Origin of the sequence: Siphonobacter sp. SORGH_AS_0500, from assembly GCF_031453245.1 — a bacterium.
GTDB lineage: Bacteria > Bacteroidota > Bacteroidia > Cytophagales > Spirosomataceae > Siphonobacter.
This window is the reverse complement of the sequence record NZ_JAVIYT010000001.1, coordinates 2223676-2339018: the sequence shown is the minus strand read 5'-3', so window position 1 is coordinate 2339018 and position 115343 is coordinate 2223676. Positions and strand designations below refer to the sequence as shown.

Sequence of the window (115343 nt, the reverse complement as noted above, 5' to 3'; positions counted from 1 at the left end):
AAATAACTCCATTTACCCGGCTTTCCGCCGAATTGTTATCTTTCTCCTCCGCTGGGTAGTTCCGCTGCTCATCATTGCTTTCGTCATTCGAACGCTTCAGAGTAAACAACAGGACCTGGGCGAAGTCTGGCAGTACATTCAGGCCGCCTGGTCGCAGCAAAACAGCGGATGGTTACCCCTGACCATCCTCCTGACCGGACTCAACTGGTCCATTGAAGCTCGGAAATGGCAGGTGCTGGCTCGAAAACTGGAATCTATCTCTTTTTATACGGCCCTGCGTGGCGTACTGGCTGGGCAGTCGCTCGGCTTTGTAACACAGGCCAACGTAGGCGACCTGACGGGGAAAATGGGTTTTCTACAAGCCCAAAACCGGCTCAATAGCATTGGAGCCTTTCTACTAGGGAGCACCGTACAATTTCTGGTTACCCTCTTTACCGGAACGCTGGCGTACAGTTATTTCCTGTATCGAATGCCTCAGTCGCCCGGTATCGGCCATTGGATTGCTCTTGTTTTATTGTGGATCAGCAACTTAGCTACGCTTTATTTATTAAGCCTTAAAGACCGGGCGGCCCCCACGCTGGAGCGAATCAAATGGCTGGCCAACTCCGCCCGTTTTTTCCGGGTATTGGAAACCTATTCAACGGCGGATGTTTCGCAGGTAACTGCTCTGTCAGGCTTTCGATTTTTCACCTATAGCGTCCAATTCCTGCTGGTGCTTCACGGTTTCGGGGTTTCGCTTCCCTTGCTTGATCAGCTAACAGTGGTCTGGTTATTGTTTCTCACGAAAAGTGTGATTCCGGCTTTTAGTTTTCTAAGTGATCTGGGCATTCGGACGTTCAGTACCCTTTATTTCTTCAGTTTTTATCAGGTAAATCCGGCTTTAGTTACCTCCGCTTCCTTAACGATCTGGGTTATTAATATCGTATTACCCGTTTTGGTAGGCATTTTATTTGTTACTCAGTTAAGGTATTTGAAACGGGAAGAAAACCGATTATGAGTATACTTGAAATCATTATTCTGATTGGACCATTTGTCTGGTTTTTATTTAGTTTAGCCTTAATTAAAGGCTGGCTAGCAATGCCCGACTTTTCTATTCAAAATAAACCCAATTCGTTACGAATCAGTGTGATCATTCCCGTTCGAAACGAAGAGAAAAATATTTTACTTTTATTAAAGGATCTGGAAAATCAAAGCTTCGATCACGAGCAATTTGAAGTGCTGGTGGCTAATGATAATTCAAATGATCGAACCGCTGAATTGGTTTCTCATTTCAGTAAGGAATGCACCTACGCGTTAAAGCTTCTTACGCTTACGAACGAACCTCATTCTTCCCCTAAAAAAAGAGCCATTTCACAGGCTTTGCATCAAAGTAAACACGAGTGGATTGTCACCACGGATGGCGATTGCCGGGTAGGCAAACATTGGCTGGCGGCTATTGCGTCTTTCCAGCAACAAACTCAGGCCCGGCTCATTTCCGGCCCCGTTACGTTTCACGATGAAGGGAAGGCAAGCAGTCGAATTCAGATTGTCGAATTTGCCAGTTTGATTGGTTCTGCCGCTGTGGCTATGTTCTGGGAACGGCCCAATATGTGCAATGGAGCTAATTTATCGTATAGTAAAGCAACATTTCAGGCCGTTGGTGGTTTTTCTGGTAACGAAAATCTGGCTTCGGGTGACGATGAGTTTTTGATGCACAAAGTCGCTGCCCGGTTTCCGGGAGAAGTTCGTTTTGTTAAAAGTACTGAAGCTCTGGTTACAACCGAAGCTCATCAGAATTTTCGTTCTTTTTACCAGCAGCGTCGCCGTTGGGCCAGCAAGTGGAAACACTACCAGGACTGGAAAGTATCGGCTTTAGCTATTTTCGTCTTCTTGGCAAATGTTAGCTGTATCGCCGGGGTTTTATTATTCAGCTTTAATCAACTATCAGGACTCGTATTAGCCTCTATGGCTTTGCTTAAATTCTCCAGTGAATTTATATTCCTTTCGCTTGTATTACGATTTTTAGGTCAGGAAAAAAGTATTTTATTGATTCCCTTAGTACAGCTCATCTATCCTTTTTATGTCTGTTTTTTTGGATTAGCGGCTCAGGGTAAAGGATACGAATGGAAAGGAAGAAAACTTCAATGAATACAGTTGTTAGCGGCCGCCGCTGCGGTTAATAGTTGTTAGTTAATAGTTAATATATTTTCATTCAGTTTTGAGCTACCGAACTACAATACTATTAACTAATTACAAGAACTTATTGTCACTCCTAACCCCCATAAATAATGGCTTTCTTTCTTCATAAATCCTTTGCTCTATTACGATTGATTTATCCGGAAATGATCTGGCGAATTCCATCGGTTGAGCCTACCATTTATCTCACCTTCGACGACGGACCTATTCCCGAAGTAACCGAGTTTGTGCTGGAACAATTGCAACAATTTGAGGCTCAGGCTACGTTCTTCTGCATTGGTGATAATATCCGAAAACATCCGCATGTTTTTAAGCAAATCATCGATCAGGGGCACTCGGTTGGAAACCACACGTTCAATCATCTGAAAGGCTGGAAAACCGAGGATCAGGCTTATTATGAAAACGTGGCCCAATGTCAGGAATTATTGCCCCCTACCCGACTGTTTCGCCCGCCGTATGGCCGCATACGAAAGCGACAGGCGGCTCAGCTCGTGAACGATCATACACTTATTATGTGGGATGTACTGACGGGCGACTACAACCCCGATCTTTCGCCCGAACAGGTCTATCAGGGAACAATTAAAGCCTGTGAATCAGGGAGTATTGTCGTCTTTCACGACAGCATCAAAGCCTGGCGAAACATGAGTTATGCTCTGCCTAAAACGCTGGAATACCTCCGTCAGCAAAACTTCGCTTTGAAAGCCTTACCCATGCATCTCTCCTGAGTCGTCGCAGAAAAAGCCGTATTTTGTACTTAAGCAGGACCAAACGTAGATTAATCAAAACTGATTGAAACTGTATTTGTATTTTATCGTTTCATTAATATCCTTCCCCAAAGTTCCTAATTGAAGGCTTGATCAGTTTATCGATACGTTTATGAATAAATGGCTCCTGGCTGTTTTGTTAAGCTTGGGCATCGGCATTACGCACGCTCAACATATTATCAAAGGAAAAATCACTGACGCCGTTACGGGCGATCCTATTCCCTTTGCCGCCGTTGGCCTTAAAGGCGGCGGGGCCGGTGCTAATACCGATTTTGACGGCAATTATACCTTCAACGCCCGTCAGTTAAGCGATTCCATTTTTGTTAGTTACATCGGTTACCAGCGAGCGGTCAAAGCCGTGCAGCCCCATCTTTCCGAACAAATCATTGATTTCCAGTTGCAGGCGGGCTCTTCCCAGCTTCGGGAAGTACGGATTTTTGCGAAGGGCGAAAACCCCGCCTTTCGAATCATCAGAAAAACAGTTGCGGCCAAATCTGCTCATGACTGGGGCCGTTTAAAAGCCTATGAATATGAGAGTTACGTTAAAAATGAATTTGACGTCAACAAGATTTCAGAGCAATTCAAAAAAGGGGTCATTGGACGAAAAATTACGGGGCCGCTGGATAAACTACAGAGAATTGCGGGAGAAGACGGCAAGCCCATTATTCCGGTATTTCTTTCAGAGAGTATTTCGGATTTATACCATCGACGCAATCCCGAATTAACGAAAGAACGGATCCGTAAAACGAAAATCACAGGTGTAGGGATTACCGACGGCAGTACATTTTCCCAGTTTATAGGCAGTGCGTTTCAACAGTATAATTTTTACGAAAACTGGCTTTTAATTCTTCGAAAAGAGTTCATTTCTCCCATTGCTGATGGCTGGAAAGGTAGTTATGATTACTTTCTGGGCGATACCATTCAGATTGATTCCGCTCCCTGTTTTGAAATTGAAGTAACGCCCAAAAGAGCTCAGGACCTGGCCTTTACGGGTAAAATATGGATTGACACCGCAAGTTATGCTCTTCGTCAGGTTGATTTGCAAATCTCTGGTGATGCGAATATTAATTACGTAGAAAGCATCAAAATTCAGCAGCAACTGGCTCCGATTACTGATTCGGTGAGCCACGAAAAAGCCTGGTTACCGCAACAAACGCGGGTACTGATTGATGTGAAAGAATTCACGAAAAACTCCGTAGGTTTTCTGGCTAAATTCTTCGTTTCCAATCGAAATTTCAAGATCAACCAGGCCCGGGAAGTAACCTTTTACAACCCCGCCATCGAGCTGGCCGATCACTACCGGGATTCAAAAGATACCTACTGGCAGGAAGCCCGTCCAGATTCCTTAACGGAGGATGAAAAAACGGCTTACTCGCTCATTGATTCAGTAAAAAACATTCCCATTGTCCGTTCCTATACGCAAGTTCTGACCATCATTGCGAATGGATATCAACGGGTGTATCCGGGTATTGAAGTGGGGCCCTTTTTAAGTGCCGGAGCTTATAATACCATCGAAGGTTTACGTTTGCGGGCGGGTTTTCGCACCAATGCTGAGTTTAGCAAGGTTTGGGTGATGGATGGTTATCTGGCTTACGGATTTAAAGACGGAGTCATGAAGTATGGAGCGAACGCCAAGTATATCCTTAGTCGAAAGCCCTGGGCTGAAATTGGAGCCCGAACAAGTTATGATCTCGAACAGATTGGTTTAACCTCGGAAGCCGTGGGGAATAACAGTCTTTTCGCGGCTTACTCCCGCTTTGGCCGCTACCGCCGAGGGTATTATCAACGCGAACACATGGCTTACATCCGCGGAGAGATCATCAAAGGCCTGACACCCATGATCGGGATTCGGCAGCGAAGTTTCGAGCCTTTATATAATTTCGCCTATATTACTGAAAATGAACCCTCGGGCCAATCCCGAACGTATCATAACACGGAGTTAATCACGGAGTTACGGATCGCGAAAAACGAACTTTTCATTTACAACGACAATGATCGGATTAGCCTCGGAACGGCTCAGTCACCCATTTACACGCTGCGTTATTCGCTGGGTTTGCAAAATACGTTAGGGGGCGATTTTAATTATCACCGCTTCACCCTTTCCATGGCCGATAACTTCCGGCTGGGCATTCTGGGTCGCAGTTATTACACCCTTTCGGCGGGTTACACGCCTTCTACCCTTCCCTACCCTCTGCTCTTTCCTCACCTGGGAAATCAGTCCTTGTTTTACGTCGGAAATGCGTTTAACATGATGAATTACTACGAATTTCTGTCCGACCGTTATGCTTCGCTGAAGTACGAGCACAATTTTGAAGGTTTATTATTCAACCGAATTCCGGCCATCAAGAAACTCAAGTGGCGGACCTTACTCAACGTGAATGTGTTATACGGCGGAGCCCGCCAATCCAATCAGGATATTATTCCCGACTATGACTTACAGGGGAATGCCATTCCCGGTTTTGGCTCGCTCAATCCGAGTAAACCTTACGTAGAAATTGGCTATGGTATTGACAACATCCTGAAGTTTTTCCGAATTGAAGCCCTTCACCGATTAACCTATATTTCCCAGCCCCGTACCATCGATGGCATACCTATTAATCGTTTCGCCGTGAAAGCTTCGGCCTATTTTACCTTATAACTCCAACCGTTCTTTGACTTCCTGAAGAATGCTTAGTCCACTGGAAATAAAAGCTTTGACGTAATCCGTATCAGGCTGTTTCAGTAACTCTTTTGGTGAACCCATCTGCTCTAACTTTCCGTATCGCATTACCCCTATTCGTTCGGCTACGGTTAAGGCATCGAGTAAATCATGGGTAACAAACAGGCAGGCGATGTCGGTTTCACGGATAATCCGGCGGAGCTCTCCTTTCAGTTTCTGACGATTCAGTGTATCCAGATTTGAAAACGGCTCGTCTAACAACAAGACTTTGGGTTCATCGGCAATAGCCCGGGCGATGGCCGTTCGCTGCTTTTCGCCACCTGAAACCTCGCGGGGTAGCTTATGCTGCACCCCCTCCAGTCCAGTTAATTGCAAGAGTTGATCAATCCGGTAGATTTGATACTCCTTTGTGTATTCTCGTAAGGCGTAGGCAATGTTCTCGCGAATGGTATGGTTGGGTAACAAGCGGTATTCCTGGGGAACCAGCTTAATGTCCGCGTGACCGGGAATGAGGTAACGAGCCGAAGAAGAAATTTCTTTGCCTTCGAGCCAGATTTCTCCCTGATCGGCTGGGGTCAGGCAAGCCAGCATGTTGAGAAGCGTACTTTTTCCAGCCCCACTTTCGCCTACCAGAGCAAAAATTTCTCCAGCCGGTAACTCCAGTGAAAAATCAGTAATAATCGAATGTTCTTCAATGGATTTATGAAGATGGGAAGCCTGAAAAAGTGTATTCATCCTGCAAAAATGCAGAAATTACTCAAATTGTGTCCAGTTTAGTTGCCGATAACTTTTCAACGTGGCCCAGGCCAGTCCTCCGTACAGGATTGCCATGAACATGCCACCGCCCGGGACATGCGTAGCTCCGTAATGGATCATCCCAAAAAGCGGAAGCCCCAGGAGCATCATAACGATCATCAGGGTGGATTTCCCGCCTTTTACTTTGGGTTCCTGCGAAAAAGGCATCCGCCATCCCGATTGCCGAAACCAGACATCGGTACTGGTAATGAAGGCCGCAAAGAAATACCCAGCCAGCAAATCATCCGTAATTTTCCAACCCCAGACCGAAAATAGGAGAACAGCAATCAATAGATAAAAAGGAGTAAAAAATTTCAGAAACGTGGCTTTAAAGTTTCCAATGATGACATCTCCGGGTTTATCGAGTGGCATAGCTGAGTAGAGCCAGGAAGCTCGGTAATCATCCGACTGATAGCTATTATCGTAAAAACTTCCCGCAATAATCTGTAGGAGATAGATACCGACCAGATAAGTAGAGCCACTCTGAAGGGTACTTAAAGAGGTTTTTTCCTTTAAAAGCGGTTGTACAAACACAAAAAGTAAGGGTACCAAAGCCCCAAAAGCCGGATAGGTTCGCATTTTATAGCGGCGGTCGCGTGAAGTAAGCTTCCAGCTCATCTCAAATACGGCTTTTTCCGCTTTGCTCGAAGTAACCCAGTCGGCCAGCCGAGCGGCCAATCCCGACGATTTCTGATTCGTCCCAGCGGCGGGTACGCCCGCATCCGCTGAACCCATGACGGCCAGTTTTTGAGTAAAGTAAGGAGCCAGATAGCGAGTATTGACCACCAGTAATAAAGGCGGAACCGCCACTGCCAGAAAGGTCAAAATCAGATGCCCCGAATCGTATCTCTGATTGACCAGCATATCCATCATACCTCCCAGCCAGGCCGCTGGCACGAGGTAATGCCAGGTTTGAATCTGATCCTGAATGTCGGCTAATTCCTGATAGGGAATCAGCCGGGGAAGAATCTGGTACCCCACCGTAAACAATAGAGACATGCCAATCTGGACGTAACTAATCATGTCTTTTACCCGCTCTTCACTGGAAAAACGAACCACCAGCATGTATAATAAGGTGGTTAGAAAAACGGCCATGAGCGTTGCCTGTAAGGCCAGCAACAAAAATACAGGAGCATAACCCAGCCCCAGCTTAAAGGCCATGACCAGCGTTGGCACGAGCACAATACTCAAAGCCAGTAAGGTAAGGTACAGAAGCAAATGCACCAGCCGGGCCATCCAAATGGTTCGGTCGCTAACGGGGCGTGGCAGGAGGATCGTATTGTCGGTTGAATCAAGTAATAATTCGGAGTAATCGGAAATCAGATTCAGGGCTACCCAGGCAATAACGTAACCCAGCAGGATCGTTGTCGTTAGTAAAACAGACGGAATGATAAACGCAAAGATGGACATAATTCCACCCAGCAGGGCATTCAATCCATAAACCATTAAAAGCCGATTGTTAGAATCGCCAGACTGATAATTTTTGCCCAGCGTTGCGTAATTCCGACGATTGTCCATCATCAGTTTTACTTCAACAATATTCCGCATCATGAAATAATCGACGCCAAGCCAGCGAAACAAGCGTTGGAAGTAGTCGAGAAACGAAAGAAGATAGCCGATCATGAAGAGCGTTATTGAAGTGCCTGTAAGAAATCGGATGCTTTGCTCTGGGTAGTATCATCGCCCGTAAGCCCCTGAAAAATCCGCTCAAGCGAACCCGAATGAGCCTGTTCCTTTAGCTCTTCAAAGGTTCCGTTGGCAATTACCTGTCCCTGATTAATGATGACGATGCGGTCGGAAATTTTCTCTACCACATCCATGATATGGGAAGAATAAAAAATGGTTTTACCGGCAGAACGTAACTGAGCCAATATCTCCTTCACCAGAATAACCGCGTTTGCATCCAGACCTGACAGGGGTTCATCCAGAAATATGATTTCCGGGTTATGAATCAGGCCGGAGATCAATAATACTTTTTGCTTCATTCCTTTGGAAAACGTATTCATCCGCTGATTCATCTGACTGGATAAGCCCACCAGTTGTAGTAAATCTTCTGCTTTTCGTTCAATGACCGCATCGTCCATACCGTAAAGGCGACCAATGAACGTCAAATATTCCAGAGGCGTTAGCACTTCGTAAAGAGCCGCATTTTCAGGCACATACCCTACGCTTCGTTTGATGTCCAGAGCATCCGTCCGAATGTTCCGTCCCAGTACCTGCACCTCGCCCGAAAAATGGGAGATCATACCCAGCAGAATTTTAATGGTGGTAGACTTACCCGCCCCATTCGGACCAATGTAACCAATAATTTCCCCCGCTTTTACTTCGAGGTTAATGCCTTTCAAAACCTGCTGCCCACCGGGATACGTGTTGCTGAGCTGCTGAATAGAAATAATAGAATTCATAAATACCTGCTGGTTAGGTAATGGCACTTAGGTTGTTTTTAGTTGTTGATTTTTAGTTGTTAGATTAATATTCAATGTTTTACAACCGATTCAACAACATTTTCCATCACTTCAATACTCCTATGTTCCGTAACGCTATCTACCGCCCAGAACTGAAAAGAGAATAACTAGTCCAATAAACGCTAATACGGCTAGTAACACCTTCCAGACGGAAACGGGCCGATTCCCCGAAATACTACCCGTCTGGCCGTTAATCAGGAATTGATAGGTCTTGCCATTGTACTGATAGGCACAAATCCAGAGGGGTAATACCAGGTGCTTGAACGTCTGATCCGAATACTCCGTTTGTACTTCCAGATTACGGTAGGTATCATCCGCCAGTAACTCAGCACAGGCCGACTCGATGCGGTCGTCTACTGTTTTTTTAGCTACTGAAAAGCCTTCCTGCGGATCAATTTTATAAACTTCTGACTCCCAACCTAACATGACCCGTGGTTCGTAATTGACTACGTTTTCCAGCAGAAAAGGATATACTTTCTGAATGGTTTGCTGGGGTAATTGACGGGAAGCCAGAATCAGAATGTCATCGAAAAATTGTTGGTGTGTTCCATTCCGGTATGTCCAGCGGGTTTGCCGCACTTGCCGACTTTGCACGTTTCCGTTCTGATCGCGGAATTGTTCATTGACATAATAATACGTTCCGGCTTCCCCCTCCCACTCCGAATGCGTCTGAACATCGTACGTCCAGAAAGGAATGTAGATACCATGCAACGTATCTACCCGAGCCAGATTTTTCAGATCGTTGGGTGCCCAGATGCTCTGACCAATCCAGTTTTTAAACGATTCGGTCGCCTGTGTTCGGGAGATTTTGAAGGGTACAATTCCCTGGGGTTCAAAAAGCCGGGTCTTGGTAGCGTCTGGATTAACATTGGTAGATCCGCAAAAACCACAGGTAATGGTAGGCGTGTCATAGTTGACCGTGGTTTTGGCTCCACACCGCTGACAGGTAAACAGCCGACGCTCGACGGTATGTTTCGAATCGGTTCGAGCCTGAGTCCAGTCGATTTCCTCAATCCGATCTTTTCCTAGCACTAGTTTTTCAGTATAACCGCAGTGATTACAGGCCATAGCCTCTTTTTCGGCACTGTATTGTAATTGAGCTCCACAACTGGGGCAAGGGCAGTGGAGAAGGTCGTCAAGTTCGCGTTCCATAGATTAGGTTAACTTCCCCGAAAAAAAGGAATTTTTCATTACCTTTTCAACATTCAACCCAGTTTTCTGGGTTTCTGTCAGGTCTGGCATCCGTTTATATGAATGATTCTGGTCATTTAGCCACCATAGCTGACCTTTGGTCCATCATGTATGCCAATCAAACCTTAGTAAAGCTGTTTTCATCCGTAGTAAACCTTTGAAACCTTACGCTTATGTCTGAATCTAAAAGTTTAGGTCGAAAGCTGTTGAACATATTCTTTGAAGATGCTCCGGCTAGTCCAAACCCTTCGCCTGAGCAGCCCGTTTCGGTAGAACCCAAACCCGCTGCCCAAACGGTTTCCGGTTCGCCAGATCACAAGTTCATTGAGCACTTTGCTACGGTTCTTGAAAAGAATAATTTACCCGGAGCCGATTACTTTGAATTCCGGGCCACGCTAAAAAATTTATCGAATCTTGGACTTCAGGAAGAGCAACAATTTCAGGCCGCCTGGGCTAGTTTTCGGGCTTTAAATAAGGATATCAATCCAAGCTTATTAACCTCAACGGCTAATCAGTATTTAACGACATTGCAATCGGACCGGGAGGCTTTTTTAAGAAGCGTGGATCTGGCCGTTCAGGAAAAAGTAGGCGGCTTACAAAACGAACAAAAATCGTTACAGCAGGAAAATGAAAACCTGACCAGGCAAATTGTGGAGATTCAGAATAAAATAGCGTCGAATAAAGAACGACTGGTAAAAATCACGGGAGAAGTAGACGAGCAAAGTGGTAAACTCCAGCAAAACCGAGCCAACTACGAAGCCACATTCTTACAATTCACCCAGGAAATCAACAAGGATATCCAAAAAATTGGCCAGTACTTGAAATAGTTGTCTGTTTACCGTTTGCTGTTGTCAGTTAAAATAATTTGACGAAAACTGTAAACACTAAAGGTATCTCAAAATTGCACGATATCTGATATAGTCAGTTGTTTACAGTTTACTATTCTAAGTTAAAAATGAATTGACAAAAACTGTAAACTTAAAACCGAAAACTGTAAACTTTAAGCAAATGTCAGCAGATTTTTCTCAATTGGGGGGTGGTAATGAGGACCAGACCCGAAAGTCCTTCTGGAATCGACCGGAGGGGGTGTTAGGTTTTATATTTCTGATCGGCCTGGCTGGGGTTGGATTAGTGTACTTTAATCGTGTTGTCGAGTTTTTGATTAAAGTAACCGAAAATACGCTTTACCTGGGTGTGTTATTAGCCGCTCTGGGCGTGCTTATTTTTCTTTTTACGAGTAAGGATGTACGCACGGCTGTTTTCTTTCTTTTCAAAACCCTGATGCGTAAAATAACCGGGCTGGTGATTCAACTCGACCCAATTGCCATCATGAAAATCTACATTCAGGATTTGAAAGATAAGCGTCGCAAAATGCAGGGTCAGATTGACTTATTAGCGGGACAATTGGTAAAGCTCAATCGTAAAATTAACGAGAACAATGAGGCCATTAAACAGAAGTTTGCCGAGGCTAATAAAGCTCAAAGCATGGCCGATAAACCCGGCATGAAAGAAACGGCCTCCCTGGCCACTATTGAAGGGGCTGGTTTGCAGGAAATGAACGAAAAGCTATTCCCGCTTCAGCGTAATGTGCAGACGGTTCTGGCTTTCATGGAAAAGGTGAACACCAGTGCAGATTACATCATTAAGGAAACGGAAATTAAGGTTAAATTAAAAGAAGCTGAATATCAGATCGTCAAGGAGAGTTCAAATGCCCTGCGAACGGCCATTAGCATCTTTAAAGGTAACCCCGACAAGAAGTTTTACTTCGATGAATCCATGGAGTACATCCAGGACGATATGAGTAAAAAACTTGGCGAAATGAAACGGGCGATGGATCTTTCGATGGACTTCATTAACTCCGTAGACGTACAAAACGGCGTGTTGTCCGATAAAGGGCAGGCCATGCTGGAAGCGTATAATAAGGGAGATTTCAAACTCATTCAATTGGATTCACCCGCTCCAAGTTCACCCAACAAACCCATTAACCCTCCCAAAGATCAGGGGTATCGAAGCTTGTTGGAATAAGCATTTGATGTAGTTTGAGTGGGTTTGAAAGTTTGATGAGATTTGAAAGTTCCTTTGGGTTAATGAGATTTCTCAAACATCTTCAAACCTTATTAAACTTTCAAACACGATCACATCTCTTCCACTAGATCAAACTTTCAAACCAACTAAAACCCCTTTAAACGAATTTCAATACCCTTCTATCTCATCATTTATGCAACGACTAACCGTAACCGGACGGCTGCTGATTACCGTCCTGATTCTGGCAGCCATTTACTTTGGATTTAAATACGTCGGAGGTGTCGATCTCCTGAAATCACTTCAGAAAAATCAGACGGAGCAAGTGGGACATCGTTCGGAGTCGGGCGAAACCAGTGCGTCAGCGGAGGGTTCTGCTTCTGAAGAAAGCTCAACTTCATCGAATTCAGACGCCGCTGTTTCTTCCAAACGCAGCTTTGACTACGAAGCTCCCCAGCCTACTGGCGGAACCCTGAAAGGCGTAGTAGAGTTAGGAGCCAGCGGATTTAACTCTTTCATTGTTCGGATCGATGCGAACAAAAACTGGAAACTGGAAAAATCAGAGTTTGGCAATAGCCTGGTTATTGAGAATATGGCCATGGACGAAGACGTTCGGGCGGGTCTCAAAAAATACATTGGCGGCATGCTTGATTACGGGGTGAGTAGCAAAGACATTCACTTTGTAGTGAGCTCCGGTGCGGTGAAAGCCGATGTTACTCAGAAAATCATCCGGGCGTTAAAGTCGCTGAATTACTTTGTAAACACCGTAACCCCTGAAGAAGAAGGTCGTCTGGCTCTTCGCAGTGTATTACCCGCCGATTTCTACAGCTCTGCCTTTGTGGTAGATATTGGATCGGGGAATACCAAGATTTCCTGGAAAACAGATAATAAAACGACGGCTTTGGAAAGCTACGGTTCAAAATACTTCCAGGAGGGTAAAAACGATGAGCAGGTGTATTCAGAAGTAAAAGCAAAGGCCAAGCAAGTGCCAAGTGCTCAGCGGAAAACCTGTTTCATCATTGGTGGCGTACCTTTTGAATTAGCCAAGGCCGTTCGTAAAGGAAAAGAACGTTATACCGTACTGGACGCTCCCGACGCCTATAAAATGGAAAATGCAAAGACCAAAGCCGGTATTAATATCTACAAAGCGATTGCAGATGCTACGGGTTGCGAGCAGTTTGTGTTTGACTGGGATGCTAACTTCACCATTGGTTTCCTGTTAGACTTGCCTAAATGATAGTCTTAGGTAATAATCGCTTTAAGATCTGGATACTTGGCAGGAAGTAATCTTCCCGGTTTTTCCGAGTATTGATCGTAAGGACAGCCTGATGGTTCAAGAGTTCTTCGGTAACAAACGTACCTGGCCCATCAAAAATCCCCGAAACAATTTCGGGGATTTTGTATTTTTCTAAGATACCTTTTGGAATTTATAACCGTCGGATTCTCCTAAGAAACTGAGTTATTTCTCCGCCGCTGCCAGCTTTTTCGCTGTCAGCAAAACTCACCTCTTCCAGCTCATGCTGCCAGCGAAAAAGCTGGCAGCGGCAGGCGGTAGTGATTTTAGACAAGCTTCCAATAAGTTATTCCCTTATTTTTGCCCCATGACGCTTCAGGAACTCTTTCGGTACATCTCGCAAAACCCTGCCCCTTTTGCTCTCTTTCTGAGCTGTTTACCATTACTGGCTTTGGTTACGAATCTTTGGTCGGGTCAAACGGCTCCCGAGATTCTACGCTGGCGATATGTGTACATGGGACTGGTTTTTGCTTCGGCCATTCCGGGCGTTTTTGCGGTGACGCTGAACCTGTATCTCTTTCTTTTTGAACGGCAGAGCATCTGGTCATTGAATCTGATTACGCAGTTTTTGCCCATTCTCAGCATGGTTGCCACGCTCTGGATCATCCGGCAAAAAATTCCTTTTGAATACATTCCGGGTTTTGGAAAACTCTCTGGATTTCTGACCCTGATTGCGGCCTTAATCGGTGTGCTATTCCTGCTAGATCGACTTCATTTTTACGCTGTCACCTACATTCCGTTCAGTTACCTCGTTATGGGTTTCGTTTTATTACTATTGTTGATACGATTTGCCTGGACGAAACTGTTCTAAACAAACCCAGCCTCCGATTGCTCGGAGGCTGGGTTTGTTTAGAGGCAATCTGAATCATTATAACTTAGCTAATAACTCCGCTTTCTTGGCGGAGAACTCTTCTTCCGTCAGAATTCCGGCGGTTTTCAACTCCCCTAACTGCTTCAATAAACCCATAATATCTTCCTTCGACTGGGCCGCCCCCGAAGAAGCTGGAGTGGCCGCCGCCCCTGACATCATTCCTCCCAGATTCATCCCGACGATACTAGCGGCAGCACCTGAGTTTTCAGCAGCCTTTTCGATGGAAACACCCGCCTGAAACTGCTGGAATCGGGCCATGTCTCCCACCATATTCATCTGCGTGGGTTTTGTCGAGGAAAGCCTCGACTTCGGGAGGTAATGACGTATTCTCAATGTAGAACTTGACGATTTCTAACCCGTATTGATCGAAATCTTCCGTCAGGATGGGTAACAACTTTCCGCCGAGTTCGGTGTAGTTACGAGCCAGATCGAGCACCGAAACGTTGGCTTCGGCAATGGCATCCGAAAATTTGGAGAAGATAGCCGAACGTAACTGTTCTTCCAGATCCCCTACCCGCACCTGCGGATTTGTTCCCGAAAATTCCTTCAGAAATTTCTTCGGCTCTTTTACCCGGAAGGTATACGTACCAAAAGCCCGAATCCGAACTTGTTTAAACTCAGGATCGCGGACAATAATCGGGTTCGCCGTTCCCCATTTCATGTTGGTAAACTGCTTCGTGTTGACGTAATACACGTCTACCTTGAAGGGCGATTCAAAGCCGTATTTCCAGGAACGTAATGTCGTCAGAATTGGCATGTTCGCCGTGGTAAGCTCGTGCCGACCCGGCAGAAAGACATCAGCAATCTGCCCTTCATTCATGAAAATCGCAACCTGACTTTCCCGAACCGTTAACTGAGCTCCATACTTAATATCGTTTCCTTTGTCAGGAAACTTCCAGATGATCGTATCCTGAGTATCATCTACCCATTCAATGACATTGATAAATTCGTTCCGAATGAAATCAAAAATACCCATAGTGGTGAGTTAGAAGGTTAGCTTCATTGATTACTGACGAATGTAAATGAATCCATCAGTCAGTCAAAGCTATTAAAAGATAAACGGCTTCGCAAGTGGATTAAACTGTCTTTTCTGCCTATGAACACCTCGATAAGATCCGCAGTAATGGGGCCTGATTTTCAAAATATTACCATAAATTCTTTTTTTATTATCAAAATTTACGTCAGCTTTTAACCGATTCACTTGTTATTATTGTCAATTTGACACTACTTGCAGTATAATTCATCTCTAGCGATGCTTCTTCTAGGAATTGACGTTGGTACGTCTTCAATTAAGGTTTCAATCGTTGACGCAGATAGTCAGCAAGTGGTGGCTTCAGCTTCCTACCCCGATCTTGAAAACCCGATTTCTACGCCCAAGCCCGGTTTTGCCGAACAGGACCCTTCGATGTGGTGGCATTGCGTGCAACAGGCTATTTTAAAGGCAAACGCCACGGGAACTTACCATCCGAAGGACATCGCCGCCATTGGGATTGCGTATCAGATGCACGGTCTGGTCCTGGTGGATCGCAACGAACAGGTGCTTCGTCCGTCCATCATCTGGTGCGACAGCCGGGCTGTCTCCTACGGCGAACAAGCCTTTCAGAAAATTGGTACGGAAAAAGCTTTGAGCCATTTACTGAACTCGCCTGGTAATTTCACCGCCGCCAAATTGGCTTGGGTGAAGGAAAACGAACCCCAGGTATACGGAAGCGTTTATCAGATCATGCTACCCGGCGATTACATCGCTATGATGCTGACGGGCAGTATTACCACTTCTAATTCGGCTCTGTCGGAAGGTATTTTCTGGGATTTTCAGAATAATGCTGTTTCGGAGGAAGTAATGAATGCCTTCGGCTTCCCGAAATCGGTGTTACCCAAATTGAATCCGCTTTTCTCTAATCATGGCGAGTTACGCAGTTCAGTAGCGGATTTATTGGGGCTAAAAGCGGGTATTCCCGTTACTTATAAATCAGGCGATCAGCCTAATAATGCACTTTCGCTAAACGTTCTGGAACCGGGCGAATTTGCGGCAACCGCCGGAACTTCCGGTGTGGTGTACGCCGTAACGGATCAGGTGGCTTACGACCCCAAAAGTCGGGTGAACACCTTCGCTCACGTCAACCACCAGCGAAATGATCAGACTCGCCTAGGCATTTTACTCTGCATCAACGGAACGGGCATTCTGAATCGATGGGTACGGGACCAATTTGGCTCGGGCTTGACTTACAGTCAGTTGAATCAACTGGCCGCCACTATTCCAGCGGGCAGCGAAGGCGTTCGGGTATTACCCTTCGGCAACGGGGCCGAACGGGTGCTTGAAAACCGCACGGTATCGAGCACGTTCTCAGGTCTGGATTTTAACATTCATACCCGCAGTCACGTTTTCCGGGCCGCTCAGGAAGGAATTGCGTTTTCGCTCAAGTACGGCATGGATATCATGGCCGACATGGGCAGTCCGGCAAAGGTAGTTCGGGCGGGTAAGGCCAATATGTTCCTAAGTGACGTGTTCACCGAATCTTTCGTGAATGTGACCCAAACTCCGGTGGAGTTATACGATACTGACGGAGCCAAAGGTGCCGCTCTCGGAGCAGGTATTGGACTGGGTTACTTCGAAGCTCCTAAAGAAGCGTTCACGAAGCTAACCAAACTGGCTACCATTGAGCCTGACGCTTCTAAAGCGGAGCAGTATCAGGAATATTATGCTCACTGGCAGTCCATTCTGGAAAAGTTTTTACAGAAGTAAATGATACCCGACGGGTCCGAAACGATTCGTCTTTATACGTTAATTAGTTTAACCTTAAACGATTAAATCATGGCCGTTTTATTAGGCGAAAAGGAATATTTTCCCGGCATCGGGAAGATTAACTACGAAGGTCCCGAATCAGATAATCCACTGGCATTCCGCTGGTATGATGAAAATCGGGTGGTAGCAGGTAAAACCCTGAAAGAGCACTTCAAGTTTGCTATGGCTTACTGGCACACCCTCGTGGGTGATGGCTCCGATCCCTTCGGTCCCGGCACGCACGTATATCCCTGGGATAGCTCTTCTGATCCCATTCAACGCCTGAAAGATAAAGCTGACGCGGCGTTCGAGTTTACTACGAAATTAGGGCTGCCCTATTTCTGTTTTCACGACGTTGACGTGGCTGATTACACCAATAATGTCGTAGAATTCGAAGGTCGTCTGCAAACCTGGGTGGATTATGCCAAAGGTAAAATGGCCGAATCAGGTACGAAGTTGCTTTGGGGTACAGCGAACGTATTCTCGAATCCGCGTTACATGAACGGAGCTTCTACCAACCCTGATTTTGCAGTTCTGGCTCACGCGGGTGCTCAGGTGAAAGGAGCCATTGACGCAACGATTGCTTTAGGTGGTGAAAACTACGTATTCTGGGGTGGTCGTGAAGGGTACATGACTTTACTGAACACGGACATGAAACGTGAGCAGGAGCACATGGCAAAATTCCTGCACACAGCGAAAGATTACGCTCGTAGCCAGGGCTTTAAAGGTACGTTCTTCATCGAACCTAAGCCTATGGAGCCTACCAAACACCAGTATGATTTCGACGCGGCAACGGTAATCGGCTTCCTGCGTCAGTACGATTTACTGAACGACTTCAAATTGAACCTGGAAGTAAACCACGCGACTCTGGCGGGCCATACGTTCTCACACGAGTTACAAGTTGCTGCTGACGCGGGTATGCTAGGTAGCATCGATGCCAACCGGGGTGATTACCAGAATGGTTGGGATACAGATCAGTTTCCGAACGATATTTATGAACTGACGGAGTCTGCCCTGATCTTGCTGGAATCAGGTGGATTGCAGGGCGGTGGCGTAAACTTCGATGCCAAACGTCGTCGTAACTCAACGGATCCTGCCGATCTGTTCTACGCTCACGTAGGGGCGATGGACATTTTCGCAAAATCATTCATCATCGCTGATAAAATCCTGACTTCTTCCGATTACAAGAAGATTCGTACGGATCGTTACGCCAGCTTTGATTCGGGTAAAGGGAAAGAATACGAAGAAGGTAAATTAAACCTGACGGATTTACGCAATCTGGCCGTAGAATTAGGCGAACCAGAAACCCGTTCTGGTCGTCAGGAATACCTGGAGAATGTGATTAACCGTTTTATTTTGTAGTGGAGTAGCAGTAATCATTGCTTATTAAGTAAAAGAGGGCTCTCGTTAAACGAAGGCCCTCTTTTGCTTTTTACTGAGTTATCTTTTATACCCGGTCAGACTGGCGACTTTGTTCGCGGTCACGGTTCTGATCTTGGTTTTGATCCTGACGACGAGTGCTGTCTTCCTGGTGCTGCTGACCTTGGTCCATTCCTTGCTGACGACCACTCTGTTGTCCAGATTGTTGGGATTGACGATTTTCCTGATTCTGATCGTTTTGCTGACCTTGTTGACGGCCACCTTGTTGCGATTGATTGTTCATGATTTTACTAATTTGAGGTTTTGTTGCATAGGGACGACTAATCGTCACTTATCTTGATAAAAGACCTATACCACTGTACTTTTTCAATAAATATTATTGCGTTTCTTACACAAAAGTCCCCAGTGTTTCCACGACTCCTCACAACTTTCCAATCTGAAGCTGTTCTTAAAATGATACCAAAGGCTAATAATGGCGGTTATCTCCACCTAAATTTTTAAATAAAAAAGGTCTGAGATGCTTCTATCTCAGACCTCCTCCTGATACCTAACTCGTATCATAAATGCCTACTTATTCAAGTCTTCTTCGATAAGTTTCAATACGTAATCCCGAACTGTCATTTCATCTTCGGCCACTTTGATCTTCATTTTCTTGAATAGGGCTTTTGGCATATCGACACTAATTCGAGTCAATTCAATTTTAGTAGAGTGAATATTCTTTACATCTTTCTCCGTTTTATCGATGTCGATAGTGGATGATTTAACGGCGATTTTGGGAGCCAGGCCCAATGTCCCTTTTAAGCCTACCGATTCTTTTGCCATACCTTAATTAATTATTTACAACTTCTACATATTTAATTAACTCATTAAAGAGGTTTACCAGCTCCGTTTTCGCTTTCGGATCTTTGTATTCCACTACGCCTACGCCTTTAATGACGGCTTCGCGGTAAGCGGTTCGGGTACCTAAGGTAGTTTGAAAAACTGGAATTGATGAATCTTCCAGCACATCTCTAACTTCTTTGGCCAGGTTAATGTTTGACTGAAATTGGTTTAGAATGAAGTACGCCGGAATGGGAGCTTCTTTTTCATGAACTGCATCCTGGTAACGCTCCATGAATTGTTCCCGTCGCCCACATATCCAGACCACTCGGTAAGATCGGGATTAATAACACATCGGCCAGAAGGATAATCTTGCTGGTTACTTTATTCAGTGACGGCGTACCATCAATCACAATGACTTCATAGTCCCGGGCCAGAATCTTTACATTCTTCGACAGTTCAATGCCATCGGGCTGACCGAATACCGGAATGGCCGGATTGTCTTCGGAACGCAATCCCGACCAGCGAATTGTACTCTGGTTGGTATCCACGTCAATGATGCAGACTTTATAACCCGCGTGAGCAAAGCAAACGGCTAAATTTTGTGATAAGGTGGACTTCCCAACCCCTCCCTTCAAACTAGTAACGGATATAATCATAAGCTTAAGATTTCAACAATTATACGGCCTGAATCGCTTACTCAGATTATTTATTTTTACTTATTTGAGTAAATTTTTATTTACACAAATAATGTTTTACCTATAATTAGTTAACTATCAGATACTTGTCTAAAATAATATCAACACAAAAAAAGCGGTAGCAGGAAAAGAGTCCTGCTACCGCTTTGGGGTATTAACCTAAAAGAGCTACGTTACTATACCAGAGGAATGTCACGTTCGGGGCGAGCTTGATCGCCAGCGAGTTCGTCATCTTCTGGGAAACGCTCTTCCAGGTCTTTATATCGACGGTCATGCGTAGCATTGGCGTCGTTTAAAAACTGAGCTTCTGGATTAGGATCTTCACCATATACTTTTTCTGATCCTGCCTCTTTTTCAATGATGTCCTCTTCAGGATCATAAGGGCCGCCTACCGGTTTTTCGATGGGTTGCGTAATAGTGCTGTTCTTTCCTGCTTCTGAAGACGAGCCTTGGTTATTTACTAAATTCGTATCGGCAGTGGCTGAGCCCAGCGACGTACCAGCGTGTTTTTCTTTATGACGGTTAAACATGATCTTATCTATTTTTGTGGTTATGGATCTACACTACTAAGTAAAAAAGCAATGCCAGCCTCCCACCAGAATTGCGTATTTTTGCCGGATGCAATTTGAATTAGTAGTCGCCCATTACAACGAAAATCTCAATTGGCTTCGCAAAGTCCCGAAGCTTATTCAGCAGACGGTTTATCATAAAGATTCCAGCCAAACCTACGAGTCTGGCATTCGCTTACCTAACGTGGGGCGGGAAGCTCATACGTATCTACATCATATTCTTGAAAAGTACGATTCTCTGGCTGAAATCACGGTTTTTTGCCAGGGAAAGCCCTTTGACCATGCTTTCGATTTTCATAAAACCTTACGCGAACTAGCCGCTGGTGAACGACAGATAAACGGCTTTCAATGGCTGGGTCACCTGATTGATACGGATGATAAAGCAGGAGAGAAATTATTCAAAACCTGGAGTAAAAATGAAGACGCCCGCGGGCTGGATATTGCGGGTTACTATCGGGCTTTGACCGGCCTAGAAGGCCCCGAGAAGTATACCTTCGTATTGGGGGCTCAGTTCATCATCCATCGGGAAATAATTCAACAAAAGCCGAAATCCTATTACCAGCACGCTCTTGAACTTTCCATTACTTTTCCAGATGCAGCTCATTGTTACGAACGTACCTGGGATAAAGTTTTCGGAGTTCAAGGCATCCCCGATGAAGTTCTTCAGGGTCGCGAGACGGTGCATCTCAAACCCATGCGACATCAAACTTTATAAAGTAGCAAGGCTGGCGTTTAGCTTTCGGTATGATCTGTATTACAAGTTAGATTTTTGTCAGGAGCCCGTTTAACTTCCCGAAAGGTTAAAACTTTCGGGAAGCTCCAATGTAAACTACCTGTCCCCTGCATTTTCGTCAAAAGCCAATGGTTAGCTTTCTGTCATAAATTACTTTTTAACAGGTTTAGCCGACATGTAGAACGTCAGTTTACCCCCGTTCATAAGGTCTGCGTGCGAAAGCGTGTAGTTCGTTACGGGCTTACCATTCAGTACAATCTTTTGTACATACACATGCTTATCGCTTTGGTTAATGGCCTCTACCGTAAACGTCTTTCCATTCTCCAGAGTTAGAACAGCATTCTTCACCGCCGGACTTCCTAACGAATAAAGATCAGAACCGGGAGCTACGGGATAAAAACCCAGCGACGAAAAAATGTACCAGGCACTCATCTGACCGCAATCATCATTCCCTCCCAGGCCGTCGGATGTTGGCTTATACTGCATGTTCAGAATCATCCGTACCCGTTCCTGCGTTTTCCAGGGTTGACCCGCCCAGTTGTAGAGGTAAGCCACGTGGTGAGCAGGTTCATTCCCGTGTACATAACCCCCAATAATGCCCTCGCGAGAAATGTCTTCCGTTTCAGCGAAGAACTTATCGGGTAAATGCATGGAGAATAAAGTATCCAGACGAGTAGCAAATTTCTTAGCTCCCCCCATCATTTCCATCATTGTGGCAGGATCATGAGGAACGAAGAAACTGTAATTCCACGTATTCCCTTCGATGAAACCCTGACCGTGCGTACTCAATACGTCGAACTCTTTCTTAAAGCTACCGTCTGCCAACCGTGGACGCATGAAACCGATGGATTTATCATACACATTTTTCCAATTCTGCGAACGTTTTAAATAGCTCTCATACACTTCCTGGCGATTCAGTTTTTTGGCAATCTGAGCAATACACCAATCGTCATAAGCATATTCGAGCGTATTTGAAACAGACGTCCCATTCTTTTCTGCCGGAACGTACCCCGTGTCGATGTACTCCCCAATGCCCTCATAATCACGGTGATTAGACGTGGCCATACAGGCCTCCAGAGCCTTATGGGCATCACCCGTATAAACGCCCTTGATAATGGCATCGGCTACTACCGAAACGCTGTGGTAACCACTCATACACCAGTTTTCATTGGCATAATGTGACCAGATGGGTAACATTTTCAGAGCACTCTGGTCATAATGAGCCATCATGGATTTCACCATGTCATTATTACGCGAAGGCTGAATAATGTTAAAATACGGATGCAAAGCCCGGTAGGTATCCCAAAGCGAAAACGTAGTATAATTTACAAAATCCTTCGCCGTATGAACGCCCTGATCCAAGCCTTTGTATTGCCGATTCGCGTCCATGTATTCCGTTGGATTAATGAACGTGTGATACATGGAAGTATAGAAATTGACCAGGTTATCTTCAGAGGTTTCTACCTGAATTTTGTTCAGTTCCTTGTTCCAGGATGCCTGAGCTTCCGCTTTTACCCGGTTAAAGTCCCAGTGGGGCACTTCTTCTTTCAGGTTTTCCAGAGCATTTTCCTGACTTACGGGCGAGATTGCCATTTTCAGTTTCACCTGCTCCCCTTCTGCCGTCGCAAAATCGAAGTGCATACGAATGCGTTTTCCCGCAATCTCGGGGAAATTATGGTTCTGATCGAACTTCCGCCAGAAACCCCGATAGACCTGATTCTTGTCGAGATTTTTCTGTCCGTAAGACTTGAAAGGCTTTGAAAAGGATAAAGCAAAATATTCCGTGCGGGTACGAGCCCAGCCATTGGTTTGACGGTAACCCGTAATGAGCGAATCATTCACTACCCGAACGTACGTCCAGATTACTTTATCATCGTAGTTATAAATCCCCGAAGCTAAATCCAGAATAAGGTGCGAATCTTTTGATTTCGGAAAAGTGTACTGATGAAAACCAACCCGCTTGGAAGCCGTCAACTCCGCCAGAATATGATCATCGTCGAGTTTAACTTTATAATACCCTGCCTCAGCGACTTCATTCGTATGCGAAAACGCCGAACGGTAGCCCGTCTTTGGGTCTGAGGCTACACCGGGATTGAGTTGAAGCTTCCCCTGCGTTGGCATAATAAGAAAATCACCTAAGTCGGAATGACCCGTTCCACTGAAATGCGTATGACTAAAACCGACAATGGTTTTATCTTCATACTTATACCCCGCACAATACTTATAGACCTCGCCATTATACTTGCCATTGAGTTCATACGAAATCGTATCAGAATCAGGACTTAACTGCACCGAACCAAAAGGTACGGTAGCCCCGGGAAAGGTATGCCCCATTTTCTCGGTACCAATCAAGGGTTTCACGTAAGGCACCAGATTCTTCTGAGCGAAGGAGTAAAGGAAAATGAATTGAAAACCTAGAGTAAGTATTATTCGCATCTGTTTTTTCTTAAAATTAACGTTTCTTGAGGATTCTCAACCGACTCCCGATACCTAAAGCGACGGAATGATGGCCTTTCAGCTCGTGAATCTGTTAAGGGTTAGCGACTGATTTCATACAAATTATAGCACTTAAGCAGGATTTAGAACTCTTCTAACCGCAACATTTTTTATGCGGCCTGAATACCCCTAAAAGTTAGCAAGTACGCCTTACGTATAATGACAAAAGCCTCCTGTTTTAGACACAAGAGGCTTTTTATCGTCCATACTACCAGCTATTTAAGGGGTTCTGGTACTGCTTTTTCTGCGTGATAAGGCTTTAGTAACTGAAGTAAGTAATCCCGAAACCCTGCTTGTGATGCGAGCAGGGTTTCTTTTGGTTTGATTAACCCACTTTAGGCGTGGGAGCCTGTTCGGAAATCAGCTTTTGGGCTTTTAGTTCTTGCCATACCTCAGCCGGTACCTTTGCTTTCATCGAAATCGCGTTTTCGGAAGCTTGTTGAGCCGTTCGTGCTCCGGGAATAACCGCCGAAACAACCGACGGAGCCGCTGAGAAATGCAAAGCGACGGTTCGCAAATCCGTTCCGTGTTTTTTCGCAATGGCACTGATCTTCTCCCGCTTTTGCTTATACCCTTCGGGCATTTGCCCACTGTAATTATAGCGATCCACACCCGCCAGAAAACCAGCATTCAGTGGAGCACCCACCACTATTGACACGTCTTTTTTCTCACAGGCCGGGAAAAGCCGGTCCAGAGCATCCTGATGATACATGAGCGAATATTGCGTGGCTGAAAGGCAAACATCTGGATCAGCTACTTCGAGCGTCTTTAGAATAGGTTCGATGGTATTAACCCCCAATCCCCAACCTTTAATTATCCCTTCTTCCCGCATTTTAGTCAGCTCGGGCATGGCTCCTTTGGCAGCAATCTCGAATTGCTCCGTCCAGCGTTCTTTTAAATCTCCATTATCGGGCGATAAATCGTGAATGAACACGATATCAATGCTGTCCAGACCTAAGCGTTGCAGGCTATCTTCTACGGAACGGCGGACGCCCGAGGCCGTGTAATCATATGCATGCTGAAAAGGCGAAGGATTTTGCCACAGGGCTTTGGGCGGCGTTTTAGTAGCTTTGAGAATACGCCCAACCTTCGTGGACAATACATAATCCTCGCGTTTCTGATTCTTGAGAAAATGACCAAAGCGTCTTTCGCTCAACCCCAATCCATACCAGGGAGACGTGTCAAAATAACGAACCCCCTGTGCCCAGGCTGCTTCCAGTGCCTGTTCAGCATCCTTGTCGGAAGTAAGCTTAAATCCGTTACCAATCGCTACCCCACCCAAACCCGAGTGATAAGGCAGCCGATAATGTTTCCTGGCTATTTTCTGGTCTTCTGTCATGGTTTCTGGTTCATTTGAAGGTTCGCTCCAGAAGGGAGTAAGCAATGGTGCCGTACCGGTCAACGCCACTCCTTTTAAGGTATTCGTAAGAAAATGTCGGCGAGTAATCATAGCGTTCCGTTGCGTAAAGAAGTGTAGATTAATCGTTTAAATCGTCAAAAAACAGCTTTTCTTCAAACCATCCTTCGATCTGGTATTAACCCATTTGAAGTTGAATTGATTGAAAAAAATTGAATTTATCCTCATCCTTACTTATCTATTCACAATACCTAGGTTTTACTCATCTAAATTTCTAAACATTCAAGTATGTTTATGTGATTTTTCACCTAATTTGATCAGCATAACTATCCGGCAGTTCTATGCCTACCCCAACAAACCTTCACTCTGAAATCAAACGATTGCAACTGGCTTTACAGGTGGCCGGAATCGGCACCTGGAGTTACGAACCAACAACGCAGGAAATCGTATGCAACGACCTGGCCCAATCGCTTCTGGGGTACTCCGGCGAAGGCCGCATTTCCTTCCTTCAATTTCTGGCGTGTATCCATCCTGAAGATCATCATCAAATCATCCAACGTTTTCACTTTACCCCTAATACGCCTACTGCTTCCGCTTTTGAAGTACAATTCCGAACGAAAGATGCTTTTCAATGGCGGCGGATGAAGGGTAAGATTTTAACACTGGAAAACTCTTTTGAATTAACGGGTATCATTGAAGAAATGGCTCCGCACCAGCCTTCTCAGAAACTAGCAGAACTGGCTTTTCAGAACCAGGAAGTCGGTTTTTGTATCGTTAATCTCAAGAGTAATGCCATTGAATACTCTCCCTCGTATGCCTGGCTGATGACGGGTAATGCAGCGGCCCAGCTCAGCCGATTTGCTTTCGTACAATACTTTCACCCAGAGGATGAGTTACTCCGACAGGCGGCTTACTCTACCCTCATGGAAACGGGTCAGGTGTATTTTGAACCCCGAGTCGTTTGGGATGACGGCTCGATTCATCGGATCAGGGCAAGGTGTGCCTATGATACTGAAAGGAAACCGGATTACTTTAAACTCATTATTACTTCCTATAAAGAAGCTCCGGTTTCTCATGGGTCTGCTGATCTCTATCCACGCTTCCAGACGCTGATTACCGCCTCCCCGATTGCCATGGGCTTGGTTTCGGGAGAAGACATGACGCTTGAAATTGCGAATGAAGCTTTGTTTAAGCTTTTGCAGAAAGGACGTGAACTCATTGGCAAGTCCTGTTTGGAAAGCCTGACCGACTGGGCTGAGCATGATTTCATCCAGGATCTGAGAAGAGTTCATCAACGTAAAGAAGCTTATACTTCTGCCGAGTTACCTGTGAATGAGCCATCTGACTCGATTGCGAAACGTTATTACCAATTTCACTATACCCCAGTTGCAACCGGAACCGGCCACACCACCACGCTGATTGTAGCCGTTGATGTCACGGATGTAGTGGTTCAACGACAAAACGCCATTGAAGCTCAGGCTACCCTGATGGGTGCCGTTGAACTGGCTCAATTAGGTACCTGGGAGCTGGATTTAAAAACGGACGAAATCATTTTCTCTGATCGGATGCGGCAATGGTATGGGTTTGACAGTGAAAAAGTAATCACGCTGGAAGCCTTTTTCGAGTCCGTTCGGAAATCGGATGTGCCTCGACTGAAAGAAGCCCTGGCAGGAGCTTTTCTTCTCCAGAGCATTTACGATGTAGAGTATACGCTGGAAAACGTTCATACGCATACAGAACGCATTTTGCATGCTCAGGGAAAGATCTTTTACGATGCCAAAAATGAGCCCTACAAAGTCAGTGGAACCGCTCAGGATGTTACCAAACAGCGAAAACTTCAGTTTGCTTTGGAAAGTCAGATTCAGGCACGAACGGAAGAGCTGGCGGTAGCCAATGGGGAATTAATCCATACGAATGAAAAGCTAGCCCGTACAATTGACGAACTGGCGGAATTGAACCTGCATTTAATGCGTTCGAACGAAAGTCTGGAACAGTTTGCCTATATCGCCAGTCACGATTTACAAGAGCCGCTGCGTAAAATTCAGCAGTTTGGTGATTTGCTAAAGAAGAAATTCCAACCTACGGCCAAGGATGAATTGCTGTATCTAAACCGAATGCAGGATGCCGCCAAACGGATGTCTTTATTGATTCATGACCTGCTCAATTTTTCCAAAATTTCCAGCCGCACGATCACATTAATACCTGTTTGTCTGAATGAGGTCTTTCAACAGATTCGGGATAATCTTTCGATTGTCATTGAAGAGTCCGGGGCTCAGGTCCAGCAGGCTCCATTGCCCAGCGTTCAGGGAGATGCCTCGCAATTGCGGCAGTTATTCCAGAATTTATTAAGCAATGCTCTAAAATTCAGCAGTCGTGACACGCTAGGCAATGCGACAATTCCAAACATTCAGATTCGGTACCAGATTACGAAAGTTACCGATTTACCCCTTACTGTAAAACCCATTGTACAAACGCCCCTTTACCATCAAATTGATATTCAGGATAACGGTATTGGTTTTGACGAACAATACCTTGACCGGATTTTTCAGGTTTTTCAGCGGTTACACGGTAAAAACGAGTTCGCCGGAACAGGCGTCGGCCTGGCCATTTGCCTGAACGTAGTCAATAACCACGGCGGAGCCATCACCGCTTATAGTGTCGTGGGTAAAGGATCTATTTTTACGGTTTATTTTCCAGCATAGAGACTTTCTAAAATAATATTGTCTCGCTTTTGATGAACGAATCTGTCATCCACAAGGAAGGACGTTGGGGGAAACTTTACTATCCCCAATACGGGATTAGAACAGGAGTAACTCCCAACGTCATAGCCACTAAGCAAACAGCTTAGATTTATAGCACTACCCCTAGTACAGTCTATCTGAAACTTTCAGCCCATTTTCTACGACTTATGCAACATTGATCGTCTACTAGTAACCTTCACATCCATCCGTAAGCTTTTTTGCTAATTTCATTTCTATACCGGCAAGCCTACTTGAGTTAATAGCCTGAAGCGTTCTTTCATAAGTAAGTACTTGGTTTATAATTTCTTTATCTAGATTAAACGTAGGGTATTTTGACAAATAATAGCTAAGATAACCAGGCCAGACAAAAGTACCATCGGTGTAATAGGCATTAGGTGCAATAAGAGCGTTGTCTACCACATCAAAGCTGTAACCCAGCCAGCTAAGAACAATAGCTCCATTTTCTAAATGGTTTATGAGTTGACGCATGAGGCTTTCCTCTTTCTGTCCCTGTGTAAGATATTCCTGAAAAGTTTTTGCCTCTTCTATAAGATCATGTTCTGTAATAAAACCAATAAATTTCATCGTTAAAAGTATAAAATTGAAAGCTATTCTTTGCAGGAAAAATACGATGCCACTTGGAAAACTCAAAGGTCTGTAAAAGTAATCGCCCACTCTCCTTGATTCGCAAAGGATAGTAATTAGACTTATCTATTATTTTTATTCCGTAACTTACTTGCATTTTCGGATCATCACGCTACTGATGGAAGTTGCAAATCTGAAAGAGCAGACTTTAAAATCCCAATCATAAAATACGAAGAATCGAGTTAATACAGCATTTCAAACGAGTCAATGTATGTTTCTTAAATGGATGAAAGTCCTGCTTATCGTTGGTTTAGCGACGGTAACCGTGAGCTTGATGATTCAGTATATGAAGGTTACCTCGGTAGCTTTTAGCTTGGGACTCAATTTCGGACTCATGTTCTGGTTTACCCTGTTTGAATCCCAGCTCAAGCCCAAGCTGAATTCTCACTATTTTGATTTACAGCCTTTTGAGAAGCAGGGGAAACTCTATCAGATGCTAGGTGTAGAATGGTACCGAACGATTCTAATCAAAAGTGGTTGGGAGAAATTGAGGCAGCAGCAAACGCCCATCAAAAAAAACCTTCGTGACTTTCAAGCTTACGAACGAGCTTCCCGAGTAGCCGAAGTAGGCCATTTGGTTATTGGCCTTATCGTCTTAGCAATCACGGGCTACGTTTCATTAACCCATTCGTTTTTAGATGCCGTATGGCTGATTCTCTTTAACATTCTTTTCAATTTCTACCCTATTTTACTACAACGTTATACTCGTCCCCGGTTACAACGTATGATTCAAAGGTTCCAATCGGTACATGCTATTAGATATAATGAATAGTAGTTCATTCCTGAAACTATTATTATGATTCATCATAGGAGTCTCTTCTATTTTTATAAACTTGGGAACGGTTAACCTACGACTGACCATTAATTGCACCATACCCCTAACATGTCCGTACCCCAATTGCTTCCAATCGCTCAGATGGAAGATTAACAGACACACTACCTAGGAAAGACAAAAGACGCCAGACTTTTTTGGGGCTACTCAACATTTCTAAAGCCCACGCCCGAAGCTCATGTAGAAGGAATTAACTGGCGAAGTATCCGTAAAGAATACCTGGTGATACATCTGTTTGATAGTAAAGGAAATCATCTGGAAACAAAACACTGGTATGCAGGGGTAACTTCGGAAGTCAACCAGGAAGCTATAGCTCAAAATAGAAGCGATGGTAGCTGATTTAGGCGAAGTAACGTACCAGGATATAAAAATTAAACTATTTCAGGTGCAAATTGATGGATACACTTTCGGCCTTATTCCAGATGAAGAAGAGGAAAGGGTGCATGTGCAACCGTCAGTTTTGAAGAGCCTTGGGATGGTGAATATTACACTTAATAGCAGACTCAAAGCATTTCAATGATGATAGATGTTAACAAGCGAATAAAAATTAACTTGTTAAAAACCCCAATTCTGGGAGTTTCATTCGTTTCAGGCCTTTTCCCTGATAAATACTCCTTATCTGACTTTGCCTATGGTGAACTGCTGATTTTTGAAAATAACTATCCCCAATACTATGTCTATTTGTTAGATAACTACTATAAAGACCTGATTAGCTATGCAGCAGCTCAGAGTATTTCCATCGATGTATTATTAAACCAGATGTTTAAATTTCATAATCTGACTTTAACTACTAGACAATCTATCTATGGCTTTGAAAGATTCTCTAAATCATCCTCTGAAGAATGGCATCTGCCTTACTTACCTATGGATTACTGGCTAGAGTATAGAGCAACTTTGCACTAGTGAATTAATAATTACATTAGTGTATTTGATAATTTATGGTTCCAGTAGAGCCATAAGCTTCATGTAGGTTTCAAAAAAATACTAGTTATTCCTGACTGATTACAAAACAATTGTGGGTCACAAAATCGTATGCCATAAATGTGAAGATTAAATCGTGCAGGTTTAAATCTTAAAAATAAAGAAGTTAAATAGATAACAACAAACCATTCGCTCATTAGTATATGCCGGTGTAAGCGAAAGTTTGACAATAGCTTACCTTTGATTTTTCTAAAATCTATAAAAACTAAATCACCTGATAATAAAGGGCGTTTAAAATTTTACATCCTAGAGAATTGCTTATTACTTACTTCTCAGCAACAGATCTCTTCTTTCCATACGTCACTGCAACAGCGATGGCACAAGCGACTCCCACATGGCTATAGTTAGGCTGATAGAGAGCCATGGCTTCTTCAAGTGGTAGCCCTTTCATAACCCGGTAGAGGACTTCGATGGCAAAAACGCAGACGAACATGCCTACTAAGGTAACTAAGAAGACTTTGATAAACTCTTTGTAAGTGGACATAAGCAGACGGTTAGGGGTGGATAGTTTATCTAAGATCGTACTTCCATGACTAGTAATAAAAGAAATTAGGATGAACGGCCTTGCAACCTATAATGCAAGTTCAGGGTCTGTACTGAACCAATTAAGTCTATGCCTATGCAATCCTATATCGTATCGGTCATCCTGCTTGCTTTCATCCTCTTCTCCTGCTCGAAAGAGCAAGCAAACGTTCATAAGCGTACATGTGTAGCGGTACGTTATACCCTGGAGTACTGCCCGGTTAAAGCTTCTCTGGTGACCTTTTTGGAGCCACGCTCGGACCTTCCTCGGCCTGCTCACTTGAGTACTATTTATACCTCTCAGGCAGCAGTACTTAATCTTCCAGATGAATTTAAGAAAACAGACACTGTGTTTTATCTGACCTTTCACTATGATGAAGACCGGGAAAAGAAAGAGAATGCTGAAGCTCCCTATATCTTCTGTCCAGCCCATATAGGAGTTAGTCCTATCATCGTTGGTGAATCAGCCTCCTGGCAGTCTTGCAAGTAAAGGGCGGTAGAGTTACTATTTAACCCTCCCCGGTAGCTAAAAGCGTCTAATCTACCCCCGGGTTTTAGGTGGAAGATTTTCAAAACATGATAGCTATGACGAAAGCTACGGTTCCTAAAAAGGCTCCGATGCTGTTGCAAACGGCTGAGATTCGGAATATTTGCCTGTAACTTGATGCGTCTGATACGATCGTTCCAAGAACGGCAATCACAACAGATGCTAGTATTGATAACAGTGAAAACCCAATCCATCTAGCTACTAGAATTAAAACCCATCCCTGTTCAATAAGCACAGCCTGTGAATCATCTTTAGAGCCCAAGTAAAAGCCAAAGGATAGTAATAGAGTAACTAATGTTGAGGCTATAATCAAGATCCAGGAGAAGTAGGAAAGCCGGAGGTTAATGTCCATAACTTTAGCGAGTATTGAACCAACCATTGAATCTACACAATCCTTGCAAACTAACAGTGGACTATATAGCCAACTCAGTTTAGGCAAACCACAAATACCTGATAATCAACAATTTGATTTTCACTCACAACGGGTACTGAAACGTTCGTTATCACGAAAAGCCTCTACAGTGGACTAGATAGCTAACGGTCCGCTCGCTTTGCTCACTGCCAGCAGACTCTTTACAGGTGATTCAGAATACCTATAACGTGGGATTATTCCACCCCTTTTGCATGGATTACCTTTAGATCTTGCAGTGATTAAATACCACCAGTACCGGTATTTAATCACTAGTTTAGCATCCTATATGAATCAACGCATTGCTCACCTGACCCTAGTAGTCCAAGATTACGATGAGGCGATAGACTTTTATACGACTAAGCTTGGGTTTACTTTGCTGGAAGATACGAAACTTAGCGAAACCAAACGCTGGGTGTTAGTGGCTCCAAAGGGCGATGGGTCGTGTGCTTTATTACTAGCCAAAGCGGATGGGCAAGCTCAGGAAAGCCGGGTTGGCAATCAAGCGGGTGGCAGGGTATTTCTCTTCCTTTACACCGACGACTTCGAAAGAGACTATCAGGCGTATCAGCAACAGGGAATCAAGTTTGTTAGACCTCCCAAAGAAGAAACCTACGGAAAAGTAGCCGTATTTGAAGACCTCTATGGCAATCTTTGGGACTTGCTAGAGCCGAAAGCTTAAATGTCTTCTAAAAAGATATTCACAACTAAATTGCTTCCCTAACAGCATCAGCTAGTTAATATAACATAACGATTGATTATACAATTAAGAAATACATGGATCATCCCTTTAAGAAGCCAGAAGATTGTCAGGACATGGTTGATATCAGGCAGGCTATTGATGCCCTCGATAAGGAAGTGATTCGTCTATGGGCACAGCGATTTGAGTATGTCAAAGCAGCGGCTAAGTTCAAAACCAATGAAACAGCGGTACGTGCTCCTGAACGCTTCACTGCTATGCTAGTGCAACGCCGAGACTGGGCCCAGCAGCAGGGATTAAATCCAGATATAATTGAAGGGCTCTATCGAACCTTAGTCACTCACTTCATTGAGGAAGAAATCAAACATTGGCAGAAACGCTCGACTTAATATACAGACACTTGTAAAACAGGGTCGGAATAGGCTTTTCCCGGACATGGGCTGGATAGCATTTACTAACGATATAAAGTAGCTAAAGTGCTGGGAGAAGAACGTTTTTCCAGTACTTACCTACTCATCTATTACAATCGTACGTGGAAACGTATACGTACGATAAATCAAATGGGGATTACCTTAGAAAAAAGTAGATTATACATAATGGGTTAGTGAAAAACAGCAACTAATCCTGGGAAAACCGATTTGCGGTGTCACTTCTACATAGATGCTTTTATTTCAAGCCTATACAAATACATTTTTTGTATCTAATTGACCATGAGTCACAATGCCGGATTTTCCCTTTTTGAAGTAATTATTCTCATTGGGATCGCCCAGGGTATCATTATTTCAGCAATGATTACCCTTCGCAAAAGACAACAATTGAATAAGTTGTTATTGTTAGCAGTGCTGATTACTTTCAATTTATTAGGTGTGAAAATATTGATTCACACTACCGGACTTTGGGACTCTGTATACTTTCGGTACTTCCCACTGGCATTTGAACTGCTCATTCAGCCACTCGTCTGGTTATACATCCATTCCCTGGTTTATGTCCCTTTTAAATTAAACAGAAAGCACTGGCCGCATTTTGTCCCCTTTGCTATTTCAATGGGATATGCACTTACTGTATACATGGCAACCTTATCGACCATGGATTTAAATGAAAAAGACGCTATTGCCAATGGCCTTTCGTTTAATCTAGTCAAGCAAATAGAGGAGGTTTTAGCCATCTTTTCAGCTATTATATACTGGTGGATGGGGGCAAGGTTAGTTCATCAGTATCGTCAATGGCTTTTTGATTATACCTCTACTACCGATTATCCCACCTACAATTGGCTTAGAAGGTTATCGCTGCTGTGCTTTATACTGATTGGAATCTGGGGGCTAACTTTCTTGCTGGAAAACTTCTCGATTTTCCAGATACGGCCCTTTGTCTATTTGCAGGTGTTTTTCATTTACCTTTCAAGCCTGGTGTATTACCTTGGTTTTAGGGGTTACATGATTGCAGACAACACGGTTATCCTTGCAAAGCTTTCCCAACAGCAGTTACTTTCATTCCTGCCGGCCCAGCGAAGCGGTCCTGTCTCACCCGTTTCTAATGACCAATCAAGTAAACAAAATTTACTAAAAGAACAGATCGAGAAGGTTTTGATAGAGCAAAAATTGTATTTGGATCCCGAGCTTACTATTCAGAAACTGGCGGATGTACTGGGCAGTAGCTCGTCAGTCGTGTCCAAGGTGATTAACCAATCATTTGGCAAGAGCTTTCGAACACTGGTTAATGAATACCGGGTAGAGGCGGTGAAAAGGATGCTGGATACCCCTCAATCACAAAACCTTTCCTTGCTAGGAATCGCATTTGAGTGCGGGTTTAATTCGGAGGCCAGCTTTTACAGGATTTTTAAATCAATCGCCGGGATTTCACCCAAAACCTATGTACAACAAAACAAACACTTCAAACAAGAGTAAGGGTATATCCGTATTCTGAGGTATCGACCCAAGTTAATTACTCTCAAAATATCTTTTGAGGGCCTTATCTAATTATTCGATGGTTGCTTCGCCCAAAACTACAAGCAACTATGAAAAAGAGAGTCAAATCTTTACTTACAGCGACGCTGATCATCCTGGTATTGGCATCCGTATACGCCTGTTTACCACGCGTTTGGTACAAGCAGAGCCGCTATGGCAAGCCCCTTTCCACAGCGGGTACATTATCCGCCGCAACCCAAAAGCAGCTTTCGCTTTATATACAAGATACTGCCCAGAACGCTCAGGCCGTAGTAGCCATTCAGAAGGAGCGGATCATTCTTGAAGTGGGAGACACCCGGCGGCTGATTAACTGTCACTCAGCCAGAAAAAGCATAATGGATCTATTGATCGGTATTGCGGTTGAAAAAGGCATGCTGCGTCTTGACCAGACTTTGGGAGAACTAGGAATCGATGAAAGCAAAACCCCGCTGACCCACCAGGAGAAAACCGCTACAGTTCGTGATTTGTTAATGGCCAAATCAGGAGTATATCTGCCAGCCGAAGCCGAGACGGATTTTGCCAAGGCCAACCGACCGAAACGAGATCAATATAAACCTGGAGATTTTTTCTTTTATAATAATTTTGACTTCAACGTGTTAGGTGCTATTCTCGAAAAGAAAACCGGGCAAACCATTGGCGGGTTTATGGATAAATACCTAGCCCAGCCTCTTGGCCTGCAGGATTTTGCACCATCCAATGTTGTATACGGAAACCCATGGCCCATCCGAAACGACCAATCTGATTACCGGGTGTACTGGATTTTTCTCAGTGCCCGCGATATGGCCCGGATCGGGGCGATGGTATCTCAAAAGGGAGTCTGGATGGGCAAGCCAATCGTTTCGGCTTCCTGGATTGAAGAAAGCTTTCAACCCTATACCCAGACATTGGATAAAAGCATGTGGCCTTTTGATGCCTATGGATATTTGTGGTGGATTGATAAGGATACACAAACCTATTGGGCAGACGGTTTTGGGGGACAGTTTCTTTTGGTAGACCCGACACGTGGATTGGCAATCGCCCAACGCAACTTTACAGGCAACTCTCTGTTGAGCTCTGGTTTGTTCTTAATGAAAAAAAGACGCGACGGAAGCCGAAGGCAGTTAATCCATGTGTATGAAATGATTAAACAGCAGTTGGACTAAAATTTATTCGTTATTAACCAACTTTTTTATCAGAACGGGTTTATGCAGCAAACTGTTAACAAACTCACCAGGCTCTCTTGTTCGTAGCTTGCTCAACATCATTGCCCATGCATTACCTACGCTATCTGCCCTCCCCGAGGCTCCGAGACTACATCCATTTTTTCTGGACACTGGAAAGTAGTGCCCCTCCAACTACCCCCTTTTTTCATTGGGCGGTCGCTTCGGGCTCTTCCAAACTGGTCTTTCAGTATCAAGGGACGATGGAACTTGAAAATCCATCGGGTACCTCGCAAATTCTTAAGGGAGCGAGTATACAAGCTCAAACCCAGCGAGCCTTTCAGTATGTGACCCACCAGGCTGTGGGTTTGGTGGGAGTTTACTTTCATCCCGGAGCACTCGGGGTGCTACTAGGAGTTCCCGCCCACGAACTCACGAACCAGCATTTAGCACTTTCTGACTTGTTGGGACAAGTCGGAAAGGATCTGGAAGAAACCATTATCCTCGCCCGATCAAGCTCAGAGCGAATCCATCAGCTGACGATGTTTTTTGAGAATAGATTGGCAACCCTGTCTAGTAGCGATCTAGGCGTCCTCCGCTGCATCCAGTCTATTACTTCGAGTAAAGGACAACTCGCCATTCAAGCGTTAGTGGATCAGCATTATTTGTCCCAACGGCAGCTAGAACGACGCTTTAAGACGATAGCCGGGTTTAGCCCCAAGTTATTATCACGCATCATTCGCTTTGAGCATAGCATCCATTTGTTTATGGATCACCCTACTTCGCTGACCCAAACGGCCTACGCGGCTGGCTACTCGGATCAGTCCCATTTTATTCGAGATGTCAACGAGTTTGCTGGCCAACCGCCAATGACTTATTTCAGGCAGGATTGGTCCCTGTTTCGTTCTGAGTAAAATGTCGATTTTATACAAGTAGGGTCATTACTGAGGAAACTACCTTTGTTCACGCAGGTGTACTGCTCAAAGGAGCTGGTTTACTTGGTGCTTCAGCAGATGATACCTAACTAATACGATAAGTCGATGAATGAACGCCTGATTCAACACAAAGATGTGCAGTTATGCACCCAAAGCTTCGGCCAGGTAGGCAGGCCTACCGTTTTACTGATCATGGGTGCCACGGCTTCCATGCTCTGGTGGGATACCTCTTTCTGCCAGCAGCTGGCTCGTAAAGGCTATTTTGTCATTCGCTACGACAACCGGGATGTGGGTCAATCGACCACCTATACCCCGGGGCCTCCTCCCTACCAGTTAGACGATCTAGTGGATGATGCTATGGCCATCATTAACGGTTACGGGCTGGGTCAAGCTCATTTGGTGGGCATGTCCCTGGGCGGATTGATCGCCCAGATGGCAGCACTCAAATACCCGCGACGCGTTAAGTCCCTCACGTTGATCTCCACAGGACCTTGGGGGGATTCTGATCCCACCATTCCGGAAATGGACCAGCGTATCGTTGCTTTTCAGGCTAAGCGAGGAGAGGTAGATTGGACTGATGAGCAGGCCGTGGTCGAGTACATGAGTCAAGGGGCCCACTTGATGAGTGGTAGGAAACCTTTTGATAAAAACAGACATGAACAGCTGATCCGGACTGAACTCAAGCGGGCAACTAATTACGTGAGTATGTTCAATCATGCCTTCCTACAAGGCGGAGAGGGATACTATGGGCGAGTCTCGGAGATTAAACAGCCGACTTTGCTTATTCATGGAACCGATGATGTCATCTGGTCTTACAAACACACGGATGTATTGCTAGCGGAGCTCGATGATGCACACCGGATAACTTTAGAAGGAACAGGCCATGAACTTCATGCGGCAGATTGGGATAAAATAATCTCTGGCATTGCTGATCATATTAGCTCCTTAGTACCATCCTTTAAGGTTAGACATTAAAAGAAGTTAAGTTAGACAAGGTTTACGGGTGCTTGAGCATGCTCATTACTAAGCCAATTTGCCCAAGATGGTAGATGTCGTGCTGAATGATGCCATTGATGAGGTAATCAAACGTATGCATCTGATCGTTGTAAACTTTGGATAAGATTTGATCCGATTGTTGTTTTAACAATTCAATTAAATGCGTCTGATTGGCGGCTAACTGTTCTTGTAAAGCATTCCAGCCTAAGCCTTGAAGTTGTTCAAGTGAAGGCCAATCCTGAGTGCTTTGCATTGGAATCTGATACGCATAGTTAGCTACCTTCTATCCTAGCCTTAAAATCTGAGATTATTCAGTAACAAAGCAAAAATCCCTCTTAATATTCTGACAAGCAGACTACTAAGAGGGATGACCAGTACCCAGAGCCGGAGTCGAACTATTTCGTTTATATACCAGCATCTTCTTCACTATATACTGAAAATCAAACGATTGTAAATATAACAGATAGAATATAAAAGCATATAATGGTACATAAAAGTGAAATTTGTTTCAGTAATGTTTCAGTAAAATGTATATTTGAGATGAGATAAGAAACGAATTACACTATGTCAGAGCCTACAGGGTCACCCTCTACTAAAAAGAGCGTGATCAAGTCTTCTCTTATACGTACCTCTGTTGAATTGGGCAGCAAGCCTAAGAAGAATGGCAGGTATCCTCTATTTCTACGCATAACTCAGGATCGTAAGCTTAAACGCATCTATCTGGGATACGATATCGCAATCAAAGACTGGAATTCAGAAAAGAAAGAAGTTCGCCGGTCAGAGAAGATGTTTGCTGTCATCAATCGAACTATTGAAGATAAGATTGCTGAGGTGGCTAAGCTCAAACAAGAGCTTAAGCACGTCAATGCCTCTACCATCGCAGAGAACCTCTATGGAAAGGCTACTGAGTCGTTCTTTGATTTTGCATACACCTATATAGAGAAGCAGTCCTACAATACTCAGCGTAATCTAAAGAATGAAGTCAACAAGCTATTGGAGTTCACTCAGAACCGTAATCTCTTATTTGCTGACCTTTCCCTTCAAATGCTGGAAGGTTATCAATCCTGGTTGAAGACCGTTAGGAAAAATAGCCAGTCAACTGTTCGTATGAGCTTAGTAAAGATTCAAACGATAGTGAATCATGCTATCGAAAAGAAGATACTTCCAGTCAATGAGAATCCCTTCCTAGGGCTTAAGACTGCAGAAGGAAAGCCTACTAGAGTTCGTCTCACTGACGAGGAACTACAGAGGTTTGCTGCTGTTGAACTAGAGCCAGATTCCCTCCTATGGCATACCCGTAACTATTGGATGTTTGCCTATTATGCAGCTGGCGTTCGATTTTCAGATTTAACCACTTTGAAGTGGAAAAACATCGAAGACGGCCGGCTTACCTATATCATGAGAAAGACGGCTCATGTGACGGATAAAGCCCATTCTATTCAGCTACCCAAGAAAGCTCTCGATATTCTTGGATACTACACCCCAAAGATTAAGCGAAAAGAAGATTACCTCTTCCCTATCCTTAATATTTCAAAGGTACTTGAGTCTGAGTTCGATTTATTAAAAGAGATCAGTAGCAAGAATGCAATGCACAACTTGAGACTTAAGAAAATTTGCAAGAAGGCTGAGATAGAGAAAGAAGTATCCTTCCATTCTGCTCGTCATACTTTTGCTGATCTAGGTCGTAGGAAGATAAAAGATGTATATGCAGTGAGTAAGCTACTGAGACATTCTAAAATCAGTATGACCGAAAAATATCTTAATAGCTTTGATACAGACACCGTTGACCAGGCTATGAAAGACCTTTTTGATTAATTTCATATAAAATAAAGCACCCGGCCACCTTCCAAAGCATACCGAGTGCTATTACTTAAACTAATTATGGGACCAAGTTACACAAATCCTTTGGGTTCTGAAGAACCTAACAATTCAAATAATTGGCTCTCGCCAGAAAGACTTAAGGGTATTGCTTTAGAATTCCTATACGAAACAAGGCCCAAGCAGAAGCTTGAATATCTTTATAATCAATACAGCCAAGCCAATGGATTAGAGATGTTTGAAATAATGTGCAATGTCCTTGATGGTTGCCAAAGTATAATTGATTCAATTTTCGCTCAACGTGGTCCTGTAGGAGAAGGAGATGAAAACGGAGAAAACATTCATTGGATCACTCTCGACGAAAGCAGAGAAAGAGAAAAATTCCCTTTCGCTACATTTTCACCTCAACATTTTGGCATGAGTCTCCCTCACATCGGTTGGAATGATTTAGAGAATGCTAAAGTGTTCATAAACTCTTTTATAAAATTGAAAGCTATAGAGCTTAAAATTAACGACGTTAAAAGCCAGATGAGTGGGCAAATCCAATCAAAACTTGGGCTTTCGCATTCTGATATCAAAACGCAGATGGATATTGCTTTAGGTTTGATTGCTAAAAGCGAAGAGAATAAATCAGAAAACAATGAGTCCGTAGGCAAGGCAAAAAAGCAATCATCATTTAACTCCGATATAAATAAATCATTAGATGGTGTCGTGGTTGAGAGGGCGCAGGAACAATTCAAAAAGATTGAGGAAAGACTTTTTGAGCAAGGCTGGCTTGATTCAAATAGGAATTGGAAAAACGCTGCTACCTCCAAGTATGACCTAGTTGAACTGATTGCGACTTTAAAGGTTAATGGCTTCTTTAGAGAAGAGTTTTCCGTCAAAAAAGGGCGACAAAATCTAGGTAGGTTCTTCAGTAATCGCTATAGCATCAGTATCCCTCAAGATTATATGAGGAAAGTTGAACATAATAATACTAGGGTATATGAGGGTTGGGTAGAGAAACTTAGCAAAAACAAAGACTCCTCCCAGTTTAGCTTTCTTATACATACACTATAAGCCAATCCCGGATTTCTAGGATTGAATCCTAGTCCGGGATTTTTTATTTTACATATATATCTGTATACCAACACATTAATAATCCCACTTTATTCGATATACTCATACATTCCGAGCTTTGATTCATTAAAAATCAAAAGCTAGGTATATGCAGGAATTAAGAATCCTTTCCATCCCAGAGGCCCAATTCAATTTGTTAATTGACAAAGTTGAAGAAGTCAAACGAGGCCAAACTAAATTAATAACTGAAGCAAATTCCGACTTCCTATATACTGAGGAAGAAGCAACACAGATCTTCAAGTGCAGTAAAAAAACGCTTCAGAACTGGCGAGCAAGAGGTTACATTGACTTCATTCAATTAGGCTCAGTTATTCGCTACCCAAAGGGAGCTATTCTTGCCTTTACCGAAAGATTTAAGGTTAAGTCCAACTTCACAGAAGGAGGTTTCAGATGACAGCCCTAGAAATTCTTAGCCGGATGGCTTATGAATCTGCCAGGGTCCAGCATCCCAATATCCCTGTATTTGCTATTCCCAAACCAAAATTCAAAGATGTTACTTCAAATGGCTTGACGAAGTGCATGATCTGTTGGATCCGGTTAAATGGTGGTCAAGCTGAGCGCACCTCTGTAGAAGGACGCGTACTTGATGGAAGAAAGACCTTTCACAGGACGTAGTCGGCTTTCAACGTACGATCGGCACCGTTAAGCGAATCAAGTCTTCTGCTCAGGTTGGCTCAGCCGACGTTTCTGCCATTATCAACGGTCGGTCCGTTAAGATTGAAGTTAAAGTAGGCAAGGATCGTCAAAGCCCCGCTCAGAAAGAGTATCAACGTCAGGTTGAGGCAGCCGGTGGTATTTATCTTCTCATTTCTTCCTTCCAACAATTCTACGACTGGTTTCAATCTCAGAAAGGAGTTCTGGCTTGAAATGGTCTCTTCTTTCCCTCCTTCACACCCTCAGCACCATCCAGTGGCAGGCATAAAAAAAGGGTCAACCCCGGCAGGTCAACCCCAAAAAAATTGCAACAAGACAAATCCATGACAACAGCAAATATAGCTCATAAACAGGAGATTACAGCCGGATCAGGCGTTATTTCTCCGCAGTCGCTTACGCAACATATACAACAACAGTTAGCTGTAGCGAAGCCCGTTCCTCATAGTGAAATCCAGGCCCAGGTTATCAGCCATTTAAAGCCGATCAACTTCGAAGCGGAGGCATTCCCCGAACTTGAGAAGCTTAAGAATCAGTTTGATGACCTGGAGAGCCAACTGATGAATCCCGACGGTAGCATCAATACCGATAAAGGTTTGGATCCAATCCGAGACCAATGGCGAAAGCTGGGAAAAAAGATCGATAAGCTTAAAGTCACCAAGCAGCACCTGATCATCTTAACCATTGAATTACTCGTTAAGATCGTCAAAGATAAAAGCCTGGGTATTTGCAAGCACTTAAGCTTTGTCTATCTCTATAATGGAGCTTATTGGAAAGTAACCGACAAAGAAGCATTTCAACAATTTCTTTCCGCTGTGGCTGAAAAAATGGGAATTAGCCGCTACGTAGCCCGCTATTACAAGTTTACTGATGAGCTGATGTCTCAATTCAATAAAACTACCTATCTACCCGCTCCGGAGCCGATCAAAGGGACTGAAAGAATCAATTTGCAAAACGGCACCTTTGAGATTACTTCCAAGGGTAATGGACTAAGACCATTTAACTATAAGGACTTCTTCACCTATCAACTGCCTTTTAGCTACGATCCGAAGGCTACGGCCCCCTTATTTAATAAATACCTTCATCAGGTTCTTCCCGACGAGGATAGCCGGAATGTATTAGCTGAGTACATGGGGTACGTCTTCATTCAGCCCGATACATTGAAACTGGAAAAGGTTCTATTGCTCTTTGGTAGCGGTGCCAATGGTAAGTCTGTTTTCTTCGAAATTGTAAATGCATTATTAGGACCGGAGAATGTATCTAGTTATTCTATCGAAAGCCTGACAGATCAGAATGGATACTACCGGGCTATGATTGCTAATAAGCTGGTTAACTATGCTTCTGAGATAAGTGGCAAGCTCGAAGCTAGTACATTTAAGCAATTGGCATCTGGTGAACCAGTATCAGCCCGCTTACCTTACGGAGAGCCTTTCACAGTCAGCAAATACGCTAAGCTGATCTTCAATGTCAATGAATTACCCAAAGACGTTGAGCACACCCATGCCTTCTTTCGCAGATTCCTCATTATTCCCTTTAATCAAACCATTCCTGAGGACCAACAGGATAAAGAGCTATCTCAAAAAATCATTCAAGCCGAACTGTCGGGAGTATTTAACTGGGTACTGGAAGGACTCAATAGGCTACTTATTCAAAAGCAGTTCACTAAATGTAAAGCTGCCGATGAGGCCCGCTTAGAATACCAAAAGCGTTCTGATTCCGTACGAAGCTTTCTTGACGAACATGACTATTCTCCCTCACCTATAGAAGAGAAGTCGCTTCAGTCAATTTACGAGCATTATAAAGAGTATTGCTTGAATAGTGGATACATGAAAGTCTCATTGATAACTTTCAGTGCAAGGCTTACTCAAATGGGCTATTACTCAGTCAAGCGTAGTCAAGGGAGGGTTCTATTCATCACAAAAAAAGATTTTGTTTAGACAGCACTCTCGTCACTCTCGTCATTTTAAATCCCTTCGTGCTTTTCGATAAGGTGACGAGAGTGTTGAGAGTGACGCAGAATAAAAACCTTTTTTCTGAGTTGCTATGAAAGACTTCCAATACGCTCTCGATAAATCCAGCAAGAAGTTTGATTGCCCTGAATGCGGAAAACGTCGAATGGTTCGCTACGTTGACCTGGTTAGCGGTGATTACCTTCCTCATGAATATGGCCGTTGTGACCGGGAGGCGGCCTGCAATTATCATCTTAATCCGTACGCTGATGGCTTTGGAAAGGATGATACAGTAAAATCAAAACCTGTTTACACCTATAAAAAGCCGGAAGCAAGGCCCCTTACGTTTTATCCACCTGAAATCGTAGGACAACTTTACAATCGTAACATTTCAAAAAATCAGTTCCTTGATAACCTGCTCCACAATATACCCTATCCTTTTGCCCGAGAAGATGTGGACAACGTCAGGGAAATGTATCAGCTAGGTACGGTAGAAAAGGGGTACATGGCAGGAGCAGTGGCTTTCCCCTACATCGATGAAGCAGGTAACACCCGAACGATTCAGATCAAAACCTTTGATAAAGGCAATCATACCGAGGCTACGAACTTTTTACATTCGTATCTGGAGAAGAACCTCATTGAGTTAAAGAAACCCGTTCCTGAGTGGATTGATCGCTATAAGCAAAACGAGCTGAGAGTTTCCTGTTTGTTTGGTGCCCATCTACTGCCTAAATATCCCTTTAATCCGGTGGCGATTGTGGAGGCTCCTAAAACAGCTATTCTGGGAACGCTTTACAATGGCTTCCCGGCTCAGGATTCGAATCTTCTATGGCTGGCTGTTTATAACCTAACGAGCCTCTCCTATGAAAAGATTAAGGTTTTAGAAGGACGTACGGTGATCCTATTTCCAGATCTTTCCCAGCCCGCTGAAGGAAAGTTGTCTGCCTATGAGAAGTGGCAAAGGAAGGTCGAAGAGTTTAGCCCTAGGATGCCTGGTACCCGCTTTGTGGTCTCCGATATTCTGGAAACGTCGGCTAGCCAGGAGCAACGCATCAAAGGGCTAGACGTCGCTGATTTCTTCACTAAAATGGACTGGAGAACTTTCAGAGCTGCCCCAGATCCGGTTGAGCCATTTGAAATTCCACAAATTCCACAACCGTTAATTGAAGAGTTTGAATATCCTGAAAGCTGGAATGAGACCAGTGGCCCCGAGATGAAGACGGCACCCTTTACCCGTAGCTACGAACAGGAACTCTTTGACAGCCTACTTAGCGAGCTTGACCGTGGGGCTCACTTTAAGCAGTTACAGCAAAGACAAGCTTATAGATCGCTCACGGATACCTCAGAAGATCTGCAGGCGTATTTCCATAAACTTAGCCGAGAGTATCTGCCTCAGCTTACCAAGGTCCAAAAGATGGAATTTATCAGGCAGAGGCAGCAGGCAGGCTTCACCCTCTTAGGTATCGTCGAGGACTTCCCGGGGCTTGGATTTCGAAATGAGAAAGCACTGCATCAATTCCTGCAGGGCGGCTAAGGTCCACACTAAATCCACACTATTTCATTCTAAATCATTCTAAAACAGAATATACGTATGCCTTTCGAGAAAGGAAAAGCCAAAACCGGAGGACGTAAACCCGGGGCTGTTAACAAGACCACAGCTGACATTAAGGCCCGCATCAAATCACTCATTGACGACAAGTTTGAAAGTATCGTTGACGCCATTGAATTACTGGAGCCTAAAGACCAGGTAGCAGCTTATCTAAAGTTTTTAGAGTACATCCTACCTAAGCAGCGGGAAACGAAGATCGATATCTCCAGCCTGAGTGAAGAAGAACTCGATGAACTACTACAAAGAGCATTGAACAAGGTGGATGACTCCGAAGACGAAGAATAACCAATCAATTAAACCCCAAACACAGATGACAACAGAACAACTCAGTCAGGCTAAGAACCTGGACAGCAAGATCAGCTTACTCAATGAAGCACTAAAGAAGGTCTACAGTAAGAATTATACAGGCTATACGCTTCGCTATCAAGGTGACACCATGAGTAGCATTGGTTACACGCAAGACATTCCAAGGGACGAGGTTCTGGAAAGCCGATTTTTTGAAGTTATCAAAGATCGCCTGAACGAGCTTAAGCAGGAGTTTGAAAAGCTTTAACTACTCAACGTATACTCTAGACCGAAAATGACTCGCAAAGACAAGATTAACCTGCTAAGCCAGGTACTCAGTGGTGATAAGCAGGCTATCAAACAGCTCAAAGCAAAGGCGAAACGCATTGACTTTTCTAAGCTATCGGATGAAGAGTTACAAGCTATTATTGATGAAAGTCCACCGCTTTTACCTGAGGAGCAAGCCTATTGGAGCTCTTTCACGGATGAAGAACTCTACACGATCATCGAAACGGGCCAACTGCCTAATTAAGGTTGGATGTATGAACAGCTTACCAATAAACAACTCAATTAAACACTCTTAAATTATTGAGCACAGATGAAACGTCAAGAAAAAGTAGCCCTTCTCCAGCGATTACTGGAGGGAAAAATCACAAAGGATGAATTAAACCGGCAGATGAACCCTGATCCCGTCTCAGTAACGGTAGTCATCGTAACTGAAGGGGCAAAAGATCCTGAACCTGAGGATCTAATTACTGCAACCTTAACCTTTGGCGGCAGCAAAAAAGCAACCTGCAAAACGATGCCCTTTAAAACATTAGAAAAACTCATAGCCCGAACTGGCGGAACCGTGTTCTCTCTGCCTGATAATCACCGCAACGATCGATGACCCGCAAAGCAAAAGAAGGGGCGATTAAGTCCTATTTATCTGGGGATACCGGCCCTCTAAAGCAGCTCATGCAGACAAGCAAGGCAGGTCTTTATATACTGGCTACGCATACGCCGGAAGACGAGTTTACGGACATCGTTGTGCAAAGCAAGGAAGGCACTAAGGAATCTCATCCGCACCTAACCAGGCCAGCCTTTGAGTCCATGATTAAACGCCTGGAAAAGTCTCACCATTTACTTATCATCTACTAAACATGGCAACGTCCAGAAGAGAGAAAGAACGTGCTCTAGCGGCCCTTTTAGAGGGCAATGCGGCACTATTAGTCAAATTAAAACGGGATAACCTTCCCATGATCTATTTGCAGGCCGAGGAAGAGCATGATGGTACACTCAGGAATGTACTCGTTGAGATGTGGACATCTCCCAAGCAGACGATCGAGCATTACGATCAGATGAGCGGAGAAGACTTTGAGAAGCTTCGTAAACGTATGAGCCGAAAGGCTTTACCCTGGGTGGAAATCCGCCTTCCACATTAAGAGTACTATCCCCAAACTTTAAAACTACACACAGATGGCCTATCGCCTGGAACATACTGTAAACTTCCGAACGGTGCATAATGACATGCAAATCAGTTTGGACATCACTACCCTCAATTATAAGAAACTGTCTCAAGAACAGTTAGCCCAGGCCGAGGCTATTGCCATTGACGATCTGGAAATAGCTCAGGACAATATCTTTGAACCGATCAGGGGACGCCGGATATCTTCTCGTTTAATTGGACGCAATGGCTTTGGCCTTTCCAGTCTCTATTCTGAGAACCCAAAAAAGTATCGAATAGAAGTCAAAAAAGATGGAACGCTGATGGCCCGTTCTTACCTCTTGGCTTCTCAGTCCGAAGAGCCTTATGCTTCCGATCCCTATGTGTTTGATATTGCAGGTACGGTGGGCTTTGGCGATTTAAAAGACATGAAGTATCTGGATACTACTGGTACAGCTTTTCAGCAAAAGCAGACCTATCTGGATATTCTATTCAATTGCCTGGATCTGATTGGGCTGGAGCTTCCTTTATGGGTAGTTTGTGAATCTTTTGCCGAAGGGATGGACGAAAACAAATGTCCTTTACTTCAAACATACATTAACCCACTACGGTTTTATCCTAACAATGATCCCATGACGGCGTATGAAGTCTTACAAACGCTCTGTACATTGTTCGGGGCATATATTTGCCAATCCGACGGTATTTGGAAATTCGTTCAGGTAGAGCAGCTTCTAAAGCCTGTGGTTCGAGTCTTTATGTTCGATGCGGATCGTAAAGTAGGTTCAAACATGTCACTTTCTATCGAAAAGGTGATTGCTTCGGGCACTAAGGTTGAGGACAAACCCTTCATTAATTATGATCAGCGAATCAGCCATTACGACTCCATTCAACTAGCCCAGATGGAAGTCGATTACGGTGAACTGCAAAACCGTTTGTATAACGATCGTTTTCAATTGTTAGACCCTACCATTACCGGGGGGCAGGCAGCCCGGGGTTGGAAAGCCTATAACATTAATTATCGCTTTATTAAGCCTGAGATTCAGACCATTTTCAAAGACAATTACATCGAAATCGATGGGAAGGCTACGGCTTATCGCACTAATGATGATCCCAACATTGATGGAACTCAGCAAGGAATAAAGCAACTCTTCACTTACAATAATAAAGGGTATTACGTGCCTGAGCTCGTTGGTTTTGATGAGTACACGATTGTTTCGGCTCCGATTATTGTAAACTATGATCAAGTCGTCAAATTTTCAGGGGAGTTTTTAAATACCAGGTGTCGAGGAGCAAAAGTTCAGGTAGTTGCTACGCCCGTTTCTGATAATCGGATTATCCCTGCAATTGAAAAGAATCCCAGCTACATTATCCCACCCGACTCAGAAAGGTATGATTTGAATCTGCTTCTCCGGCCTGATGGCACATGGTCACCAGGCTATGAGGACGGGAATCCAACGGCTACAGAATATCCCGTCTGGACCTTTGACAATACTAAGGAAAAACGAGAGGGAGACTATATTGTACAGGTAGCCAGCGGTGAATGGAAGAGCTTTGAAATTGAGAGCGAACCATTACCGTATCTACATCCTGCCAGTGCCTTTTTCAAGATTCGTAGCCAATACTATCTAGTTCGAGTTCTTCTCTTCAGAGGCACTGAATACGTTAAGGAAAAGGATGAAAATCCGCTCCCCAAAGACAGTAATGATCCTAAAATTAGATTCCGGAACCTCAATGTAGGACGTCGTTATTATCTTGATACGCAGGATATCCGAAAAGAACGATACGAGGTTGAACAACAAAAACCTTACGGAATCAAAAGGGAAATGGTAACCTTGCCCATTGGATCTGTCAATGGGGATAACTACTATTCACAACTGCTGGACTCTTTTGGCAAACCTCAGATAAATTGGCATAAGGCGGGCCAGTCTGCTAATAAGATGCCCCTCCCCTCGCTTACTTTAGCAGATATCTTACGCGTTAATGGGAGACCTACCAAACGGGTAACCGGTTCCGTTTTACATACCTCTTTTGATCTGCTTAGCTGTGTTCGCCCTGGAGGACTTAAAGGCAAGTATCTGATCGCAGGGGCAACTCAGAATCTGCCTAGCGAACAATCCAGAGTTGTATTGGCAGAGCTATATGAGTACTTGCCCCCTCATTACAGAAGATACTTTTTGGTCGACAAGAATGGGAAAGCAGTATTGCAGAATGAAGTTTATGAGGATGGTGATCTACCTAGTAACGAATCTGATTTTCTTATCACCTTCCTAGAGCCCAATGGCCCTAACGGGAATAGCATTACGATTACTGGCAGTGCGATCTTTGGAACAGCGAAAGCCCATTGGGCAACCTTTGCATGGTTTGATCGATTTGATAATGGACCTTATACGGTTACGGTTCAATCATTAACGTATGGTCAAGGCCTACTGGATTATCAGCGAATCTATTCAAATATAGACTCCATGAATACTACTATCGAAGTCCCCAAAGGAATTGAAGTGTATGCGATCGTGGCTGATCAGGACGGCAATAAGGTTAAACGTAAAATTCTGGCAGATTACAATCAAAAGCAGCAAATATCAGAAGTAGGCAAGTCCTGCAATGGAGAGTTCCCGGTCGTAAATGGACTGCTGCTCAACAGCTATCCTCCAATACCATCCTGGAGTGGTAGAACCATACAGCCCGAGATTTATCTAATGGAAATCGTAAACCTAAGAACTGGTGAAATCATCTTTGCCAACAAAGCAGGAGAAGTCAAGCTAGACAAAGACTACACCTTCTACGCCCAAATGCCTGATGAGTGGGATTCAAATGACTACGGCATCCGAATCAAAGGCGTATTGCGGGGAGATGTCGCTGGTGTCATAGGTCAAATTGAGCGTTGTAAGCCTACTAAACCGAATTGGTTTAGTGAAAGATACAGCGATCATTATAAGAAGAAGAATGCCTATGATTTGGCCTTAGAGCAACAAAAAGTGTAAATATATATTTACAATAGGTACGCGAAGAGGTAGTAAAGCCTGGTTGAAAAGCTAGGCTTTATTGCTTTAAATGTTAGAGCTAAAGCCTAGTTGGAAAGATACTTATCCCGCATTTTCGAAGATATGCTCATATATTCTTCATGTTGAATCAACCCTTTATCATTTAAGAGTGTCAAGGCGTCAAATACTTGCATGGTTTCATTTATTTGTTCCTGCTTCTTCTCAATCTCTGCAATTTCTTCCTCCATGCTTGGGAATCGATCCTTTATTATTGAGAAAAGTCTCTTAGCTTCTTCCTCTGTGAGTATTTGATTATTGCTCAATTCCGCTAAAGCATTATTACAGGAAGCTTTTAAAGAATTTGCTTGTAGACCTTGTGAGTTATGAAATGTCTCTAATGTTGCCCAGCCTGTTCTTCTGCTGATCTCAAGGTAATCCTCCCAAATTTTTTCTTTATCACCTAGTAGCATTTGGCTTTCGATTCTAAGAAGTATGTTCATCAGAACTCTTGTTTCTGAATAAATTGCAATCTCCCAAGGTAAGCTTGCCCAGCCTTCTTTATGAGCACAGGGATGATCTGGGTTCAACTCATACTTCCAATCCTTAACCTTTTGAGTTTCCTCATTGAATTGCTGTTCCGTGATAGAGCCATCTTGCTTGAGCCGGCCAAGCTTGTAGAGTTGATCGATTTGTTGAGGTGTCATTGACATTTGTTTGGGTGTAAATAATGCTAATTAAGCACTTGAAATTTCATCTCCTGGAAAGTGCCTAAATTAGGGAGTATGAATCACTTGAGTTGAATGATTCATGCTTTGAGTAATTAAAGCAGCTATAAGTCCTGTCAATAATAAACCGCCCACAATGAGCCAAAACTTCCAGCTGGAAACAAAAGCGTCAAATTGAGAGGTGGGTGCAGATTGAACGTATTTAGGTTTTTCCTCGACTTTAGGCACTTGGATAGGCTGAGGATTTAGTCCTTGATTCATGAGCTTAGTTCGAAGACTGAGGTATTCCGCTTCCGTAATTTTACCCTCGTTCAATAGTTGAATGAGCCGAGTTAACTCTGCGTCAATTCTTTGTGAAGGACTATTGTTTTGTTGCTTGAGGGCTTCTAACGTCTTTTTTTGAAATTCAAGAGTTGCTAAAGATGGAGAAGCTATAGCAAACAAGATTCCAACGAGAGGACTAAGAATAAGCGAAAGAATCAAAGTAGTTCCAAAGCCGATTTTGCGGTTGCTACCAACTGAAGCAGCAATGAATGCTCCAATAATCCACCCCAAGAAGAATCCCATAGCCGTAAAAGTTTAAATCGTGCAGGTTTAAATCTTAAAACTAAAGGGTTGGATAGCTAGCAACAAACCGTTCGCTCAATGTATATGTTGGTGGAGAAGAAAGGTTATCAGTAGCTGACCTTTAATTTTTCCGATAATCCAGAAAAATATAAATTGGCCATCATTGAAGGCGTTGAACCTTTTACACCCTATTCGTTCACATCTACAACAGGCCTCTTCTTCCCATACGTCACCGCAATAGCGATTACGCCAGCAACTGCTACATGGCTATATTTAGGCTGGTACATTGCCATGGCTTCTTCAAATGGCAAGCCTTTCATAACCCGGTAGAGAACTTTGATCGCAAATACGCAGGCGAACATACCCGCAAGAGTAACCAGAAAGACTTTGATAAACTCTTTGTAGGCGAACATAAGCAGACGGTTAAGGGTAGACGTTGGTTTTCCTAAGATCGTGCTTCTATAGCCAGTTATGAACGGAATCAGGATGAACGGCGGTATAACTAATGCATGCACCCCCGCGTGAAAGGGTACCTGCTTGACCCTCCCCGGTAGGCAAAAGCGTCTGACCTACCCCCGGGGGGTTTGGTGGAGGATTTTGACTACTCATACATTATATCGCTTGGCCTCATTTTCTGAATCACATCCTGGCCATAAATTCTACTCCTGATCAAGTCTGTCAATTCTTCAAATCGCTTGAATTTAAACCATTGATAGAAGATGCAGCCACATTTATCAGGACCGTATACCTTCTTGCTTTCTCCATGATAATTTATGGTGAGTAAGGTTGGGAAGCTGGGTAGCGTCATTTCCTCTAGCGGATTGCACAAGAATTCATCCGGGAAACGCATAAAGTCTGCTTTACAAAATTCCTGATAGATAGCCCTCTTCGTTTCCATCGTTAGAGGAGCATAGACCAGCGAGTCTCCAGCCAGGTACTTTAAGATAAATTGGCCCGTACTTGAGTCATAGGAACTCGATCCATCAACGCTTTCGATTTTAAACGAAAAATCAGCTGGCATTTCATCGCCATACTTGCTTTGGCAGGCAGTGAGAAAAGTAGTGATGAGCAGAAGAGTGGCTAAAGATAAACGAGACATAGGATGAGGCTAGGGATTATAGCGTCTAATCTACGCAAACGTCTCAATCCACCAGCGTAATAGATAGCTAACCCAGATTATGTTTTCAGCAATCGCCTGATTATCAACGATGTGATTTTTCCTCACAACGGATGCTGGAACGTTCTTCATCATGAAGAGCCTCCACAGTGAACTATATAGCTAAACAGATCGCTAGGCAGATTAGCCTAGCGAGCGAATTCCAAAGCGACGTCTTCATGCATCCATGTTCCGCCCGTATGCTGACCTCTCTCGGTTAAAATCCAATTATCCGATTTTCGGACATTTGAAAGTTCATTAATGAAAGCTTGAGTAGAAGGAATCTCCAGCCACTTAGCCGGACGTTTCCCAAAGGGCTTGGCCATTTCGGTGGCATTTACCATTAACTCACCTGACTCCGTGCGGAAAGTCACCTTACTGTTTTGATACTCGAACCTGCATAGCGGACTATATAGCTAACTGTCCGCTCGCTTCGCTCACAGCCAGCAGACTCGTTACTGGTGATTCGGATTATGTGTAACGTGGGATTATTCCACCTTTTGCAAAAGGTAACTCTGAATTACCTTATAAAGGTAGTTAGAGGGTCCAATTTTGGACTGTCCGCAGCGGCTATGAGTTGCTTCCCCAAAATGGGTAGCAAGTTTCAGTTAGGGCTACGTCAACTCAAATCTGAGTCGGCTAAATATCGGTGCTACCGGCATTATAATGTCTTTTTTGGAGATGTTTAGAGTTAGAGTACCTATTTTACACCCTAATAGACAATACTATAGTATATTACTAGGATGCCTCCTCCCTTAGTTCAACTATAAAGCACTTATAAAACTAAATGAAATGGTTACTTATGTTTTCTGTTAAACAGAAGTTCTTTCTTATACTGGGTATCATATCTTTTCTGTTCTTTGTTTATGTACTATGGCTGGCAAGTGCATTCATGGGAGGGGGAGCAGACTATTATGTAGATCTACCTAACGGATACTTGTTTCGGGGAGGAGATGGCGACGGAATAATAACCTATGATACCACCAGAAAAAGCATCTATGGGAAGGTTACAGAAATAGCTTTCAACGATGACTTTATCATTGCCAAACAAGTACCAGATTCTATGGCTCATGAAGTGGAAATCTCTACTTATCTGCAAAGACGCAATCCACAAAAGAGTCCAGATTTAAAGGCTTTGGCTGATAGTATCCTGTCTGCTGATCCTTACTACAAACGGATCTTTTCTGCCCGAGAAAACTACTGGATCCTGAATCATCATGGAAAAGGAATACTCTACGGCCCCTTTACTAAAGTAGAATTTGAACGAAAAAAACAGGAGTTGCGGGTTCCTGCTTCATTAGTTTTGAAGAATGCTTGGGATTTATAACTTTTTACAAACGACCCTCGGACAAATGTGAGATGCATGCACTCGCACGCAAGCACTTACCCGACAACCCGGCATTTCTCCACTTCTGAGATTACCCCGTCCTTGTCGTGGTCCTATATATATTAGATAGCTAAGTCAGATCGCTGAGACAGTTTTTAGCCCCCAATTATAGGGGGTATTCGTCCGTTTGTGGTGGCTATCAGGCCTTTGATCTAAGTTTCAAGACTTAGCTATATAGTCCGTCGTATCTTTGTCTCACTGAATCGGTCAGAGAAGTGGCGGCTTTGAAGACGGATTCACTAAAAAGCCTACCCATGATGATGAGTAGGCTTTTTCATTTGTGTAAGTAACGTCGGCTTACGGCAATGCTTTTTTAGAGATGTATATCTGGCCACGTCTGCTATTGCAGTACTGCCCTTTGCATAAGGCAGCTGAACAAGCTAGATACACTCGTTGCTGGGAATCCAGACTAATACCTAATACACCTATTTCTTCGGGAAGATATATTAGTCTCCCATCTGAAGTTTGCAAGCCTACTTTCTCTACATAAGGAGCTGAGGTAGGCGGCAGATTAGTCTTCTGTTGCTCTACAATCTTATAGGTAATGCCGTTTGCTGCAGTAATAGCTTTTTTGAGTCCGGCATGAGGACGGTTGAAATACTCGTCTATGGTACGTTCATGCCAAGTATTGCCATTATCTAAACTGTAGTATTTGGGCGAAGCAATGTAAAGCTCAGGATTATCCTGAATCTTCAGCAGACTTGAATACGCATTAAGTGTATCACCCGAGGCAGAGAAGCCATAGATAGATGCATGGCTCTTATATCTTGTTGCCTTCCAAGTTTTACCCTTATCGACAGTACGATATAATTGATTAGCCTGTGAGATAATTAAGGTGCTATCAATGTTGCCAAAGACGGCATCTACGGGACCGTTTTGGGGAGCAGTAAGAACGACCCATTCATCGAGCTCAATAGGTAAGATAGGATCTAGAGTAGCAATTTCGGGCTCATCAGATTTGCAAGCGTTGAGGATACTAAGTAATAAAATTAAAAGGCAGAAGCGTTTCATTAATAGAGCGGTTGAATGATTCAAGGCCAGCAAGCTACGACCCAGACGCCAACTAGCCAAGGGAGCTAGACGTTAAAAGAAGTTAAGCTACGGATGCTACTAACTCCCACCCATTCGCTTAGAAGATAAAGCTGAATCACCAGCCAGCCGAGTCCAGTCACTAGGGATATGGCGATCATCCACTTCTTGCCCAGAAAAGAGACTTTGCTAAAATAAAGCACGAGTCCATACCCGATCAGTCCAAGGCTTCCAGCTATTAACGCGTAGAGGCTGATCCAGGGAGATAGGTGAATGCCTTGGCAAACCATGACTACTGGAGATAGCAAGGCTAGAAGCAGTAGCCCATAATAGAGAGTAAGCTTCATAAGTTTAAAGGCGTAATAGGTTTTATTACTCAAACTAAACAAAAGTCTTGCCAGCAATGAAAATATTTATTGACTTATTTGTGGAATATTCCCACAAAATGTATACATTTGAGCCATGCAAACTTTTACAAGTGTTGAGGAGGCGTTTAAATGGTGGCTCAATCACATTTATCCTTCCCTTCCTCCAGATGTCAAAAAAGGTCGATTAACTAATGCGTGGAGAGACTACACGCACAATAAAGGAATTTCAGACAAGAGAATGCTTGAAATCCTTAATGAATATGGGAAAGTCGAGGTAAAGACTATTGTTAAATTTACTCCTAACTAAGGAGTCTATTTTTTTACCCATTATTTGTGGGTAAATTCCACAAAACAATCCAATACAAACACCATACATTTTTAAACACGTACCATCATGATGAATCACATTAAGTTCTCGTTTGACATCTCTTCTCAGCAAGCAAGTGCAATAGTGCTTATCCAGGCTACTTTGAATGGCACTCCGGTTGAACTGGGCTCTACGGGTATACATGTTCATCCGCAGCATTGGGATGCTGTGTCTCAGCGTCTGAAAGGTCAGGATGCTCTTACTAAAAACACTAACGCTCAATTAGCTGCTCTTGAGACTCAACTGCATTCTTTCGCTGTCTATGCCGAATCTCTGCCACAACTCTTTACTCCTGATCAGCTAAAGAGGGTGTGTTTACTCATTCATGATCAACCTATGAGCGTGGCTGCGTCTATGAAGAACTACCTGGAATGGTCAGAAAGCATGCAGTCTACGGGTCAGATTAAAGCTCAAACGCATGCCGCCCGTCAGGAGAAACTCTCTCTTTTTATGAGCTTCCTTTCCAAAGAAGGGAAAGCTGATTTGATGACTGCTGGCATTACTAGCATGCTGCTTGAGAGATTCAAAACTAGCGTACTGCTGAAGGGGAAACCCTTAGTCTATGCCCAGAAATGTCAGCAGATGATACAGACGCTTGTACGCTGGTCTTTCCATAACAACCTAGTAAACGCTTAACACCAACTAGTGCATTCAAAGGAGCAGGTCGAAACAGTTCCTGCTCCTCCATTTCAAAATATCTATTATCATGATGAACAAATTTCACCTTGCTCTACATCTACGTACGGATGGGATCAAAGACAAAAGCTTTCCTTACATCTATGTGACTGTAATTTTAAATGGAACTCGAGTCAACTTAGGCTCTACCGGTATTCGAGTGAGAAAGGAAGATTGGGATATCAAGTCACGTAGATCTACTCGCAAGGACGTACAATCCCAGGCTGACAACGCGACTCTTGACTCGGTGGAAAGTCGCCTGCGTTCGATTCACCTGCTTTATGAGTCACGTCAGAAGAGGCTCTACCCAGAAGAAATAAAAAAGCTCTATAAGCAGAATTACGACGTTGATCTGAGCTTTTTTACGCTACGGGATAAATACTTTGAGGAGTCACAACAGATGATGCATCAGGGGCAAGTGGCTAAGAAAACGCACTCTACTCGTAAGGATAAACTTAAGGTGTTTGAGCGATACCTGGATGCCGAGAAAAAAACTCAGCTCACCATGGAAGAAATCAAGGGGGCCATCTTCGAACGCTTCAAAAGCTGGATGCTCCGCCAAGGTTATAAATTGACATACGCCCAAAAATGTCAGCAGTTTTTGAAAACCTTCGTCCTCTGGTGTTTCCGTCATGGATATATCGATTTTGACCCCTCAGCTAACTATCCTGTGAAGGTTGATAAGAAACCTATACTGGAGCATTTGTCCGAAGAAGAACTGCAACGATTAAAATCCGAACCATTCGTCAAGCGTCTTCAGGAAACAGTTGATTGCTACCTGTTCGCCTGTGATACGGGACTTGCCTACGTAGATATGTCACTGCTTTCAGCTAAAAGTTTAGTGGAAGAAAATGGTCTTTTATATGTTTCAGGAGCTAGGCAGAAAACAGATGCATCTTACTTCGTTCCCCTCTCAAAGAGTGCCAAAGCGATCGTTGATAAATACGGTGGGATTGACAAGCTACCTCTTCGCTCTAACAAAGAGGTGAATGCTATGCTCAAGGTCGCCATGGCTCAGATTAAAGTAGACCGCCGCATCTGGTTTCATACCGCAAGGAAAACGTTCGCTCACCGCATGCAGAATGTATTGTGCTTATCGGATGAAGCTACTGCGGCTATGATTGGGCATAAGTCAACGAAAGAACTCAAGTCATACCGAAACATTACGAAAGAGCGGGTTATGCGTGAAATGCCCCGATTCGACTTTTAATCACTCACTTTTAACCCTAAACCAATGGCTACTACAAACGCCGCCCTGACTGCCGGGGAGCAGCAAATTGCCGAAACGATCTACCGTCAGGCCTTCCAGTTACGAGACGAGATGGTCATGCCCGAACTTATCCGTCAGCTCAGCCGGGCCTTCTCCTGGTACACGACTAGTCCTGAGTTTGCTAAGCTCGATGAAGAAGAAAGGCAACACGTTTCCCGCTACTACATGGCTATTTCTGACCTGATGGAAACCATCGATGTGCTGATGCCGAACCACACCGTCGTATAGTACTTTCCGTTCCAAGTTAATCCCTTTCATTTTCAGGCTTTCCTCATCTTCACTATCCCTAGTGATCTTAGGCGAGCTATGTTCTAAACGCTTATAAATCCTCACTATTCACATGAAAAATCAATTGAAAGTAAACGGTTCATCTATGCCTGTATCGCCCGTCTCAGGCTCTTTCTCGGCTTCTGAGCTTCGCATCACCCAGGCCGTAGAACTATCCGGTCACATCAGCCTTCCAGCCGAATTCTATGAGAAGTACAAAGACTCTGAAATCTTTGGCAAAGGGATTCCCAGAGTAGAGTTTCACCACCAGCAGCGAATGATTCACCTGACGGCCGGCGAAGGCGAAGAGGCGGTTTGGGTCGTGGGTCACTTGACGCCTCATCCCATCTATGCAGATCTCAAGGTCTTTCAGCGGGAATGGATGAGCAGTCGCAAGGCTCAGACGTATTTTGAAGATCACCGCTGGTATTTTGGTCCCGAGCATGAAGGCTATGGGGAGGTCAATGATATTCTCAATAAGAAGTACCTAGCTAATATCGCCGACTTTCATGACTTCAAGCTTCACCTGCCTATTTTCAGTGAACTACCGGTAGACATGCAGAACGGACATCACGTCTGGCTGGAGATGGGAACGCAGGCGGACTTAGATGAAACACCGAATGTGTACTTCATGTCCTCTCTGTTTTCGGAGATGGCTCAGAAGGTACAGGACCGGGTGTTTGCTGAGCAGAGAGAACGCTTGAAGGACCTCATCTGCATTGACATCTACTAATTCAGACAACGCAATTTTGCGTCATCCTCTTACTCTTTAACTATTCTCATTCAATGAAAAAGCAATCAACCCCGCTGACTCCAGAGCAGCAAGCTCAAGCCGAATCTGTATTCAAAGCCTTAGCACCTTTCATGAACTGCTATTCCATCCGGGATATCAATGCCTTCATCTCAGAAATGTTCGCTGTTTACGTGACCTCTGATCACTTTGTGGATGATGATACCGAGCCCCGGATGGATAAGGCAAACATGTTCATGCATCTAACCGGGGTACTCAACGATATCGTACGAGCTATACCCGACGGAGAAACCCGCCCCACGCTTAAGAAAGCCGCCTAGTAAACCATCAGCCTCTTAGGGCTCTCTTGAGAGGCTGATTTAAACCCTTTACAACTATGGAAAATACACCTCTTGATAGCTACGAACCGCATAATGTAGATAAGATCTTTGAGATAGCGAAGGAATTCATCTCTGCTCACGCGGTCTCTGAATTACAGGAGAATCTAGGCCAGATGTTTGCCTGCTATGTATCGGCTATGCCCAATATGGTTCTCAATGGAGTTCCTGCTCACGATGTCGCTCAAACGTTTGTGGACCTGATGCGATTTGTGAACCGACTAGCCCTGGAGATCCCTGACTTGCATGCTCAGGATCATATGGAATTAGGACAAAGTAAGTCCGCCGCTTAAGCTTTATTTAGTGGGAGATTACTTAAACCCGTCTGGCATTGCTGGGCGGGTTTTTATCTTTACTAGGGAGTAAGTAAACTGAAACCGTTTAAACTGTTTTGATTTAACTTCTTTGAGTTTAACCTTATTTAAGTTAATAGCTGTATTTCTCTTTTTCTTACAAAGTAACATCACTATAAATAGTGAAGCCCACCTTTTAGGGCGGGCTTTCGCATTAGCACTTGCATTCAGACCTAGAAACGTATTCTTTGTTGCCTTTGGAATTGATGTAATAACATCCGCCCTTAGGGCCTAAATAAAGAGTTTTGCCATTATGCTTCCCGCAGGAAGAGCTAGGTGATGTTGAACTGCTTTCAGGAGTGCTACAACTTAGACAAAATAAAAGGATTGATAAAGCAAGAGTAAAAGCTCTTTTCATAATGGGTTAATTAAGTGAAAAAGGATTCAAATCTAGTTTATTAAAACCCTATATAATGTAGGGTAGTCATTAGAAATAGCTTAGAATTAACTGGCATTGTGGTTCTTATCTGTAGTATTTATTGTACTAATAGTCATCTAGATATTAGTTAAATGAGGATAGTTGAATAGATATACTTGATAATACTTATGTATGATACTTAAAATGCCTGCATGTTGATAACTTAAGTAGCTTTTGGACATATAGTAGTGGCAGTTATCTAATTGTTAGAAGTCTGTTTAAGTACTAGATTCGTAACTTAAAATAACCCCATCTTTATGCGTCACTTCTACCTAATGCTACTGGCAATTCCCCTTATTACCGTTTCCTGCATGCTCCAACGTGCTCCTCAAAGCTCTTCAGCATCTAGCTATAACGCTTCCGCCCAGCAAAATCTGGATTACATCATGCATTACAAACTCCTGGTTACAAGTCCTGTAGAGGTTTATGAAACCAGGCAGATGGAACGAAGATATAAAGACTTGCCTGCAGGCGATACCGTTGATGTAGTCTTGCCCGTAGGCGTAGAACTTAGCCCTGCCACAACTGAAGCCTACTATAAGCAATACAGGCTCTTTGTATGGGGACTAGGAACACGAACAAAGACCATATCTTCCCATAGATACAACGTGAAGGATTTCGAGGTCATGTTCAATGAACCCGTGCAGTCCTTAGCTCCAAACATCTACCCCTTACACATGGTGGTAGAGCGGAATAGGAAGAACGCTCAAATAGCTGCCTCAGATTCTGCTTTAAAAGCCTCCAAAGTAGCCGAATATGTATTGGTAGTAAACACGCCAATTGAAGCCTATACAAGCGATTTATCGCATCGATATTCAGATATTCCTGCCAGAGACACCATTAGGATATTATTGAATGAATCAACCCAGTTATCACCAGCAGCAACTAGAGCTAGGTATAAAAATAGAGACGTGTATGTTTATGGAGCAGGCGTTCGCACTAGGACGATAAGTCGAAAAGTCTATGTGTACAATGACTATATAAAGCATTATCGAGGCACTCCTTTGGAGCTATACACGTATGCTACAGAAGAAGTAAAAAGCCAGCAATCCACTTCTAGTTCTTATTCGCCTAGTAGCAGCGGCAGTAGTTATTCATCCGGCGGCACCAGGCATTCAACTCCAACAACTGGAGCGTACATTCACACGGGGCCCAGAGGTGGTAGATACTATTACAACTCTAAAGGCAATAAGACCTACGTGAAGAGGAAATAGAGTTAACTTATAAGTATTTCAATCTACTTTAACCGACATCAAGGTCTAAATAGTCTATTAGGCTATTGATTACTGATTAAACGGTAAATCAGGTACCTGAAATAAGACCTACCTTTCGTTTTTCATCCTCTCTTGGTGGACTGGGTGAAAGTAGGGTTATGGCTAAAGGCTTCAGAGATTTCTGAGGCTTTTTTCTTGGCGTATAGTCAACATTTAAACTAGCCGCAATCCTGCACTTATATTTGTCCGTTACTTCATTAAATAGATTTCATGTTTCCATCCTTACGGTCTGTATCCTTCGGTTTAGCCCTCACGTTGCTTATAGTCTCCTGTGGACGCAAAGCAGTAGTTAATCCTTCAGACCCTTCATCTAACCTTTCTACGCAGGCGGTTCTGGGTTATCCTTCACTAGCGATCGGGAACGCCTCAGCCGATGGCTCGGAGTATCTGCTCATCAAGCCTCAATACGTACTTTCCTATCAACCCCTGAAAGGCATTGCCCGCTGGGTAGGCTGGCACCTGCAACGCAGTGATTTGGGTTCAGCCGATCGCCAGGATGACTTTAGGCCCGATGAGGACTTGCCGCGTAACTTCACGATGATCAGGCCCACCGATTACACCAACAGTGGCTTTGATCGCGGGCATTTATGTCCTTCGGGTGATCGCACGGCGACAGAAAACGATAATTCGGCTACGTTTGTGATGACGAATATGATCCCCCAAGCTCCGAGTGTAAACCGTGGGGTGTGGAATGATTTGGAAGAATATTGCCGGACTAAAGTGAAACTTGGACTGGAAGCCTATATCTACGCCGGTAGTTATGGTGAGGGTGGAAAAGGCTCCAAAGGAATGGCCTCTACCATCGCGAAAGGGAGCGTAATTGTACCGAACCGTTGCTGGAAAGTAATTCTGATCATGCCGGAAGGGGATAATGACCTTTCCAGGGTAGCAACGGAGAAAGTCGAAGTAATTGCAGTGAGCATGCCTAACTCGCAGGACGTAGCCGGTACGGGCTGGAGACGATGGACGGTAACCGTGCGTGAGTTAGAGCGAACGACGGGCCTGGACTTCTTTTCAGAGCTTCCCAAGGCCGTTCAGGACAAGATTGAGAATTAATAATTATCCGTTTTTAATAACCTAACCTTTCCCATGAAAAAAGTATCCTTTCTACTGGTATGCTTTGCCCTTTTCCTTCTTTGGTCATGCAAAAAAGATAAGGACCAACCTGTCTCATTTCCTAAATACTGGATCGTTAACTCTGTCACCCCTAAAGGTATCTATAGACTTTTCTATGACAATAAGGAAATTACCGATCAGGCAGCAATTAACAAGTTTCTGAGCGACTCATCTACCCATTTAAAGGGCCAGTATCTGAACCGTAAAGTCTATATGGAAACGCATCGAGCCATAGGAGATACAATTTTTACTATGCCCAAAGCAGACTCCATGGTTTTAAATAAGTGGGTAAAGTATAACGTCTCTCTTCATAATCATACCTATACGTTTAAAGGCAAAGAAGTGATTGTGATCAACCCAAACGATGATGTTGCGAAATCGTTAAGCTTTTTGAAATATAAGAATATCACGAATGGTTGTGTCCCTAATAAAATTTGTACGGGTCACGAATCATTCATTTCTACAGGCGACGATAAAGTAATGCAATTGCCTGTCATAGCCGTCACGCTTAAGTATTCTGAAGGGGTATTGAGTCAAGCTGGAATAAATGCATTTGATGAAACGTTCCCGCCCAAGATGCCAAAGGGAGATACGTTGTTAATTCGCGAATACGTCTATGAGCTCAAGGCCAAATAGGGTTTCATCAAAATTGATGCCTCTGATTATGAGGCGATTCACCCAAAGGTGAAGACCTTCGACATCATGTCGAACCCCACATAAGCTCGGCAGTAGTCGGGCTTATGTGGTTTAAAGGGAGCATGGAACGCATCTTTCACTAGTGATGGACTAAACTGGGAGAAAGCCATGAGATCACGAATGATAACGCCTTTGATTCTAATAGTCGAGGATGAAAAAGATTACATTGAATTATTAGAAAGAGGTCACAAGAAAAGTAACATCGCTTGCCATTACGTATGCATAGAGACTGCTGAGAATGCATTAGCCTTCTTGAAAGCTAATGACATTACGCCTCATATCATTCTGCTGGATTATGACTTGCCAGGCATGAATGGCTTTGAAATGATGGAGGAGTTAAAGCAGTCCGAATGGAAAGCTATTCCTATTTTGATGTTCTCGATTCATAGCCGACCTCAACTGATTGAAGAGGCTTACCAGCGGGGCGTAAATGCCTTTATTCCTAAACCCGAAGACTATAGCTCAATCATTGAACTTTGGAGTACCATCTGCTCTTTCTGGGGAGGCCATGTGAGCCTGCCTATTCTTAACTAGCATACATCCAGAACGGAGGTTTTCCGATTCTAGCCTTCAGGAAGTTTTTAGAGCCTATAAAATAGGAAGCAGAGTGAGCGTTATGGGTATATAAACGCCATCAAACCCTTCTGCTATGGAAAACCCTTTCGAAGTACTAGCTCAACGCCTGGATCGAATAGAAGAGCTATTAGTAAAGCTAACCGTTAAGTCGGAACAACCAGCTCCCTTACCCCAACAGAACAAATACATAAAAGCTCAGGAAGCAGCAGAGATATTACACATCAGCAAGCAGACCTTGTATACAAAAATCAAATCTATCCCTCACGTGAAGCGGTTTGGCCAGCTATACTTTATCAAAGAAGATTTGCTCGAGTATATAGAGAATGGCCTGTCACAGTCAGATACTCTCAAGCCTCATCCTAAACGCAGATAGGATTCATTTGAAGAGTTTTCTTACCCGATAAAAAGAGTGGAATCAGGAAGCGTTATGTAATTATCACAGGACGGTAGCTGAAGAAAACCGAAATCGACTGATAATGAGGCAAATACCCTTTTGGTACAAGGTATTGGATGGAGTGTCGATAAAATTGACGATACCAAAGAGTGACGCAAGTGCTGAAAGTGACGCTCAAACAAAATCTTTTTTTGCGATGAAGCGATAACCATAAGAACTTTTTTTTATGATTGCATTGAATTAACCTTGACCATATTAAATGAAAAAAAACGGAGGTGACTTTTGCAAAGAGGTTCTTGATGATTTTGCTACCTACAAAGTCATTATGAACGAACAAAAAAGGATTCTTGATGAAACAATACACATAAACGCGAATAAAAAGACAAGAACAGACTGGCTTGCAGCTAGATCCAAAATTGAACACTCAAGCGTAGAAGGTATTTTTTTCGAAGTTGAAGTTCTACCAGACAATCATAGACATTTTAAGTTTTTGATTATGGCGGAGGGTTACAGTAATAAGCGTCTTGCTAGGTATGACTCTGCAGGGTCTCCACATCGTAATCCGGCTAATAGCCCTCATTATAGTAAGCAACGTATAGCCCCTCCTCATTTTCATAAATGGGATGATCTTGGAAGAAATATAGCATACAAGACTGAAAAGCTAAACTCTGTCAAAGAAGAAGACTTAGGCAACATTAATCGTATAATAATACTTTTTTGTGAGGAAATGAAAGCATATTGCCAACACCTTTCATGGCCCATATTTAAGATAAATGAAAAACCAGGAAGCCAATTGCCGATGTTTGAAGAAGAAGAGAACGATGACCCACTTAAGAATATAAAATTTAAATGAACTGCTCTGAAATCAATATTGAAGCTATAAAGAATGAACTAAATGCATTATGGGATTGTCGCAGCCGCGGCAAAACCATTGAACTTTGGACCCCATTCACAACATTAACGAATAAATTTATTACAATATTCATTACTGAACGTAACGGCGATCTTATAGTTACAGATGGCGCATACTTCTTTCTTGGTGACTATGAAGTAGAGCCAAGTGCTGATGATACTCAACTTTTGAATAATATCCTTGTATATCAAAGATACTTTAAAGTTGACACTACCTATGATCACTACAAAAACCCTGTTTACTATAAAAAAACAAACAATTTTAATCAGCTACCAACCGCTATAATTGAACTGGCTCAGTTTATACAAGGGATTGTAAATATGGCTTTTGTGCAACTAGATGCAGATGAAGAATCGGAGCAACGAAAACTTTTTTCAAAGGATGCTAATAAATTCTTTAAAGACGCATTTGGAAAGAGAGCAAAACTAAACCATAAAATAGGTAATATCACATTTCCTGTTGCTATATCCCATGTCCATCAAGTATCCGTATGCAAATACATAACTGGTTCTAATCAATATGATTTTAGAGGTAGTTTAGCAAAAGCTAACTTAGACCTAGAATTAATTTATAAAGGAATATATGCTAAACAAATATCTAAAAAAGTTACACTTATCAATGATATTGCTTTCGGATACAAAAATGATTTGTTCTACGAGGAATTCAATTTGATGGAAGATAAAGATACCATTAGTGTAAAATGGAGCGAAAAAGAGAAACTTATTGAAATACTTCAATAATCATAGTCACTTAAATGGAATGAAAAAAGGGAACCACTACAAGCGGTTCCCTTTTTGTTTATGAGATAAGTTCGAATTGTGCCGAACCATGAACAAAGATAACATAATCAAATGAAGCCTGACTATCCCCTAGCCTAGCCTCTGAATGCGAGATAATTCAAAAATGTTTCAGTAACGTTTCAGTGAGAAAGCAAACATCCCTCTCAACATTCTGACTAGCAGACTATTAAGAGGGATGACCAGTACCCAGAGCCGGAGTCGAACCGGCATGCCCGTGAAGGCAATGGTGTTTGAGACCATCGCGTCTACCGATTCCGCCATCTGGGCATTGCGTATCGCGTTTGGGAGTGCAAGTATACAACATTCCTACACGCCTTGGCAAGCTCTTTCCTGAAAAAGTTTTCTACTTCTTCACATTCTCCTGTAAATCAACCTGCTGACTAAACTTATTCATAACGCAATGCATCAATGGGATCAAGCCGGGAAGCTTTCCAGGCGGGGTAAAAGCCCGAAAACAGGCCTACGACGACGCAAACGCTAATCCCAATGCCGAGCCATAACCAGGGAATAATAAAGCTAGCCGTGCCCTGACTGAGCAATTGCGAAACGACATTGCCAAATACCATTGCCAGGATGAGCCCTGCAACGCCTCCCAATACACAAATAACAATGGCTTCAATTAAAAACTGCTGCCGAATGCGACTCGGTGTTGCTCCCAGGGCTTTTCGAATGCCAATTTCCTGAGTTCGCTCGGTTACCGAAACCAGCATAATATTCATCAGAGCAATGCTGGCTCCTAGTAAGGTAATGATGCCGATACCAAAACCGCCATATTTGAGTTTAGAACTGGCTTCTTTGAAGTTTTCCGCCACGGCATCCGCCCGTTCCACCTGAAAAGAATCTTCCTGCGTCGTCGGATCACGGCGGATTTGCCGCATTAAGCCCCGGGCTTCGCCCATTAATAACTCTATCCGATTGAGGCCGGGGACGCTGGTAGTAATGGCAAAAGATAACACGCGGGTACCGGCCAATTGCCGGGCCGTTTCAATGGGTATATAAATTCGGCGGTCGTCTCCTCCACCCGTCAGGTTACCTTTTCGTTCCAGTAAGCCTACTACCCGAAATTTTGTCCCCAGCACCGTAATATCTTTCCCGATGGGTTGGGACGTTCCAAAAAGATTAGTCGCAATTTCGGCCCCCATAATGGCAACATTCGTAGACATCGACACATCATTGGCCGTCAGGTTACGCCCTTCCTGAAGTTTAAAACTTTTCACTGCGAAAAAATTCTCGTCAATTCCCATCACCGTGACGTTGGGATTACTTTTTTTGCTCTCAAACTTGACCTGAGCTGCTCCCGTCACCATCGTAGCAAGAGAAACGGTAGCACCAAAGCCAAATCGTTCTTTGTATTCCTGAGCTTCGCGGTAAAGAATCGCCCCAAAAACCTTCTGCCGGCGACCGCCAATACGAATTCCCATCTGTTCGCCCTGATTAATATCAAACGTATTCGCCCCCAGACCAGCAAAGCTATTATCCATACTGCTCTGAATACCGTCGATGGCCGTCAGAATGCCCACCAGACTACTGATTCCCACGGCAATGATCAAAGAAGTAAGAACCGTACGTAATAAATTCGCCCGGATGGATCGTAATCCTTCGCGGGTATTTTCAAGCAAATTCATAGATTGCTCCTTAATTATCTTTAATTTCTGGTAAATTCATTCTTTCAAGAACCATGATCGGAAGATCGTATATGGTCTAAAGGTCAAAATTCGTTCCTGATTTTGAAAACTACTGCACCAATGAAACGACTAATCGTTCCGTTCATCCTTTTCTGCGTGATTTGCGGTTCCGCTCGGGCCTCGCAAATACTGATTCCGATGGATGAATCCCAGAAAAATCACCTCAAAGCGTATGGTCTGGCGTATTGGGTCCTAAAAAATTACGAAACCGAAGTTGAGTGGTTACTTAATTACCGGGGCGGCAGTTTCATGATCCCCGAAAACCAGAAATTTCAGAATGAGCTAGTTATTCGGGGCATCAGTTATGAAGTCATTTCGGACGGTCAGGCCCAGCAAATTCGTCAGGAGTTGCAACAGCCGGATGTGAACATGGACGTGGTAAAACTTCAGAAAGCTCCGAAAATTGCCGTGTATAGTCCAAAGGTAAATCAGCCCTGGGACGACGCCGTAACACTGGTACTAACCTACGCCGAAATTCCCTACGAAACGGTTTATGATGATGAAGTCATGAGTGGCAAGTTACCCACCTACGACTGGCTACACCTTCACCACGAAGACTTTACCGGACAAATGGGTAAGTTCTGGCAGCACCGAAATTATCCCTATTACCAGGCTCAGAAACGGAATGGCTTACAGGCAGCGGCTAAATATGGGTTTTCAACCATTCCTGAATTGAAATTTAACGTGGCAAAAAAAATTCAGGAATTCGTTTCGGGTGGTGGGTATATGTTCGCCATGTGTAACGCAACGGATACCTATGACGTAGCTCTGGCGGCCAATGGTGTTGATTTCGTAGACCCTTTTTACGACGGAACCCCCGCCGATCCAAACATTAATCAGAAGCTTGATTTCTCTAAAACCTTTGCTTTCAAAGACTTTAAGGTTATCCTTGACCCTTACCAGATTGAATTTTCTACGGTAGACAGCCAGCCCGAAGAACGCCGATTGATCGAGTCTAACGATTACTTTCAGTTATTTCAGTTTTCAGCGAAATGGGATGCCGTTCCTACGATGTTAACCCAGAATCATACCACGACCGTGAAAGGATTTATGGGGCAAACGACGGCTTTCAAAAAGGAATACATTAAGCCGGAAGTATTGATTCTGGGCGAGAATCGTTCAGTGGGCGAAGCTCGCTACATTCACGGAACCTTCGGTAAAGGCTTCTGGACCTTCTACGGTGGTCACGACCCCGAAGATTATCGTCACGAAGTAGGCGAAGAACCGACAGATTTAAACTTACACCCTACCTCACCGGGGTATCGGCTGATTCTTAATAACATTCTTTTCCCCGCCGCGAAAAAGAAGAAAATGAAGACCTAATAAAAATCCCAGTCAGCTATACAGACTGGGATTTTTTATGGTACTAACCTAAGCCGTTAACGTCCCCGGCCAAACCAAGCTTTCACGTCATGCTGAGCTTCAATATTCGTTTGAACGGACTTGGGTAACTTGGCAAAGAAGTCAATTCCGGTTTTCTTTTCAACGTCATCAATTGAAGTCGTAAAATCCTGAAGAACTACGTTCACAAAAGCTTTATTGGCGATAAAGAACGCAATAGCTTCCTGTTTATGAGGATCGTATACGAGTTTGTAGTAATATTCAGGAACCGCAATTTTCGTACTCTTGCCAATCGTTGGTAATCCTTTTTTCAGAACGGGTCCAGTAACAATGACCAGATCACCCCGTTTTTTGCTCCAGCTTCTTACTTTCTGCTCAATGTTATTCCAGATGCCCGTGTTAAGCTCGTGCAATTGCGGAGACATATTACTCATGTAAAAACTTTCGTCCTTCAATTCCTGATCATAGTTAAAATCGCCTGCCGGAGCCAGGTGCCCCCGATCATAACCCGTATTGGTGTAATCGTTTGGTAAAGCTGTTTTCGTCTTTACCATTGGATCGGGCTGAAAACTATCGGCTCGCTTAGCATTACCTTTTTTGTTAATTAACAAATGGACCACCCAAGATGGCTGCTCATATTCTTCCTGATAGTCAAGAATGTATCCTCTGCGTCTGATAATCTGATCATTCTTGTTGTAGGCAGGTAAGTACTCATCTATCGAACCCAGCGTAGAGCTAGTATTTTCCTCTCCGCTTTGTGTACTGCTTTCCTCCCGTACATCCGAAGCTTCCGAGTCATACTCTTCTTTCCTACCCTTTTCACGTTTCGAACCTGTTTCTTTGCTGGTATCCACCGGACGCGTTTCCGGTGGGCGTTTCATGCCCGCTATTTCATACAAATCCCCCTTGATTACCTCAAAAGGATGCGGCTGGTTACAGTAGCGGAGAACCAGTCCGATACCCACTAAAAACAGAATAAAAACGAAGCGATTATTACGCATCCCTCTCGTACGTGCCATTTCAACTAATAAATAACGAATTCTAAAACGGGTGTAAAGATGACTCGTTTTTGTCAAATCTGTTTAGTTTACGGTTGTCGGTTTGCAGTTTTTAGTCAGATTTATTCCGTTTTGTTTCAATTTATTACTCACAATCTATCTTCGTACTTCTGACATCTCTCTTATGACTCCTGAAATCATTCGCGAAACCAGCGAATTCATACAAAATCAGTTACCCGATTTTGAAGCCAAGATCGGTATTATTCTAGGTACGGGCCTTGGGCATCTGGCTCAGGAAATCGAGGTGCTTTGCGAAATTCCTTATCATGTGCTCCCCCATTTCCCGATCTCTACGGTTGAAACGCATTCAGGTAAATTAATACTGGGCACTTTGGGCGGAAAATCCGTTATCTGCTTGCAGGGCCGCTTTCATTATTACGAAGGGTATTCGATGCAGGAAGTTACCTTTCCTATTCGGGTATTGCATTCGCTGGGCGTGAAGTATCTGTTTGTGTCCAACGCCGCCGGGGGCCTCAATCCGGTATTCAACATCAGCGATTTAATGATCATTGAAGACCACGTTGCGTTATTTCTGCCCGAAAGCCCCTTACGCGGCAAAAACCCTGCTTCATTTGGCCCGCGTTTCCCCGACATGAGCCAACCGTATGATCTTGAGTTAATTAATCAGGGAAAAGCTATTCTAAAAGAGTTGGGAGTAACCGTTCATTCGGGTGTATATACCAGCGTTCAGGGACCACAACTAGAAACCAAAGCCGAATACCGACTCCTTCGTCAGCTCGGCACAGATGCCGTTGGCATGAGTACTGTTCCCGAAGTAATCGTAGCTCATCAGGTGGGCATGAAGGTTTTTGCCTGTTCTGTCATCACGGATTTATGTTTCCCTGAAACGCTGAAAGAAGCCAAATTCGAAGAAATCCTGGCGGCAGCTGCTCAGGCTGAACCTTCCCTAACCCAACTCTTTATTCGATTAATCCAACAGATTTCCTGAGGTTTTGTATCTTTCGGTTCCTCTACACGCCTTCGGGTTTCACCGCCCGAAGGCAGACGCTAAACCTCTATGAACCGAAGAACTTTTCTGGAAAGCACTTCCAAGGCTTCCCTGGCCTTTTCCGCCGTCCCTTTGTTATCCTCTTTCGTTCGAACGGAAAAATACAAAACCGCCCTCATTGGCTCAGGCTGGTTGGGGCATGAATATCCTACGGTGTGCCATACAGGCGGGGCAATCGAAAGTAGTTGCTCTTTGTGACGTGGATACTCGCCAGATCAAGACCGCTCAGCAAGAACTCCGTAAACTCACCAGCGATCAGCCCAAAGTCTATCGGGATTACCGCGAAATGCTGGCCAAAGAAAAACCTGAAATTGTAATTGTAGCCACGCCCGATCACTGGCATCCGCTTTGCTGCATTGCGGCCATCGAGTCGGGAGCTCATGTATATGTAGAAAAACCCGTTAGTCATACCATCTTGGAAGGTCGGGCGATGGTGAATGCCGCTCGTAAGCATAATCGCGTCGTACAGGTAGGCACGCATCGACGCGTTTCCCCCCATAACATTTCAGGAATGGATTTTCTGAAATCGGGCAAAGCCGGAAAAATTGGCATGGTCCGAGCTTTCGTGCATTACGGCGGTGGTCCAGGAGAGAAAACACCCGCTCAGGAGCCACCCAAAGAACTCGACTGGGACGCCTGGTGCGGCCCCGCTCCCCTCGCCGAGTACCACCCCAGCATGCATCCGAAAGGCTTTCGTTTATTTCTGGATTATGCCAACGGGCAGCTTGGCGACTGGGGCATTCACTGGCTGGATCAGATTCTGTGGTGGAGTGAAGACCCGCATCCCAAACAGATTTACTCGACGGGTGGCAGAGCCATTCGCCAGGACGACACCGATGCCCCGGATCACCAAATTGCGGCCTGGAAGTTTGACGATTTTACGGTTGAATGGGAACACCGGCTTTTTGCGGGGAATGAAGCCGAAAAAGCCAATGTCGGCTGTTACTTCTACGGTACGGAAGGAACCTTTCACATGGGCTGGACGGATGGCTGGACTTTCTATCCGACTAACAAGAACAAATCCATCATTCATCAGGACCCTAAACTAGATTTACCCGATCAGCAAAACATTGCTGCACTCTGGCGTAATTTCCTCGACTGCATTGAAAGCGGACAAAAGCCCGTTTGTGATATTGAAATTGGCCAGCGATCCACGAACATGGCTCTCCTAGGGATGCTTTCGTATAAATTAGGCAGAAGTATTAACTGGGATGGTACGAAAGAACAAATCCTGAATGACGAAGAAGCCACTAAACTTCTCCGACGAGATTATAGGGGAGAATGGCAATATCCGGTCTAAAATAAGGCTTTCACTGATGGGAACTTAAGAAATGAACTATTGCTGGCAGAGAAAAAGCTGGAAAAACTGTTTATCACTCACAAGCTAAAGGCCCTGCCGCTACCAGCGTGGCCCAGACAGCTTTTTCTGCTGGCAGCAATATTTGTATTAGCTTGATCACATTGCCTCTAAAAAACTGTTTCTCATTCATATCCTAAAGGCCCTGCCGCTGCCAGCTTTTCCGCTGGCAGCAATAGCTTATTTGGGGTTTGCTGCCAGCAAAAGCTGGCCGGGCCACGCTGCCAGCGGTATTTCCTATCTACACGGCTGATCCGATAATTTGCTTATTATTTCTATTAGCAAACATCCCCCAACAAACAACTATCCCCTAAAGCTCCCATTCATCCACCCAGCGTTGATAAGCTCCCTTAAGCTCTCGCAGGGCATGAAAATCCTTTGCTTCTTCCGCCTTCTGAATTCCCTCTTCGTAAATCACTCGGGCTTTGTCCTCTTCCTCCTGCTCTGCCCAGAATTGGGCGGCGTGGTAATAGGTGGGTAAGTAGTCTGGGAAATCGCTGATTAGCTTATCAAACCCTTCCCCCGCTTTAGTGGAATCCGTTTTCTGATATTCTAACGTCAGAGCATACCAGTTGAAAGGATCATTGGGTTCTTCCTTACAAAAATCTATTAACAATTCCAGACGGTTCATAACGGGATTTTATGGGCTGATCGCGGGGAAACAGACCCGTATGAGTATTTTTATTTTATTCCATTTGCGAAGATAATCCATAAGCGATTCTCCTTCAAAATGCTGCTTATGTCAGCTTAAAATCATGAGCTGACCCTAATTTTTCTGCCAAAAATGGCATCAGAACAATTGGTATAGTCTTTTCGTTACACTTTTTGTAACTCCTGAAAGGCATTATAAATCGGAATAAGGCAGGTCTGGTTTCCAAAACTCGACGGGTCTTGTTACTTTTGCCTACCTTTCTAAACAGAGGTCGTAACCAGTGGAAAAAATCAAGTTAGAGATTTTAGGTCTTTCCCCGAGTCAATCACAGACCGGGTCATTTGCTCTGATATTGGGTGAAGAGTTTGGTAATCGTCGATTACCCATCATTATTGGCATGTTCGAAGCCCAGGCAATTGCTATCGAAATTGAAAAAATAACCCCGAACCGTCCGATGACGCACGATTTGTTTAAATCGTTTGCTCAGGGTTTTCATTATAAGGTCACTGAAATTGTGATTTCCGATCTGCGGGAAGGGATTTTCTTCGCTCAGATTGTCTGCACGGATGGATTAAAAGAACGCGTGGTTGATGCCCGTCCGTCGGATGCCATCGCCATTGGTCTGCGTTTCAATGTTCCCATTTATACTTTTGAAAACTTACTTTCAGAAGCCGGAATCGTTGCCAATGAAGGAACTTCAAGCGAAAAACCTGAGCCCGCTCCCGTGTCAGCCAGCAAGCCTTTTCCCGATCAGTTGAAAGATAACACAACCGAAGATTTGCATAAAATGCTGGATCAGGCTTTGACGAATGAAGAGTACGAAAAAGCAGCCCAGATTCGTGACGAAATAAGTCGTCGCAATTAGGAGTTACTGTTCGTTAAAAACCCTTAAAAAGAGCAAGCGGCTGTTTCTTCCTTCGGGAAACATCTATTTTTGCAAGGATTCGCTCGTATGGCCACAGAAAAACAACGTAAAAAGTATTTACCTAATCTGACTATTACTGTTAGCTTAACCATCGCCCTGTTTATCATTGGCTTGTGTGGTTTATTAACAGTGATGGGCCGGAAATTATCGGAGGTAGTAAAGCAAAATATTGAGGTTCAGGTGTACCTCAACAAAGATCTTACTGCCGAGCAATCCGAGGGAGTTCGTAACCAGATTCTGGCTAAACCATACGTTGCCCGGAAAGAGGGCAAGCCTCAGGTAACCTTTGTTTCCAAGGAAGAGGCTGCGGAAAAGTTTATTAAAGATACGGGCGAAAATTTCAAAGAGTTTCTGGGCGAAAATCCGCTTCGGGATGGCGTCTTTATTAAAATTCAGGAAGATTATTTTTCAGAAAACGGTCTGAAACAAATCAAGCAGGATTTACAACGCATTCCGGGGGTTTTTGAAGCTAGCTACGTAGAGAATTTTGTAGATGAGGTGAACAAAAACATCACTAAAATCTATATTGTGCTTTCGTCCTTCGTAGTTTTATTACTGATTATCATTGTTGTTCTGGTTAATAATACGATTAAACTCGCTCTTTATTCACAGCGGTTTACTATTCGTAGTATGCAGTTGGTTGGAGCCACCAATGGATTTATCCGCAAACCCTTTTTATACCGCGGATTGATTCAGGGCATTGTTAGTGCAATACTCGCCTGCGGGTTATTAGTAGCTATTATTAATCTGGGTTTCAAGTACGTTCCCGAGATTAATGTCCTGCTAGGAGATTGGGAGAAGTTAGGAATCCTGGCCGCTGTGCTGTTGATCATTGGCATGTTTATTGGATTTGTAAGCACGCTTCAGTCCGTAGAACGCTATCTACGCTCATCTGTCGATAAGCTTTACTAGCTTTTTGTTATTAAAGATTTTATACCCGGTTAACGCTCATACATTTAACTATTATGGCAACAGAATTTAAAACCTCAGGCATTTCCAGCCCCTTCGCAACTGGCAATGACGCCTCAGCTCAAGCGAAAGCCATGCCTTTTCAGCGTAGCAACTATTTGTGGATGATCATCGGCGTGGTTACCATCCTGGCAGGCTTTTTCATCATGAGTATGGACAAAGAGGAATTTGGCTTCGGTTTCCTGGGCCTTACCCTCGGCCCTATCGTTGTGGTTGCTGGTTATATCATTGAATTCTACGCCATTTTACAAAAGCCTAAGGCTTAGTTCATACAGGTCTTGTTTGAAGGGTACTGGGAGCATCTCTGCTTCCAGTACTTTCTTTGTTTTATTCCGCCAAATCTACTTCCTATTTAATCAACCTTTTTCATGTCAATTCTACACGCTATTATCTTAGCAATTATTGAAGGCCTTACGGAGTATTTACCCATTTCATCCACCGGCCACATGATTCTTTACTCTTCGTTCGCCGGCATTGCTTCCGATCCTTTCGTCAAACTTTTTACGGTTGCCATTCAGTTCGGAGCGATTCTATCGGTGGTTGTTTTATACTTCAAGCGTTTTTTCCGTTCATTTAATTTTTATATCAAGTTATTCGTCGCTTTTATACCCGCCGCCGTTTTTGGTTTGTTATTCAGCGATATCATCGATAGCCTGTTAGAAAGTGCCATGGGCGTCGCCGTTTCCTTACTGATCGGAGGAATCATTTTACTCTTTGTAGACAAATGGTTTACCAACCCGGTCATTACTGAAGAGAAGGACATTAACTTATGGAATGCCTTCAAAATCGGGATGTTCCAGTGTATCGCCATGATTCCGGGCGTTTCCCGTTCCGGTGCATCTATCGTTGGCGGGATGAGTCAGGGGATCAGCCGTAAAGCAGCAGCGGAATTCTCCTTTTTTCTGGCTGTTCCAACGATGTTTGCGGCCACGGGCAAAAAAATGCTGGATTATTTCATGGACGGAAACACGCTAACGGGCGATCAGATTCAACTGTTTGTCATTGGCAACGTCGTAGCCTTTATCGTAGCCATGATTGCCATTCGTTTCTTTATTAGTTTCCTGACGAAATACGGCTTTAAAGTGTTCGGCTGGTACCGAATTGTGATGGGCATTATCATCATCGCCCTCTTGATGAGTGGCGTTAATATGGAAGTAGTTTAACCCTTGAGTATGGAGCGTGAGGAACAGCAAGTCCAGGCAGCAGATCCCGGAGAAGTCATTATGATAGATAAGCCCCTGGGCTGGACTTCTTTTGCGGTAGTTAAAAAGCTGAAGTGGGCGGCGAAATATAAAAAGATTGGTCATGCAGGTACCCTGGACCCTCTGGCAACGGGTCTGCTAATTTGCTGTACAGGCAAAATGACCAAGCAAATTGAAACGTATCAGGCGGCAGAAAAGGAATACACCGGAACGCTGGTGTTAGGAAAAACCACTCCTTCCGTCGATCTGGAAACGCCTTTTGATGGCGAATATCCGGTAGATCATATTACTCCCGAAGTGATTGAAAAGGCTTTGGCAGAGTTAACCGGAACGATTTTACAAACCCCTCCTATTTTTTCAGCCGTGAAAGTAGAAGGCGTTCGGGCTTATGAACTGGCCCGCAGTGGTCAGGAAGCAGAAATTAAGCCTAAACAAATTACTATTACCGCTTTTGAACTCGATCAAAGCCGTTTTCCTGAACTGGATTTCCGGATTGTCTGTTCCAAAGGCACTTATATCCGTAGTTTAGTTCGCGATTTCGGGTTGCTCTGCCAGTCAGGAGCTTATATGAAAAGCCTTCGTCGGACGCGTATTGGTGAATTCCACATTGATGACGCGATTTCTCTGGAAGATTTCGTAGAAACACACCGCCCTGGCAGTGTGCTTTACGAACCCCGAATCAGACCCCTTTAAATTTATGCAAGTATACCATGGTATAGAGGAATTCAGGAGACTTCCTAACGCAGTTGTCACCAGTGGAACTTTCGACGGTGTACACTTAGGCCATCAGAAAATCTTAAATCGATTAATCGAATCAGCCAGGCAGTCCAATGGTGAGTCGGTGGTGATTACCTTCTGGCCTCATCCGCGTATTGTGGTTTCCGCGGATAGTGCGGACCTGAAATTACTCAATACGCTCGATGAAAAAATAGAGTATCTCCAGGCTTCTGGTATTGATCACTTGCTGGTTATTCCTTTCAATCGTGATTTTTCTTTATTAACCTCTGACGAGTTTATCCGAAAGATCCTGATTGATACCATTGGTACCAAGCGTCTGGTAATTGGTTACGATCATCGTTTTGGACGAAACCGGGAAGGTGGGTTCGATTACCTTCAGGCCCATTCGCACGAATATGGTTTTGAAGTGGAAGAAATCCCCCGGCAGGATGTTGAACATCTGGCCGTAAGTTCAACCCGAATCCGGCAATCCTTACTGACCGGAGATGTGACGACAGCGGCGGCCTTTCTAGGTCGATCATATACGCTGAGTGGAACGGTCGTTAAAGGTCGGCAACTGGGTCGGCAACTGGGTTATCCTACTGCCAATCTGGAATTACCCGAATCCTATAAGCTTGTTCCTGCCGATGGAGTGTATGCCGTTCGGGTGAAGTGGAAGAGCAACTGGTATGGGGGAATGTTGAGTATCGGAACCAACCCTACTGTTGACGGTACGATCCGTACCATTGAAGTCAATATTTTCGATTTCGATAAGGAAATTTACGGAGAAAAACTCACGCTGGAATTTGTCATCTGGCTTCGCGGGCAAATTAAATACAACGGCCTTGAACCCTTAATAGCCCAGATTGGGCAGGATAAAATTGATTCATTAAAGTTCTTATAAATCAACAAAGGATGGCTAATGCTCATCCTTTGTTCGTAACTATAGTAACATAAACGTATAAAATAATAGAGTTTTTAACTCACGAAGACTCAATTTAGCATTCTAGATATTCTCTTATATTTGGCTGGACTTTTTATTACACCACCTTCCATGCCAATCATTTATACTTTTTACGGAAAAATTATTATTATACTACTTCTTGTAGCTTTTACCTCTCATGTCTGGGCTAAGTATAGGTCGGAAGCTTCCTTAAAAACAAAAGGATTTATCTACATTTTTCTTGCCATTACTTTAGCATTACGGCTTTTAAATATTCAGAATACTGAGGGAGATGTGGATACAAGTACCTGGCTTTCGAGTGCTATTTCCATCAATTATTATCCAGATAAACTTTGGAAGATTCTGAATTATACGGACTCACGTCCGCTTACTGTTCTACCGATCTTAATTCCCAGTTGGTTAGGTATTAACTTAAGTTACGCTCTGACCAATGTGGTTACTATTCTCTGCTGGTTAGGAATCATTTTCTATTTCTATAAATCCATTGCCCTCTTTATTGATGCTAAACGGGCTCTACTGATTACCTGGACGCTTTGTCTTTTTATTAGTACTACCTGGTCTCTTCAGCATACGGCCTATAACTCAGAACATATCAGTATTTTCTTAATAACACTGGCGACCTACCTGTATGTTAGGTATGAAAAAACGAAACAGACCTCTGGTTTCCAGATATTTACTTTAGGAACTATTCTGGGAAGCTTGATCTATGCGAAGTTTCAAAACGCTCCAATGGGTTTGGTCATTGCTGCTTTCGCGATGCTATTAACCCTTCGTTTAAAAAACTATACATTCTTAGCTTTACTGATTTTAGGAGGAATTCTTCCTACATTATTAATCAATCTGGTCTTTATTTATTATCATAAACTCTCAGACTTCTGGATAAATTATTTCTGGAATTATCTATTGTATTCTTACTCGACTCAATTTCAATCCCTACCAACCATCGAAAGGTTTAACCCAATTCGAATTGGTAAATTCATTTTGAATGTAAAATCCTCTAGAATTTATTTCTTTGCCTTGATACCTTTGACTATTCTAGGAATTTCCTATACTTTATTCCGTAACAGAATAGCCAGTTCTTTTGAAAAAATTAATGGTTATTTTTCGGTACTTATGGTGGCTACCAGCCTGTATGCCATTGGTCAATCAGGTAACCTATTTTCTCATTATATCCTCTATCTATTTATTCCTGTTTTATACTGTATTGCTGCATCTATCCCCTATTCCAATCGAAAAATTAGTTATGCGTCCATCCTTCTTTTAGTACTAGTTTCATTGATTCAGGCTATCTACAACGTCTTTACTATACCACCTGAAAGTAGCTCTGATAAAGTTGCTTATGAAACGCAAATTATCGATCAAATCAGGCAACATTCCACCGATAAAGATAACATCGTAATTTGGGGTTGGGTAGACCGCTGGTACGTGCAGTCTAATCGAGCCTGTGGGTATCGGATGCCTCACAGTCACCATTTATTTATGAAGTCGGATCTTTACGCTCACCGTATAGCTAACTTTATTGGCGATATGGAGGAAAATAAGCCGGAGATTTTTATTGATACGATGGACTCCACCTATCCCATGGCTAAAGGACTAGGCAAGGCCCATGAATATTATGCCGAAGTGAAAGCCTATATCGGATCAAAATACCACTTAATTTCAACCATAGATCAGGTTAGAATTTTCAAACGTAATCCATAGAAAAAGGCCTTCAGTAATGCTGAAGGCCTTTTTCATATAGCTATTTTTCTGTTTAGTCTACCAGCTTTACGTAGCTTCCAAGCCACTTCACTTCAGACTTTAACTGGCGAAAAATTTTCTGCACTTTATCGTCTTTCACGTGTCCTTCAAATTCCATTAAAAACCAGAATCCGAAACGATCGCCCTGACGGCTGGGGTGACTGGCTAATTTAGTCAGGTTAATGTCGTATAACTCAAACTCACGCAGGCAACGTGAAAGTGTACCGGGCTTATCCGAATCCGGGAACTGGACAATTACCGTCGTTTTGTCATTACCGGAAGGCACGGTTTCAAACTCTTTCGCCAAAATCAGGAAACGAGTTCGGTTAACGATGGAATCCTGAATGTTATTAAACAAGACAGGAACCCCAAAAATTTTACCCGCAATGGCCGAGCAAATGGCAGCAGCGTTAGGATCCTCAGAAGCCAGTTTTGCTGCTTTGGATGTTGATTCTACCGGAATAATTTCTACTGAATAATTTCCAAAGTAATCATCCAGGAAACGCTTACATTGACGGAAACCGATGTCCTTGGAGTAAATGCGTTGAATTTCGCTCAGCTTTTCTGCCTTCGTTACAAAAGCAAAATGAATGGGCGTTACGATTTCCGCTGCAATTCGAATATTCTTCTCGTTGAGGTTATCAACCGTTTCAAATACTAAACCCTCCTGATTATTCTCGATGGGAACGACTCCAAATTTCGCCCTTCCCGTTTCAACCGACTCGAACACTGAACGGATGGTTGGCAAGGCATCATACTCACTCATGGCACCAAAACGCGACTCAGCGGCTTGGTGCGTAAAGCTACCTTCCGGTCCCAGATAGGCTACACGCTCGGGCAACTCGATGTTACGGGCAACGGCAAAAATTTCCTGGAAAATCGCTTCAATAGCATCCTTCTGTAATAAGCCTTCGGATTGGTGGCTTAAACGATCTACAATTGATTTCTCACGTTCAGGGCGATAGATCAGTGCTTGCGAAGAGCGTTTCAGTTCACCTACCTGCTGAACTACATTCATCCGCGAGTTCATCAAAGCAAGCAACTGATTATCAATAGAATCTATCTGATTTCTTAATTCATCTAAAGTCACAACAGGGAGGAGTTTATGTCGATAGGCTGCTGTTCTTACTTCAGGCCTCTTAATTTTCGTGTAAAATTAAGTTGTTTTTGCGTGAGTATCTTTTCTTTTAACAAAGTTCCCCAGGGTCTTTTGTAGTTCTCGGGATCATACTTCATGGCACGCATGGTGTACTTCAACCGATCCCAGAATTTTTGCTCAAATTCAACAGTGTCGGGTAATAGCCAGTAAAATTCAGCCATCGTCCGTTTGAAACGATCCGTAAACTGATACCCCGTTTCCCGATCCAGATGCTCATACATATTAATGCGATTCAGCAGAAAATGGGCTTGCCAGCGGTGATCGGTGTTGCTCTGACCTCCGGCATGCTTGCGATATACCGACATTACCTCGTCCATATATCCCGCAGGACCACGCTGAGTCATCAGAATATTCAAAGGAATATCACCGCTTTTCGACTGGGGCATCCAGGCTGGTAACTTGGGCAAGAAAGACTTACGCAGTACAATACTTGCCGTGGCCATAAACCAGGTTTCTTTATTACCAATCAGATCATCGACCGTAACGACTTTCTTTTGGGTATGGTCGTTAATCAGATATGAAGGAGCACTGTTATCCTGGTAACGAGCTTCTGCATTATGAAAGCACATGGAGAAATCAGGATGCTGATCCATAAAATCAACCTGCTTTTGCAGTTTCAATGGATCAATCCAAAAATCATCTCCTTCGCACAGAGCCAGATACTCGCCCTGACAGGCATCGTAGGTGTCAATGAAGTTGTAAATAGCTCCCCGATTGACCTGATTCAACAACAGTCGAATCTTATCGGGATACCGTTGCTGGTATTCTCTCAATACTTCCTGAGTATTGTCTTTGGAAGCATCATCGCCCACCACAATTTCAAATTCAAAATTGGTTTGCTGGGCAAGAAAACTCTCCAGAGCCTCGGCGATGAAAGGCCCGTGGTTATAAGTAATGCAATAAACGCTAAGCTTTGGCTTCATAATTTTTAAAGAATAGCATCAGGCGATCTGATACTCATCGCGAAGAAGACTCATTCCCATAACATCGACAAACTGTCCGTTTTTGAAAAGAGACTTGCGATAAATGCCCTCCCGTTGAAAACCGATGGATTCGTACAGGCGAATGGCCCGTTCGTTATCGGGTAACACAGTCAGGTAAATGCGGTGAAGGTTTAAGTCAAGAAAGCCGTGTTTCAGAATAGCCTGCGTAGCCTGACGGCCCAGCCCTTTCGACTGATGATTCTTTTCACCAATCATAATGCTGTATTCCGCCTGCTGATTCATCCGATCAATCTGGGTAAGCTGAACCGTGCCCACTAATGTGCCTTCATCCAGAATGGCTAGCCGCACGGCTTCGTTTCGGTGTTGCTGATAATAAGCAAACCAGTTCCGGTCGGCTTCGAGGCCAATGTACCGAAACTGGTTTGTTAAGTACTGCATCACTTCCGGGTCGTTCCGCCATTGATTAATAACGGGAACGTCTTCAGTTATGATTTCTCTTACTTGAATCATGCTTTGTTTTCTGCAACAACGTATACACTACTGCACAAATCGGGATATACCTGACCTAACTGATAGCATCCTTCCATGTACTTATCGTCGATGATACCCGCTTCCAGAGCTTTGTCTAACTGGAAGTTAGCCAGGCCTTTGAAGAAAATACCCCCACGGTGTACTACGCTTAATCCCGCTTCCAGCACATCTTTTTCCAGCGTATCCAACGAGTATGTAATGCGGTGACCGTGTTTGATGTCAGCAGGAGTTAGAGCTGCATTGTGTGTCAGGAAGCCCATTTTAACGGCAATCTGACGTGAACCAGCATTAGCATTAGGTACAATCAGGTATAACCGTCCCGTTGGTGTCAGGAAGTTTTTAACCCTTGACATGATTTCAACGGGGTTAATGAGGTGTTCCAGTACGTGCATGATAAAGATGGCATCGTACTTTTCATCAGACTCAAACGTTTCGAACAGCCCGTTAATAAATTTCACTTTATCGCCTACCCGACCCCGAGTAATATTCAGGAATTCTTCTGCTGCGTCAACAACCGTAAGGTCTTCGAAACGCTTGGAAAGAATGGTCGTAAACTCCCCATACATGCAACCCATTTCCAGTGCTTTTCCTTCACGCATGAACGGCTCAAGCGTCCGCATCATATAATGACGCATCCGACGGTCAAACTCATAATCGTCGTAATCGGCAGTGATTTTATTAAGGTTGTCATATTCAGCCTGAAGCGTCTGATCCATAATCTTGGTTGAATTTGTTTAAATGATAAACCCCTCCCGGCTTTCAAACCGGGAAGGGAAGAGTATATAATTTCAGAATAAATTATTCATCAATAAGCTCTTATCTATAGCTTGACAAGAGGTTTTTACGGAGTTAGCACTGGTTCCCGTCTGCAAGTTAACGATATTAACCCTGACCTGGAATATACAAACGTTTTTCTGGTACCTGATACCATTCGTCCAGGTTAGCTGGTACGCGGGAATTATATCCTAAAAGCTGTTTGGCTAAAGGAGGGAAATTTGCTACCCGATCATAACCAAAGTAACGAGAATAATCGAACTGAGGCTTGAAGAAAGGCTTTGTAAACATCGGTGTTAACCCACGACGAATCTGGTCTGTCTGGTTCGTACCAGCAGCGTGCCATACGTTAGAGTTAAATAGAACGATACTCCCTTTTTTCGCAACGGCCTGCTCGGCAACAGCAAAGAACTCTTCATCCGTTGGTTTCTCAGCGTATTTATGAGAACCGCTCATGAACCACGTCGCACCGTTTTCGGGCGTAAAATCATCCAGCATCACCAGCATATTCATCATCAGGGGTAGGTCTCCACTCCAGGTACGAATATCCCGGTGCACGTTACCTACGTATGAAGACGTTTCTGCCTTGAAGTTCATTACTCCCCCGAAGGAATTAAGAATATATGGACCGTTATCAAAATAGGCAGTCAGGTATTCATGCAAAGGCATTTCTTCCACAAACTTCATGAAAGGGCCTTCAAAAACCACCAGGTGGTGTGAAGTTCCTGCCGTACGATTCACTACCCCATTTTTAATCTGAATCTGACGACACTCTTCAGTGGCTATATCCTGAGCTTTGATCAGCTCTTCACGGAAGCTATCTTCCAGTACTTCATGAAAAATTACCCAACCTTTGGTATCCATCTCTGACTTGAAAGTTTCGAGATCCATTAATTGGGGGCTGGTTACTACATTGTCCATAACAGATTGGATTTGGTTTTCGCAAAGATAGAGTGGAACACTTTTCAGAGGGGTACCGAAAAGTCACCCTATCCATAAATAATTATCACTTTTTAGGATGAACTTTTAAGCAGGATAAAATAAAAATCCGCTCAAATTGAATTTTTCTAATAAACCAGTTCTATGCTCGTAACTATCTTCTTGCTATTTCGTGGTTTCAGATCGCTAAACGTTATCAACGATCTTCCATAAAACCTGTTACTTGGAAGAATGTTTGAAGTTATAGAAAAAACGCCTGATTCAGATTTTATGAATCAGGCGTTTTTTACTAAAGGCTTATGCTTGGCTAAGCGACTTCCAGCGTTTCTTCTATTTCGTCTTTTTCAATAACTAAGTTATCAATAATAAATCGCTGACGATCGGGCGTGTTTTTGCCCATGTAATAACTCAGCAGTTTCGGAATGGTCGATTCTTTCTGTAAGATCACCGGTTCCAGACGCATATCTTCACCAATAAACTTACCGAACTCGTCGGGAGAAATCTCTCCCAACCCTTTAAACCGGGTTACTTCCACTTTCTTACCTCCTGAACTCAGCTTCGCTACCGCTTTTTGTTTTTCTTCTTCGGAATAACAATAGGTAGTATCCTCATGCTTCTTCGGATTCCGAACGCGGAACAAAGGCGTTTCGAGAATATACAAGTGCCCATTCCGAACAATATCCGGGAAGAATTGCAGGAAGAACGTCATCAGCAGTAAACGAATGTGCATGCCATCGACGTCAGCATCGGTCGCAATAACAATCCGGTTAAACCGCAACGTTTCCAGTCCAGCTTCAATGTCCAGAGCGTGCTGAAGAAGGTTAAATTCTTCGTTCTCATACACGATCTTTTTCGTTAACCCAAAGCAGTTCAACGGCTTTCCCCGAAGACTGAACACGGCTTGCGTTTGTACGTTTCTGGATTTGGTAATGGATCCCGAAGCCGAATCCCCCTCGGTAATAAACAGGGTCGTTTCCAGCCGATCTTCCGCTTTGGCATCCGGCAGGTGAATACGGCAATCACGTAACTTCTTGTTATGCACGCTCGCTTTACGAGCCCGGTCGTTAGCTAGTTTTTTAATCCCAGCAATTTCCTTTCGCTCCCGCTCCGACTGCTCAATCCGCTTTTTCATGGCTTCTGCCACGGCTGGATTTTTGTGAAGGAAGTTATCAAGCTCCGTTTTCAGGAAATCAACCACGTGCCCACGAACGGTCGGCGAACTAGGGTCAGGCGACATATTGGTTGACCCTAGCTTCGTTTTCGTCTGCGATTCGAAAACGGGCTCCTGTACCCGAACGGACACGGCAGCCGAGATACTCGCCCGGATGTCTTCGGGAGCGTAATCTTTCTTGAAGAATTCACGGGCCGTTTTTACTACCGCTTCTTTGAAAGCCGCCAGGTGCGTTCCGCCCATCGTTGTGTTCTGACCATTGACGAACGAGTAATATTCTTCCCCGTATTGATTCCCATGAGTCATGGCAATTTCAATATCCGGGCCTTTCAGGTGAATAATCGGATACCGAATACTTTCCTGATCGGTTTTACGCTCCATCAAGTCCAGCAAGCCCCGTTGAGCTACGTATTTTTGTCCATTAAAAACAATGGTCAGGCCTGCATTCAGATAGGCATAATTCCAGATCTGATTTTCAAGGTACTGAGGAATGAAATGGTAATTCTTGAAAACCGAATTATCCGGTTCAAAAATCACGTGCGTTCCGTTGCGTTCCTTGGTCTCAATCGTGCCTTTCGACTGTTTCGTCAGCTCTCCTTTTGAAAATTCGGCCCACTTGGCCTGGCCATCCCGAATCGCCTGAACTTTAAAATAACTGGAAAGTGCGTTGACCGCTTTGGTACCAACGCCGTTCAACCCTACCGATTTCTGGAAAGCTCCAGAATCGTATTTCCCCCCCGTATTAATCTTTGAAACTACATCAATCACTTTCCCCAGGGGGATTCCACGACCATAATCACGTACTTCAACCCGATGTTCTGTAATCTTAACTTCAACGGTTTTGCCAAAGCCCATTACGTGTTCATCGATACAGTTGTCAATTACTTCTTTTACAAGCACATAAATCCCGTCATCAGCTGAAGATCCATCTCCAAGCTTACCAATATACATACCGGGTCTGAGACGAATGTGCTCCTTCCAGTCGAGCGAGCGGATACTATCTTCGGTGTAATCCGTTAATTTTTGTTCTGCCATTAGTCAATTATTCGTCCAACCTTTCGTTCTTCAAAAATAAGATTTGTTCAATTTCTATCATAGCGAAAAAGCTATTTTAGGGAAATGTTAATTATACCAGTGGTATCAGAAAATACGAATTTAGTGTTTTACTTTGTGCATTAAAGTAGATTTCTTTCGTTATCATAATTAAAACTATTTAGTTCGTCAGTGAGTTTCATATACCGACCCATCCGGGAAAAAATCAATTATCACCAAAAAAGAATCGAAATGTTGCCTTTCTTTCGGCCTTGTGTTTTGAAAATCTTAAAGTCTTCCCTACCCTTCTCCACCGTTAAAACCGCTTTTCTAGTTGTACTAACGCTTTCGAGTACGTTTGTACAGGCCCAGGTACCCTTTCCGACAAACACGATTCCGCAGGGTTTTCCGACCTCAACGGTTCCGATGAATCCATCGGTTCCATCGGCAACTCCTTCCATGCAGAGCGATAACATTCAGCCCAGACAATACACACTGGATCAACGCACCAAAGCTCGTGAAGATTCCGTACGCATGCTGCGGGCTAATACACAGGAACCCGGCACAGCAGAACAGAAAATCAAGATTTTTGGTGCCGATATTTTCTCTAACAAGAGCCTTGATATTGCTCCTATTACCAACATCCCTACGCCCAAAGGTTACATCTTAGGTCCTGGAGATGAAGTGGTCATTAATATTTATGGTGACCAATACAAAGACTTTGATTTTAAGAAGACCGTTACTCCTGAAGGTGTACTGCAACTCGAACAGGTAGGTCCTGTATTCGTGAGTGGTTTATCCATTGAAGCAGCGACATCTCGTTTGCGGGCTAAACTTTCCAGAATCTATCCTATCGGACGGGGAATGGAAATGAATGTTCGTATTGGTAATATCCGTAGCATCCGCGTTAACTTCATTGGTGAGGTTGTTAATCCGGGCACGTACAATTTACCATCACTGGCTACGGTAATGAACGCCCTGTATTTTTCAGGCGGTCCCACAGCATCTGGCTCTTTCCGTAACATCAATCTGATTCGCCGTAACAAATTTGGACAGGATACGATCATTCGCACGATTGACCTTTACAAGTACCTGACCAAAGGCTTACGCATGAGCGACATCAGCCTGAAAGATGATGACGTTATCCAGATTCCTCCCTACAAAACCCGGATTGAGTTAACTTCTGGAACGAAGAAGACGGGGTACTTTGAATTACTTCCCGGCGAAAAATTAGGTAACCTGATTGAGTATGCGGGTGGATTTATTGAGGATGCCTATAAGAATACCATCGTTATCCAACGTATTACCAGCAATGGCCGTAAATTCCTTGACGTCAAAGAAGATGAAGTATTCAACTTTGAAATTAAGAATGGCGACCGTGTTGGTATTGGTAAAGTACCTGAACGTGAAGAGAATATGGTTACCATTTCAGGTGCCGTTTATTTGCCCGGCTCTTATCCGCTGGATCGTAACCCAACGGTGAAAGATCTGGTCAACCGGGCAGAAGGGACCAAACGGGATGCGTTTTTAGGCCGGGCAGGTTTGTACCGTCAGAAAGATGATTTAACGGAAGAACTGATTACGGTAAACCTTTCCCGGATCTTGGCGGGCAAAGACACTAACGTCACTCTGAAAGCACTGGATCGTTTGGAAGTAGAAAGTGTAACGCAGCTTCGGGAAGGAATGCAGGTACGGATTCTGGGCGAAGTGAACCTAGCTAAAGGCGATTCAACTCGTGGCTATTTCCCCTGGTATGAAGGAATGACCGTAGAAGATTTGATTATTCAGGCCGGTAACCTTCGGGCGGCGGCTTCTCCCAACCATATTGAAGTTATTCGCCCTAAACGTCTGGACTCTGACGATCCAAAGCTGATTACCTCTGCTCTCTCAGAAAGCTTTACTCTGGCTATCAGCAAGGATTTACGTCTGACTGAACAAGCTTCGAAGTTTCAGTTAAAGCCTTTTGACGTAGTATACGTTCGTTCCTCTCCTAACTTCGAGAATAATCAGGAAGCTCGCGTAGAAGGACAAGTCCTGACGCCTGGCGATTATGGCCTTATTGATCGTGACGAACGTATTTCGGATCTGATCAAACGCTCAGGAGGATTAACTGCTTATGCTTACGTAGAAGGAGCTTCGCTGATTCGTAAAACCAAGCTGACCAAAATTGAAATTGAGCAACAGCAAAAAACGATTGGTCAAATTGGTAATGATAACAAGCGGACGGCTGTAAATGCTGATTACGTAGCTGAAAACAAAGAGGAAGCTATTGGTATTGATTTGAAGAAAATCCTGGAAAAACCGCATTCGGATATGGATTTAATTCTTCAGGATGGGGATGTTCTTAACATTCCGAAGTATAACCCAACCGTCAAAATCGAAGGTGAAGTTCAGCTTCCTACTACCAGCCGTTTCACTCGTGGGGTAGGCGTTGGCGAGTATATCTCAAGAGCGGGTGGATTTACTTCGAAAAGCGTGAAGAAACGTACGTATGTGATCTATGCGAACGGCTTTGCTAAAAAAACGAAACATTTCCTGTTCTTTAATTCTTATCCTGAAGTAAAACCTGGAGCTCGTGTTATTGTCCCACAAAGAACGCAGGCTGATATTACTTCCCAACAGGTGATTGGTGCAATTGCACAAATTGGTGGTGCACTTAGCGGCATCGTAGGTATTGTAGCCTTACTGAGAACATTCAATTAAGATAAGACCTTCATTCAGAGATAATAATGATCACAGATTCAACAAAACCAGTATTAACTCCAAATGGAGAAGTGGCCGTTATAGAGCCCGCTCCTCCATTTGACCCCCGAAAACTGGTTCGGAATGCAAAAGCGATTTTCCTAACAATTTTAAAGTATTGGTGGTTATTAGGGTTGTGTATCATTCTTGGAGGCGTAGGCGGCTGGATTTATGATCAGGTTAACGAAGTTCCCGATCAGTATGAGGCTTCTATCGTCTTTAACCTTGAAACTGGCTCGGGAGGATCAGAACTTTCAAGTTTTGCCAGTGCTTTGGGGATGAGTAGTGGTGGCTCGAATGGTAATATTTTCGCGGGTGCCAACTTCACCGAGTTATTCCGTTCGAAAAAAATCGGTAACCGGGTAATGACTACTCCGGTCACCATCGCTGGTAAAAGAGATTTGCTCGTAAACTTTTATAAGAACCGTTCGGGTGCTTTACGTAGAACCAAGAACGCTGAATATTTACGGAATGAATTCACCTTTCCAGATACGTCCTTGAAATATTACACGACTACGCAAATGTCTTATCTGGACATGTTTCGTGAGTATGCTTCTCAGGATCTGGAAATTGGTAACCTCGATCGCAAGTCAAGTTTCATGGAATTGACGGTGAAAACTGACTCGGATACACTATCGAAAATCATGGTTGAAACCTGGCTCAAAACGATGACCAGTTTCTACACTGAGACCCGTAGTCAGAAAACATTGGAGTTACTCCAGTTGCACACAAGTCGCCGGGATTCTGTATTAAGCATTCTATCTGGGGAGGAAAGAAAGTTAGCAAGAGCTCAGGATTACAGTCAGTACATGATCATGCCGTCGGGTCGGGTTAATGAGCAGCGGATGTCTCAAAATACGACCTATTTGCAAGGACTATACATGGACGCGTTGCGTAACATTGATGCCTTGCGTACGTCCCTGATTCGTGAGAGTCCTTTGGTAACCATCATTGATGAGCCTACGTATCCCCTACCCGTAACGCCTTATCCAAGAGGGAAAGCCATAAAAATTGGGATTGCTTTAGGAATTGTATTATCCTTTGTGATGATGTTCCTGATTACGACCTATCAAAATATGATGAAAAAATTACAAGAGTAATGACCCAGGAAACGATTATTGAACACGGTAGGTCGCAGAAGAATTACTGGGCTGAGTTTTGGAAGTCAACGGAATTATTCTGGATTCTGGCGAAACGTGATATTACGGTTCGATACAAACAGACCGCTCTCGGCGTTGTTTGGAGTGTAGTCCGCCCGGTTCTGACCTCAGCCATTTTATTTTTTGCCTTTGGTAAAGTAGCAGGTCTTCCCTTTGAAGAAGGCGTTCCTCCGAAACTGGCCACCTTTGCAGGGGTACTAATCTGGCAATTTTTCGCCAATTCTCTTTCTCAGGTAAGTCATAGTATTGTTGGAAATTCTAACCTGGTTTCGAAGGTATACTTTCCGAGACTGATCCTGCCAACTAGTTCAGTAATGGTAGGTTTTGTTGACTTTTTAGTGGGTTTTGTTTTAATAATTCCCATGTACCTGTATTACTTTTTCAAACAGGGCTTTTTACCATCCTGGCAATTACTTTTTATACCAATCTTTCTAGCGATGGCTTATCTGGCCGCTTTTGGATTTGGTTTATTATTGTCAGTAATGAACGTAAGATACCGGGATTTTGCACAGCTTACTCCATTCATTATTCAGTTTGGGTTTTATGCGTGTCCCGTTGCCTACTCTCCAGTAAACATTGAAAACGAATCCTGGTATCCCATCTATAACCTCAACCCGATTGTAGGCATTATCGATGGTTTCCGCTGGACTTTGATGGGGGGCCATGCTCCCTTCCGCTGGGAAAGTTTTATTCCCAGTGTCATCATTATCCTGATTGTCGTTTTCTCATCCGTTGCTTTTTTCCGTAAACGAGAAAATAGTTTTGTTGATTATATCTAATCTGCAAGCTTTTCTACCCATACTAAAATTAGGTTGGATGGATTTGAATAAGTTCTTTAACCTTTAATGTTATGAATGCCATCCAGATTGAAAATATCAGTAAGCGATACTACATTGATCATCAGCGAAAGAATGGCGGTCCATCGGGCCTCAAAGAATCGTTAGTCAATGGAGTTAAATCGATCTTTGGCTCTAAGTCGAGTGAAAATACCGTTTCCGAAAAAGAAGAGTTCTGGGCTTTGAAAGACGTCAGTTTCGACGTAGCTCAGGGAGATCGAATTGGTATTGTTGGCCATAACGGGGCGGGTAAATCTACGATGCTTAAAGTACTAAGCCGTATTACCGAACCCACTACGGGCCGGGTAACCGTTCGGGGTCGAATTGCCAGTTTGCTTGAAGTAGGCACTGGCTTCCATCAGGAGTTGACTGGCCGTGAAAATATCTTTCTAAACGGTGCCATTCTCGGCATGAAGCAAGCCGAAATCAAGCATCATTTTGATGAGATCGTTGCTTTCGCAGGTATTGAGAAGTTCTTGGATACCCCTGTGAAACGCTATTCCTCGGGTATGTTTGTTCGCCTGGGTTTTGCTATTGCAGCTCACCTCGAACCAGAAATTTTGATCATTGACGAAGTATTAGCAGTAGGTGACGCCGAATTTCAACGGAAATGTCTGGGTAAAATGAAAGATGTTTCTGACAGTGGTCGAACTATTCTTTTCGTAAGCCATAACCTGACAGCCGTGCAGAGTCTGTGTAACCGAGCGGTTTTCATGAATCGGGGTCAGATGGTAGCCGTAGGTGAAACCGGTCAGATTATTACGGATTATATGTCCAAAATTAATCAGACTAGTCTCATTCGGGAATGGCTTACGCCTGAACAGGCTCCGGGTAACGATCAGGTTCGGATTCGTAAAATCGAGCTCATTCCTCAGTTCGAGGTAGGCCAGACCCGAATCGACGTTCGTACGCCCGTTAAGCTTCGGTTTGAGTTCTGGAATTTTGTTAAAAATGCAAAGCTTAATCTAAGCATGCACTTTAACTCCATGACGGGTGAAACGATCTTTAATTTGGCTTCTCCTCAAATAGAGGCCAATCCCGGCTTGATTACGGGAGAAGTTAATCTTCCCGGAAACTTCCTGAATGACGGAACGTATACCATAACCATGATGATCGTGAAAGATGCCTCGACGGTTCTTTACCACCTTCAGGAATCGGTTATGTTTGAAATTGATGATTATCGTGGCGGTGTGGAATGGTACGGCAAATGGCCGGGCTCCGTTCGTCCTTATTTCCCTTTTAGTATCGAGCAGTCTGAGGAGGTTAATGTATGAGTGAAAAAATATTTGTAACAAAATCTTACCTTCCTCCTAAAGAAGAGTATACGGCTTATTTGACTGGTATCTGGGAACGTTCGCATCTTACCAATCAGGGTCCTTTAGTTTTAGAATTAGAGCAGAAACTCCGCGATTATCTGGATGTTGAACACCTGCACTTTGCTTCGAACGGAACCATCGTACTACAGATGGCTCTGAAAGCTTTAAAAATTACGGGAGAAGTCATCACGACTCCTTTTTCATACTGTGCAACGTCCCATGTTATTGCCTGGGAAAACGCCACCCCTATTTTCGCGGATATCCGTGAGGAAGATCTTTGCATCGACCCCGATTGCATCGAAGCCCTGATTACTCCAAAAACGCAGGCTATTCTGGCCACGCACGTGTACGGAATTCCCTGTCAACTAGAACGTATTGAGGCCCTCGCCAAGAAACATAACCTTTATGTAATTTACGATGCTGCTCATACGTTTGGCGTAAAAGTTGACGGAAAATCGTTGCTAAGTTTCGGCGATATTTCCACTTGTAGTTTCCACGCAACGAAAGTTTTCCATACCGTCGAAGGCGGCATGATTACTACGCCTCATCAGGAACTATCGGAGCAGCTAAAACTATACCGAAGCTTCGGACACATAGGTGATGAGTATTTTGATATTGGCATCAATGCCAAGAATTCAGAATTTCACGCCGCCATGGGTCTTTGTAACTTGCCTCATGTTCAGGAAATCATTGCCGGTCGCCGCCGGGTTACTGAGTCTTATGATCAGCAGTTAAACTGGAGCAAACTTCGCAAACCCGTTATTCCGAAAAATGTCGAATGGAATCATGCGTATTACCCCATCTTCTTCAAAACAGAAGCTGATTTGTTACGCACCCGGCAGGCCCTGGAAGCTCAGCAGATTTTCACCCGTCGTTATTTTTATCCTTCACTGAATACATTGACGTTCCTGCATGCTCAGCAATCCTGCCCGGTTTCGGAAGCAATGGCTCTGCGTGCTCTTTGCTTGCCTTTGTATCCTGATTTAGCGGATACAGATGTTCAGCGAATAATTTCTATCGTCAACGAAAACTTATAAGTAACCGTCATGTGGGATTGGTTTTACCGCATACTCTTCCTGATGTTTGTGGGCTTCTGCTTTCGCGTCGCAGCACAGGTATCCCGAAAGTCCTTAGTAGACGTCCTGATTACGGCTTTCACCGTTTTTGCTGGTAGCATTATCGTCTCCGGCTTTTTATTATCCTTTTTACACAAAACTGACGACGTTCGGTTTTGGGCAGGCCTGGTATTTGTCCCCCCCTTTATTTTCTACCTGCTCTTTACCAGAATATTCATCAAAGAATACGAAGATTTTTCTGTTATCAGTCTGATCGGTAGTTCTTTACAAAATTTATGGATTTGGTATAAAGACCTAAGCTTATACCTGAAAATCATATTCGGTTTATTAAGCTTTTCCCTGCTTTTCGTATCCATTATTAGTTTAGCCCTCGTCTTATTCACCGTTCCAAATGAATGGGACAGTATGACAGGGCACCTCGTTCGGGTGATGTATTTTATGCAACGTGGCACAATGGCTCCTTTTTATGGCACTAACTGGAACATTGATACATACCCCCGAAGTGTTTGCAACATCCAGATTTACAGCTACCTAATCACTGGAAAAGTTGAGAATGCCTTTAAACTCATTAATTACCTAAGTTACTGGGTTGCGGTATTAGGTGCCTACGGCATTGCCAAGTCGATTAGCCGGAATCTTACTGCGGGCTTGTTCTGCGGGCTTGTTATGGGTCTGTTACCTAACGTACTCCTCCAGTCCACTACTACCGATACGGACATCGTTCTGATGGGGTATGTTAGCTGTCTGGTGTATTTTTTGTTTTCCTATCACGAAACCAAACGCCGTCGGTATCTATACCTGGCAGGACTCACGTTTGGCATAGCTCTGGGACATAAAATTACGCTAGTACTGCAATTCCCTTCACTATTTATGGTTGCGGTCTATGTATTCGTTGCTGGCGTTCCTAATGTAAAAGCTTCCCTTTTCAAGCTCAAGCATTTGGTTACTTCGGCTCTCGTGGGCATACTTCTATTCACCTTACCGACTGGTTATTTATCTAACCTGAAGAGATACAACCACCCGATTGGTCCCCCAACGGCTATCCGTCATCAGTCAGTGGAACGAGCAGGTGGAATTTTCAGTGCCAACCTTTATGAGCAAGGCACTCGAAATTTGTTACGCTACAGTTTTGATTTCATGAATCTGGACGGTCTAACTAACATTCCAGCTATTGAAAAAGGACCCAATCGTTGGTTTAAAGCCCCGTTTATCTGGCTGGAAGAAAAAGTTCACGCCCGACTGGTGGAAGAGACGGACTTTACAATCCGTCCTTTTGAATATAATCGTCCTTATATTTTCACAAATGGTCTACCTTACTGGGGAGCCTTGGGTTTTCTGTTGATTTGGCCGCTGGTGTTTCTGGTGCTTTTTGGAGTCATTCGTTCTAAACCACATTGGTTTCTGGCAATCGCTACGCTTTTACACGCGGCAGCCCTCTCCTATTCGGCCCCTTATGATCCCTTTAAAGGACGCTATTTCATCAGTACGGCCATTTATGCCGTTCCCTTTTTGACCTTACTTTTTACGAAACGTCAAAGCCTTCTGGCTACCAACAGTGGTTTACTTAAAGCGTATACGTTGGTACTTGTGTTGCTGGCCTGCCCTTCCGCCATTCTGGCAGTGCTCTGGAACGAGCGTTGCTTGCCCGTAGCACATCATGGAAAGCCCTCGGCCTTCCAAGCAGGGCGAATCGAGCGAATGTCTTATGCCCGGGAAGATTTACAGCCTGCTTATGAAAATTTTGAAAAGCTGGTGCCGGAGAACGCAACAATCGCTTTAGCTGATATTAATGATGATTATGAGTATCCGCTTTTTGGTAAAAACCTGACCCGTAAGCTCATTCCAATCAATCCGTTTGAGCAAGGTTTACAGCCTATCCCTAAAGAAGCTGATTACCTTTTCTTTGCGGCCAGTGTTATTAAACCACAACCCGGTGACATTCGTCTGGGTACGGATACTACAGCTGCCACCCGAGCGAAAATGTTGGTGCCGGCTGAAGATTACTGGTTACGTAAATTGAAATAACCATTTTCAGTATCATTCCAGCAAAGCTGTTTAGAAGATTGCGTTTCCGATGCATGAAACTCTAAACAGCTTTTAATTTTGACTTCAACTTAATTTTAGAGTTATGACCTTAGCCATCATGCAGCCTTATTTATTTCCATACATTGGATATTTCCAGCTGCTTAATGCCGTAGATAAGTTCGTGATTTATGATGACGTAGCTTTTATTAATCGGGGATGGATTAACCGTAACTCCATTCTGAATAACGGAAAAGCCCAGTTATTTACTGTACCTCTGAAAGAAGCCAGTCAGAATAAATTAATCCACGAAATTTCAATTGATACCGATCAGAAATGGCGGGATAAATTGCTTAAAACGATTCAGCAGAATTATAAAAAGGCCCCTCATTTCGCTGCCGTTTTCCCCAATAGTGGAAGCCGTTTTTCAACAATCTGAGTCGAATATCAGCACTTATATTTACAATAGCCTTACCATGATCGGCGAGTATCTTTCCATTGCTACGCCCCTCGTGAAAAGTTCTACCATCTACAATAATCAGCATCTAAAGGCTCAGGAACGTATTCTGGATATTTGCTTACAGGAAAAAGCTGATCATTATATCAATCCCATTGGCGGTAGAGAACTGTATAACAAAGATTTGTTTGCTGAACACGGGATTCAACTAAATTTCATCCGTTCGGAACGAGTGGAATACCCTCAACTGGGCGGAGAGTTTACCCCCTGGCTGAGTATCATTGATGTCATGATGTTTAATAGTAAAGAACAGATTCAGGAACTGTTAAAGGCCTATATTCTGGAGTAGTGGAACGTTTGAAGTCGGTAGTTATTCAGCGTTAATGCCCCGACCTTGAAACCTAAAACAGGCCACTGAAAACTCAGAAAAGTATGTACGATGTTTCGATTCTGATCATTAATTATAAATGTGCCGGGCTTACCAACGATGCCATTCAGTCGGTTAAAGACTGGACCCGAAAGGTAACCTACGAAATCATTGTCGTTGATAATGACTCGCAGGATTCCAGCCAGACGGAAGTTCTTCAGAAACACCCCGATGTTCAGTGGATTAACATGGGGTATAATGCCGGTTTTGCCCGGGCTAATAATCGGGCCATTCAGGCAGCTACAGGTCGGTATTACTTATTACTCAACGCCGATACCTTACAGAACATGCCCGCGATTGACCTTTGCGTGGAACGCATGGATGCCGAACCCGACGTGGTAGCAACCGCCCCCATGCAATTATACGCAAATGGTACACCGCAGCCGTATTTTCAAAGTTTCGCCGAATTTCGTCGCATATTTTATATCGTACCCATCCGTTTGCAAACATGGTTGGAACGCCTGATTCCAGAAACTAAGTATCAAGATCCTCGTCAGCATGACTGGCTGGTGGGAGCATTCATGGTGGTTCGTCGCGAGGCCGTCGCAAAGGTCGGACCGCTGGACGAAAGTTTCTTTATGTATGGAGAAGACGTTGAATGGTCTTATCGACTAGGTAAGGCAGGCAAGTTACTCTATTTTAAAGACTTAGGGTTCCTACACTTAACCAGTGACTCCCCTTTCCGCCGAACGGATGTCTCGTATGTGAATCGCTTCAATGTACAGATGCAGGTTTCTAATCTGCTCTGGCTACGCAAGCAGTATGGCGTTGGAGCTTATTTAGTTGTGATGCTAAATTATGCTTTACTGATTCCCATTTTTACTGGGTGGAAAGCCTTCGTTAACTTCCGCAATCGCCGTCCGATTTTTAGTGAAATGGAAAATCAAAAGCGGTTTTCCCGCCGCTTTCAAATGTTATTACGGTATTTTTGGCCCACGGTCTGGAACCGCCCCGGGTTTTACAAAATCAAACCCGAAGAAAATATCGTCTGATACGTATGCCTACTCCTAAGATACTGATTATCACTCCTTACGCTGGACGGACAGGCTCTGAAATGATGATTGGGTATTTACTCAATCGTTTTGATCGGAAGCGTTTTCAAATGGCTCTCTGTACCCTTCAGCCCGGAGAGTTACTGAATGATATTCCCAAAGACGTACCTACGTTTACCGCTCCGAGTCATTTTTCAATTATTCAGAAGCTCCAGAATAAATTCGGTGAAAATCCGATCACTAGTTATCTCAAAAAAGTTCAGAAAGCGTATCAGGCCGATGTATGGTATTTCAATACGCTGGTGCCTTCTTTTTTGTTACCCCTGGCTCAGGAATTGGGCGTAAAAATAGTTACGCATTTTCATGAACTTCCCATGGAATACCTGGCCCTGAAAGCCGATGTATTCCGTAATATTATTACCCAAAGTGATCTGATTATTGGTTGTTCGGAAGTGGTTTGCCAGCGAATTCGGGAAGCTGGCGGTCAACGGATTGAGTTATGTCACTCCCTTATTGACCAGTCCAGAATTCAGGTTAACCCTACTCGTGTGGAAGAATTAAAGGCTGATTTAAAGATTAAACCTGACGAATTCGTCTGGGTAATGTCAGGCCAGGCTACCTACCGGAAGGGTTTCGATTTATTACCCGACTTTGCTACCGAGCTTCAGGGAACCCGTGCCCGAATCATCTGGCTGGGCCAGTTACTGGACGATGGGCTGGTCGAATATACCCGTCAAAAACTAAAACATAATACGGGCATTCGGGTTGATGTAATGGGCATCCAGCGGGAGGATTACTACGCGTATCTTTCCCTGGCCAATGGTTTCCTTCTGACTTCCCGTGAAGATCCCTTTCCCTTAGTCATGATTGAGGCAGCTACTTTGGCTAAACCCATTGTGGCTTTCCCTTCTGGTGGCGTGATTGAATTTGTACAGGAAGGCATGGGCGAAGTACCCGACTCCTGGAACGTGCGGGATGTGGTTACTTCCATGAAAAAAGTCATGAACAATCAGTTGGCTTTGAGTGAAGTAGCTAGCCAGAACAGAGCCCGGCAATTTGATGTTTCCGCCATTGTTTCCCGTTGGGAAACCCTCATGGCTCAGCTTTAAGGTCAGGAAAAGACTGTCTTTTATCAAACAGTCGTATTTTTGCCGCCTTACTGATTTAATTTTTAACGTAACGATTCCGTATTATGAAAAAAATTCTGTTCATCAGCCACGATGCTAACCGTGCAGGTGCACAGATTTTACTACTCCGATTTCTGAAGCAACTCAAAAACGTACCTGAGTATCAGTTTAAGATATTACTTCGTCACGGTGGTTCGTTATTGCGGGATTTCGAGAAAGTAGCTCCGGTTTATCATTGGTATCATCGGGAATTAGGTAATCGCCAGAAAGTAGCCCGGCTTTTAAACCGTAAAACATTTCAGGAGCAAATTCTAAAAGAGATTAAAAATGAACGATACGATCTGATCGTATCTAATACCATTACCAACGGCGAGTTGTTACATCAACTGCGACCGCTGGTAAAATGCCCGATGGTTACGTATGCTCACGAAATGCCCATGGGCATCGCGATGTATACCGATCCTTCAAGTTTCAATCAGACTCTGCGTTACACAGATGCGTACTGGGCCTGTTCAGAAGCTCAGCGGTTGATTTATATTGAACGTTTCGGAATAGATCCTGCTAAGATTTCCGTTCTCCCCTCCCTATTACCCGACGGGGCCTGGCAATTGAAGCCTTCAGAAGAAGCCGTTTCTCAGATCAGAAAATTGCTGGAATTACCCGAAGGAGCATTAGTAGTCGGAGCTGTCGGAACATTCGACTGGCGAAAAGGCATTGACATTTTTGTACAGCTAGCCCGTCAGTCCGAACCGGAAACGCATTTTGTCTGGGTGGGGGGCCATGAACATCAGGTAGAATATCACATGATTACGGAAGATCTGCGAAGATTGGGCTTGAGTGACCGAGTGCACCTGATTCCTCATTCAGATCGCCCTTTTGATTTTATTTCGGCCTTTGATGTCTTCGTTTTAACCTCCCGCGAAGAGCCTTATCCACTGGTAGTTCTGGAAGCAGCTTTGCTAGCCCGTCCCATTGTCTGTTTTGCTCAATCCGGCGGAGCCCCCGATTTTGTGGAACAAGATGCCGGCTTTGTAGCCAACTACCTCGATTCATCAGCCATGAGTCATTATATTTCTCAGTTACTCCGGAACCCGGAATTACGGCAAAAAATGGGTCATACCGCCCGGGAAAAGGTATTTGCTCGTCATCAGGATGAGCGGGCCATGCAGGCCTTTCTGGAGCTCATTGAAAAAAGCTGCTCCTGATTTTCGTACTAAATTCGTTAACCTTTGAAAACCCTCGCTTTCACCATTTGCTCAATCAATTACCTCGCTCAGGCTCGTACTCTGGGAGAATCGCTGGCGGCTACTAACCCGGACATTCATTATGTAATCGGACTGGTTGATCGCCTGGATGGGGTGGCTTTTGATACGGATAAAACACCTCCGTTTGAGTTACTGGAACTGCACCGGATTCCTATTCCGAACATGCAGTGGATGCAGGATAATTATGATATTACTGAATTAAATACAGCCGTTAAGCCATTATTTTTTCAGCATTTTTACAAACAATATTCTGATTATCAAAATTTTATATATTTTGACCCAGATATTATCGTTTTTACTGAACTAAATTATTTACTGGACAAATTACGAGAAAACCAGATTGTTATTACCCCACATACCTTAAGCCCTTACACCGACACCTACATGCCTAATGAATGTGACATGCTGAATTCGGGCACTTTCAATCTGGGATTTATCGCGTTACGGAAAACAGATCAAACGCAGCAGTTTATTAACTGGTGGGCTGAAAAACTGGCGTATCAGGCGTACAATGACATTTGTAATGGCCTTTTTACGGATCAGAAATGGATCAATTACGTTCCACATTACTACGACGAAGTACACATCAACCGACATCCCGGTCATAATGTAGCGTACTGGAATTTGCACGAACGCCATTTTACGTATCAGGACAATCAGTGGCTGATTAATAATGAATGGCCGCTGCAATTTTTCCATTTCTCGGGGTACTCACCCACTCAGCCGCATTCCATTTCAAAGTATCAGAATCGATTTGATTTTACGCAACGCCCGGATGTAAAGCCCTTGTTTGATTATTATGCTGAACGGTTGAAGGCCAATTTCAATGATTATTACCGAACCTTTGCCTGTATTTACGTTCGTCCTACCAAAGTCATTCGTCTGAAACGTGTGCGGCAGGCGTTTCGAATGCCTTTTGAAAAAATTGCTCACTGGCTGAATCCATACGCCTGAACCATAAACCGTTAGGAATTTAGCTTTATGGAAAAGTTCATTGCCCTCTGGCAACATCGATACCGAAAATACTCAGAAATCTTCCTGACTTATCTCGCATTCTGGAAGACTGTTCTACGTATTAAATGGATTAAATTCCGAACGGGAAAACCCACCGTTGGTATCTTAATGACCGAACATTTAGGAGATATCGTTGCCTGCGAACCTATTTCGCAAACCATCCGCGAACGCCATCCCGATGCTCAAATCTTTTGGATTGTCAAAAAAGCCTTTCGTGACCTGGTAGCTTATAATCCCCGGATTAACCATCTCATCGAAGAGCCTAATGTCTTGTTTTCCATTTTATTAACGGAGAAAAAACCTTTTGATACGCTTTATAATCTTCACCTCTCTAACCGCGTTTATTTCCCCTTACAAAAGCGTTTAGTCAATCCCATTGCCGATCAGCGGGATTTAACCATTCATAATTACCTGAATTTTGGTCGTTTGGGAGAAATTTTCGCCGCCGCCGCGGGCTTACCCTTACCCGATCGCTCCAAAGCCCCCTCGCTGTATATTCCTGATGAGGTGAGATCTAAAATCGATGCTTTGAATTTACCCGAGAAATTTGCTGTTTTTCATACCTTTTCTAATCAACCCGTCAAAGATTGGCAACCCCAGCACTGGAATCAGTTAACATCTCAGGTTCTGAGCGAGTTTGGGCCTGTCATTGAAGTAGGGCTGAAAGGCCAGATTCAAAGTAACTCACCTTCTTTCCGTGATTTATGCGGTCAGTTAAGCATTCTGGAAACCGCCGAAGTTATTCGCCGGGCCAGTTTCTTTGTGGGCGTTGATAGCGGCCCGGCCCATTTGGCTAACGCCGTAGGAACGTATGGCTTTCTCTTGATTGGCAAGCTCGTACATTTCGAAGATTTTAACTTATATACAGGAGGTTATGGGGATGGAAGCAACGCCCGAATCATCTGGAAACGGAAAGGCCCAGCTTCTGAACTAACCTTTGAAGAAGTTTGGCAACCCCTTCAGGAATACCTCATGGGGCGACGGATGACGGAGTTTATGGCCAAACGAATTGTGTAAACTATGCATTTTTTTACTGCTTGCTGGACGAAGCATTTACCGAACATAGCGATTCTGGCGGATCAGGTGGCTCAGCACCATCCAGGTTCGTTTTTATATGTAGGCTGGATTGATCAACCCATTGACGTTACTCTTCCTGAAAACGTCAGCGTGGTTTCATACGATCAGCTCAGTATTCTTAAAAATTTAGCCCATAAATACACCCAGACCGAATTACTACACATCGCCCGGGTTTTTCTGGCTAAATGGTTATTGAAAGAAGATACGCTGGTTTTTCTGGAACCAGAAACACAGATTTTCAGGCCCTTAACGGAGTTAAGTACGGCTTTGACGAAACAGCCTGCGGTCTTATTTTCGCAATGGTTACGGCCCCATCCCGACCGCCAATTCCCTGATAGCAAACACTATCTAAACTACGGCACTTACTTCTCGGGCATTTGGGGCATTCGTCCCGGCACAATCACTAACCAGTTTCTGGAATGGTGGTGTCATAACTTGGAAACCCGGGGAGGTTATAATTTATGCGAAGGGCAGGGCTCTGATCAGCTGTGGCTGGACATGGCTCCAGCTTTGTTCGAAGGGGTTTTTCCACTTCGAAATTCAGCGTACGGCATACATGTGGGGAATGCCTTTGAACGTTCGGGTGAAAATCCTGCCAGCTTTCATTTTCATTCGATGAAAGCCGACGGCAGTTATCCATCTTACGTAAGCAATCGGTCGATCCCCTCCTATTTTCAACAAGCTTCCAGAAAATATTCAACAAACCTTACCGCCCATCGGTTATACTCTCAGGCTAGCCAAATCAAACCGGCGTACGGTTTAGCTGACCCTGCGGAACCCGTTAGTTTAATTCGACAACATTGGGCTGAATCCTTTCGAAAACTCATTAAGAAAATCAACACGTATCAACCCGATTTTCTATTCAAGGATTCACAACCCAAGTAAGTTCCTACGGCACGGCTTTCGTAGTTCTCTCAGATAGGCTACCTTTGCAACCAAATTTGTTCAACCTAAACCAAACCAAATCGGTTTATTTAGTAGATTATTCCCTATGAAAATTTCTGTGGCGATGTGTACATACAACGGTTCCCGATTCCTGAGGGAGCAATTGGAAAGTATACGAAGTCAGTCACATCCAGTCGATGAATTGATTATTTGTGATGATCGATCCAAAGACGATACTATTCAGATTCTGGAGAATTTTGCTACTCAGGTTCCTTTTCCAGTTCATATTCACGTCAATCCTAGTAATTTAGGTTCTACCAAAAATTTTGAAAAGTGTCTGAATCTATGTTCAGGTGACGTCATTTTTTGCTGCGATCAGGATGATCGCTGGCATCCGCAAAAGGTAGAAAAACAGGTTCATTACCTGCAACAGCATCCCGAAATGGAAGCTGTTTTTTCTGATGCTCAGGTTATTAATGACGATTCTCAACCCATTGGAAAGACGATCTGGCAGGAAATTGAATTCGACACCGTGGCTCAGGAACGCTGGAAAAACAATAAGGCTTACGAGATTCTTTTCGGAGGTTATGTCGTTACCGGGGCAACGCTGGCCATTCGCCGTCGCATTTTAAGCTCCGTTTCGCCTTTCCCTGTGGCTTATAAAGAGCTTATTCATGACGCATGGATTGCCATTGTGCTCTCTTTACAGGGAAAAATTGGCTTTATCCCAGAGGAGTTACTTTTCTATCGAAAACATTCAACCCAGCAGGTTGGCTTTGGGGAGAAAAAGGAAAAAGTAACGATGAGTGATCGTTTTAACCGCGATCGTAAGCTCAAACTGGCCCCCTTACAGGAAAAAGCTACTAATCTGGAGTTATTACAGCAATTATTAAAAGCACGTCAGGATATTCCAGCGGAAAAACTGACTCAACTAACCCAGCGACAGAAGCATTTCAACGTTCGAGCCACATTACCGGATTCACGTCTGAAACGTTTTCCACTCGTTTTAAATGAATGGATTCGTGGACGTTATGTCTTTAGTAGTAAAGATTGGTGGTTACCTTTATTAGGTGATCTTTTTGAGTAATAAAACAGAAGTAACGTATGCCTTCCTCTGCATTGGTGGCCGTGGTAATTCCGATCTACCGTTCAGAAATGAACGAATTTGAAAAGATTTCTTTACAACAATGTGTTCAGAAACTAGGACATTACCCCATCATTATCGTAAAGCCCCAATCACTGGATGTTTCGTATTTACAAACGTTTCATACAAGCTTTAAAATTCAGTCTTTCCATGACGACTATTTTAAAGGAATTGACGCGTATAATTTACTGTTAACTCAGCCTGATTTCTATCTTTCATTTCAGCAATACCAATACATCTTAATTTACCAATTAGATGCCTTTGTATTTCATGATGAGTTAGAAGTTTGGTGTAAGAAAGGATATGATTACATCGGGGCTCCCTACCTCAGTCCAAATGCCTCGAAACAATCGATCACAGATCTAAAAAAACCATTATTAAACGGAGGATTATCATTAAGAAATGTACAGGCATCGCTTAAATTAATTCACCTTTACAAGCAATTGTACGGACAATGGCCGGGTAATGAAGACATGTTGTTTTCTTTACATTCCACTCGCCTTTTTGTCTTCAGACCATTCATGAAACTTCCCGAACCTAAAGAAGCATTAGCTTTTTCTTTCGAGCAATTTCCTGAATATTGTTACGAATTGAATCAAAAAAAATTACCCTTTGGGTGCCATGCCTGGGAAAAATATAATCTCAATTTTTGGCGACCTTTTTTTCAACAATCTGGTTATAAACTTCACTAGTCATTCCTTAATCAATGGATTTTTTTAAAGAAGACGATATAAAAAAATTCATCAGCACGCCTTCGTTTGATGAAAAAGTATTATTAAATAAAGATACACGCTATCCTAAAATAAGTGTCATTACCCCTTCCTATAACCAGGCTGATTTTTTAGAAAAAACCATTTTAAGTATTCTCAACCAAAACTATCCTAACCTTGAGTTTATTATCATGGATGGGGGATCAACCGATCATAGTGTTGAGGTAATTAAGAAATACGAAAAATATATTGATTACTGGGTTAGTGAAAAAGATGGAGGCCAAACTGCTGCGATTAACGCTGGCTTTAAGAAAGCTACCGGTGAATGGATTACCTTTCAGAATTCGGATGATGTCTTTGCTCCTAATGCGTTCCTGAATGTTGCCAAGGGTATCAAACAAAATGCGGATGCCGATGTTTTTTTCGGTCATTTATTAATGATTGACGGCGACGATTTAGTTTTCGAACATAAAAAACAAATTCCCTTCTGGAATCAGGCCCAAGTGTATGAAGGCATGCAGGTTTTTAATCAGTGCATGATTTTCAAACGTGATTTATTACTCAAACACGGCTATTTCGACGAGAACTACAAGTTCGCTTTTGACTACGAAATCTGTACTCGCTGGGGTAGCATTCCGGGGATCAAGTTTGTATTACTGGATGATTTCTGGGGCTGTTTCCGTCAGCATGAGTTAGCCAAAAGCTCGACCATTTTCACGGTAGGACTGACTGAACACCAACAGATTAAAAACCATTATTCCAAACAGGTGCCCGCCAGCTTTCCTGAAAGTATTCTTTATAAAATCATAAAATTCAGAAAGTTAGCGTTATTTCTTCTAAGAGGTGACCTAGCTTACTTCTTATACCGGATTCGCTTTAATCGTACGGCTAAAGTATAACAATATGTTTAAAAGCCTATTTGAAGGTTTTCACTACAAACGAATGGCCTTTGGCGTTGCTATTTTTGCCATGGGACACCCCGTTATTTTCTTCCTTCGGGATGGTTTAAAACTGGCTCCGCAGTCATCCGTATTTACAGCGGCCTGTCTGGTTTTAGGCTTATTCTTAATGATTCCGAGTACTATTTTTCAGAAATATTACTCACTGAATAATAAAATCGCCATGCCCGTTTTGGCTTGGATCGGTGTGTGTTTGTTTTATTTTTTTATAATCAATCCGGGTCCAGGGGGCTCGAGGGAGTTAATTAACTATGCGATGACTGGGGCTTTCCTGTTCATGCTGTTAAGTATTCCCGATGAAGTAAAGGATTATGCGTTACCTGTCTTTATCGTCTTTATTTTAGCTGGTAATCTAGGTTTGTTTTATTCGCTCTATACTAATCCACATTACGTATTAGGGGCTCGGGCTTCCATTTATTTTGACGATGAGTATGGTGGTAACCCGCACGTATTCTCCAGAAATGGTTTCGCTGGTGTCATTGGATCTGTTATTCTTTTGTTCATGACAAAGGAAAATTTCATTTTTAAAGCCATTGCTTTTGTTAATCTTCTTGCTTCTATTGTAACTGTTATTTTAACCCAGAGCCGGGCCACTTTACTTTCCGTATTTTTATCTATTGGTGTTTTAATGTTTTTTCATTTTAGGCTTAGTACGCTTAAAAATATTGGTAAGACCTTAACCAAGCCCGTTAACTTAGTGATAACAATAGCTGTCGTCTCTTTTGTAGTTTACAAACTTACCAGAAGATCTGATTTTATTAATTTATTATTAACTGTTTCTGAGAGCTTCTGGAATAAGTTTCTCGATGTATTTGAAACGGCTGTACAGGGAGAAGATGCCGAGGAGGTTGCCGATTATTCAGCAATTCAACGGGTGATGTCGTTTAATGTATTTAAGAATTCATTACTGTATAACCCTATTTCCTTGATTCTGGGAAATGGGTATAAGGCTACTTATATGGATTTCCCTATTCTGGAAGCCATGTATAATTACGGTATTGCTGGCTTTTACTTTTTTGGAAGATCTGTCTTTGAAATCATAAGAGAATGTTACCGTTGTATTAAAGACATTGTTAGTCCTTTCTCTGCCTTTCTGGGCTTTATTTTCATTCCTATTGCCGTTTCTGTTTTTTCCGGTGGACAACCTTCAGACACTACCTTTTTATTCCCGTTTCTCATGATGGCTCGTTTTATGGACTATGATAAAGAAGTAATACGGATAAAATTAAAAGAAGCGGCCCAAAAAACAGGTCGGATATTTGCTCCAGTTGCTTAAGGTATGAGAGTATTAATTGTTCACAACATTTTATGGTCTCATTATAAGGCTGCACTTTTTTCAGAACTGGCTCAACAGTGCCCAGTAGATTGTACTTTGCTGGTTGTTCAGTTAGCCGAATCTGAAGACAAGTACAATCAGTTGGGAAAAAGTGGTTTGATTGAACATCAATACCCCTATCATTTATTACATCCGGGATCGTTGAACTCCCTATCATTTAGCAAAAAAATAACGGGATTAATAAGCCAGATCAATCAGTTCAAACCTGACGTAGTCAATCTCTCTGGTTATTACGATCCTGCTTATTGGTTATTAATTGGGTACTGCCGATTACGAGGAATTAAACTGGTTTTGAGTAATGAATCCAGTGAAAAAGATGGGAGTAGAAATGGCTGGAAAGAGAAATTCAAACGAACGCTAATCAGGCAGTTTGCAGGCTTTATCAATTTTGGGTCTTCCTCTGCTGAGTATATGCTTAAAATGGGGGCTCGTTCTTCTCAAATCATTACCCAACACGCCGCAGTTCTGAACAATACGGTTGTTCGTCAGGTTTATGATCGTAGCATCCACAGCCGTCAGAGTCTAAAGGGAAAATATGCTTTACCTGCTCATAACTTTATTTTTGTGGGCAGACTGGCCGAAGAGAAGAATCTGCCATCCCTCTTATCAGCCTTTTCCTGGTTGAAAGAAAATGATCCCAAAGCTCACGACTGGGGTTTAATCATTATCGGTGATGGTCCGCTGCGAGCTCAGCTAAACACTTCGGCCTTAAAAGATGTGTTCTGGCTCGGTGGTCAGCCCTGGAATGAAGTTCCTGCATATCTGGCTTTGGCGGACGCCCTTGTGCTTCCCAGCCATTTTGAACCATGGGGTCTGGTGGTAAATGAGGCTATGGTTTGTGGTTTGCCCGTTGTGGTTTCTAATCAGTGTGGTTGTGTCAACGACTTAGTAGAAGAAGAAAAAAATGGCTACACCTTTAGACCAGAAGTCACACTGGAACTAGGGGTCGCATTACAAAAATTTGTCAACTTATCGGAGGCTGAACGAACTCAGATGGGACAGCACTCGCTGAAACTGATTGCTCCTTTTCATACGACTACCGTTGCTCAGGAAATCTGGCAGGGTTTTCGTCGAATAGGGTCCCCTACTGAAGCCTCCTTTCGTTCATGAAAATATTAAATCTCTGCGGTTATTCCTGGGAAATTGGCGGCCCCTCCAAGGTTATTTATGATCACACCAACGTTCAGATCAAACTGGGTGCTGAAGTGACCATTCTGACGCCCCTTTCTGAAGGAGAGCGGCTTTACATTATCCCCGAAGGAGCTACAGTCATTACTACCAAACGCCATTGGCTAGCTCGATTTATTCCGGAATTTTCACCGGAGCTATGGAAATATTACCGTGAACACGCCCATGAATATGACATTGTTCATATCCATGGCCCCTTTCATTTTGCGGGTTGGGTTCCTTTCTGGGTTCGCTCAAAGGCTAAAAAAGTTTTTACTGTGCACGGTACCCTGGACCGTTGGGCAATGAAAAAATCCGGCTGGAAGAAGCAGCTTATTTCTGCCCTTTTTCAGCGTAGGTACGTGGAGCAATGCGACCTGATACAGGTTCATAATCCTGACGAAGAAGAGGATTTGGTCCGTTACATGGGCCATCCGCATCCTAATGTAGTTACGATTAATAACGGCATGCTGTTGTCTGATTACGATCAGCTTCCGGCCAAGGGGCAGTTCCGTAGTCAATATTCGCTAGATGCCGATACCCCCGTTATTTTGTTTTTGAGTCGGATCAATGTTAAAAAAGGTCTCGATTTATTACTTCCGGCTTTTCAGAATATTCTGAAAGATTACCCCAAAGCTCGTCTCTTTATTACCGGACCGGACGATGGCTATCTTTCCTTCGTCACGGATTTTATTCAGAAAAATAATCTATCGGAGCAAATCACGCTGACGGGCATGCTGACGGGCGAGGAAAAACTGAAAGTAATTGTCGATGCGGATGTATTTGCCTTGCCAACTTATTCGGAAAGCTTTTCGCTGGCAGCACTAGAAGCCATGGTTTGCGGCACCGCCGTTCTTACTACAGATCGCATTGGCTTTGGGCATTTACTCAAGCAAAACCACGCGGCTGAGCTAGTTACGCACGAGGTAAAAGACGTTGAAAGAGGACTCAGAAAATTAATCAGTGACTCCGCTTACCGTAAAGAGTTAGCTCGTAAAGGACAAAATTTTGCCCGTGATGTCGCTGACATTAATAAAGTAGCAACCAAGTTATACCGATCCTTTGAAGCTTTAATTCGTTAATATTGCCCTTATTTATCTGGAAAAATGACCCCTTCCTATCCCGACTTAGCGGTAATATTACTGACGTTTAATGAAGAAAAACACATTGAACGTTGCCTGAAAAGTTTACTTCCCGTTACTGACAAAATTTTTATCGTCGATTCTGGTTCGACTGATCGAACCGTGGAACTGGCCGAGGCTCTGGGAGCCAGGGTGGCTCAAAATCCCTGGGTTAACTACGCAACGCAGTTCAATTTTGGCATTCAAAACTGTCCCTTTCAAACGAAATGGCTAATGCGAATGGATTCGGACGAATACATATTACCCGAATTAGCCCGCGAAATCGCTCAGACCTTACCTAACGTTGCTTCCGAAGTTTCTGGTTTTTATATCAAACGCCGGGTCATGTTCATGGATCAGTGGATTCGTTATGGCGGTTATTACCCAACCTGGCTCTTGCGGATCTGGCGAAGCGGAAAAGGCCATTGTGAAGAGCTATGGATGGATGAACACATCAAGATTTCCGAAGGAGAAATGCTCCGCATGAATCACGATCTAGTGGACCATAACCTGAATAATTTAACCTGGTGGACGCAGAAGCATAATCTTTATGCCATTCGGGAGGCTATTGATCTACTGAACGTTAAGTATGATTTTGGGGATGTTGAGATCGTTACCCCCCGTTTTTTTGGAACGCAGGAACAACGCAAACGGTACCTCAAAATCAAATACGCCAGCTTACCTTTATTCACGCGGCCATTTCTGTATTTTCTATTCCGTTACTTCATAAAAATGGGTTTCCTGGATGGGAAACGCGGGCTTATCTGGCATTTCCTTCAGGGTTTCTGGTATCGTTTCCTGGTAGATGCCAAAATATTTGAAGTCTATCATCGGGCGGGTATTTCAAAGGAAGCCATTGCTCGATTCTTTTTAACCGAATATGGAAAAGATGTCCTCGAAAAGCGTTGATCTGTCCAAGTACCAGCACCAGCCTCAATTCTCATCCAAAAGCTGGAGAAACCGAATCTGGTTTGTGGTCAATATTTTATTTTTCTATACCAAATTACCTATTCCAGTTGGTTTGAAACTCTGGATCCTTCGCAAGTTTGGAGCAAAAGTCGGCACCGGCGTAATGATCAAACCTAACGTCAATATCAAATTTCCCTGGTTACTGGAAATAGGCAATAACGTCTGGATTGGCGAAGAAGTCTGGATTGACAACCTCGTTCAGGTACGCATTGGCTCTAATGCCTGTCTTTCCCAGGGAGCCATGTTATTGTGTGGAAATCATAATTACAAATCCACAAGATTTGATTTGATGACGGCACCTATCACCCTTGAAGAAGGCGTGTGGATTGGAGCGAAATCCATTGTGTGCCCGGGAGTTACCTGCTATTCACACGCCATGTTGGTGGTCGGATCTGTGGCTACGGGTAATTTAGAGGCCTATGGGATTTATCGGGGAAATCCCGCCGCAAAAATTCGCAACCGTGTTATTGAGTAATACTCATAGGTTATCTAATTAATGGGACGGTACATTTTTAGTGACAAACTATCCGTTCTACTACGGAATGATAATCATCACTTTATTTGTCCACTTATAAAGACTTTACGGATAAATCCGGGGAAAGTAAAGTTTGATTAGTAGTTTTGGAAATCAGTAAAATTCTGATATATTATGGTTGGTGAAGTCTTTATGAAAAGTTAGTGTAGCTCCCCACCTACGCAACTTGATTGAACCAGATAATCAATTTTTATGATCACAGCCTTACGTCAATTCCTAAACGAGTCTTTTGTTCAGGTTATCATCTCTCTTATCGCGGCGTGCTGGCTAACGGTTGAGGCAATTCCTGTCATTATCAATATTTCCCGGCTTCGAAATTTAATGGCCGAGCCTGAAGCTCGCAGTGCCCACTCCAACCGCACCCCAACACTGGGAGGAATCGCCATCTTTGCCGGAACCATGATTGGCTATTTTCTCTGGTTACCCGAAGGCGAAACCCATCTGCATCACCTTGCTATTGCGGGCATTGTTATTCTCTTTTTTACGGGTGTAAAGGACGATATTCTGGTCATTGCACCCATGAAGAAAATGCTTGCCCAGATTTTTGCCTCCTCGCTTGTCATCATAGGTGCTGATTTGAGAATCAATGATTTATTCGGAATTTTAGGGATCCACCAGATTCCCTATCTAATCAGTATTTTACTTACCGTTTTCGTATTTATTGCTCTGACGAATGCCATTAACCTCATTGATGGCATTGACGGGTTGGCTGGCGGCATTGGCCTGATTGCCTGTATGATTTTTGGTTCCTGGTTTCTACTCAATAGCCAAAATGCCCTTGCCATTCTGGCCGCTTCTCTCTCGGGCTCTTTACTCGGGTTTATCCGATTTAACTTTTCCCGAACGAGTAAGATATTCATGGGAGACACCGGATCCCTTATTCTGGGCTTCGTATTGACGCTTTTTGCAGTTAAGTTTATTCACCTGAACACCGGAGCTAACGCCATTCTCGATGCACCGATTCTTGCGATTGTCGTTCTGATTGTTCCTATTTTCGATACACTACGGGTTTTCATTGTTCGGATTATGAATGGTCGTTCACCCTTCTTCCCCGATAAAAACCATACGCACCACATCCTGATTGCTCAGGGGCTTTCGCATTTTCAGGCGACCTGTGTATTATGCGGATTGACCTTAATCTTAACCTGTTTTTTCCTGTTAATCAGAAACTCGGTATCGACTAACGAAGGCTTATTCATTCTGGTTGCGTTATTTGGCCTTTACAATTACGTAAGTTACTTACTCATCAAACGAGTGAGTTATAAGGATCCATCACTGGAGGCCGAAACGTTAAAAAAGCAGATGAAACGCGAAGCAAAAGCTCGTCTGAAAAATATTAAGCGAATCAAGAAAGTATTCGATAATTAAGAGACTGCCTAAAAGTTATTTTAAATACAAAAGAGAGACCGTGATGCGGCCTCTCTTTTCGTTAGAGTAAACTCATTGATACTCCGATCTGTCATCCAGAACGAAGCGAAGGAACTTACTGAGCTTTCCATTAACTTTCAACCAGGAGAATTATTCTACTGGTACGAGAGGGAATCTCGCACCAAGTTTTCCTTATCAAAAAGAACCACGCTTTTAGAAAGCGTGGTTCTTTTTTAGGCATTACTTCTTACTTTTTTCGATCAAAAAACTGCTTCATAAATAAAGCCTGATAGGTTAATGCTTTATTCCAGTAACCCCAGTTATGAGCACCTGGCCGACTGATGTAGTCGTGAGGGATATTCCGTTCGATTAACTTCGCGTGTAAATTTTCATTCACCCCATAGAAAAAATCTTCCGTTCCGCAGTCAATCAGCAGGGCTAACGAATTAGGCGTTAATAAATGCAACAAGTTAATAACCGTGTATTTTTCCCAGTTTTCCGGTGTTTGTGCATAAGTTCCCAATCGCTTGGCGATATCCCAGTTGTTAGGAAAAGGACGAAAGTCTACGCCTCCGCTCATACTACCCGCGGCTCCAAAAACGTCCTGATGTTTAAAGGCCAGATACAAAGCTCCGTGCCCTCCCATACTCAAACCAGCAATACCCCGACCTTCGCGACTTTTTACGGTTTTGTAACGACTGTCAATCCAGGCAGGTAACTCACTGGCTACGTAGGTTTCGTACTTGTAAGACGGGTCAATAGGACTGTCAAAATACCAACTGGAAAAGTTACCGTCCGCACAGACAATCATCATCTGATACTGATCGGCTAATTCGTTAATGGTTAAATGTTTCTTTGCCCAGTCACTGTAGTTTCCGCTGTACCCATGCAGCAGGTATAAAACGGGAAAGACTTTACCAGAAGCATACGAGTCGGGCGTAATTACTACGGCCTTAATCGTTTTTTTCATGGAAGCACTGTACGTATCAACCGTATCCACCTTGGCGGCAAAACTGGAAAAAGCTAGTAACGAGAAAGCAAGAAAGGAAAGGTTTCTAAATAGTTTCATTGAAAATAGGAAGCGTTTCGTTCAACAGAAAGCTGCGAATTTGCAAAAACTTCTCTGAAACTAATGAATCATTTTCCAGGAATTGCCCTCGTAAACCAATCAGGAGAGGTGATTTAGAAACCTAGCTATTTCTTCCACCGAAAAGACAAAATCAATTTGTACGTGTTGAAGGGCGTGATGGGGCATGAAGGGCGTCTGAGCCGTAGCGGGGTCCTGCACAATGGTCAGGCCACCCGCTTTTTTTATGATTCTTAATCCATCCGTTCCGTCTGCATTCGCTCCGGATAACAGAATTCCAATGGCCGAAGGACCGAAAACTTCGGCTACTGACTCGTAAGTAACATCCAGTGAAGGCCGGCTATAATTAATCTTTTCGGAAGCATCGAGGGCAAAGATGTTCTCTTCTTCTACCAGTAAATGATAGTCCGCAGGAGCCACGTATATTTTACCCGACTGAATCGGATCTTTATCTTCAACCTCACTTACGGGAATAGAGGTCTTCATCGAGAAAAGATCCGCCAGCGAAGAATCAACCGAGTTTTTCCGGTGCAGAACGATGATTAAAGTAAAGCCGATAGGCTTCTGTAACAGCGGAAATAATTTCATTAATGCATCAATACTCCCCGCTGAGCCGCCAATAACGACCACTTTAGAGGCATCCATTAATTGATCTTTCGCCATACTTTGTCTCGTGTCAATTGTTTGTAATGCGTCTGAATACTGGAAAACTTCAAGGTTTCTTTAGATCCCAGGGCTAGGTAACCCAGGGTGCCCAAACTTTCGTCAAACAACTTTAATACTTTTTCCTGTAAATCTTTATCAAAGTAAATCAGCACATTCCGGCAGAGAATCAGATCAAATTCATTGAATGAACGATCTGAAACCAGATTATGCGTGGAAAATATCATCTTCTCTCCCAGGCTTTCCTTGAATTTTACCTGCCCATAATTGGCAATGTAATACGAAGAAAAATCGTTTTTCCCGCCTGATCCAATGTAATTCTCTGAGTACAGCTTCATGTGACTCATCGGAAAAATTCCCGCACGGGCCTTCTCCAAAACGGTTGGATTCAGATCCGTTGCGTACAGCAGGGACTTATGCAGAAGATTAGCTTCCTGCAATAAAATGGCCATTGAATAAACCTCTTCGCCCGTAGAGCACCCGGCATGCCAGATTCGGATAAAGGGTTTTGCCCCCAGCGTAGGTAATACATCCGTCCGCAGAAAATGATAAAACGTCGGGTCTCTGAACATCTCCGTTACGTTAACGGTTATTTCCTCCACAAAACGTTTCAGATACGCGGGATCGGACTTTACCCGATACCGAAGCTCCGCAAAACTCGGAAACTTATCAATGGTGCAAATTCGCTGAATGCGTCTTTTCAGAGAAGCTTTGGAGTAATTATTAAAGTCATACCCATAAATTTCGTACAGGTCATTTAACAAAATGGCAATCTCTTCCTCTTCAATCATGACCTTACTAGTATTCACGAGACATTAACTCCAGTAAACGCTCCACATTGATAGGCTTCGAAATATATTCGGTAGCCCCCGCCCTCAAACACTTTTCCCGGTCTCCTACCATCGCCTGGGCCGTCACTGCCAAAATCGGCGTATGCCTGCGTTTCTCAATGGCCTGAATCAATGGAATAGCCTCGTAACCATCCATTTCAGGCATCATCATATCCATCAAAATTATGTCTACAACCTCATCCGTTTGCAACAAATTCAGAGCTTCCTGAGCACTGCTGCTCGACAGACAATCGTACGCTTTTGAGCGTAGGGTAGCCTTTAGAGCAAAAATATTCTTCGCATCGTCATCAATAATGAGCACTCGCTTTTTCTCCATTCCCTGATTTATTCCTAGAGGTGTTATACGATATTCTTTAAGAGCGTTCGTACAACCAAACGCGTAGCAACGATAAAAGCTGATCGATGTCAACGGGTTTGGTAATGTAGTCGGAGGCTCCAGCCTGGATGCATTTCTCACGATCACCCGTCATGGCTTTCGCCGTCACGGCAATGACGGGCATGTCTTTCCAGAGGTAATTTTCGCGGATTTTACGAGCCGTTTCGTAGCCATCCATCTGCGGCATCATCATGTCCAGTAAAACGATGTCAATGTGGGCATTTTCTTCAAGTTTCTGAAGAGCCTCTTTGCCATCCAAAGCCGTGATGACATTCATCTGGTAATTCTCCAACGCCTTCGATAAGGAGAAAATATTCCGAATATCGTCGTCGGCTACCAGCACATTTTTACCCTTCAATATCTGGCTTAATTCGCCCAGTTTTTTATATCGACCCTCTTTCTTTTCCGATTGTTTATTGTCCTCCACTAAATGCAGAAACAACGAGACTTCGTCCAGCATACGTTGATAAGAATGAGCCGTTTTAACGATGATCGAATCTGCGTATTTTTTGATCTTTAATTCTTCGGAAAGGGATAGACTTTTCCCGGTAAAAATGATAATGGGAAGGTTCTCAAAATCAGGGTCTTTCCGGGCCTGTTCAAGCATGTCATAAGCTTTGGAATCGGGGATACCCATATCCAGAATTACGCAATCAATATCTTTCCGGCGAAGAGCCTGAATGCCCTGATCGACATCACTTTTCAGCTCGGAATTGATATTGAATGTTTCCAGAAAATACGCTAATGCTTTGGCGTGTTTCGGATTATCTTCAATAATCAGAACTTTCTTGGCATTGCGATTCAAAACGTATTCAATTTTCTCAAAAACGTCTTTCATTTGTTCAAATGCCATTGGTTTGTTAACAAAATCAACGGCACCTTTCAGTAAACTTTCCGTCTTCATTTTATGGGAAGACATAATATGTACCGGTATAGGCCGCGTTTGGGGATCGGCTTTCAGGGCATCCATTACTTCCCACCCGCTCATGATTGGTAACTGAATATCCAGTAAAATACCAGCAGGCTTATAAAGCCCAGCGAGTTTTAATCCTTCATCTCCCCGAACGGAAACAATGCCTTTATAGCCCTTTTTCCGGGAATAATCGAGTAACGATTTGGCAAAGGCAGTATCATCCTCAATAATCAAAATGACCTTATCGTCTTTTTCTATGGACTGCCGATCATCAGGAATATTAGCCGGGATTGTGGTACTCAAAAATTCAGTAGTCTTTTCTTTCGCAGGCTGCGGCTTTTCTTCTTCCTTTTTAATGATTACTGGAGTAACCTCTATCTCTTCAATCTCAATTCGATTGAGCTTCGAAATAGGTAAGTGCAACGTAAATTCACTACCTTTATTTACCTCACTGGTTACTACTAACTCGCCACCTAATAATTTTACTAACTCCCGGCTAATCGATAATCCCAGACCCGTTCCACCGTACTTACGCTTCGTCGAACCATCCGCTTGCTGGAAGGCTTCAAAAATCAAATGCTGCTTTTCTTTCGGAATACCAATACCGGTATCTTTGACGATGAATCGAACTGAATTATCGTATTTAGTATCCTTTTCTAACGTTAAAGAAACTTCCCCTTCGGAAGTAAACTTAATGGCATTGGATAATAAATTCTTCAAAATCTGTCCCAGACGTAAACGGTCTGTTTCCAGATAAGCAGGAATAGTATCAGCAACCTTT

General features: G+C 43.6%; 117 protein-coding genes, 1 tRNA gene and 2 pseudogenes (2 of these 120 only partly in view). 81 read left to right on the top strand and 39 right to left on the bottom strand.

The genetic code is table 11. The features are described 5' to 3' along the window. From QE357_RS09910 to QE357_RS09895, 4 genes are all read left to right on the top strand, one after another. Positions 1-997, top strand: partial view of a lysylphosphatidylglycerol synthase domain-containing protein gene (locus QE357_RS09910; protein ID WP_106634927.1) — the 3' portion only. Its footprint begins 5 nt before the window's first position; only the last 997 of its 1002 coding nucleotides appear in the window; its start codon lies off the left edge, out of view; it ends in the stop codon at positions 995-997. Then, positions 994-2127, top strand: a complete 1134-nt coding sequence (locus QE357_RS09905; RefSeq protein WP_309707106.1) for a glycosyltransferase — start codon at positions 994-996, stop codon at positions 2125-2127. The genes QE357_RS09910 and QE357_RS09905 overlap by 4 nt, the downstream gene beginning before the upstream one ends. Before the next feature lie 140 nt (positions 2128-2267). Continuing rightward, positions 2268-2900 carry a polysaccharide deacetylase family protein gene (locus QE357_RS09900; RefSeq protein WP_106634929.1) on the top strand — a complete coding sequence of 211 codons (633 nt, stop codon included), beginning with the start codon at positions 2268-2270 and terminating at the stop codon, positions 2898-2900. Positions 2901-3051: 151 nt separating this feature from the next. Beyond that, positions 3052-5577 carry a DUF5686 family protein gene (locus QE357_RS09895; protein ID WP_309707103.1) on the top strand — a complete coding sequence of 842 codons (2526 nt, stop codon included), beginning with the start codon at positions 3052-3054 and terminating at the stop codon, positions 5575-5577. Here the strand turns inward: QE357_RS09895 and QE357_RS09890 are convergent. The 4 genes from QE357_RS09890 to QE357_RS09875 form a co-directional block, all read right to left on the bottom strand. Further along, the gene (locus QE357_RS09890; protein WP_309707101.1) at positions 5572-6333 is read right to left on the bottom strand and encodes an ABC transporter ATP-binding protein; all 762 of its coding nucleotides are present in this window, start codon (positions 6331-6333) and stop codon (positions 5572-5574) included. The two genes, QE357_RS09895 and QE357_RS09890, sit on opposite strands and share 6 nt — an antisense overlap. An 18-nt stretch (positions 6334-6351) precedes the next feature. Continuing rightward, on the bottom strand, positions 6352-8016 hold the full coding sequence (locus QE357_RS09885) for a hypothetical protein (protein WP_309707099.1): 1665 nt from the start codon (positions 8014-8016) through the stop codon (positions 6352-6354). Positions 8017-8024: 8 nt separating this feature from the next. Beyond that, a complete protein-coding gene (locus QE357_RS09880) occupies positions 8025-8798 on the bottom strand; it encodes an ABC transporter ATP-binding protein (protein ID WP_106634936.1) in 774 nt (257 codons plus the stop codon). Positions 8799-8933: 135 nt separating this feature from the next. Further along, positions 8934-10010, bottom strand: a complete 1077-nt coding sequence (locus tag QE357_RS09875) for a hypothetical protein (RefSeq protein ID WP_309707096.1) — start codon at positions 10008-10010, stop codon at positions 8934-8936. A 212-nt stretch (positions 10011-10222) separates the two neighbouring features. Here QE357_RS09875 and QE357_RS09870 point away from each other — a divergent pair, with 212 nt between their 5' ends. The 4 genes from QE357_RS09870 to QE357_RS09855 all read left to right on the top strand — a co-directional run bounded on the left by QE357_RS09870 (position 10223) and on the right by QE357_RS09855 (position 14176). Then, complete coding sequence (locus QE357_RS09870) at positions 10223-10876, top strand: hypothetical protein (protein ID WP_309707094.1); 654 nt, start codon at positions 10223-10225, stop codon at positions 10874-10876. Positions 10877-11057: 181 nt separating this feature from the next. Continuing rightward, positions 11058-12074, top strand: a complete 1017-nt coding sequence (locus QE357_RS09865) for a hypothetical protein (protein ID WP_307142901.1) — start codon at positions 11058-11060, stop codon at positions 12072-12074. A gap of 193 nt (positions 12075-12267) precedes the next feature. After that, a complete protein-coding gene (locus QE357_RS09860) occupies positions 12268-13308 on the top strand; it encodes a hypothetical protein (protein ID WP_309707092.1) in 1041 nt (346 codons plus the stop codon). Positions 13309-13588: 280 nt separating this feature from the next. Continuing rightward, the gene (locus tag QE357_RS09855; protein ID WP_309707090.1) at positions 13589-14176 is read left to right on the top strand and encodes a hypothetical protein; all 588 of its coding nucleotides are present in this window, start codon (positions 13589-13591) and stop codon (positions 14174-14176) included. A gap of 57 nt (positions 14177-14233) precedes the next feature. Here the strand turns inward: QE357_RS09855 and QE357_RS09850 are convergent, their stop codons facing one another. After that, positions 14234-14494 (bottom strand): SHOCT domain-containing protein, encoded by a 261-nt coding sequence (locus QE357_RS09850; RefSeq protein WP_309707088.1) that lies wholly within the window; start codon positions 14492-14494, stop codon positions 14234-14236. Next, the gene (locus tag QE357_RS09845) at positions 14442-15212 is read right to left on the bottom strand and encodes an SPFH domain-containing protein (RefSeq protein ID WP_309707086.1); all 771 of its coding nucleotides are present in this window, start codon (positions 15210-15212) and stop codon (positions 14442-14444) included. Before QE357_RS09845 ends, QE357_RS09850 begins: the two co-directional genes overlap by 53 nt. A gap of 276 nt (positions 15213-15488) precedes the next feature. Here QE357_RS09845 and QE357_RS09840 point away from each other — a divergent pair, with 276 nt between their 5' ends. Further along, a complete protein-coding gene (locus tag QE357_RS09840) occupies positions 15489-16979 on the top strand; it encodes an FGGY family carbohydrate kinase (RefSeq protein WP_309707084.1) in 1491 nt (496 codons plus the stop codon). Positions 16980-17048: 69 nt separating this feature from the next. Continuing rightward, positions 17049-18380: a xylose isomerase gene (gene xylA, locus QE357_RS09835; RefSeq protein WP_309707082.1), complete on the top strand. Its 1332-nt coding sequence runs from the start codon at positions 17049-17051 to the stop codon at positions 18378-18380. 85 nt (positions 18381-18465) lie between these two features. Here the strand turns inward: xylA and QE357_RS09830 are convergent, their stop codons facing one another. The 5 genes from QE357_RS09830 to QE357_RS09810 all read right to left on the bottom strand — a co-directional run bounded on the left by QE357_RS09830 (position 18466) and on the right by QE357_RS09810 (position 20445). Continuing rightward, positions 18466-18681, bottom strand: coding sequence for a hypothetical protein (locus QE357_RS09830; RefSeq protein ID WP_106635050.1), 216 nt, complete (start codon positions 18679-18681; stop codon positions 18466-18468). A 284-nt stretch (positions 18682-18965) separates the two neighbouring features. Next, complete coding sequence (locus QE357_RS09825) at positions 18966-19220, bottom strand: hypothetical protein (protein ID WP_106634945.1); 255 nt, start codon at positions 19218-19220, stop codon at positions 18966-18968. Between the two features lie 7 nt (positions 19221-19227). Beyond that, positions 19228-19512, bottom strand: a complete 285-nt coding sequence (locus tag QE357_RS09820) for a hypothetical protein (protein ID WP_309707079.1) — start codon at positions 19510-19512, stop codon at positions 19228-19230. Continuing rightward, positions 19484-19876: an AAA family ATPase gene (locus QE357_RS09815; protein WP_309707077.1), complete on the bottom strand. Its 393-nt coding sequence runs from the start codon at positions 19874-19876 to the stop codon at positions 19484-19486. The genes QE357_RS09820 and QE357_RS09815 overlap by 29 nt, the downstream gene beginning before the upstream one ends. 215 nt (positions 19877-20091) lie before the next feature. After that, positions 20092-20445, bottom strand: coding sequence for a hypothetical protein (locus tag QE357_RS09810; RefSeq protein WP_309707075.1), 354 nt, complete (start codon positions 20443-20445; stop codon positions 20092-20094). An 88-nt stretch (positions 20446-20533) separates the two neighbouring features. Here QE357_RS09810 and QE357_RS09805 point away from each other — a divergent pair, with 88 nt between their 5' ends. After that, positions 20534-21199 carry a DUF3431 domain-containing protein gene (locus QE357_RS09805; protein ID WP_309707073.1) on the top strand — a complete coding sequence of 222 codons (666 nt, stop codon included), beginning with the start codon at positions 20534-20536 and terminating at the stop codon, positions 21197-21199. 168 nt (positions 21200-21367) lie between these two features. On the opposite strand, the gene QE357_RS09800 is transcribed toward QE357_RS09805, so the two are convergent. Together QE357_RS09800 and QE357_RS09795 are read right to left on the bottom strand one after the other, a co-directional pair. Next, on the bottom strand, positions 21368-23653 hold the full coding sequence (locus tag QE357_RS09800) for a GH92 family glycosyl hydrolase (protein ID WP_309707071.1): 2286 nt from the start codon (positions 23651-23653) through the stop codon (positions 21368-21370). A gap of 385 nt (positions 23654-24038) precedes the next feature. Then, positions 24039-25163 (bottom strand): aldo/keto reductase, encoded by a 1125-nt coding sequence (locus QE357_RS09795; protein WP_309707069.1) that lies wholly within the window; start codon positions 25161-25163, stop codon positions 24039-24041. A gap of 248 nt (positions 25164-25411) precedes the next feature. Here QE357_RS09795 and QE357_RS09790 point away from each other — a divergent pair, with 248 nt between their 5' ends. Next, entirely contained in the window at positions 25412-27772 is a 2361-nt protein-coding gene (locus QE357_RS09790) for an ATP-binding protein (protein WP_309707067.1), read from the top strand. A gap of 225 nt (positions 27773-27997) precedes the next feature. On the opposite strand, the gene QE357_RS09785 is transcribed toward QE357_RS09790, so the two are convergent. Then, positions 27998-28396: a hypothetical protein gene (locus QE357_RS09785; protein ID WP_309707065.1), complete on the bottom strand. Its 399-nt coding sequence runs from the start codon at positions 28394-28396 to the stop codon at positions 27998-28000. Positions 28397-28667: 271 nt separating this feature from the next. On the opposite strand from QE357_RS09785, the gene QE357_RS09780 reads away from it, so the two are divergent. Beyond that, on the top strand, positions 28668-29228 hold the full coding sequence (locus QE357_RS09780; RefSeq protein ID WP_309707063.1) for a hypothetical protein: 561 nt from the start codon (positions 28668-28670) through the stop codon (positions 29226-29228). Between the two features lie 576 nt (positions 29229-29804). Next, positions 29805-30191, top strand: a complete 387-nt coding sequence (locus tag QE357_RS09775) for a hypothetical protein (protein ID WP_309707061.1) — start codon at positions 29805-29807, stop codon at positions 30189-30191. Positions 30192-30534: 343 nt separating this feature from the next. Here QE357_RS09775 and QE357_RS09770 read toward each other — a convergent pair whose 3' ends face one another. Then, complete coding sequence (locus QE357_RS09770; protein ID WP_309707059.1) at positions 30535-30753, bottom strand: hypothetical protein; 219 nt, start codon at positions 30751-30753, stop codon at positions 30535-30537. A 135-nt stretch (positions 30754-30888) separates the two neighbouring features. Between QE357_RS09770 and QE357_RS09765 the strand changes: the two genes are divergently transcribed. The 7 genes from QE357_RS09765 (at position 30889) to estT (ending at position 37460) form a co-directional block, all read left to right on the top strand. Then, a complete protein-coding gene (locus QE357_RS09765) occupies positions 30889-31281 on the top strand; it encodes a hypothetical protein (RefSeq protein ID WP_309707057.1) in 393 nt (130 codons plus the stop codon). A 755-nt stretch (positions 31282-32036) separates the two neighbouring features. Continuing rightward, positions 32037-32429: a VOC family protein gene (locus QE357_RS09760; protein WP_309707055.1), complete on the top strand. Its 393-nt coding sequence runs from the start codon at positions 32037-32039 to the stop codon at positions 32427-32429. Positions 32430-32524: 95 nt separating this feature from the next. Continuing rightward, positions 32525-32836, top strand: coding sequence for an isochorismate lyase (locus QE357_RS09755; protein WP_309707053.1), 312 nt, complete (start codon positions 32525-32527; stop codon positions 32834-32836). Positions 32837-33157: 321 nt separating this feature from the next. Further along, positions 33158-34351, top strand: coding sequence for an AraC family transcriptional regulator (locus QE357_RS09750; RefSeq protein WP_309707051.1), 1194 nt, complete (start codon positions 33158-33160; stop codon positions 34349-34351). A gap of 110 nt (positions 34352-34461) precedes the next feature. Continuing rightward, on the top strand, positions 34462-35553 hold the full coding sequence (locus QE357_RS09745) for a serine hydrolase (RefSeq protein ID WP_309707049.1): 1092 nt from the start codon (positions 34462-34464) through the stop codon (positions 35551-35553). A 107-nt stretch (positions 35554-35660) separates the two neighbouring features. Continuing rightward, positions 35661-36464: a helix-turn-helix domain-containing protein gene (locus QE357_RS09740; RefSeq protein WP_309707047.1), complete on the top strand. Its 804-nt coding sequence runs from the start codon at positions 35661-35663 to the stop codon at positions 36462-36464. 126 nt (positions 36465-36590) lie between these two features. After that, on the top strand, positions 36591-37460 hold the full coding sequence (gene estT / locus QE357_RS09735) for a macrolide hydrolase EstT (protein ID WP_309707045.1): 870 nt from the start codon (positions 36591-36593) through the stop codon (positions 37458-37460). 22 nt (positions 37461-37482) lie between these two features. Here estT and QE357_RS09730 read toward each other — a convergent pair whose 3' ends face one another. Continuing rightward, the gene (locus QE357_RS09730) at positions 37483-37734 is read right to left on the bottom strand and encodes a DinB family protein (RefSeq protein WP_309707043.1); all 252 of its coding nucleotides are present in this window, start codon (positions 37732-37734) and stop codon (positions 37483-37485) included. Positions 37735-38045: 311 nt separating this feature from the next. Here QE357_RS09730 and QE357_RS09725 point away from each other — a divergent pair, with 311 nt between their 5' ends. From QE357_RS09725 to QE357_RS09670, 12 genes are all read left to right on the top strand, one after another. Further along, positions 38046-39296, top strand: a complete 1251-nt coding sequence (locus tag QE357_RS09725) for a site-specific integrase (RefSeq protein WP_309707041.1) — start codon at positions 38046-38048, stop codon at positions 39294-39296. A 66-nt stretch (positions 39297-39362) separates the two neighbouring features. Next, the gene (locus tag QE357_RS09720) at positions 39363-40358 is read left to right on the top strand and encodes a hypothetical protein (RefSeq protein ID WP_309707039.1); all 996 of its coding nucleotides are present in this window, start codon (positions 39363-39365) and stop codon (positions 40356-40358) included. A gap of 148 nt (positions 40359-40506) precedes the next feature. Further along, positions 40507-40812 (top strand): helix-turn-helix domain-containing protein, encoded by a 306-nt coding sequence (locus QE357_RS09715; RefSeq protein ID WP_309707037.1) that lies wholly within the window; start codon positions 40507-40509, stop codon positions 40810-40812. Between the two features lie 583 nt (positions 40813-41395). After that, positions 41396-43006 carry a phage/plasmid primase, P4 family gene (locus QE357_RS09710; RefSeq protein ID WP_309707035.1) on the top strand — a complete coding sequence of 537 codons (1611 nt, stop codon included), beginning with the start codon at positions 41396-41398 and terminating at the stop codon, positions 43004-43006. A 106-nt stretch (positions 43007-43112) separates the two neighbouring features. Further along, positions 43113-44552, top strand: coding sequence for a DUF6371 domain-containing protein (locus QE357_RS09705; RefSeq protein ID WP_309707033.1), 1440 nt, complete (start codon positions 43113-43115; stop codon positions 44550-44552). 57 nt (positions 44553-44609) lie between these two features. Next, a complete protein-coding gene (locus QE357_RS09700) occupies positions 44610-44912 on the top strand; it encodes a hypothetical protein (protein WP_309707031.1) in 303 nt (100 codons plus the stop codon). 25 nt (positions 44913-44937) lie between these two features. Further along, positions 44938-45180, top strand: a complete 243-nt coding sequence (locus QE357_RS09695; protein WP_309707029.1) for a hypothetical protein — start codon at positions 44938-44940, stop codon at positions 45178-45180. A 27-nt stretch (positions 45181-45207) separates the two neighbouring features. Then, complete coding sequence (locus tag QE357_RS09690; protein ID WP_309707028.1) at positions 45208-45444, top strand: hypothetical protein; 237 nt, start codon at positions 45208-45210, stop codon at positions 45442-45444. Positions 45445-45510: 66 nt separating this feature from the next. After that, positions 45511-45801 carry a hypothetical protein gene (locus tag QE357_RS09685; RefSeq protein WP_309707026.1) on the top strand — a complete coding sequence of 97 codons (291 nt, stop codon included), beginning with the start codon at positions 45511-45513 and terminating at the stop codon, positions 45799-45801. After that, on the top strand, positions 45798-46052 hold the full coding sequence (locus QE357_RS09680) for a hypothetical protein (protein WP_309707024.1): 255 nt from the start codon (positions 45798-45800) through the stop codon (positions 46050-46052). The genes QE357_RS09685 and QE357_RS09680 overlap by 4 nt, the downstream gene beginning before the upstream one ends. A 2-nt stretch (positions 46053-46054) precedes the next feature. Beyond that, positions 46055-46336 carry a hypothetical protein gene (locus QE357_RS09675; RefSeq protein WP_309707022.1) on the top strand — a complete coding sequence of 94 codons (282 nt, stop codon included), beginning with the start codon at positions 46055-46057 and terminating at the stop codon, positions 46334-46336. A 34-nt stretch (positions 46337-46370) separates the two neighbouring features. After that, positions 46371-49319: a hypothetical protein gene (locus tag QE357_RS09670; RefSeq protein WP_309707020.1), complete on the top strand. Its 2949-nt coding sequence runs from the start codon at positions 46371-46373 to the stop codon at positions 49317-49319. Positions 49320-49405: 86 nt separating this feature from the next. Here QE357_RS09670 and QE357_RS09665 read toward each other — a convergent pair whose 3' ends face one another. From QE357_RS09665 to QE357_RS09640, 6 genes and pseudogenes are all read right to left on the bottom strand, one after another. Further along, entirely contained in the window at positions 49406-50029 is a 624-nt protein-coding gene (locus tag QE357_RS09665) for a hypothetical protein (RefSeq protein WP_309707018.1), read from the bottom strand. 63 nt (positions 50030-50092) lie between these two features. Continuing rightward, on the bottom strand, positions 50093-50611 hold the full coding sequence (locus tag QE357_RS09660) for a hypothetical protein (RefSeq protein ID WP_309707016.1): 519 nt from the start codon (positions 50609-50611) through the stop codon (positions 50093-50095). Between the two features lie 188 nt (positions 50612-50799). Continuing rightward, entirely contained in the window at positions 50800-51024 is a 225-nt protein-coding gene (locus QE357_RS09655; protein WP_309707014.1) for a hypothetical protein, read from the bottom strand. 188 nt (positions 51025-51212) lie between these two features. Beyond that, the gene (locus tag QE357_RS09650) at positions 51213-51710 is read right to left on the bottom strand and encodes a hypothetical protein (RefSeq protein WP_309707012.1); all 498 of its coding nucleotides are present in this window, start codon (positions 51708-51710) and stop codon (positions 51213-51215) included. Between the two features lie 30 nt (positions 51711-51740). Beyond that, a complete protein-coding gene (locus QE357_RS09645) occupies positions 51741-51863 on the bottom strand; it encodes a hypothetical protein (RefSeq protein ID WP_309707011.1) in 123 nt (40 codons plus the stop codon). A 53-nt stretch (positions 51864-51916) separates the two neighbouring features. After that, positions 51917-52147, bottom strand: a pseudogene (locus tag QE357_RS09640) (KilA-N domain-containing protein); the annotation flags it as partial. Positions 52148-52554: 407 nt separating this feature from the next. On the opposite strand from QE357_RS09640, the gene QE357_RS09635 reads away from it, so the two are divergent. Continuing rightward, positions 52555-53094 carry a DUF3997 domain-containing protein gene (locus QE357_RS09635; protein ID WP_309707009.1) on the top strand — a complete coding sequence of 180 codons (540 nt, stop codon included), beginning with the start codon at positions 52555-52557 and terminating at the stop codon, positions 53092-53094. A gap of 357 nt (positions 53095-53451) precedes the next feature. Here QE357_RS09635 and QE357_RS09630 read toward each other — a convergent pair whose 3' ends face one another. Together QE357_RS09630 and QE357_RS09625 are read right to left on the bottom strand one after the other, a co-directional pair. Continuing rightward, positions 53452-54165, bottom strand: coding sequence for a hypothetical protein (locus QE357_RS09630; RefSeq protein ID WP_309707007.1), 714 nt, complete (start codon positions 54163-54165; stop codon positions 53452-53454). A gap of 65 nt (positions 54166-54230) precedes the next feature. Next, positions 54231-54530 carry a hypothetical protein gene (locus tag QE357_RS09625; RefSeq protein ID WP_309707005.1) on the bottom strand — a complete coding sequence of 100 codons (300 nt, stop codon included), beginning with the start codon at positions 54528-54530 and terminating at the stop codon, positions 54231-54233. 115 nt (positions 54531-54645) lie between these two features. Between QE357_RS09625 and QE357_RS09620 the strand changes: the two genes are divergently transcribed. From QE357_RS09620 to QE357_RS09555, 14 genes are all read left to right on the top strand, one after another. Next, positions 54646-54858, top strand: a complete 213-nt coding sequence (locus tag QE357_RS09620; protein ID WP_309707003.1) for a hypothetical protein — start codon at positions 54646-54648, stop codon at positions 54856-54858. An 87-nt stretch (positions 54859-54945) separates the two neighbouring features. Then, the gene (locus tag QE357_RS09615) at positions 54946-55554 is read left to right on the top strand and encodes an Arm DNA-binding domain-containing protein (RefSeq protein WP_309707001.1); all 609 of its coding nucleotides are present in this window, start codon (positions 54946-54948) and stop codon (positions 55552-55554) included. 70 nt (positions 55555-55624) lie between these two features. Then, entirely contained in the window at positions 55625-56803 is a 1179-nt protein-coding gene (locus QE357_RS09610) for a phage integrase SAM-like domain-containing protein (RefSeq protein ID WP_309706999.1), read from the top strand. Between the two features lie 24 nt (positions 56804-56827). Then, positions 56828-57091: a hypothetical protein gene (locus QE357_RS09605; protein WP_309706997.1), complete on the top strand. Its 264-nt coding sequence runs from the start codon at positions 56828-56830 to the stop codon at positions 57089-57091. Positions 57092-57203: 112 nt separating this feature from the next. Continuing rightward, positions 57204-57863 carry a hypothetical protein gene (locus QE357_RS09600; protein WP_309706995.1) on the top strand — a complete coding sequence of 220 codons (660 nt, stop codon included), beginning with the start codon at positions 57204-57206 and terminating at the stop codon, positions 57861-57863. Between the two features lie 53 nt (positions 57864-57916). Continuing rightward, positions 57917-58201 (top strand): hypothetical protein, encoded by a 285-nt coding sequence (locus QE357_RS09595; protein WP_309706993.1) that lies wholly within the window; start codon positions 57917-57919, stop codon positions 58199-58201. A 56-nt stretch (positions 58202-58257) separates the two neighbouring features. Further along, a complete protein-coding gene (locus tag QE357_RS09590) occupies positions 58258-58551 on the top strand; it encodes a hypothetical protein (RefSeq protein WP_309706992.1) in 294 nt (97 codons plus the stop codon). 864 nt (positions 58552-59415) lie between these two features. Continuing rightward, entirely contained in the window at positions 59416-60243 is an 828-nt protein-coding gene (locus QE357_RS09585) for a hypothetical protein (RefSeq protein ID WP_309706990.1), read from the top strand. A gap of 270 nt (positions 60244-60513) precedes the next feature. After that, the gene (locus QE357_RS09580) at positions 60514-61359 is read left to right on the top strand and encodes a DNA/RNA non-specific endonuclease (protein ID WP_309706988.1); all 846 of its coding nucleotides are present in this window, start codon (positions 60514-60516) and stop codon (positions 61357-61359) included. Between the two features lie 33 nt (positions 61360-61392). Then, positions 61393-62055 carry a hypothetical protein gene (locus QE357_RS09575; RefSeq protein WP_309706986.1) on the top strand — a complete coding sequence of 221 codons (663 nt, stop codon included), beginning with the start codon at positions 61393-61395 and terminating at the stop codon, positions 62053-62055. A 168-nt stretch (positions 62056-62223) separates the two neighbouring features. Beyond that, complete coding sequence (locus QE357_RS09570) at positions 62224-62649, top strand: response regulator (protein ID WP_309706984.1); 426 nt, start codon at positions 62224-62226, stop codon at positions 62647-62649. Positions 62650-62764: 115 nt separating this feature from the next. Next, entirely contained in the window at positions 62765-63064 is a 300-nt protein-coding gene (locus QE357_RS09565) for a helix-turn-helix domain-containing protein (protein WP_309706981.1), read from the top strand. 280 nt (positions 63065-63344) lie between these two features. Next, entirely contained in the window at positions 63345-63938 is a 594-nt protein-coding gene (locus QE357_RS09560) for a hypothetical protein (protein WP_309706980.1), read from the top strand. Next, positions 63935-64738: a hypothetical protein gene (locus QE357_RS09555; RefSeq protein WP_309706978.1), complete on the top strand. Its 804-nt coding sequence runs from the start codon at positions 63935-63937 to the stop codon at positions 64736-64738. Before QE357_RS09560 ends, QE357_RS09555 begins: the two co-directional genes overlap by 4 nt. Before the next feature lie 243 nt (positions 64739-64981). Here the strand turns inward: QE357_RS09555 and QE357_RS09550 are convergent. Both QE357_RS09550 and QE357_RS09545 read right to left on the bottom strand, forming a co-directional pair. Further along, positions 64982-65065 (bottom strand) — tRNA-Leu (locus QE357_RS09550). A 119-nt stretch (positions 65066-65184) separates the two neighbouring features. Continuing rightward, the gene (locus QE357_RS09545) at positions 65185-66423 is read right to left on the bottom strand and encodes an ABC transporter permease (protein WP_309706976.1); all 1239 of its coding nucleotides are present in this window, start codon (positions 66421-66423) and stop codon (positions 65185-65187) included. A 120-nt stretch (positions 66424-66543) separates the two neighbouring features. Here QE357_RS09545 and QE357_RS09540 point away from each other — a divergent pair, with 120 nt between their 5' ends. Further along, positions 66544-67806, top strand: coding sequence for an asparagine synthetase B (locus tag QE357_RS09540; RefSeq protein WP_309706974.1), 1263 nt, complete (start codon positions 66544-66546; stop codon positions 67804-67806). A gap of 56 nt (positions 67807-67862) precedes the next feature. Here the strand turns inward: QE357_RS09540 and QE357_RS09535 are convergent, their stop codons facing one another. Further along, positions 67863-68843, bottom strand: a complete 981-nt coding sequence (locus QE357_RS09535; RefSeq protein ID WP_309706973.1) for a DNA/RNA non-specific endonuclease — start codon at positions 68841-68843, stop codon at positions 67863-67865. Between the two features lie 163 nt (positions 68844-69006). On the opposite strand from QE357_RS09535, the gene QE357_RS09530 reads away from it, so the two are divergent. Further along, the gene (locus QE357_RS09530) at positions 69007-69831 is read left to right on the top strand and encodes a purine-nucleoside phosphorylase (protein WP_309706970.1); all 825 of its coding nucleotides are present in this window, start codon (positions 69007-69009) and stop codon (positions 69829-69831) included. 69 nt (positions 69832-69900) lie between these two features. After that, positions 69901-71191, top strand: a pseudogene (locus QE357_RS09525) (Gfo/Idh/MocA family protein). Between the two features lie 367 nt (positions 71192-71558). On the opposite strand, the gene QE357_RS09520 reads toward QE357_RS09525, so the two are convergent. Continuing rightward, complete coding sequence (locus QE357_RS09520; protein ID WP_309706968.1) at positions 71559-71879, bottom strand: tetratricopeptide repeat protein; 321 nt, start codon at positions 71877-71879, stop codon at positions 71559-71561. A gap of 301 nt (positions 71880-72180) precedes the next feature. Here QE357_RS09520 and QE357_RS09515 point away from each other — a divergent pair, with 301 nt between their 5' ends. The 7 genes from QE357_RS09515 to QE357_RS09485 all read left to right on the top strand — a co-directional run bounded on the left by QE357_RS09515 (position 72181) and on the right by QE357_RS09485 (position 78378). Next, positions 72181-72765 carry a bifunctional nuclease family protein gene (locus QE357_RS09515; protein WP_106634966.1) on the top strand — a complete coding sequence of 195 codons (585 nt, stop codon included), beginning with the start codon at positions 72181-72183 and terminating at the stop codon, positions 72763-72765. A gap of 87 nt (positions 72766-72852) precedes the next feature. Then, on the top strand, positions 72853-73737 hold the full coding sequence (locus tag QE357_RS09510; RefSeq protein ID WP_106634967.1) for an ABC transporter permease: 885 nt from the start codon (positions 72853-72855) through the stop codon (positions 73735-73737). A gap of 53 nt (positions 73738-73790) precedes the next feature. Beyond that, a complete protein-coding gene (locus QE357_RS09505; RefSeq protein ID WP_106634968.1) occupies positions 73791-74060 on the top strand; it encodes a DUF3098 domain-containing protein in 270 nt (89 codons plus the stop codon). Positions 74061-74162: 102 nt separating this feature from the next. Beyond that, positions 74163-74957: an undecaprenyl-diphosphate phosphatase gene (locus QE357_RS09500; protein WP_106634969.1), complete on the top strand. Its 795-nt coding sequence runs from the start codon at positions 74163-74165 to the stop codon at positions 74955-74957. A 9-nt stretch (positions 74958-74966) separates the two neighbouring features. After that, positions 74967-75689, top strand: a complete 723-nt coding sequence (gene truB / locus QE357_RS09495) for a tRNA pseudouridine(55) synthase TruB (RefSeq protein WP_106634970.1) — start codon at positions 74967-74969, stop codon at positions 75687-75689. A 4-nt stretch (positions 75690-75693) separates the two neighbouring features. After that, the gene (locus tag QE357_RS09490) at positions 75694-76617 is read left to right on the top strand and encodes a bifunctional riboflavin kinase/FAD synthetase (RefSeq protein ID WP_307142873.1); all 924 of its coding nucleotides are present in this window, start codon (positions 75694-75696) and stop codon (positions 76615-76617) included. A gap of 333 nt (positions 76618-76950) precedes the next feature. Continuing rightward, entirely contained in the window at positions 76951-78378 is a 1428-nt protein-coding gene (locus QE357_RS09485) for a hypothetical protein (protein ID WP_309706959.1), read from the top strand. A 52-nt stretch (positions 78379-78430) separates the two neighbouring features. Here the strand turns inward: QE357_RS09485 and pheA are convergent, their stop codons facing one another. The 6 genes from pheA to QE357_RS09455 form a co-directional block, all read right to left on the bottom strand. Beyond that, positions 78431-79507 carry a chorismate mutase gene (pheA, locus tag QE357_RS09480; RefSeq protein WP_106634972.1) on the bottom strand — a complete coding sequence of 359 codons (1077 nt, stop codon included), beginning with the start codon at positions 79505-79507 and terminating at the stop codon, positions 78431-78433. A gap of 35 nt (positions 79508-79542) precedes the next feature. Further along, entirely contained in the window at positions 79543-80499 is a 957-nt protein-coding gene (locus QE357_RS09475; RefSeq protein ID WP_106634973.1) for a glycosyltransferase, read from the bottom strand. Between the two features lie 18 nt (positions 80500-80517). After that, positions 80518-81030 (bottom strand): GNAT family protein, encoded by a 513-nt coding sequence (locus QE357_RS09470; RefSeq protein WP_309706956.1) that lies wholly within the window; start codon positions 81028-81030, stop codon positions 80518-80520. Next, positions 81027-81767: a class I SAM-dependent methyltransferase gene (locus tag QE357_RS09465; protein ID WP_106634975.1), complete on the bottom strand. Its 741-nt coding sequence runs from the start codon at positions 81765-81767 to the stop codon at positions 81027-81029. Before QE357_RS09465 ends, QE357_RS09470 begins: the two co-directional genes overlap by 4 nt. 166 nt (positions 81768-81933) lie before the next feature. Then, entirely contained in the window at positions 81934-82746 is an 813-nt protein-coding gene (locus tag QE357_RS09460) for a phytanoyl-CoA dioxygenase family protein (protein ID WP_307142869.1), read from the bottom strand. A gap of 325 nt (positions 82747-83071) precedes the next feature. Continuing rightward, entirely contained in the window at positions 83072-84970 is a 1899-nt protein-coding gene (locus QE357_RS09455; protein ID WP_106634977.1) for a DNA topoisomerase IV subunit B, read from the bottom strand. Between the two features lie 276 nt (positions 84971-85246). Between QE357_RS09455 and QE357_RS09450 the strand changes: the two genes are divergently transcribed. From QE357_RS09450 to QE357_RS09340, 23 genes are all read left to right on the top strand, one after another. Further along, positions 85247-87670 (top strand): SLBB domain-containing protein, encoded by a 2424-nt coding sequence (locus QE357_RS09450; protein ID WP_309706949.1) that lies wholly within the window; start codon positions 85247-85249, stop codon positions 87668-87670. A 26-nt stretch (positions 87671-87696) separates the two neighbouring features. Beyond that, a complete protein-coding gene (locus QE357_RS09445; RefSeq protein WP_309706947.1) occupies positions 87697-88809 on the top strand; it encodes a hypothetical protein in 1113 nt (370 codons plus the stop codon). Then, the gene (locus tag QE357_RS09440; RefSeq protein ID WP_106634982.1) at positions 88809-89648 is read left to right on the top strand and encodes an ABC transporter permease; all 840 of its coding nucleotides are present in this window, start codon (positions 88809-88811) and stop codon (positions 89646-89648) included. Before QE357_RS09445 ends, QE357_RS09440 begins: the two co-directional genes overlap by 1 nt. A 71-nt stretch (positions 89649-89719) precedes the next feature. Then, complete coding sequence (locus tag QE357_RS09435; protein ID WP_309706943.1) at positions 89720-90979, top strand: ABC transporter ATP-binding protein; 1260 nt, start codon at positions 89720-89722, stop codon at positions 90977-90979. Beyond that, the gene (locus QE357_RS09430) at positions 90976-92058 is read left to right on the top strand and encodes a DegT/DnrJ/EryC1/StrS family aminotransferase (RefSeq protein ID WP_309706941.1); all 1083 of its coding nucleotides are present in this window, start codon (positions 90976-90978) and stop codon (positions 92056-92058) included. The genes QE357_RS09435 and QE357_RS09430 overlap by 4 nt, the downstream gene beginning before the upstream one ends. Before the next feature lie 9 nt (positions 92059-92067). Further along, positions 92068-94122, top strand: coding sequence for a glycosyltransferase family 39 protein (locus tag QE357_RS09425; RefSeq protein WP_309706939.1), 2055 nt, complete (start codon positions 92068-92070; stop codon positions 94120-94122). 103 nt (positions 94123-94225) lie between these two features. Then, positions 94226-94558, top strand: a complete 333-nt coding sequence (locus QE357_RS09420) for a WbqC family protein (protein ID WP_309706936.1) — start codon at positions 94226-94228, stop codon at positions 94556-94558. Next, entirely contained in the window at positions 94533-94925 is a 393-nt protein-coding gene (locus QE357_RS09415; RefSeq protein WP_309706933.1) for a WbqC family protein, read from the top strand. Before QE357_RS09420 ends, QE357_RS09415 begins: the two co-directional genes overlap by 26 nt. 83 nt (positions 94926-95008) lie before the next feature. Beyond that, the gene (locus QE357_RS09410; protein ID WP_309706931.1) at positions 95009-95995 is read left to right on the top strand and encodes a glycosyltransferase family 2 protein; all 987 of its coding nucleotides are present in this window, start codon (positions 95009-95011) and stop codon (positions 95993-95995) included. A gap of 5 nt (positions 95996-96000) precedes the next feature. After that, on the top strand, positions 96001-97104 hold the full coding sequence (locus QE357_RS09405) for a glycosyltransferase (RefSeq protein WP_309706929.1): 1104 nt from the start codon (positions 96001-96003) through the stop codon (positions 97102-97104). A gap of 83 nt (positions 97105-97187) precedes the next feature. Beyond that, a complete protein-coding gene (locus QE357_RS09400) occupies positions 97188-98327 on the top strand; it encodes a glycosyltransferase family 4 protein (RefSeq protein ID WP_106634988.1) in 1140 nt (379 codons plus the stop codon). Between the two features lie 24 nt (positions 98328-98351). Next, entirely contained in the window at positions 98352-99341 is a 990-nt protein-coding gene (locus QE357_RS09395) for a putative nucleotide-diphospho-sugar transferase (RefSeq protein ID WP_106634989.1), read from the top strand. A gap of 27 nt (positions 99342-99368) precedes the next feature. After that, positions 99369-100418 carry a glycosyltransferase family 9 protein gene (locus QE357_RS09390; RefSeq protein ID WP_106634990.1) on the top strand — a complete coding sequence of 350 codons (1050 nt, stop codon included), beginning with the start codon at positions 99369-99371 and terminating at the stop codon, positions 100416-100418. A gap of 3 nt (positions 100419-100421) precedes the next feature. Continuing rightward, on the top strand, positions 100422-101363 hold the full coding sequence (locus QE357_RS09385; RefSeq protein WP_106634991.1) for a hypothetical protein: 942 nt from the start codon (positions 100422-100424) through the stop codon (positions 101361-101363). Between the two features lie 106 nt (positions 101364-101469). Next, entirely contained in the window at positions 101470-102450 is a 981-nt protein-coding gene (locus QE357_RS09380) for a glycosyltransferase family 2 protein (RefSeq protein WP_106634992.1), read from the top strand. 17 nt (positions 102451-102467) lie between these two features. Then, complete coding sequence (locus QE357_RS09375) at positions 102468-103199, top strand: DUF5672 family protein (protein WP_106634993.1); 732 nt, start codon at positions 102468-102470, stop codon at positions 103197-103199. Positions 103200-103213: 14 nt separating this feature from the next. Continuing rightward, positions 103214-104116, top strand: coding sequence for a glycosyltransferase family 2 protein (locus QE357_RS09370; RefSeq protein ID WP_309706922.1), 903 nt, complete (start codon positions 103214-103216; stop codon positions 104114-104116). Between the two features lie 4 nt (positions 104117-104120). Then, complete coding sequence (locus QE357_RS09365) at positions 104121-105452, top strand: hypothetical protein (RefSeq protein WP_309706920.1); 1332 nt, start codon at positions 104121-104123, stop codon at positions 105450-105452. 3 nt (positions 105453-105455) lie between these two features. Beyond that, a complete protein-coding gene (locus QE357_RS09360; protein WP_309706918.1) occupies positions 105456-106622 on the top strand; it encodes a glycosyltransferase family 4 protein in 1167 nt (388 codons plus the stop codon). Next, on the top strand, positions 106619-107761 hold the full coding sequence (locus QE357_RS09355) for a glycosyltransferase (protein ID WP_309706916.1): 1143 nt from the start codon (positions 106619-106621) through the stop codon (positions 107759-107761). The genes QE357_RS09360 and QE357_RS09355 overlap by 4 nt, the downstream gene beginning before the upstream one ends. 24 nt (positions 107762-107785) lie before the next feature. Then, the gene (locus tag QE357_RS09350; protein ID WP_309706914.1) at positions 107786-108709 is read left to right on the top strand and encodes a glycosyltransferase family 2 protein; all 924 of its coding nucleotides are present in this window, start codon (positions 107786-107788) and stop codon (positions 108707-108709) included. Beyond that, positions 108681-109244, top strand: a complete 564-nt coding sequence (locus QE357_RS09345) for a WcaF family extracellular polysaccharide biosynthesis acetyltransferase (RefSeq protein ID WP_309706912.1) — start codon at positions 108681-108683, stop codon at positions 109242-109244. The genes QE357_RS09350 and QE357_RS09345 overlap by 29 nt, the downstream gene beginning before the upstream one ends. Before the next feature lie 252 nt (positions 109245-109496). Continuing rightward, on the top strand, positions 109497-110672 hold the full coding sequence (locus tag QE357_RS09340) for an MraY family glycosyltransferase (RefSeq protein ID WP_309706910.1): 1176 nt from the start codon (positions 109497-109499) through the stop codon (positions 110670-110672). Between the two features lie 247 nt (positions 110673-110919). Here the strand turns inward: QE357_RS09340 and QE357_RS09335 are convergent, their stop codons facing one another. The 5 genes from QE357_RS09335 to QE357_RS09315 all read right to left on the bottom strand — a co-directional run. Then, complete coding sequence (locus tag QE357_RS09335) at positions 110920-111741, bottom strand: alpha/beta hydrolase family protein (protein ID WP_309706908.1); 822 nt, start codon at positions 111739-111741, stop codon at positions 110920-110922. 99 nt (positions 111742-111840) lie between these two features. Then, on the bottom strand, positions 111841-112422 hold the full coding sequence (locus tag QE357_RS09330) for a chemotaxis protein CheB (RefSeq protein ID WP_309706906.1): 582 nt from the start codon (positions 112420-112422) through the stop codon (positions 111841-111843). Further along, a complete protein-coding gene (locus QE357_RS09325; protein ID WP_106635002.1) occupies positions 112404-113213 on the bottom strand; it encodes a protein-glutamate O-methyltransferase CheR in 810 nt (269 codons plus the stop codon). The genes QE357_RS09330 and QE357_RS09325 overlap by 19 nt, the downstream gene beginning before the upstream one ends. Before the next feature lie 7 nt (positions 113214-113220). Next, the gene (locus QE357_RS09320; protein ID WP_106635003.1) at positions 113221-113589 is read right to left on the bottom strand and encodes a response regulator; all 369 of its coding nucleotides are present in this window, start codon (positions 113587-113589) and stop codon (positions 113221-113223) included. A gap of 37 nt (positions 113590-113626) precedes the next feature. Continuing rightward, on the bottom strand, positions 113627-115343 hold the 3' end of the coding sequence (locus QE357_RS09315; protein WP_309706903.1) for a response regulator. The gene runs 1892 nt beyond the window's last position; only the last 1717 of its 3609 coding nucleotides appear in the window; its start codon lies off the right edge, out of view; the stop codon is at positions 113627-113629.

Coding starts and splice junctions, on each gene's coding strand:
- QE357_RS09705 (WP_309707033.1), top strand. CDS start 43,113: ATGAAAGACTTCCAATACGCTCTCGATAAATCCAGCAAGAAGTTTGAT.
- QE357_RS09885 (WP_309707099.1), bottom strand. CDS start 8,016: ATGATCGGCTATCTTCTTTCGTTTCTCGACTACTTCCAACGCTTGTTT.
- xylA (WP_309707082.1), top strand. CDS start 17,049: ATGGCCGTTTTATTAGGCGAAAAGGAATATTTTCCCGGCATCGGGAAG.
- QE357_RS09900 (WP_106634929.1), top strand. CDS start 2,268: ATGGCTTTCTTTCTTCATAAATCCTTTGCTCTATTACGATTGATTTAT.
- QE357_RS09405 (WP_309706929.1), top strand. CDS start 96,001: ATGCCTACTCCTAAGATACTGATTATCACTCCTTACGCTGGACGGACA.
- QE357_RS09570 (WP_309706984.1), top strand. CDS start 62,224: ATGAGATCACGAATGATAACGCCTTTGATTCTAATAGTCGAGGATGAA.
- QE357_RS09790 (WP_309707067.1), top strand. CDS start 25,412: ATGCCTACCCCAACAAACCTTCACTCTGAAATCAAACGATTGCAACTG.
- QE357_RS09475 (WP_106634973.1), bottom strand. CDS start 80,499: ATGAAGCCAAAGCTTAGCGTTTATTGCATTACTTATAACCACGGGCCT.
- QE357_RS09385 (WP_106634991.1), top strand. CDS start 100,422: ATGCATTTTTTTACTGCTTGCTGGACGAAGCATTTACCGAACATAGCG.
- QE357_RS09855 (WP_309707090.1), top strand. CDS start 13,589: ATGCTGCCAGCGAAAAAGCTGGCAGCGGCAGGCGGTAGTGATTTTAGA.
- QE357_RS09370 (WP_309706922.1), top strand. CDS start 103,214: ATGGATTTTTTTAAAGAAGACGATATAAAAAAATTCATCAGCACGCCT.
- QE357_RS09875 (WP_309707096.1), bottom strand. CDS start 10,010: ATGGAACGCGAACTTGACGACCTTCTCCACTGCCCTTGCCCCAGTTGT.
- QE357_RS09775 (WP_309707061.1), top strand. CDS start 29,805: ATGATGATAGATGTTAACAAGCGAATAAAAATTAACTTGTTAAAAACC.
- QE357_RS09605 (WP_309706997.1), top strand. CDS start 56,828: ATGGCTACTACAAACGCCGCCCTGACTGCCGGGGAGCAGCAAATTGCC.
- QE357_RS09325 (WP_106635002.1), bottom strand. CDS start 113,213: ATGATTGAAGAGGAAGAGATTGCCATTTTGTTAAATGACCTGTACGAA.
- QE357_RS09860 (WP_309707092.1), top strand. CDS start 12,268: ATGCAACGACTAACCGTAACCGGACGGCTGCTGATTACCGTCCTGATT.
- QE357_RS09540 (WP_309706974.1), top strand. CDS start 66,544: ATGAAACGACTAATCGTTCCGTTCATCCTTTTCTGCGTGATTTGCGGT.
- QE357_RS09865 (WP_307142901.1), top strand. CDS start 11,058: ATGTCAGCAGATTTTTCTCAATTGGGGGGTGGTAATGAGGACCAGACC.
- QE357_RS09520 (WP_309706968.1), bottom strand. CDS start 71,879: ATGAACCGTCTGGAATTGTTAATAGATTTTTGTAAGGAAGAACCCAAT.
- QE357_RS09575 (WP_309706986.1), top strand. CDS start 61,393: ATGAAAAAAGTATCCTTTCTACTGGTATGCTTTGCCCTTTTCCTTCTT.
- QE357_RS09545 (WP_309706976.1), bottom strand. CDS start 66,423: ATGAATTTGCTTGAAAATACCCGCGAAGGATTACGATCCATCCGGGCG.
- QE357_RS09715 (WP_309707037.1), top strand. CDS start 40,507: ATGCAGGAATTAAGAATCCTTTCCATCCCAGAGGCCCAATTCAATTTG.
- QE357_RS09845 (WP_309707086.1), bottom strand. CDS start 15,212: ATGGGTATTTTTGATTTCATTCGGAACGAATTTATCAATGTCATTGAA.
- QE357_RS09330 (WP_309706906.1), bottom strand. CDS start 112,422: ATGGCGAAAGATCAATTAATGGATGCCTCTAAAGTGGTCGTTATTGGC.
- QE357_RS09680 (WP_309707024.1), top strand. CDS start 45,798: ATGACCCGCAAAGCAAAAGAAGGGGCGATTAAGTCCTATTTATCTGGG.
- QE357_RS09430 (WP_309706941.1), top strand. CDS start 90,976: ATGAGTGAAAAAATATTTGTAACAAAATCTTACCTTCCTCCTAAAGAA.
- QE357_RS09560 (WP_309706980.1), top strand. CDS start 63,345: ATGAAAAAAAACGGAGGTGACTTTTGCAAAGAGGTTCTTGATGATTTT.
- QE357_RS09565 (WP_309706981.1), top strand. CDS start 62,765: ATGGAAAACCCTTTCGAAGTACTAGCTCAACGCCTGGATCGAATAGAA.
- QE357_RS09390 (WP_106634990.1), top strand. CDS start 99,369: ATGGAAAAGTTCATTGCCCTCTGGCAACATCGATACCGAAAATACTCA.
- QE357_RS09380 (WP_106634992.1), top strand. CDS start 101,470: ATGAAAATTTCTGTGGCGATGTGTACATACAACGGTTCCCGATTCCTG.
- QE357_RS09420 (WP_309706936.1), top strand. CDS start 94,226: ATGACCTTAGCCATCATGCAGCCTTATTTATTTCCATACATTGGATAT.
- QE357_RS09645 (WP_309707011.1), bottom strand. CDS start 51,863: ATGATGAAGAACGTTCCAGCATCCGTTGTGAGGAAAAATCACATCGTT.
- QE357_RS09710 (WP_309707035.1), top strand. CDS start 41,396: ATGACAACAGCAAATATAGCTCATAAACAGGAGATTACAGCCGGATCA.
- QE357_RS09700 (WP_309707031.1), top strand. CDS start 44,610: ATGCCTTTCGAGAAAGGAAAAGCCAAAACCGGAGGACGTAAACCCGGG.
- QE357_RS09610 (WP_309706999.1), top strand. CDS start 55,625: ATGATGAACAAATTTCACCTTGCTCTACATCTACGTACGGATGGGATC.
- QE357_RS09760 (WP_309707055.1), top strand. CDS start 32,037: ATGAATCAACGCATTGCTCACCTGACCCTAGTAGTCCAAGATTACGAT.
- QE357_RS09720 (WP_309707039.1), top strand. CDS start 39,363: ATGGGACCAAGTTACACAAATCCTTTGGGTTCTGAAGAACCTAACAAT.
- QE357_RS09585 (WP_309706990.1), top strand. CDS start 59,416: ATGCATTACAAACTCCTGGTTACAAGTCCTGTAGAGGTTTATGAAACC.
- QE357_RS09410 (WP_309706931.1), top strand. CDS start 95,009: ATGTACGATGTTTCGATTCTGATCATTAATTATAAATGTGCCGGGCTT.
- QE357_RS09730 (WP_309707043.1), bottom strand. CDS start 37,734: ATGCAAAGCACTCAGGATTGGCCTTCACTTGAACAACTTCAAGGCTTA.
- QE357_RS09365 (WP_309706920.1), top strand. CDS start 104,121: ATGTTTAAAAGCCTATTTGAAGGTTTTCACTACAAACGAATGGCCTTT.
- QE357_RS09360 (WP_309706918.1), top strand. CDS start 105,456: ATGAGAGTATTAATTGTTCACAACATTTTATGGTCTCATTATAAGGCT.
- QE357_RS09635 (WP_309707009.1), top strand. CDS start 52,555: ATGAAATGGTTACTTATGTTTTCTGTTAAACAGAAGTTCTTTCTTATA.
- QE357_RS09850 (WP_309707088.1), bottom strand. CDS start 14,494: ATGGCCCGATTCCAGCAGTTTCAGGCGGGTGTTTCCATCGAAAAGGCT.
- QE357_RS09580 (WP_309706988.1), top strand. CDS start 60,514: ATGTTTCCATCCTTACGGTCTGTATCCTTCGGTTTAGCCCTCACGTTG.
- QE357_RS09810 (WP_309707075.1), bottom strand. CDS start 20,445: ATGTTTAACCGTCATAAAGAAAAACACGCTGGTACGTCGCTGGGCTCA.
- QE357_RS09620 (WP_309707003.1), top strand. CDS start 54,646: ATGCAAACTTTTACAAGTGTTGAGGAGGCGTTTAAATGGTGGCTCAAT.
- QE357_RS09895 (WP_309707103.1), top strand. CDS start 3,052: ATGAATAAATGGCTCCTGGCTGTTTTGTTAAGCTTGGGCATCGGCATT.
- QE357_RS09870 (WP_309707094.1), top strand. CDS start 10,223: ATGTCTGAATCTAAAAGTTTAGGTCGAAAGCTGTTGAACATATTCTTT.
- QE357_RS09800 (WP_309707071.1), bottom strand. CDS start 23,653: ATGCGAATAATACTTACTCTAGGTTTTCAATTCATTTTCCTTTACTCC.
- QE357_RS09665 (WP_309707018.1), bottom strand. CDS start 50,029: ATGTCAATGACACCTCAACAAATCGATCAACTCTACAAGCTTGGCCGG.
- QE357_RS09820 (WP_309707079.1), bottom strand. CDS start 19,512: ATGGAGCGTTACCAGGATGCAGTTCATGAAAAAGAAGCTCCCATTCCG.
- QE357_RS09345 (WP_309706912.1), top strand. CDS start 108,681: ATGGAAAAGATGTCCTCGAAAAGCGTTGATCTGTCCAAGTACCAGCAC.
- QE357_RS09615 (WP_309707001.1), top strand. CDS start 54,946: ATGATGAATCACATTAAGTTCTCGTTTGACATCTCTTCTCAGCAAGCA.
- QE357_RS09795 (WP_309707069.1), bottom strand. CDS start 25,163: ATGATTACTCGCCGACATTTTCTTACGAATACCTTAAAAGGAGTGGCG.
- QE357_RS09905 (WP_309707106.1), top strand. CDS start 994: ATGAGTATACTTGAAATCATTATTCTGATTGGACCATTTGTCTGGTTT.
- QE357_RS09355 (WP_309706916.1), top strand. CDS start 106,619: ATGAAAATATTAAATCTCTGCGGTTATTCCTGGGAAATTGGCGGCCCC.
- truB (WP_106634970.1), top strand. CDS start 74,967: ATGGAGCGTGAGGAACAGCAAGTCCAGGCAGCAGATCCCGGAGAAGTC.
- QE357_RS09670 (WP_309707020.1), top strand. CDS start 46,371: ATGGCCTATCGCCTGGAACATACTGTAAACTTCCGAACGGTGCATAAT.
- QE357_RS09555 (WP_309706978.1), top strand. CDS start 63,935: ATGAACTGCTCTGAAATCAATATTGAAGCTATAAAGAATGAACTAAAT.
- QE357_RS09505 (WP_106634968.1), top strand. CDS start 73,791: ATGGCAACAGAATTTAAAACCTCAGGCATTTCCAGCCCCTTCGCAACT.
- QE357_RS09755 (WP_309707053.1), top strand. CDS start 32,525: ATGGATCATCCCTTTAAGAAGCCAGAAGATTGTCAGGACATGGTTGAT.
- QE357_RS09780 (WP_309707063.1), top strand. CDS start 28,668: ATGTTTCTTAAATGGATGAAAGTCCTGCTTATCGTTGGTTTAGCGACG.
- QE357_RS09630 (WP_309707007.1), bottom strand. CDS start 54,165: ATGAAACGCTTCTGCCTTTTAATTTTATTACTTAGTATCCTCAACGCT.
- QE357_RS09650 (WP_309707012.1), bottom strand. CDS start 51,710: ATGTCTCGTTTATCTTTAGCCACTCTTCTGCTCATCACTACTTTTCTC.
- QE357_RS09320 (WP_106635003.1), bottom strand. CDS start 113,589: ATGGAGAAAAAGCGAGTGCTCATTATTGATGACGATGCGAAGAATATT.
- QE357_RS09880 (WP_106634936.1), bottom strand. CDS start 8,798: ATGAATTCTATTATTTCTATTCAGCAGCTCAGCAACACGTATCCCGGT.
- QE357_RS09340 (WP_309706910.1), top strand. CDS start 109,497: ATGATCACAGCCTTACGTCAATTCCTAAACGAGTCTTTTGTTCAGGTT.
- QE357_RS09725 (WP_309707041.1), top strand. CDS start 38,046: ATGTCAGAGCCTACAGGGTCACCCTCTACTAAAAAGAGCGTGATCAAG.
- QE357_RS09375 (WP_106634993.1), top strand. CDS start 102,468: ATGCCTTCCTCTGCATTGGTGGCCGTGGTAATTCCGATCTACCGTTCA.
- QE357_RS09685 (WP_309707026.1), top strand. CDS start 45,511: ATGAAACGTCAAGAAAAAGTAGCCCTTCTCCAGCGATTACTGGAGGGA.
- QE357_RS09765 (WP_309707057.1), top strand. CDS start 30,889: ATGCAATCCTATATCGTATCGGTCATCCTGCTTGCTTTCATCCTCTTC.
- QE357_RS09590 (WP_309706992.1), top strand. CDS start 58,258: ATGGAAAATACACCTCTTGATAGCTACGAACCGCATAATGTAGATAAG.
- QE357_RS09600 (WP_309706995.1), top strand. CDS start 57,204: ATGAAAAATCAATTGAAAGTAAACGGTTCATCTATGCCTGTATCGCCC.
- QE357_RS09745 (WP_309707049.1), top strand. CDS start 34,462: ATGAAAAAGAGAGTCAAATCTTTACTTACAGCGACGCTGATCATCCTG.
- QE357_RS09460 (WP_307142869.1), bottom strand. CDS start 82,746: ATGGACAATGTAGTAACCAGCCCCCAATTAATGGATCTCGAAACTTTC.
- QE357_RS09455 (WP_106634977.1), bottom strand. CDS start 84,970: ATGGCAGAACAAAAATTAACGGATTACACCGAAGATAGTATCCGCTCG.
- QE357_RS09675 (WP_309707022.1), top strand. CDS start 46,055: ATGGCAACGTCCAGAAGAGAGAAAGAACGTGCTCTAGCGGCCCTTTTA.
- QE357_RS09445 (WP_309706947.1), top strand. CDS start 87,697: ATGATCACAGATTCAACAAAACCAGTATTAACTCCAAATGGAGAAGTG.
- QE357_RS09465 (WP_106634975.1), bottom strand. CDS start 81,767: ATGGATCAGACGCTTCAGGCTGAATATGACAACCTTAATAAAATCACT.
- QE357_RS09530 (WP_309706970.1), top strand. CDS start 69,007: ATGACTCCTGAAATCATTCGCGAAACCAGCGAATTCATACAAAATCAG.
- QE357_RS09625 (WP_309707005.1), bottom strand. CDS start 54,530: ATGAAGCTTACTCTCTATTATGGGCTACTGCTTCTAGCCTTGCTATCT.
- QE357_RS09690 (WP_309707028.1), top strand. CDS start 45,208: ATGACTCGCAAAGACAAGATTAACCTGCTAAGCCAGGTACTCAGTGGT.
- QE357_RS09740 (WP_309707047.1), top strand. CDS start 35,661: ATGCATTACCTACGCTATCTGCCCTCCCCGAGGCTCCGAGACTACATC.
- QE357_RS09435 (WP_309706943.1), top strand. CDS start 89,720: ATGAATGCCATCCAGATTGAAAATATCAGTAAGCGATACTACATTGAT.
- QE357_RS09595 (WP_309706993.1), top strand. CDS start 57,917: ATGAAAAAGCAATCAACCCCGCTGACTCCAGAGCAGCAAGCTCAAGCC.
- QE357_RS09890 (WP_309707101.1), bottom strand. CDS start 6,333: ATGAATACACTTTTTCAGGCTTCCCATCTTCATAAATCCATTGAAGAA.
- QE357_RS09400 (WP_106634988.1), top strand. CDS start 97,188: ATGAAAAAAATTCTGTTCATCAGCCACGATGCTAACCGTGCAGGTGCA.
- QE357_RS09750 (WP_309707051.1), top strand. CDS start 33,158: ATGAGTCACAATGCCGGATTTTCCCTTTTTGAAGTAATTATTCTCATT.
- QE357_RS09425 (WP_309706939.1), top strand. CDS start 92,068: ATGTGGGATTGGTTTTACCGCATACTCTTCCTGATGTTTGTGGGCTTC.
- estT (WP_309707045.1), top strand. CDS start 36,591: ATGAATGAACGCCTGATTCAACACAAAGATGTGCAGTTATGCACCCAA.
- QE357_RS09825 (WP_106634945.1), bottom strand. CDS start 19,220: ATGGCAAAAGAATCGGTAGGCTTAAAAGGGACATTGGGCCTGGCTCCC.
- QE357_RS09695 (WP_309707029.1), top strand. CDS start 44,938: ATGACAACAGAACAACTCAGTCAGGCTAAGAACCTGGACAGCAAGATC.
- QE357_RS09335 (WP_309706908.1), bottom strand. CDS start 111,741: ATGAAACTATTTAGAAACCTTTCCTTTCTTGCTTTCTCGTTACTAGCT.
- QE357_RS09770 (WP_309707059.1), bottom strand. CDS start 30,753: ATGTCCACTTACAAAGAGTTTATCAAAGTCTTCTTAGTTACCTTAGTA.
- QE357_RS09500 (WP_106634969.1), top strand. CDS start 74,163: ATGTCAATTCTACACGCTATTATCTTAGCAATTATTGAAGGCCTTACG.
- QE357_RS09785 (WP_309707065.1), bottom strand. CDS start 28,396: ATGAAATTTATTGGTTTTATTACAGAACATGATCTTATAGAAGAGGCA.
- QE357_RS09510 (WP_106634967.1), top strand. CDS start 72,853: ATGGCCACAGAAAAACAACGTAAAAAGTATTTACCTAATCTGACTATT.
- QE357_RS09815 (WP_309707077.1), bottom strand. CDS start 19,876: ATGATTATATCCGTTACTAGTTTGAAGGGAGGGGTTGGGAAGTCCACC.
- QE357_RS09350 (WP_309706914.1), top strand. CDS start 107,786: ATGACCCCTTCCTATCCCGACTTAGCGGTAATATTACTGACGTTTAAT.
- QE357_RS09535 (WP_309706973.1), bottom strand. CDS start 68,843: ATGGCACGTACGAGAGGGATGCGTAATAATCGCTTCGTTTTTATTCTG.
- QE357_RS09440 (WP_106634982.1), top strand. CDS start 88,809: ATGACCCAGGAAACGATTATTGAACACGGTAGGTCGCAGAAGAATTAC.
- QE357_RS09655 (WP_309707014.1), bottom strand. CDS start 51,024: ATGTTCGCCTACAAAGAGTTTATCAAAGTCTTTCTGGTTACTCTTGCG.
- QE357_RS09830 (WP_106635050.1), bottom strand. CDS start 18,681: ATGAACAATCAATCGCAACAAGGTGGCCGTCAACAAGGTCAGCAAAAC.
- QE357_RS09470 (WP_309706956.1), bottom strand. CDS start 81,030: ATGATTCAAGTAAGAGAAATCATAACTGAAGACGTTCCCGTTATTAAT.
- QE357_RS09490 (WP_307142873.1), top strand. CDS start 75,694: ATGCAAGTATACCATGGTATAGAGGAATTCAGGAGACTTCCTAACGCA.
- QE357_RS09805 (WP_309707073.1), top strand. CDS start 20,534: ATGCAATTTGAATTAGTAGTCGCCCATTACAACGAAAATCTCAATTGG.
- QE357_RS09660 (WP_309707016.1), bottom strand. CDS start 50,611: ATGGGATTCTTCTTGGGGTGGATTATTGGAGCATTCATTGCTGCTTCA.
- QE357_RS09840 (WP_309707084.1), top strand. CDS start 15,489: ATGCTTCTTCTAGGAATTGACGTTGGTACGTCTTCAATTAAGGTTTCA.